Genomic DNA, 111,073 nt, shown 5'->3' with positions numbered 1-111,073 from the left:
TTGGTCTGCGCGGAGACCGAGTACCAGTACAGCGGGGACGCGATCACGATGTCCGTCGCGGCGAGCGTGGCGTCGAGCAGCAGGGCGGCGCTGCCCTCGGTCGGCCGGACGTGGTCGATGTCATGACGCTGGTCGGTGAAGTCGGGCAGGGGGTGCGCGGCGAGGCTGATCCACGTCTGCTCCACGTCGGACGGCAGCTGCTCGGCCGCCGCGCGGGCCAGCGACTCGGTGTTGCCGTCGGGTCGGCTGCTGCCCAGCACGAAAAGGACGTTGCGGTGTGTCATGTCTGGTCCCCCGGTGATCGGCGTGCGGTGCAGGGTCGGCACCAACAATAGTATGCACCTGCATTAAATGTGTGCGCAAGTATGTGTCGGAAGTGTGGGCTCAACGGGGTGTCAGCTCAAGGTGTGTCTGCTCAGGTGGGTCTGCTCAGGTGTGTCGGCTCTCGGCGGCCCGGGCGACGGCCAGCAGCGTCGCTTCGCCGCCGTGGGCCGCGATCATCTGGAGTCCCAGCGGACAGCCGTCCTCGCCGACCCCCGCGGGCAGACTGATCGCCGGGTGACCGCTCAGGTTGAACGCCCAGGTGAGCGCCGTCGAATACCGCTCGCCCGGGCCCTCGTGACCGTGTGCGGGGTTCGGGGTGGTGGGCGTCAGCAGCAGGTCCGCCCGCGAGAAGAAGGCGGCCAGCAGCCGGTCGTTCGCCGCGCGGACGCGTTCGGCGGGGGCGCGGTCCGCGCCTGGGGAGCGCAGCGCCAACCAGGCCGGAGCGGGGTCCTCCAGGTGCGGCGGGGACCCGGAGGGCGGCAGCCGTACGACTCCGGCCGCGGCGAGCCGCGTCGCGGCGGCCCGGGCCAGGGCGACCGGCTCCGGGTCGGGGTCGGCGAAACCCAGATCGGGGGAGAAGGCGGCGACAGACGGACAGGGGTTCGCTCTTTCGGTCATTTCTGAAGTGGTTTCCCGGGCCGTGATCCGCCGGTACGCCGTGGCGTCCGCCGCGTACCGGACGATCACACCGGGCGCCGCCAGCCCCGTACGGTCCCCGGACCGAAGCTGTCCACGCTCCCCGGGCGGTCGACGGTCGTTCGTGGTCTTCAGGCCGATCACCCCGCACCACGCGGCCGGGATGCGCACCGAGCCGGCACCGTCGCTGCCGGTCGCGAGCGGGACGAGGCCTGCGGCCACCGCTGCCGCCGCGCCCGCCGAGGAGCCGCCTGGCGTGCGGTCCGCGCGCCAGGGATTGACCGTGCGGCCGTGGGCGCCGAGTCCCCACGTCAGCCAGGGCGTTCCGGTGCCGGGCACGGCGGTCGCCCCCACGGGCACACAGCCGGCGGCGATCAGCGGGCCCGCCGTACGCAGCCCGAACCGCCCCTTCACGCCTATCGGCACTCCGGCCAGCGGCAGCCGCCGCTCACCCGCCGCGATCCGCGCGTCGACCTCACGCGCCGCTGCACGAGCCCGTTCCTCCCACACCTCGGCGAACGCGCACAGGGAACGGTCGGTCGCGGCGATCCGACCGAGCGCCTCGCCGACGACGTCCACCGCCGTAAGCCGCCCGGCCCGCACGGCCCCGGCGAGCTCCACCGCCGCAGGCCACTCCCAGGGCCCGGCCGCCCTCATCCGGGGCCGTGCCCGTCCGGCCCGCGCCCGCTCAGCGGGCCCGTCCGGCCGCCGCCCCGGTGAGGCGGGACAGCGGCTGGGTCTCGCGCGGCGGGCCGCCGGCCAGGTCGCCGAGCCGCCAGTCAGCCACCCACGGCACGCGGTACACGTCGATGACCGATTCGATCACCCGAACCCGCTGGACGAGCGGCCGCGGCAGCCGCCCCGGCGCGTCCGCGACGAGGACCACGGAGTCCAGGTCGAGCGCCTGTGGGGCGTCCCCGCGCCGGAACGCCTCCAGCGCGCGCAGAGCGGACTCCAGTCCCGTCGCATGGGTGCGGGCGACCAGCAGGACGGCCGGCGGATCACCGGCGCCCGGCCACCCGCGCCCGCAGTCGTGGCCGCCGTAGACCGTCGCGAGCGTCGTGCTGCCGGCCCCGCCGTGCGCGGCGACCCAGGAGAAGCGCCGGGGCGTGGCGACGCCGGGGTGGGGCGGCGGCACCGGGTCCGGTGCGGGCACCGGCCCGCGGATCCAGATCTCCGGTCCCCGCTGCCCGTCCGTCGTCCACATCCCCGTGTTCCTCCCGGTCGTCGCCGCTCCTACGGGCCCGTCCGGGTTCCGGCTGGTTCCCGGCGCGGTCCCGAGAGGGGGCGTGGGTTCCTGGAACGAGGCTGTGACGTCGTGGTGACGTGAGGACGGGGAGCGCTCGGAGAGACTCAACAGTACGTGTACATGTATGCGTACGTGGACGACCGGAGCGTGACGGCGCATCCGAGTGAGGAACCGATGTCTCGACTCAGCCGCGAGAAGAAGCGGGAACAGAAGCACGCCGGCAGCCCGGCCGCCGTGACGGCGCCGCTCGACGTCCAAGTCCGCGGGGGCGTGGGCGGCACTGGCGGCGCGGCGACGATAGGGGGTGTGCCGGTCGCGGCGGCCGACGGCGAGGAGATCCAGCGCGCCGTCCTCGGCCACCTGCACCGCATCGCCCTCGCCACCGGCCACTCGGTCCTCGCCACCGTCCACGACGAACGCATCGGTTACGTCGTCCCCCTGCGCGTGGACCCGGACGGCTCCAGCCACTTCGCGGCGGAGCCGCTGCGCGCACCGGCGGCCCCCGTTGCGACGACCCATGCCCAGGCCCGTGCCGAGGCCCCGGCGCCGACTCCGGCTCCGCCGGTCGTGACTCCGGCGTCTGCCCCGGTCTCGGCCTCGGCCCAGGTCCAGGCCCCGCCTCCGCCGGTCGCCGCTCCTCTGACTTCCGCGCCGGTCGCGCCCGCCGCCGACCCGGACGGACGGCCGTCCGAGCCCCGGCGGGACAGTGCCACGCATCTCCTGCGCCAGGTCTCCGAGCCGGTGCGGGACGTCACCCCCACGTTCCCCGTGCACACGGTGCCCGAGGCGGAGGCGGAGGCGGCGCGGACGCCGGGCTCGCATTCGGACCCGGCCCCCACGTACGCACTCCGGGCCGTACCGGAGTCGGCCCCTGAGCCGGCCCCGGAGTCGCAGGGCCCGAGGAGTTCCGGGTCCGACTCGGGGGAATTCCCGGGTGAGATTCCGGCACCCGGCACGGTCGCCGTCCCGACCGGTGTGTTCGGCCCGCCCCCGGCGATGGACGAGCAGCCGAACCCGGAAACCGCCACCCCGGCCTCGCCCGAGACCGTGTCCCCGCCCCGGACCCCGATCGAGCCCCTGTCCCAGACCTCGATGGCGCCCCCGTCCCCGCCCCCGTCCCCGACCCTGACGCCGCCCCCGGCGCCCAACCCGCCCTCGGTCCCGATTCCGCTCCCGCTTCCCGTGTCCGACGCTCCCACCACCCTCACCTCGGCCCTCGGCCCCACACCGCTCGTCCCCGAGGGGCTCATCTCCCTCTCGGACATGGACCCCGACCCCAAACCCACCCCCGCCCGAGGATTCGACGCGGTCGCGGAGGCGGTGCTCGGGGACGATCCCCGCACCCTCCAGGGCGCCGGCGGAGCACCCGCACTCCTGGCCGAGCCGATCGCGCGGATCAACGAGGCCGTACGGGCGGGCCGGACGGACGTCGCGACCGAACTCGCCGAGCGGACCGTGGTGGAGGCGTCCGGGACGCTCGGGCCGGAGCACCCCGAAGTGCTCCGGCTGCGCGAACTCACCGCCTATATCGCCTACTTGGCGGGTGACCCGCTGCGGGCCTTCCATCTCTCCCTCGAACTGGCCCGCATTCACCGCCGGGCCCGGGACGCGGAGGGCGCGTACGGCAACGTCCAGAGCGCGGCCGCGGCCTGGCGTGCCGTGCGCGACCCCTTCCAGGGCCTCAACCTGGGGACGGAACTCCTCGGCCTGTGGACGGAACTCACCGCCGAGGAGGGCCCCGCCGCGGACGACCTGGAGGAACTGGAGTCCGCCCGCGCGCGCATGCTCCGGCTGACTGCCCGCGCGCGCAGGTCGGGCGGGTAGCGACCACGACGCGGCGGGCGGGCGCGGGCCGGGCCCCGGTCACGACGACAGGGCCGGAGCCCCCGTCGGGCGCGCCGTCACGTACGCCCGCGGGAAGGCCCTCGCCAACGCCGTCAGCCTCGTAGGAAACCTCGTCAGGAGGACAGCGTCCAGACCGCGTACGCGGCTGCGTCCGCGTTGCGGTTCAGGGCCGTGTCGTCGATGTTGGCGGAGGTGTCGCAGGAGGAGTGGTAGCAGCGGTCGAAGGCCCGACCGGCCGTGCCGCCCCACTTGGCCGCCTGCGCCGCCGTCTTGGTGTAGTCGGCGCCGCTGAACAGGCCGCCCACCGGCACGCCCGCGTTCTTGAAGGGGGCGTGGTCGGAGCGGCCGTCGCCCTCGGTCTCGATCTCCGTCGGAACGCCGATACCGGCGAAGTAGTCCTTGAAGGTCTTCTCGATGACCGGATCGTCGTCATAGACGAAGTAGCCCGGGTTCGGCGAGCCGATCATGTCGAAGTTGAGGTAGCCGCTGATCCGGGCGCGGTTCGTCGAGGACAGGTTGTTGACGTAGTACCGGGAGCCGACCATGCCCAGCTCCTCGGCCCCCCACCAGGCGAACCGCAGGTGCTTGGTCGGCTGGTAGCCGGTCCGGGCCACGGTCAGGGCGAGTTCCAGCACGGCCGCCGAACCGGAGCCGTTGTCGTTGATGCCCGCGCCCGCCGTGACGCTGTCGAGGTGGGCGCCGGCCATGACGACCTGGCCGGTGTTGCCGCCGGGCCAGTCCGCGATCAGGTTGTAGCCGGTTCGCCCGGACGACGTGAACTGCTGGACGACGGTGGTGTACCCGGCGGCGTCCAGCTTGGCCTTCGCGTAGTCGAGTGAGGCCTTGTAACCGGCCCGGCCGTGGGCGCGGTTGCCGCCGTTGGCGGTGGCTATGGACTGCAGCTGGGCCAGGTGCGCCTTGACGTTGGCCACGGGGATGTCGGGAGCGGCGGCGAGGGGGGCGGGCCCGGGTGCGGGCGCCGCGCCGGCCGTCGATCCTACGGTCAGGAGCATGACAATCGAGGCTGCGCCGGCGGCCGCCGCGCGACCGGAGACGGGGAGCTTCATGTGGGGGCTCCGAATTCCTCGGGAATCACCGGATCACAGGGATTCCACAGTGGGTGGGGTTCCAGGATGGTGAACTCTCACTGACTACGCGTCAAGAGCGCCGACAGGACACAGGGCGCAGAGTCGAACAAAAGGGCGTCGGATCCAGGGGGTCGGGACGCCGAAGACGGGACATCGGACACAGCGCGTCGGACCGGGAGACCGAACGCAGCGCGTCGGGCCGGGACATCGGACACAGCGCGTCGGACCGGGAGACCGGACACGGCGCGTCGGACCGAAACATCGGACACGGCGCGTCGGGTCGGGAGGTCGGGCGCTGCGCGTCGGGCGCAGGGCGGCAGTGGCCGGACACAGGACACCCGGACGACTCCGGGTCCAGGGGGCCAGGACGCCGGACCCAGGGCATCGGCGTCCGCATCCGGGCCCCGGCGACCCGGACGCGGGCCCCGACGCGGCGACCCGGACGCGGGGCCCGCCGTCCGGCTCACTGCACGCAGAACTCGTTCCCCTCGGGGTCGGCCATCACCACCCACTCACCGGAGGGTTCCTTGACCTCCCGGAGCACGCTCGCCCCCAGCGCCGTCAGCCGCGCCACCTCCTCGGCCCGCCGTTCGGCACCGGGGTGCAGATCCAGGTGGAGCCGGTTCTTCACCGTCTTGGCCTCCGGCACCCGCTGGAACAGCAGCCGCCGCCCGAGTCCGGTGCCGCTGTCGGTGTCGTACGGGTCGTCGGGGTGGCGCACGGCGATCAGGTCCCGGAAGGCGGGCCGGCCGTGGAACTCCACCGTCGCCGCGCCCGGCAGCGCGCCCAGCTCCACCAACCGCTCGACGAGAGCGCCGTTGTCCTCGGCCGTGTAGTGCAGCGCCGCGGCCCAGAAGTCGGCCTGCGCGTGCGGGTCGCCGGCGTCGATCACGAGCTTCCAGTGCAGGGGCGTGGGCGCGGGCGGCGTGACCGCCGAGGCGGCCTCGGACGCCGTTGCGGGGGAGGGCGGCGTTGCGGGTGTCTGCGTCATGCCGTCCACTCAACCAGCGAGCACGCCGCCGCGCCCGAGGATCGCCCGGAGGGGGTGGGTCGTCAGGCGTCCGCGGGGGTGGGTGCCGCCATCGACGCCTCGGTCACCTCGACGTGCCTCTTCGGGCGGCGTGCGAAGCGCCACGCGTCCGCCGTGAGCAGCACCAGCGCGAGCCAGACCAGGCCGAAACCGGCCCAGCGCTCGGGCGGCATCGCCTCGTCGAAGTACACGACGCCGAGCAGGAACTGGAAGACGGGGGCCAGGTACTGCAGCAGACCCAGCGTGGACAGCGGCACGCGGATCGCCGCCGCGCCGAAGCAGACGAGGGGGAGGGCGGTGACGATACCCGTGGACGCGAGGAGCGCCGCGTGTCCCGTGCCCTCGCTCGCGAAGGTGGCGTGGCCGTGCGCGGAGAGCCAGATCAGGTAGGCCAGCGCCGGCAGGAACTGGACGGCGGTCTCGGCGGTCAGCGACTCGACCCCGCCGAGGTTGACCTTCTTCTTCACCAGCCCGTAGGTGGCGAACGAGAAGGCGAGGCAAAGAGAGATCCACGGCGGGTGGCCGTAGCCGACGGTCAGCACCAGCACCGCCGCGAAGCCGACGCCGACCGCCACCCACTGCACGGGTCGCAGCCGTTCCTTGAGGATCAGTACCCCCATGGCGATGGTGACCAGCGGGTTGATGAAGTACCCGAGGGACGCCTCGACCACGTGGCCGCTGTTGACGGCCCAGATGTAGACGCCCCAGTTCACCGTGATGACGGCCGCGGCGACCACCACGAGCGCCAGCCGGCGAGGCTGCCGCAGCAGCTCTCCGGCCCACGCCCAGCGCCGCACCACGAGCAGCGCGACGCCGACGAAGGCGAGGGACCACACCATGCGGTGGGCGAGGATCTCGGTCGCCCCGGCCGGTTTGAGCAGTGGCCAGAAGAGCGGCACGAGGCCCCACATGCCGTATGCCGCGAAGCCGTTCAGCAGACCTATCCGGCCCTCACTCTTCGACGTCCCGACCACCACGGGCCCCTCTCTCTCGTCAGGCCCTCCCACGTCAGGCATGCGTGGACGACGGTAACGCCGAGCACCCCCGCCTGTCATGCCCGTATCGCCATACGGTCATGACAGGCGGGGGCGGGGTGGCCGGCGCGTCCGCGGCCGGGCGCGTCAGCCCTTGAGTGCGATCGCTATCGAGTCGGCGATCGGCGTGGTGGGACGCCCGGTCAGCCGGGACAGGTCGCCGCTGGTGCCGGCCAGCTCGCCCTTGGCGATGGACGCCTCCACGCCGCCCAGGATCGCGGCGAGCGGGCCCGGGAGTCCGGCGTGGGTCGTCAGGATGCCGACGAAGTCGTCGACCGAGACCGCGTTGTAGGCGATCTCCCGCCCGGTCTGCCGGCTCAGCTCGGCCGCGTACTCGGCGAAGCTCCAGGCGGTGTCGCCGCTCAGCTCGTAGGTCGTGTTCTCGTGCCCCTCGCTCGTGAGGACGGCCACCGCTGCGGCGGCGTAGTCGGCCCGGGCGGCGGAGGCGACGCGGCCCTCGCCGGCGGCCTGGGTGACGGCGCCGGTCTGGAGCACGGGGGCCAGCTGCTCGGTGTAGTTCTCGTTGTACCAGCCGTTGCGCAGCAGCGTGTACGGGACGCCGGACGCGAGGAGCGCCGCCTCCGTGCCCTTGTGGTCGTCGGCGAGGGCGGCGGTCAGTGAGCCGGGGGCGCTGGTGTAGGCGAGGAGGGCGACGCCCGCGGCCTTCGCGGCGTCGATGACCACCTTGTGCTGGCCGACGCGCCCCTTGTCGAACTCGTTGCCGGAGACGAGGAGCACCTTGTCGCCGGCGGCGAAGAGGCCGTCGAAGGTCTCGGGGGCGTTGTAGTCGGCGACGGCGAGCCTGACGCCGCGGGCCGCGAGGTCGGCGGCCCTGGCCTCGTCACGCACGACGGCTGTGATCTGCTCTGCGGGAACCTTCTCCAGCAGCTGCTCGACGACGTGACGGCCGAGGTTTCCGGTGGCTCCGGTGACGACGATGCTCATGGCTCAGACACTCCTGGTGGGGGCTGCGGGGATGCACTAACTCTATGGGGTGCGCTAACTCAGCGAAAGTACCCACTTTGAAGTAAGGTACTGGCATGGCAGTAAGCACCCTGAGGGTCGACGACACCATGTGCCCGTACCGACTGGTCCTGGAGCACCTCACCAGCCGCTGGGGCGTCCTCGTCCTGATCCGGCTCCTCGACCGCTCGTACCGGTTCAGCGAACTGCGCCGGGCGATCGGGAGGGTCAGCGAGAAGATGCTGACCCAGACCCTGCAGACCCTTGAGCGCGACGGCCTGGTCCACCGCGACGCCAAGCCGGTGATCCCGCCCCGCGTCGACTACTCCCTCACCGACCTCGGCCGGGAGGCGGCGGAGCAGGTGCGCGCACTCGCCGACTGGACACACCGGCGCATGCCCGACGTGGAGCAGGCCCGCCAGACGTACGACGAGGCCCGGGACCACCGGTCCCGGGCCCGTTAGCCGTTAGCCGTTCGCCGCGTCGCACGCGCACCGCGCCCGCACGTCTCAGCCGGCGACGGTCCAGGTGTCGCCGCCCGCCAGGAGTGCGGCGAGGTCGCCCTTGCCGTGCTGTTCGATGGCGGTGTCGAGCTGGTCCGCCATCTGCGTGTCGTAGACGGGCCGTTCCACCGAGCGCAGCACGCCGATGGGCGTGTGGTGCAGGGTGTCGGGGTCGGCGAGGCGGGAGAGGGCGAAGGCGGTGGTCGGGGACGCCGCGTGCGCGTCGTGGACCAGGACGTGGGCCTCGTTCTCCGGCGTCACCGACACCACCTTCAGATCGCCGGTCGACGGGTCGCGGACGACTCCCTTGGCCAGGTCGGCCCCGAACCGGACGGGCTGCCCGTGCTCCAGCCGGATCACCGCCTCCTCGGCGGTCTCGCGGTCCTTCAGGGCGTCGAACGCCCCGTCGTTGAAGATGTTGCAGTTCTGGTAGATCTCGACCAGCGCGGTGCCCGGGTGGGCGGCCGCCTGGCGCAGCACGTCGGTGAGGTGCTTGCGGTCGGAGTCGATGGTGCGGGCGACGAAGGAGGCCTCCGCGCCGATGGCGAGGGACACCGGGTTGAAGGGCGCGTCCAGGGAGCCCATCGGCGTCGACTTGGTGATCTTGCCGACTTCGGAGGTGGGGGAGTACTGGCCCTTGGTCAGGCCGTAGATCCGGTTGTTGAACAGCAGGATCTTGAGGTTGACGTTGCGGCGCAGGGCGTGGATGAGGTGGTTGCCGCCGATGGAGAGGGCGTCGCCGTCGCCGGTGACGACCCAGACGGACAGGTCGCGGCGCGAGGAGGCCAGGCCGGTCGCGATGGCGGGGGCGCGGCCGTGGATGGAGTGCATCCCGTAGGTGTTCATGTAGTACGGGAAGCGCGAGGAGCAGCCGATGCCGGAGACGAAGACGACGTTCTCCCGCGCCAGACCGAGCTCCGGCATGAAGCCCTGGACCGCGGCGAGGATCGCGTAGTCCCCGCAGCCCGGGCACCAGCGGACCTCCTGGTCCGACTTGAAGTCCTTCATGGACTGCCGGGCCTCGGCCTTGGGTACGAGGGCGAGCGCCTCGGTCGTGCCGCCGGGGCGGTGTGTCGACGTCTCAGTCATCGATGGCCTCCTTGAGCGCCGCGGCGAGCTGCTCGGCTTTGAACGGCATGCCGTTGACCTGGTTGTAGGAGTGGGCGTCGACGAGATAGCGGGCGCGGATGAGGGTGGCGAGCTGGCCGAGGTTCATCTCGGGGACGACGACCTTGTCGTACCCCTTCAGCACCGACGCGAGGTTGCGCGGGAAGGGATTCAGGTGGCGCAGATGGGCCTGCGCGATCGGCGTCCCGGCGGTGCGCAGCCGCCGTACCGCCGCGGTGATCGGCCCGAAGGTGGAGCCCCAGCCGAGCACCAGGGTCCGGGCGGCGTGCGGGTCGTCGACCTCGAGGTCCGGGACCTCGATGCCGTCGATCTTGGCCTGCCGGGTGCGGACCATGAAGTCGTGGTTGGCCGGGTCGTAGGAGATGTTGCCCGTGCCGTCCTGCTTCTCGATGCCGCCGATGCGGTGTTCCAGACCGGGCGTGCCGGGGATGGCCCAGGGGCGGGCCAGGGTGTGCGGGTCGCGCTTGTAGGGCCAGAACACCTCGGTGCCGTCGGCCAGGGTGTGGTTGGGGCCCTGCGCGAACTGCACGCGCAGATCCGGCAGCTCGTCCGGTGACGGGATGCGCCACGGCTCCGAGCCGTTGGCCAGATAGCCGTCCGAGAGCAGGAACACCGGGGTGCGGTAGGTGAGGGCGATACGGGCGGCGTCCAGCGCGGCGTCGAAGCAGTCGGCCGGGGTGCGCGGAGCCACGATCGGCACCGGGGCCTCGCCGTTGCGGCCGTACATCGCCTGCAGCAGGTCCGCCTGCTCGGTCTTGGTCGGCAGGCCCGTCGACGGCCCGCCGCGCTGGATGTCGATCACGAGCAGCGGCAGCTCCAGCGACACGGCGAGGCCGATCGTCTCCGACTTGAGGGCCACCCCGGGACCGGACGTCGTGGTCACCGCGAGCGACCCGCCGAAGGCTGCGCCCAGCGCCGCGCCGATCCCGGCGATCTCGTCCTCGGCCTGGAAGGTGCGTACGCCGAAGTTCTTGTGCTTCGACAGTTCGTGCAGGATGTCCGAGGCCGGCGTGATCGGGTACGAGCCCAGGAACAGCGGCAGATCGGCCTGCCGGGAGGCGGCGACGAGGCCGTAGGACAGGGCCAGGTTGCCGGAGATGTTGCGGTAGACGCCGGCCGGGAAGGCCTGGGCGGCCGGGGCGACCTCGTAACTGACGGCGAAGTCCTCGGTCGTCTCCCCGAAGTTCCAGCCGGCCCGGAAGGCGGCGATGTTGGCGGCCGCGATGTCGGGCTTCTTCGCGAACTTCGACTTCAGGAACTTCTCGGTGCCCTCGGTGGGCCGGTGGTACATCCACGACAAGAGACCGAGCGCGAACATGTTCTTGCTGCGCTCGGCCTCTTTACGGGTGAGGTCGAATTCCTTGAGAGCCTCGACGGTCAGGGTGGTCAGCGGGACCGGGTGGAGCTGATAACCGTCGAGGGAGCCGTCCTCCAGCGGCGAGGCCGCGTACCCGACTTTCTGCATAGCGCGTTTGGTGAACTCGTCCGTGTTGACGATGATCTGGGCCCCGCGCGGCACGTCGGCGATGTTCGCCTTCAACGCCGCCGGGTTCATGGCCACCAGCACATTCGGCGCGTCGCCCGGAGTGAGGATGTCGTGATCGGCGAAATGCAGCTGGAAGGACGACACCCCGGGCAGCGTTCCCGCGGGCGCTCGGATCTCGGCCGGGAAGTTCGGCAGTGTCGACAGGTCGTTGCCGAACGACGCCGTCTCCGAAGTGAAACGATCACCCGTCAACTGCATGCCGTCGCCGGAGTCCCCCGCGAACCTGATGATCACCCGGTCGAGGCGGCGGACGTCCTTCGTCCCACCGGGCTTGCGCTGCTCTCCCACGACGGCCGTATCCGCTCCGTCGGTTCCGTCGGCCTGTTCTGCTGGGCTGACCTGACTGGTCACTGAACTGGACCTCCCTCGAGGCGGCTGTCCCGGAGCGCCCTTCCCGAAGGCCCTCCACGGATCAACCCTACGTCGGTAAGGGTCGCCTTCCTTCGGCCATTCGTATGACGGTCACTGTCCCGAGACGGCCCGGCACCCCCGCTAACCATGATTTCCCGCCCCCCGGCTCTCCTCCGTCAGACGCTCCGGAATCCCGCCGCGGTTCTGTGGTGTTTCTCCGCCGCTTCCTCCGAGTTCCCCCCTCTGATTTCCTCACCCGACGGACGGCACAGTGCCATCTGTTTATGAATTCAGGTAAGTGAGAACTGCCAGTACCCGGCGGTGATCTCCGTCACTCGGAGACAGGCCGAGCTTCAGGAAGATATTGCTGACGTGCTTCTCGACGGCTCCGTCGCTGACGACCAGCTGCCGGGCGACCGCCGAGTTCGTACGCCCCTCGGCCATCAGGCCGAGGACCTCCCGCTCCCGCGGAGTGAGCCCGGCCAGCACGTCCTGCTTCCGGCTCCGCCCGAGCAGTTGCGCCACGACCTCCGGGTCCAGCGCCGTGCCGCCCTCGGCGACCCGCACCACGGCGTCCACGAACTCCCGCACCTCGGCCACGCGGTCCTTGAGGAGATATCCGACCCCTCGACTCGAACCGGCCAGCAGTTCGGTGGCGTACCTCTCCTCCACGTACTGTGACAGCACCAGCACGCCGAGTCCGGGGTGCGCCTTGCGCAGTTGGACGGCTGCCCGCACGCCTTCGTCCGTATGGGTCGGCGGCATCCGCACGTCCGCGACGACGACATCGGGCAGCGCGCCCTCGCCGTCCAGTTCGGTGATCGTCTTGACCAGGGCCTCGGCGTCGCCGACCCCCGCGACCACGTCATGTCCCCGGTCGGTGAGCAACCGGGTCAGTCCCTCCCGCAACAGCACCGAATCCTCGGCGATGACCACCCGCACCCTGTCCTCCACGATCCTCGGCCCCCAGCCGTCCACCCGTCGGTCGAACCAGTCAAGCATTTCAGCAACAGGCTCGTCTCTACCCGGCAGGAGTCGGGCCCGGCTGGAGGACGACGTGAAATCGGCCCCGGCCCATCGCCTTTCAGCCGCCGGTCGAGGCGACGAGAGGGGGCCGGGGGGCGAGTGACGGGGGGCCGAGTGACGGGAGGAGGGGGACGGGGACCGGGGGCCGGGCGATGGGAGGGGCGGCCGGGAGAAGGGTGACAGGAGGAGGGGTCCGGGGACGGGGGGCCGGCGATGGGAGGGGGGCCGGGAGAAGGGTGACGGGAGGAGAGGGCCCCTAGCCGGGGGACAGGAGACCGGGGAGGGGGAGGCGAGGGCCGCGGGCCGAAGGTCTCAGACCTGGCCGCCCCGCCAGGGCAGTTCCGCGGTGATCCGGGTGGGGCCGCCCACCGGCGAGTCCACGACGAGGATCCCGTCCACCGAGTCCAGCCGACCGGCGAGCCCGGCCAGCCCCGACCCCCCGCCGGAGGCATCCGCTCCACCCACGCCGTCGTCCGCCACCTGCAACAACAGCCGGTCGTCCGTCCGCCACACGTCGACCGAGGCCGACCGGGCCCCGCTGTGCTTGCTGACGTTCTGCAGCAGCTCCGAGACGGTGAAGTAGGCGATGCCCTCGATCGCCGGAGCCGGCCGCTCGGCCAGGTCCACGTCCACCTTCACCGGCACCGTGCAGCGCGAGGCCACCGAGGACAGCGCCGCGTCCAGACCGCGGTCGGTCAGGACGGCCGGGTGGATGCCGCGCGCCAGGTCCCGCAGCTCCTGCAACGCCGTCTTCACCTCGCCGTGCGCCTCGCCGACCATTCGCGCCGCCGTCTGCGGGTCGTCCCGCAGCTTCTCCTTCGCCATCCCGAGATCCATCGCCAGTGCCACCAGCCGGGCCTGCGCCCCGTCGTGCAGATCGCGCTCGATGCGCCGCAGATCGGCGGCCGCCGTGTCCACCACGACCCCGCGGTCGGACTCCAGCTCCACCACCCGCGCGCCCAGCGACGACGGTCCCAGCAGCCCGTGCACCAGCAGGCGGTCCACCGTCGTCAGCGCCCGCACGATCCACGGCGTGGCCAACGTGATCAGCAGTCCCACCAGCGCCGTCACGGCGATCTCGAACGGGTTGTCGAGGTAGACGCTGTGGTGCTGGTCGCCGTAGAGCTGGATGCCGCCCTGACCGCCGTACATCGGGAAGACCCAGAACCACAGCGGATACGTCAGCATGCTCCAGCCGGCCGACCACACTGCCACGGTGACGCCGAACGAGAACACCGCCCACGGCATGTGCAGCACCGCGTACAGGGCGTTCCGCCAGGACGTGCCGCTCTTGAGGACGGCCGCCATCCAGGCCATCGCACCGCTTCCGCGCGGCCGCAGCGGCTCCGGGTCGGCCACCTCCAGACCGAGCAGCCCGCGCGCCCGGCCCCGCTCCAGTGCCCCGAAGCCCCGGCACGCCGTCAGGCCCGCAGCCAGCACCGGGATGCCGAGGAACGTCACCAGCAGGCCCGCTCCCAGCGACACCGTCGTCACCGCGAAGGTGAACAGCACGATGCTGACGGGCAGGCTCAGCAGGACGTACACGAGCTCCCGCCAGTGACGCGCGGTGAGCGGCTCACGCAGTCCCGCCGGAAGCAGACGCCGGTGCTCCCTGGCCCGGTGCCCCGCCTCGCCCCCATACCCGTCCCCGCGCCCGTCGCGCCCGTTCACGTCGCGCCCCGCGTACCCGTCGTACCGTCGCCCGTACCGGTCCTGCCGCCCGTGCTGCCCGTGCTGCCCGTACTGGTCGTACTGCGTGGTCATCGGCGTCGTCCGTTCTGCTCGTCCCGCTCATCGCGCGGCTGTCGATCCCTGCCTCCCAGCCTCCTCGGCGGCCGCCGCGCGGACCATGGAGTCCGTAGGCCTTTCCGGAGGGGGGTTTTCCCCACCCCGCGCGGTCACGGCTTCCCGCCCCGATCCCGCCAGGGGAGCTCCGCGGTCACTGTTGTGGGACCCCCCTCCGGCGACTCCACGACGAAGAGCCCGTCGACCGCGTCCAGCCGTTCCGCGAGCCCCCGCATCCCCGATCCGCCGTCGAGCCGCGCGCCGCCCCTGCCGTCGTCCGACACCTGGATGAGCAGCCGGTCGTCCGTCCGCCACACGTCGACCGAGGCCGACCGGGCCCCGCTGTGCTTGCTGACGTTCTGCAGCAGCTCCGAGACGGTGAAGTAGGCGATGCCCTCGATGGCCTGCGCCGGCCTGCTCGTCAGGTCGGCGGTCACCTTCACCGGCACCGTGCAGCGCGAGGCCACCGAGGACAGCGCTGCGTCCAGACCGCGGTCGGTCAGGACGGCCGGGTGGATGCCGCGCGCCAGGTCCCGCAGCTCCTGCAGCGCCAGCTTCACCTCGCCGTGCGCCTCCTCCACCATCGCCGCCACGACGTCGTCGGCCTGACCCTCCAGCAGTTTCTCCTTGGCCAGACCCAGCCCCATCGCGAGGTTCACCAGCCGGGCCTGCGCCCCGTCGTGCAGATCGCGCTCGATGCGCCGCAGATCGGCGGCCGCCGTGTCGACCACGACCCCGCGGTCGGACTCCAGCTCCGCGATGCGCCGCTCCAGCTCGTCGGAGGGGGAGAGCAGACCCCGCACCATCGCCCGGTCCGCGTTGGTGAGCCCGCGCGCCAGGAACGGCAGCACCGGCCACAGCACGAACAGCGAGGGCACCACCACGCTGAACGTCACAACGCCCCAGGGCAGCCGGATCAGGTCGTACAGCACCGTCCGCCAAGCCACGGGGTCCTTCAACACCAGCCACATCCGCTGCAGAAGGCCGCCCGCCCTGCCCAGCGGCAGCGGGCTCGGCTCGTCGATCCGCACCCCGAGCAGCCTGCGCGCCCGCGCCCGTTCGAACCGGCCCATCAGCCGCGCCCCGCCCAGCCCGAGCGCGAGCAACGGGAACCCCACCACCGTGACGGTCATCGCGGTCCCCGTGACGATCACCGCCATCACATAGGTGAACCCGACCAACGCCATCGGCAGATTGGTCAGCAGATGGGCGATCTCCCGCCACGTCTGCGGATCGAACGCGAGACGGACCGGAGGCAGACGGTCGTCGTCGTGCCCCGCGCCCGGGGGTCCGGAGGAGCCCGAAGGGACGGCGGAAGGGCTGGTGGAAGCGGTCATAGGGGTCAGCCTGCCGCCCCGCCCGACCCCGCGCCATGAGGTCTGCCGCCTTCCGCTACCGGGGGAAAACCCCCGCCTCACGTCCCGACCTGTGACGGGCTGCTTACCGTCTCTTTATCAGGGCCTAGACTCCCGTGCGTACAGATCGTCGAACCGGCCTGCCGTCGAAGAGGCTGAGGTCAGGGAGCGAGGGGACGGACGTGCGGGAACCGACCGTCGATGTCGCGGCGGACTTTGCGGCCGACTACTTCCAGTCCTACTCCGTCGTCGGGCTGCTCGCCGTCGTCGGCGTGCTGTTCGTCGCCGTCGCCTTCGGCGCGGGACGCCTGCTGCGACCGGTGGTCCCCACCCCGGAGAAGCTTCTGACGTACGAGTGCGGAGTCGACCCCGTCGGCGAGGGCTGGGCCCACACCCAGGTCCGCTACTACGTCTACGCCTTCCTCTACGTGATCTTCGCGGTCGACTCGATCTTCCTCTTTCCCTGGGCGACGGTCTTCGCCGCCCCCGGTTACGGCACGACCACGCTCGTCGAGATGTTCGTCTTCCTCGGCTTCCTCACCGTGGGCCTGCTGTACGCATACAAGAAGGGCGTCCTGACATGGGCGTGACGCCGGAACCGAACGCGCCCCGGCCGGCCACGCCGGAGCAGGCGGCCGCCGAGCCCGTCCTGCTGCCCGAGCCGAAGCGGCTCGGCACACTGGCCCGGCTCGCCCCCGAGCCGATGAAGGTGATCCTCAACTGGGGCCGCCGCTACTCGCTCTGGGTCTTCAACTTCGGCCTCGCCTGCTGTGCGATCGAGTTCATTGCCGCATCGATGGCCCGCCACGACTTCATCCGCCTCGGCGTCATCCCCTTCGCGCCGGGTCCGCGCCAGGCCGATCTGATGATCGTCTCCGGCACGGTCACGGACAAGATGGCCCCCGCCGTGAAGCGCCTCTACGAGCAGATGCCCGAGCCGAAGTACGTCATCTCCTTCGGCGCGTGCAGCAACTGCGGCGGCCCCTACTGGGACTCGTACTCGGTGACCAAGGGCGTCGACCAGATCATCCCCGTGGACGTCTACGTGCCGGGCTGCCCGCCCCGCCCGGAAGCACTCCTCCAGGGCATCCTCAAACTCCAGGAGAAGATCGCGCGCGAGTCCCTCGACGAGCGCTACGCCACGTCCGCCGCCCGCCCGGCCCCCTCGCGTCCCTCGGCCGCGGCCCTGCAGAGCGGCCTGGTACGCCCTCCGGCGTCACCGACGGAGCCGGCCGAGGAGGACCGATGACCACGACCGGGTGGCTCCCCGCCCCCGCCGAGGACCTCTTCGGCCCGGACGCCACAGCCGAGGAGTCCTACGACGTCCTGACCGTGGACGTCCCCCCGGCCTCCTGGACCGCCGCCCTGCGCGTGGCCCGCGACCGGCTGTCCTGCACCTACTTCGACTGGCTGAGCGCCGTCGACGAACCCGGCACCGGCTTCCGCGTCTCCGCGCACGTCGTGGCCCTGTCCCCGGTGCGCCGCCTGCTGGTGCGCACGACGATCCCGCACGACGCTGCGGCCCTCGCCTCCGCCGTGGACGTCTACGCGGGGGCCGCCTGGCACGAACGCGAGACGCACGAAATGTTCGGCGTCGCCTTCGAGGGCCACCCCGCACTCGACCACCTCCTCCTTCCCGAGACCTTCGAAGGCCACCCCCTGCGCAAGGACTTCGTCCTGGCAGCCCGCGTCGCCAAGGCCTGGCCCGGCGCGAAGGAGCCCGGCGAGTCCGAGCACGGCGGTCCCAAGCGCCGGCAGATGCTTCCCCCGGGCGTCCCCGACCCCAACGAGTGGGGACCCCTGAAGGGTCAGCTCCCCCTGGCCCCGGCCCGCCCCGCCCGAACCCCGGCCACCCGTGCGGCAGGCGACCGCCCCGTCCGCCGCGCCCGCACCGCTTCACAGGGCTCGTCCAGCCAGACGGCCCCGACGGCGACACCGCCCCCGGCCCCCGCACCGCCGACGACGGCCTCCGACTCCGCCGACGCCCCCGGAACGGCACCCACGCCGCCTGCGACGCCACCGCCCACCGCCGCCACCCCGATTCCCGCGACCCAGGGCACGCCGGCGGGACCGCGCCGCGCCCGCAGCGCCTCCCAGGGCTCGGCCTCCCAGCGCCCCCAGCCCCCGGCGGCCCCCTCCGACCCCCCGGCCAGCCCCTCCACGGCCCCCCGCTCGGCCGACGCCCCCTGGCACCACGCCCGCCCGGCCTTCGACGCCCCGCAGTCGGGCGAGGAGCCGTCGGCCGAACCGAGGCCGCAGTCGGGCGAGGAGCCGTCGGCCGCGCCAAGGCCGCAGGCGAACGACGAGTCCGCAGCCGACCCGAACCCCGAACCTCCGCGTCCGGAGCGCCCGCGTCCGGAGCGTCCCGGCTCCGCGCATCCCGGCCCCGATGACGACCCCGCAGGAGGCCCGCAGTGAACGACGCTCTCGACGTCGCCCTGCGACTCCTGGTCGTCTTCGTCGTCTTCCTCACCTTCCCCCTGATCGTCGGTCAGACCGAGCACAAGGTGATGGCCCATATGCAGGGCCGCCTGGGCCCGATGTACGCGGGCGGTTTCCACGGCTGGGCCCAGCTCGTCGCGGACGGCGTGAAGTTCGCGCAGAAGGAGGACATCGTCCCCGCGGGCGCGGACCGCCGCATCTTCCAGCTCGCGCCGGCCGTGGCCCTCCTGCCGTATCTGCTGGTCCTCCTCGCCATCCCCATCGGCCCGGGCGAGGGCGCCGTGGGGCAGGTCCTGGACGCGGGGATCTTCTTCGTCCTCGCCGTGATGGGCGTCGGCGTGCTCGGCTCCCTCATGGCCGGCTGGGCCAGCGCCAACAAGTTCTCCCTTCTCGGCGGTCTGCGCACCGCCGCTCAGCTGCTCGCATACGAACTGCCGATGCTGCTCACCGCCGCCTCGGTGGCGATGGCGGCCGGAACGGTCTCCCTGCCCGGCATCGTCAACGCGTTCGAGTGGTGGTGGCTGCCCTGGCAGATCACCGGAGCGGTCGTCTTCTTCATCGCCGGTCTGGCCGAACTGCAGCGCCCTCCCTTCGACATGCCGGTCGCCGACTCGGAGATCATCTTCGGTGCGTACACCGAGTACACCGGCCTGCGTTTCGCTCTCTTCCTCCTCGCCGAGTACGCCGGAATCGTCGTCCTGTGCGGGCTGACCACCGTCCTCTTCCTGGGCGGCTGGCACGGCCCCTGGGGCGCCGACGGCCTCGGCTGGGTCTGGACCCTGCTCAAGACCGCCGTCCTCGCCTTCGTCGTCATCTGGCTGCGCGTCACCTACCCCCGCCTGCGCGAGGACCAGCTGCAGAAGTTCTCCTGGACCCTGCTCGTCCCTCTTTCTCTCGCCCAGATCGCCCTCACCGGCATCGTCAAGGTGGTGATCCAGTAGCCATGTCCCGCCCGTCACCCGACCACCACACCGCGGCGGCCCCGGCGGCTCCCTCCGCGCGGCCCCGTCTGTCGATCCCCGGCAGCGGCCTCGCCAAGGGCCTGGCCGTCACCCTCCGCACGATGACGCGGAAGACCGTCACCCAGCAGTACCCGGACGCCCAGCCGGAACTCCCGCCCCGCACCCGCGGGGTCATCGGACTGTTCGAGGAGAACTGCACGGTCTGCATGCTGTGCGCCCGCGAGTGCCCCGACTGGTGCATCTACATCGACTCCCACAAGGAGACGGTGCCGCCCGCCGCTCCCGGCGGACGCGAACGCAGCCGCAACGTGCTCGACCGCTTCGCCATCGACTTCTCGCTCTGCATGTACTGCGGTATCTGCATCGAGGTCTGTCCTTTCGACGCGCTGTTCTGGTCCCCGGAGTTCGAGTACGCCGAGACCGACATCCACGAGCTCACCCACGAGCGCGACAAGCTCCGCGAGTGGATGTGGACCGTGCCGGCCCCACCGGCTCTCGACCCGGCAGCCGAGGAGCCGAAGGAGATCGCGGCCGCCCGCAAGACGGCCGAGAAGCTGGCCGCGGCCACCCGAGCCGAGTCCACCGGACCCGAACCCACCGGACCCGAACCCACCGGACCCGAGTCCACCGGACCGAAGTCCGCCGAGCCCGAGGGAGGAGACACGTGACCCTCGCCGAGGCCCCGCAGGGCTTCCTCTCCCCGACCGGCGTCGAGATCGCCTTCGTTCTCGTCGGACTGGTCACCTTCGGCGCCGCCCTCGTCACCGTCACCACGAGGCAGCTGGTGCACGCGGCCCTGTGGCTCGTGGTCGCCCTCGGCGGACTGGCCGTCGAATACCTCCTGCTCACCGCCGAGTTCATCGCCTGGGTGCAGGTCCTCATCTACGTCGGTTCCGTCGTCGTGCTCCTCCTCTTCGGTCTGATGCTCACCAAGGCCCCCATCGGCCGCTCGCCGGACGCGGACTCCGCCAACCGATGGGTCGCGCTCACGGTCGCCGTCGCCGCGGCCGCCGCCCTCGTCTGGGTGGTCGTCGACGCCTTCCGTGCCACCTGGATCGAGCTGGACGGCCCGGCCGCCGGTTCGACCGAGGTCACCGGCGCGAGCCTCTTCCAGAACTGGGTCCTCCCCTTCGAGGCCCTCTCCGTCCTCCTCCTCGCGGCGCTGGTCGGCGCGATCGTCCTGTCCCGCAAGGCGAAAGCCGATTCGAGCTCTCCCCCTCCGAACGCCCGGACCGTCACCGATGGTTCCCGACCCGTCACGGACGGTTCCGGAAAATCCGAGGGTTCTCCCACCGTCCCGGACGCCCGGCAGAACCCGGCCGAGCAGGAAGGCGCCCGCTGATGCACCTCGCCTATCCCGCCGTCCTCTCCGCCCTCCTCTTCTGCACCGGCCTGTACGGCGTCCTCGCCCGCCGCAACGCGATCCTGGTCCTGATGTCGGTCGAGCTGATGCTCAACGCCGTCAACCTCAACCTGGTCGCGTTCGACGTCTGGCTCAGCAGGACCGCCGAGGAGACCCTGCACTCCGGTCAGGCCCTGACCCTGTTCACCATCGCCATCGCCGCGGCCGAGATCGGCATCGGTCTGGCGATCGTCCTCGCCGTCCACCGCAACCGCGGCACCGCCGACATCGACCGGCTCCGTGACACCGCCGAGGGCCACGAGACTCCCGCCGCCGACGGCTCCGACGGCGAAACCCCCGCGACCGGACCGGCCGCCGAGAAGGCTGAGGCCACCGCGTGACCACGACCACCCTCGCCGTCCTCGTCCCCCTCCTTCCGTTCCTCGGCGCAGCCGCCGGCCTGCTCCTGGGCCGAACCGCGCCCGGCTTCGTCCGCCCGCTCGCGGTCCTGCCGACTCTCGCCGCGCTCGCGCTGGCCGCGGCCGTCGCGGTGCGTCAGGGCGGAGACGCAGCCGTCGACGCGGCCACCGAACTGACTCCCACCGGTTCGGTCCCGATCGAACTCGCCCTGCACATCGACGGATTCGCCGCCCTCGTCGCCGTCCTGGTCGCTCTCGTGGCCACCTGCGTGCAGACCTACTCGACCGGCTACCTGCGCGACGACCCGCGCTACGCCTCGTACGCCGCGCTGGTCTCCCTCTTCACCTCCGCGATGCTGTTGGTCGTCTACTCCGGCGACCTGATCGTGCTGCTGGTCGGCTGGGAGGTCATGGGCATCTGCTCCTACTTCCTCGTCGGCCACTACTGGGAGACCCCGGAGGCCCGCGCCGCCTCCATCAAGGCCTTCCTGGTCACCAAGCTCGGCGACGTCCCCTTCCTCATCGGCCTGTTCGCCCTCGCCACCGACGCCGGCTCCTTCCGCATCACGAAGGTCCTCGGCGCCGTCGCGCACGGCGGACTCGACCATCCGACCGTCGTCGCCCTGCTGCTCCTCGCGGGCGTGGCCGGGAAGTCCGCGCAGTTCCCCCTGCACACCTGGCTCCCCGACGCGATGGCCGGCCCCACACCCGTCTCCGCGCTGATCCACGCCGCGACGATGGTCGCCGCCGGCGTCTACTTCGTCGCGCGTCTCCTTCCGGTCTTCGAGGCCTCGGCGGCCGCGATGGTCGTGCTCGCCGTGATGGCCGGCGTCACGATGGTCGGATCCGGCCTGGCCGCGCTCGCCCAGGACGACATCAAGCGCGTCCTCGCCTACTCGACGATCGGCCAGCTCGGCTACATGACGGGCGCCCTCGCCGTCGGCGACCGGAGCGCCGCCGTCTTCCACCTCCTCTCGCACGGCGCCTTCAAGGCGCTGCTGTTCCTCGCGGCCGGCGTGGTCATCCACGCCGCCGGCACCAACTCGCTGGCCGCCATGTCCCGCATGAGCCACCTGCGCGACCGTGTCCCCGACGCCTACTGGACGATGACCGTGGCGCTCCTCGCGCTCGCCGCGATCCCGCCGTTCAGCGGCTTCTTCTCCAAGGAGTCGGTCCTCGGCGCGGCCGAGCACGCGACCACCGGCCACAGCGGGCACATCCCCGGCGCCGCCGGCTGGGTCGTCCTCGTCGCCGGGCTGCTCGCCGCCCTCCTCACCGCCGCCTACGCGGCCCGTCTGTGGCTGCTGACTTTCCGCGGACAGGGAGCCGAAGCACCCGATCACGGCCGCCAGCCGCTGACCATGACGGTGGTGCTGTGGGTGCTGGCGGTGCCCTCCCTCGCCCTGGGCGCGCTCGCCTACCGCACGCTCCCCGACTGGTTCGACGGCGACGACCTGACCCCGACCCTCACCACCTCCGTAGTGGGCACCGGCCTGGCTCTGGTGGGCGGACTCGCCACGTTCGCCGCCTGGCGGCACCTCGCCGGGCTCGCCGCCCGCACACCCCTGGGCGCGGTGGCCGCGCACCCGGAGGCCGACGCGGCGCAGGTCGAGGCCGAAGCCATCGCATCGCACGCACCCGCCTACGGCGATATCGCCTCCGCCCCCGACCCGGCGGATCCCGGGCGACTCCTGCTCGGCCCGCTGCACCGCCACGCGGCTGTCGGCTTCCACCTCGACGCGCTGTACGACGTGCTGTTCGTGCGCCCCGTGCAGGCCGGCGCGCGGCTCGTCCGCTTCCTCGATCGCGAGGTCGTCGAGACCTACGTCCGCGGTGCGGGCGCACTGCCCCGCTGGCTGGGGTTCGCCGTACGGCGCGCCCAGACCGGCAACGTCCAGACCTATGTGAGCGCGCTGCTCGCCGGCACCGTCGTCCTGGCGGTCGCCGCCCTTCTCGTCGCCTCGGGAGCGTGAGCAGGCGTGATCCCTATCAACGAGTCCGTGATGCAGGTTCTTCTGGCGTTCGTCGTGGTCGGCCCGCTCCTCGGCGCAGCCGCCGCACTGCTGCCCGCCCCGCCCGGGCTGAAGGGGAAGTCGCCTGAGCAGGCCGTGCTCCGGCACGGCGTGACCGTGACCGGCGTGATTCTCGTCGCCGCGATCGCCCTCGCGGCCGGCTTCGACCACGACCAGCCGTCGAAGATGCAGGCCACCACGGACATCAGCTGGATCCCCGCACTCGACGTGCGCATCCACCTCGGCATCGACGGCATCTCTCTCCCCCTGTTGGTCCTGACCGCGCTGCTGACCTTCCTCTGCGCCCTCTACTCCTACTTCAAGCTGCCCGCGGGTCCCTCACCCAAGGCGTTCGTCGCCCTGGTGCTCGTGCTCGAGTCCGGCACCCTCGCGACCTTCGCCGTCCTCGACCTGCTGCTGTTCTTCCTCGCCTTCGAGACCGTGCTCATCCCGATGTACTTCCTCATCGCCCGCTGGGGCGGTGCCGGCCGGACCCGGGCGGCCTGGAAGTTCATCCTCTTCACACTGCTCGGGTCCGTGGTCATGCTGCTCGGCCTGCTCCTGATCGGAATCAAGGCGGGCACTTTCGACATGGTGGCACTCGCCACTGACAACGGCCGGTCGCTGACCACATCCGTGCAGGTCATCGCCGTTCTCGCGATCGGGCTCGGGCTCGCCGTCAAGACCCCGATGTGGCCTTTGCACAGCTGGCTGCCGGACGCCCACACCGCCGCCCCGACCGTCGGCTCGGTCCTGCTGGCGGGCGTGATGCTGAAGATGGGCACGTACGGGGTCGTCCGCATCCTGCTGCCGGTCGCGCCGGACGGCTTCCGCGTCTTCGCGCCCTACCTCGCCGCCTTCGCCGTCGTCGGGATCATCTACGGGTCGCTGGCCTGCCTGGCCCTCGCCCAGCAGGGAGCGAAGGGCGACCTCAAGCGCCTGATCGCCTACTCGTCCGTCGGCCACATGGGCTTCGTCCTCCTCGGCATCGCGACCATGACGCCGACCGGCGTGAACGGCGCCCTGTTCGCCAACATCGCCCACGGCCTCATCACCGGCCTCCTCTTCTTCCTGGTCGGAGCGCTGAAGGACCGCACCGGCACCACCGACCTGGACACCCTCGCCGAGCAGACCGGCGCAGCCCTGTACGGCAGGACCCCCCGCCTCGGCGGCCTCCTCGCCTTCGCCGCCGTAGCCTCGCTCGGCCTTCCCGGTCTCGCCGGGTTCTGGGGCGAGATGCTCGCCCTGTTCGGCGCGTTCGACCCGGCCGAAGGTCTCAGCCGCCCCGCGTTCCTCGTGTTCACGGCGATCGGCGCCTTCGGCACCCTGCTGACGGCCGCCTACCTGCTCGTCGTGGTCCGGCGGGTCTGCATGGGCACGGTCCGGCAGGGCGCCCCGCGCCTCGCCGACGTGCAGACCTACGAGTTCGTGGCCTGGACACCACTCGTCGCCCTCACCGTCGTCGCCGGCCTGTGGCCGAAGGCACTCCTCGGCCTCACCGACCCGGCCGTGCAGCAGCTCCTCGCAGGAGGCACCCGATGAGCCCCGTGGCCCACCCCCAGGCCCTGGCCGAGTCCGTGGTCCAGTCCGTCGACTGGCCGGCCATCGCACCGCCCACCCTCGCGGCGGTCGTCGCCCTGGTCGTCCTCGTCGCCGACCTCTTCGTCGGCGAGGCGCGCAAGCCGCTGCTGGGCTGGTTCTCGGTCGCCGGCCTCGCCGCCTCGACGGCCCTCCTCCTGCCCCTCCTGGACGGCGACCGCGCCACCTTCTGCCTGACCGGAGACACGCGCGCGTGCAGCTACACGGCAGACCACTTCACCCTGGTCGTCCAGTTCCTCGTGTTCGGGGGAGCGCTGCTGGCGGCCCTGCTGTCGGTCACCGCTCTCAAGGACGCGCGCGGGCGCCTTCCCGAGGGCGAGTTCTGGTTCCTGCTGCTGTCCTCCGCCGCCGGCGCCGCCCTGCTGCCCGCCTCCCGTGACCTGGCCACCCTGGTCGTCGCCCTGGAGGTCGCCTCCCTGCCGGCCTTCGCCCTCGTCGGCATCCGGCACGGCGACCGCAAGTCCTCCGAGGCCGCCCTCAAGTTCTTCCTGTCGTCCGTGACGGCGACCGCGATCAGCCTCCTGGGCATCAGCTTCGTGTACGCGACGACCGGCACCCTGTACCTCACCCAGGTCGCCGACCGCATCCAGCGCGTCGACGGCCAGCTGCACACCCTGGCCCAGACCGGTGTCGTCCTCACCCTCGTCGGCTTCGCCTTCAAGACCGCCGCCGTCCCCTTCCACTTCTGGGTCCCCGACACCTACGTCGGAGCCCCCCTGCCCATCGCCGCCTACCTGTCGGTCGTCGGCAAGGCCGTGGGCTTCTCCGGCCTCATCCTCGTCACCGTCGTCGGCTTCCCGTCGTACGCCGACGTCTGGGGCCCCGCCCTGGCCGCCCTCGCCGCCCTCACCATGACCGTCGGCAACGTCGGCGCGCTCCGCCAGCAGGCCACGCGCGCGTACAGCGCCGTACGCCTCCTCGCCTGGTCCTCCGTGGGCCAGGCCGGTTACCTCCTCGTGCCGATCGCCGCCGCCGCGTACTCCGACGACGCCGAGCACGCAGTCGGCTCCACCGTCGCGTACGCCCTCATGTACGCCGCGGTGAACCTCGGCGCCTTCGCGGTGGCCGCCCTCGTGGGACGGACCAGCACGGCGAACCGGCTCACCGACTACCGCGGCCTCTATGCCAGAAACCCCCTGACCGCCCTCCTGCTGGCCTTCTTCCTGCTCTGCCTCGCCGGACTGCCGCCGGGCGTCATCGGCCTCTTCGCGAAGGTCACCGTCTTCTCGGCGGCCGTCGACGCCGGACTCGGCTGGCTCGCCGTCGTCATGGCCGTCAACGTGGTCATCGCCCTGTACTACTACCTCCAGTGGACGGCACTGCTGTTCCGCGCGCGTGAGGGCGAAGCCGAGAAGCACCGTGTCCCCGCCCCCCTCACCGCCGCGATCGCCCTCACCGCGGCCGTCGGCATCGCCCTCTCCGGAGCGCCCCAGCTGGTCCTGCGCTTCGCCGACACCGGTCTGTTCTGATCCCACGCGCGCGTGCGGCCCCCGTCCTCACCCGGACGGCCCACACCCCTGCCCGCGCGCACAAGGGAACTAGTGCCTCCCGCCTGGCGTTGACCAGTACGGGAGGGTGCACTGGAGGTGACATCACGGCACCAGTGCCACCGGAGAACAGGAAGATCCGCAGGCAAAGGGTTCCCCTGCTGCACGACTTGGAGGGCGTACCGTGCACCGCCGGCACAACGGGCTCAGGACCGCAGTACTCCTCGGGGGGCTGTCGGCACTCATCATCGTCATCGGCAGCTTCTTCGGCCGCACGGGGCTCGTCGTCGCGGTCCTGGTCGCGCTCGGTACCAACGCGTACGCGTACTGGAACAGCGACAAGCTGGCTCTACGCGCGATGCGCGCCCGCCCCGTGAGCGAGTTCGAGGCCCCGTCCCTATACCGGATGGTCCGCGAGCTCTCCACCCAGGCCCGGCAACCCATGCCCCGCCTGTACATCTCCCCGACAGAGGCGCCCAACGCCTTCGCGACCGGCCGCAATCCGCGCAACGCCGCCGTGTGCTGCACCGAAGGCATCCTGCGCCTCCTCGACGAGCGCGAACTGCGTGGCGTCATCGGCCACGAGCTCAGCCACGTCTACAACCGCGACATCCTGATCTCCTCGGTCGCCGGCGCGCTCGCCTCCGTGATCATGTTCCTGGTCAACTTCGCCTGGCTCATCCCGGTCGGCCGCTCCGACGACGACGACGGCCCCGGCATTCTGGGCATGCTCCTGATCATGATCCTCGGGCCGCTCGCCGCCGGCCTCATCCAACTCGCCATCAGCCGCTCCCGGGAGTACCAGGCGGACTCCTCGGGCGCCCAGCTCACCGGGGACCCCCTGGCGCTCGCGAGCGCCCTGCGCAAGCTGGAGACGGGCACCAAGCAGCTTCCGCTTCCGCCGGAGCCCCGTATCGAGACCGCGAGCCACATGATGATCGCGAACCCCTTCCGCCCGGGCCAGGGACTCTCCAAGATGTTCTCGACGCACCCGCCGATGGCGGAGCGAATCGCCCGGCTCGAGAAAATGGCAGGTCGCCCCCAGTGAAGACCATCCTGAACGTCATCTGGCTGATCCTGAGCGGCTTCTGGCTGTTCCTCGGTTACCTGCTCGCAGGAGTACTGCTCTGCATCACGGTGATCGGCATCCCCTTCGGCGTCGCCGCGTTCCGTATCGGCGTCTTCGCGCTCTGGCCCTTCGGCTACACGACCGTCGAGCGGCGTGACGCCGGCGCGCCCTCGTGCCTGGGCAACGTGCTGTGGCTGGTGCTCGCCGGCTGGTGGCTGGCCCTCGGCCACATCGTCACCGGTTTCCTCCTGTGCCTGACCGTCATCGGCATCCCGTTCGGCATCGCGAACTTCAAGCTGATCCCGGTCTCGCTGTTCCCGCTGGGCCGCGAAATCGTGTCCACCGACCAGCCGTTCGCCTCACGCTGACCGCTGACCGCTGACCGCTGACCGCTGACCGCGCTGACCACGTCGGCGCGCTGTTCGCCGTCGCCGGGGGCGGGTCGCCCCGGCCCACCGGTGCCGGAACCGCAGGGTCGCCGTCATGCGTCCCTCCGATCAGCACGGCACGGACCCGCGTGCGACGAAGGACACGGGTCGTGCCGGAGAGCGCGCAGCCCGTCCGGGCGACCGACATCACAGTGCCCGGACAGTACGGGCACAGCACGGAAGGGCAGGTTCAGGGCATGAGCATCATCAGCTGGATCATCCTGGGGTTGTTGGCCGGAGTCATCGCCAAGGTCCTGCTGCCAGGGCGCGACCCGGGCGGTTTCGTCGGCACGACCCTGATCGGTGTCGCGGGCGCGTTCATCGGCGGCTGGATCTCGGCCCGCTGGCTGGACCATCCCATCGCCAAGGACTTCTACGACGGCGCCACCTGGGCCGCCGCGATCGGCGGATCGCTCGTGCTCCTGATCGCCTACCGCCTGCTGTTCGGCAACTCACGCGACTGAGTCCACAGCCGCCCACCGAGCGCAAGGGTGGACGCCGACCCGCGTCCACCCTTGCCCCACGGTCGGTTACCGGTAGTTCACGAACTGCAGCGCGAAGTCGAAGTCCTGGCCCTTGAGCAGGGTGATGACGGTCTGCAGGTCGTCGCGACTCTTCGAGCTGACCCGCAGCTCCTCGCCCTGTACCTGGGCCTTCACGCCCTTGGGGCCCTCGTCACGGATGAGCTTCGCGACCTTCTTCGCGTTCTCCTGGGAGATGCCCTCCTTGATGTCCGCGAAGAGCTTGTACTCCTTGCCGGAAAGCTGCGGCTCGCCCGCGTCCAGCGCCTTCAGCGAGATGCCGCGCTTGATCAGCTTGGACTGGAAGACGTCGAGGACAGCGTTCACCCGGTCCTCGGAGTTCGCCTCCATGAGGATCTTCTCACCGGACCACGAGATCGAGGCGCCCACGCCCTTGAAGTCGTAGCGCTGCGAGATCTCCTTGGCGGCCTGGTTGAGGGCGTTGTCGACCTCCTGCCGCTCGACCTTCGAGACGATGTCGAAACTGGAGTCGGCCATGTCCTGTGGCTCCTTGTATCGGGGTGCGTGTCAGGGTGCGTATCGGCGCACGTCGGGGTGACCGCCGAGCCCGGCGTGATCCCGGGTCGCATCCGCACAAGCCTAGCCACCCCGCCCCCTCCGGGCGGCGCGGAATCAGGTGGCGAAGCACCCCTGCGCATCGGGTATCGTTTACGTCGTTGCCAGGGAGCACCGCCGAAAAGCGGTTCGAACAGGCGGCAAACCCGGCGGTGTGCCCGAGCGGCCAAAGGGAGCAGACTGTAAATCTGCCGGCTCAGCCTTCCCAGGTTCGAATCCTGGCGCCGCCACGCTGAGTGAGACCCCCTCTGATCAGGTTACTTACCTGGTCAGAGGGGGTTTCTCGTTGGCCCTCCTCGTTCGATTGGCTGTGGACGGGGCGTGGACGTGTCTCACCTCGTACCGCCCGTATCCCACCTTTGATCAGTGCGTGTCCCCCAGGTGTCCCCCGGGGGTGAGCATGGTCACTCCGGTTCGTTCCACTCCCGAAGAGCGGCGTCGATTCGGCTGTTCGCGTGCTCCCGCGTCTGGTCGAGCACCTTGGCGTACACCGTGTGCAGTACCGCGATGCTGTGCCCAGCACGTCGGGCGCACTCCATGGCGTCCACGCCAGAACTGAGCCAGAACGAAACGCCGGCGTGCCGAAGGTCGTAGGGACGCCGGGCCAGCAGTGAGGCCGTTTCCGCCTCGTTCAGCACGTCCTTTCGGGCCTTGGCCCACACCTCCCCGTAGCCGGTCTCTTGTAGCAGGCCATTGCGGTTCGTCCGAAAGAGCCGGCCATCGGGTGCCGTGCCGTGCATGGCGATGTGCTGCCGCAGTAGGCGGACGAAGTGCGGCGGGATCGGAACCGGACGGGAGTCGTTCTTCGCACGGGCCTTGAGATGGCGCAACTCGTGAGCCGTCCCGTCGTCGGTCCAACTTCGTCCGGCCCGGACCACCCCTTGGCGCAGGGTGAGCATCCCCCATCCCGTCTCCGGAAGGTGGCACTGGCTCACGCGCAATCCGGCGACCTCGGCGGGACGCATGGCCGCGTAGTACAGGCATCCGAAGAACGCTTCCAGGTGCCGCCCGCGCGGGCCCTGCTCTCGCACGCCGGCGAGCAGCGCGCGGACTTGGCGGGGGTTGGCAACGCTCTCCGGGTCCACGGCTTCCACAGACTTCGGGGCGGTCCACTTCACGGCCGTGATCGGGTTGACCGGCATGGTGAAGTACTGCTCTTCCACGGCGAGCCCGAGGACGTCGCTCAAGCAGGCCCGCTTGCGCTTGGCCGTGCGCGGCGCAGCCTCCTTCCCGTCCAGCCGCAGGGACAGTGCGTCCAGGGCCCGACGTACGGTCGCCGGATCCTCCAGTGCCGTGACCGGCATGGAGTGCTTGGAGACCCAGGCGAGGGCGCGGGCCACGTCGTCCGGCGGGGTCTCGTTCCAGCGGTTCCGGTTGTACGCCCACCCGTACAGCGCACGCCGCAATAGAGCAGTGTCAGGCATCCCTTTCTTGGTCTTCACGAGTGCGGGAGTGATGGTTGCCAGCGCATCGGCGTAGTTCTTCCGCGACTTCGCCGGGGCCAGCGCCCACTTGCGGTCGATGTAGGCACGGCTGTGCTCGTACCAGGTGATGGAGCCCTGTTTGGCGCGCAGCTCGGAGACGGGCAGGCCCGTTTCCTCGTCGAACTGGTCGCCGCGCCGCACGGCAGACATGAGTTCCGAGCGGCGCCCCTCGGCCTGGACCTTGAGTGTGTAGCTCTTCGAGTGCTTCCGCTCTCCGACCAGCCAGCGCAGACGGTAGGGCTTCGGGCGATCCTTGCGAACCTCGGTGGAGTAGAGGCGAACGTCGTAGGTCAGTGCCATATGAACTCCAGAGGGGCCCGCCGGCAGCGGGCCCCTCGTGTCTCGTGTGTGCGGGAGGTGGTCAGGCGGCGACGTCTTCCATGGACGACCACCACGCGTCGAGGTCGGTGCGGCGGCAGCGGAGCTGACCGTTGGGGAGCTTGATGAGCTTCGGGGCCTTGCCCCGGGCGCGCATGCGGTAGAAGGCGGCGCGGCTCATCTCGATCTCTTCGAGGACTTCGGGGAGCTTGAGCATCTTGGGGCGGGCCAAGGCGACGACTCCTTCTCGGGCTCCAGGGGTAGGGGGTACCTCTGAGGGCCGCTACTTCCGCTACCGCCGCTACCGTGCAGGTCAGGGGCCTGTTCGAGGTAGCGGGAAGGGGTAGCGGTAGCGGATGGGTAGCGGCGGGGTAGCGGCAAGTTCCGACGCTTGCCGCTACCCCGTAACTGCTGGTCAGGCAGCGTTTTGCATGCCGGGTAGCGGAGGTAGCGGACTTTCCGGGGGTGGGGGGCAGTAGCGGGCCCATGCGTCCCACAGATCGGCCGCGTAGTAGCCCTTGAGGACGCTGCTGGCGGCCTTGATGTTGCGGGAGGCGATCGGCTCGTTGTCGGCCGTCATGTACTCGGCGAGCATCTTCGACAGACGCCGGTTGTCGAGCGGTTTGCCGCCGAGGTCGGCCCATGGGGCGTCGTCGAGGGCGTTGAGCCGGTCGAGGATGGCGACGGTGGGCAGGCGGTCGATGCCGACCATGACGTGGTCGCGCAGGTCGGTCAGCAGCCGCACGCCCATGCTGCCTTTGTCGTTGGCGCGGGAGGCTTTGACCAGGGTCAGGCAGGCTTGCCGGGCGCGGTCGGGCCAGGCTCCGCCGGCCGCGTCGGCGATGGCGAGCAGGGGTTCCCACACGTCGGCCGGCCGGTCGGCGACTCCGTCGGGCATGGCCGGCCAGGCCCCCATGACGAACTCCCGGGTCTGCTCGGCCCATGCGGCGAGCCGGTCGCGGAGCTTGTGGCCTTCCGCCTCGTGGATGCGGGCCCGGAAGGGCTCCACCGTCTCGTTCCTGGCCCGGCGGCGCATGCGGATGATGACGGAGCGGGTCAGGATCGTGTCGGGCAGCGAGCCGAGTCCGGCGACCGCGACGGCGCAGTACGAAGGGAAGGCCTGAACGGTCTGGTTGCCGCCGTCGCCGATGCACCGGTAGGTGACGCCGGTGCGGCGGTGTCCGGCGTTGAGGAATCCGCGCAGTTCCTCGTTGTCCCCGGCCTTGGGGCCGAAGACGGTGTCGATCTCGTCGAACAGGATCGTGGGTTTGCCGCCGGGTCCGGAGACGGACCGGAACAGGGCGGCGGCGGAGGCGTTGACGGCCGTCATGGGCTGCGGCACGAGGGTTTCCACGATCTCCAGCGCGCGGGTCTTGCCCGACCCCGGCTCGGGGGACAGGAACGCGATGCGCGGGGTGGAGTCGAAACAGTCGAGCAGGTGCGCGTGCGCGTCCCACAGGGCGACGGCGACGAAGGCGGCGTCGGTGGGGAAGACGTTGAAGCGGCGGTGGAAGGCTTCGACTTCGTCGAGCAGCGCAGCGCCGTCGATGGCGGGCTCGGTCATGCGGCGGTCCTCCGTTCGGTGAGCGCGGCGGGGGTGCCGGTGCAGAAGTGCTTGTGGGCCGCGTAGTCGGCGACCAGGTCGGCGACGGCCTGTTGGCCGGTGGCGGTGGCGGTGTGGCCGCAGGGGCAGGCGTAGGCGGCGGTGGGGGTGTCGCCGTAGCGCTTGGACCAGCGGGCTCCGTCGTAGGGGTGGCGGTAGACCGGCGGGGCGTAGATGCGGATACCGGGCCGGTCGGGCGTCGGGTCAGTGCCAAGAGCAATGGGGACGCCCTGACGGGCGGCGGCCTTCGGCCCGCCTACGGCCGTCGTGCCCACAGGCTGTGGAGCGACGTCCGGTCGGGCGGGGTTGGGGGTGATGCTCTTCAGAGGGGGGCGTGCAGGTGTGCTCATGCCGTCGCTCCCCTGCGCCGCTGGTTGTGGGCGATCGACCAGTTGAGAGCGCTGCGCAGGGTGGAGCGGCACTCGGCAACGGTGAGTCCGGCCGCCTCCCCCGCCTCCTGAAGAGCCTGCTCGACCGTGTGCCGGGGGAGGTCGCCCCATGCGACGAACCGCCCGAGTGCGCGCGCCGCGCGGAACAACGTCGACTCGCGCGCCCCAAGTTGGGCAGTGGCGACGCTCCGCGTCTCGGCGGCAAGGGCGACGTCCGCATATCGGCCGGATTGCCCCTGCAGGGACACCAAAGAGGCCTGAGAGGCCTTGGGGGCGGGCTTGAGGATGCCGTGCAGCCATCCGGGCAGTGGGGCCGCCTCAGTGCCGCACAGCGGCTCGTACGGTCCGGCGGGGGTGACGGAACCGGCGGCGACGACGTATCCGCCCCATGCCCGCGTGTCGACCAACTCGCCCACGGTCCCCGCTGTGTTGGCCAGCCTTACCCCGGTCGGGGCGGTGAAGTACAGGTGCGTTCCGCCGCTCGCGGTCCGGATGCGGTAGGTGGCGGGGACGGGGTGTCCGGCGCGCTCGCAGAGCGCCCCGAAGATTGCCGCGCCGTCAGGCGCGTCCGAACTGCCTTTGTCCTTCCGCACGTCGAGGTCGACGACCAGCAGCCCCGAGGGGCCGGTGGCGATACCGACGTTGAACGGGCCGTGCGACCAGGTCGCGCGGATGCGGTCGGGGTCGGTCGTGGCGCGCTCCTCCCACTTGCGGTGTCCGTCGGCGCAGGGTCCGGTGCCGGGGCAGGAGGCCTCGCCGTGGAGGGCGGGCCGCTTGGTGCCGGGACGCAGAGGGAAGACGTGCCATCCGCGTTCGATGGCGTTCAGCGCTGCGCGGAGCAGCGCGGACTGTGCGTCATGGGTCATGCTGAAGGTCTCCAGTCCTGTGAAGGGTGCTGGTTGGGCAAGGGCGGCCCCGGTTCTTGGCGGAATGGGGGGCCGCCCTTGGCATAGCTACTGGTAGAAGCGGTTGCGCTTGATGACGGCCCTGCGGATGTTGACCGTCGTGCCACCCTCGCCATGTCCACGTCCACTGAAGATCTGCACGGCGATCCATCCGCCGAAGACGACGGCGGCGAGGGTGATGAGCTGGGTGATGAGCGCGGTGAGTGCGGTGATGAACGTGGTGAGCAGCAGCAGGCCGCCGCACACGGCGAGGAATCCGACGCCGCCGAGGGCGACGTTCACCGCCGTCTGGGACACGGCCGGTCGGGTGGCGACCGGTTCGGGCTGCGCGGGGCTGACGGCGTAGCCGGTGACGATCCGGCCGTCCGGGAGGACGACGCTTGCCACGGCCGGGAGGGTGCCGGGCTGCACGGGCACGAGGGGTGCCGCGTACGGCACGGCGAGGGTGAGGGGGGTGGGCGAGTGGACTTCGACGGCCCGGGCAACGGGCGGGTCGGGGGCGTGCTCGGGGTACATGCGGAATCCCTTCCGGTGCTGAGTGAGGGAGGCGGACACACCCCCTGCCGGGAGCGTTGCGGAGGGGGTTTCAAGGGTGTTGACCTGCGGGCCTCCCTGCCTCCCTGGGAGATCATCAGTGCAGGTCAGGGCCAGGGAGGCGGGGCAGGGAGGGGTTCAGGGAGTTCTCCCTGCCTCCCTGCCCGGGGCGGGGTCGCCTCCCCGTCATCCGTCGGCGGAAGCGGAACCCTGGTCACTCTGGTTGGCGAGGGCGCGGGCGACGCGGTCGCGGCCGACGACCATGCGGCCGTCGGACTTGTAGGGCTCCGCGCCGGCGTCCTCCAGGACGCGCTTGAGGTCGCCGGGCGTCCACCGGCCGTAGGCGTCTGCGTTCAGCGTCGTGAGGCGCTTGAGGACGTCGGCGGTCAGGACGCGGGAGGCGTCGCCGAGGACGGTGAGGATGTCGGCGAGAGGGTCGCGGTCCTCGCCGCGCTCGACGGCGTGCAGGGTGGTGACGCCGTCGCGCAGGGCCTTGGCCCGGTCGGTGATGGCCGTGGCCGCGTCGTCGTCGATGTAGTGCGTGCGGACCGTGATGGACGCCTGCCCGACCGGGACCTTGATGCCGTCGGAGGCGACGACCAGCGTTCCCTTGTCCAGGCCGGGGCGGAGCATGTTCGGCGCGGCTCCGCCGTCGACGGCCTTGTCCCCGAGTGCCATGCGGGCTTGCTGCTCGGTGCCGAGCGCGAGGGAGGCGCGGGTGTGGGCGCCCTCGCGGACCAGCTTGGGAAGGTTCTGGTCGGTGGGGTCCTGGGTGCCCTGCCACATCAGGACGTTGACGGCCCGGCCTTGGTTGTGGATTTTACGGACGGCCATGAAGTAGCGGGACGTGGCCTTGGATCCGCCGTACGGCCGCTTGTCCTCGTCCACGGCTGGGCACATGAACGCCACCTGCGCCTCGTCGACCACCACGATCAGCGGCGGGAACGTGGTGCCGGGCGGGGCCTGAATGCGGCGGTTCATCTCCTCCACCGCGCCCTCGACCATCTGAGTGACCTGCATGACGTGCTCATCCGTCGGCCCCTGGATGAGGGTCGCGGCGAGGCCGTCGAACATGGCCCAGTCACCCACGCCCTTGAGGTCGCCCATGAGGAACTGCACCGACCGGTCCAGCGCCACCCACAGGGCGAGGGAGCGCAGGGCGACGGTCTTGCCCTGGTTGGACAACCCCGTGATGAGCAGGTGTCGCTGATACAGGCTCAAGCTCGCGGCATCGCCGCGCAGGTCCTGCCCCCAGGGGGCGCGACCCTTGGCGTAGTCGGCGGTCATGGTCTCGTCGGTGACCAGCGGGGACGGGCCGATCGGCTCGTCCAGCGCGCCGGAATCGGCGACCCACAGCCGCACCGTCCGCGCGGCCTGCGGGATCGTGACGAACACCTCGTGCTCATGCCGGGTCAGATTCTCGGCCAACTTGCGGCGCTTGCCCTGCACTTCGTTCGTCGCTACCCCGGACGGGAGGGTGACGTCAACCTCGACGCCGCACCCGGCAATCCGGATCGGCCCGAGCATGGACGCGCCAGCGTCGCCCATCTCTTTGATCGCGTTGCGCAGCGCCGGCACCCCGAGGTCGCGCAGGGCCTTGACCACGATGGACGGGGTGATCGGCTCGCCCTCGTCGTTGCGGACGGTGGCGGGCATCGCCCACGCGGGGGCGGCCTGCTGCTTGCTGCCGACCGCCCACAGGGCGAGCAGGGCCAGGAACGGGCCCAGGGTGACGGCCGGGCCCCACGCCACCTGAACGATGGTGATGAGCAGGTCGATTGCCTTGATGACGGCCATGATCGGCGTGACGACGTCGGTGACGTCCTTGTTCGCGATCGCCAGTACCACCCCGAGTGCGACCAGACCGCCGATGCCCATGCCGGTGCCGACCAGCGCGCCCTTGGCCGCGTCCAGCGGCGAGTGCAGCAGATCCATGCGCCGGCGGTGGCGAGCCTCGCGGTAGCGCTGCCCGCGCTCCTCCCACTCGGCAGCGGCCTCGTAGTTCCCTGCGGCTTCCGCCGCACGAAGCATCCGTTCGTAGCGGGCGGCGGTACGCCCGTCCCACGTGCGACGGGCCACGATCCGCGCCCCGCCCATCACGTAGAGGCTGTGCCGGGCGACCGTGCGGGCGGTCGTCTTCGTGCGCTCGTGCGTGACGGCCGTCTTCACGGCGCGCCCGGAACGCACCCACAGCGGCACGGGTGACGACGGTGCCGGGTCGGGCACCACCGTCAGCGTGGTCACGGTCGGCGCGGCGGGGGTGGTGTTCTTGTGCAGGTGAACGACGTTTTCGGACATGCGGAAGTCTCCTCAACACCCCACGACGGGGCAGGAAGGGCGTGCGGGAAGGGGTGCGGGGCCGGGACGGCGGGGGCGGCCGTCCCGGCGGTGTTCAGGCGGTGCGGGCGGGTGTCACCACCAGCCGGACGACTTCTTGGCGGCCTTGGCCTTGGCGTGCTCGTTCACGACCCGCTGACGCTCGGTCGTGAGCGCGGCGATCTCCGCGACCAGCCGCGTTTCCGCAGCACTCCAGGCGGTCTCCAGCTTGCGTTCCGCGCGGGACGGGGCCTCGCCGCGCAGGACGCGGTACGAGCCGCCGGCCAGACCGGCCAGCACCGCGCGCCGCTCACGGCCGTCCAGCGGCCACATCTCCCGGTCACGGACGGCGTCCAGCTTGCGCATCGTCTTCTGAATCTCGCGGTCGAGACGGCGGGTGTCGGGCTTGCCCATGTCAGGCACTCCTCAAAGCGTCGGCGGGTTCGGGGTAGGCGCAGGGAACGCACATGCCGAGCGTCGGCGGGATGACGTATCCCGCGTCGCGCCGGCAGTGCGGGCAGGTGCGGCGGGCCGTGTTGGCCTTGGCCAGCGCCGCCCACTTCGCCGGCGTCATCGGCCGCACCGGCTTGGCGTCCGCCACGCGGTACAGGTAGGCGACCAGCGGCCCCCGCCGTCGGCGCGGCCGTTCGAGCTGCGCGGCCACGCCCTGACCGCCGGGCCGCAGGTCGCGGGCCCGGAGCTGTCGGCGGGTGGCGTAACCGTCCGGGGCCAGGTGCCACCGGAACACCGGGAGCGCGGCCATCAGGCGACGCGCTTCCATGCCGCGCGCAGCCGCACTTCGGAGGCGGAGTGGCCGGCCGCCCGGAAGCGCACGGCCATCTCGCGATACGACAGAGCGGGGGTCTGGCTGTGCCGGATCGTGTCGACCAGCGCGTCAAGCTGAGCGTCCGTGAGCGCGGGAGCGGACTCCAGCGCGAGGGCGGACACCTGCTCGACCGGGCCCCATACCGGGAGCTCCCAGCGGGGCGTGACGTCCGGTGTGACGCCGAGCGTGACGGAGCTCGTCACGCAGGTCAGGGCCCGTCCGGTGTCCTCGCCCTGCCGCGCCGTCTCCAGCGTCGACCACGCCCCCGCGAGGGTGGCGGCGGTCTTCGCCTGCACCCTCGCGACGCGCGCACCGGCCGCCGTCACGGCCGTCAACCGCGTCTCCTCCGTGGCCGCGTCGGCCCGCAGCCGGGCCCGCGCCACCGCCGCCTCATCCCGCGCTTCCTGCTGAATGCCCCGGATCGCACCGAGCGCGGCCGGGGTGAGCGCGGTGCGCTCCCACATGCCGTGAACCAGCCACATGGCCTTGGCCGCGACCGGCAACCACGCCACCGCCAACCACGCCCCGGTGGACTCCCCAGCAGTGAGCGCGTGGGCGACCAGGACGCCGGCGGCTAGCAGGCCGAAGCACCACCCGACGGCCGTCACCGCGTGGCTGTGGTCACCCTGCGCCGCGAGACGGCGTTCGTAGGCGAGGGTGGCGAGCCATCCGCCGTCGATCCCGAGACCGACGACCAGCGCGACCGGCCACGGCATCGCCGTGCCCAGCCACATCACCACCACGGCCAGCGTCAGCACCATCGACACGGCCGTCATCGCGACGGCCGGACCTGCGGTCTTGGCCTTCACGCCGCGCCGCCCGCCGTGCTCGCGCCGGCCGTGCGGTTGACCAGGTCCCGCCGAGCGGCCAGCACCCGGTTCCGGGCCCGTCGGATCCGGCGGGCGTCGACCTCGTTCGCGGGACGGTCCATGGCCTTGATCTGCGCGTCGAGCAGGTCGACCTCCGCCAGGATCAGCGGAGACTCCAGTTCGATCGCGTCCAGCTCAGCGCTGGTCGGCTCCATGAAGTCAGCGAACGCAGTAACAGCGTCCTGAACAGTGGCGATGTGTTTCATTGGGTCGTGGTTCCTCTCGAAGGGTGAACGGCCCGAACAGCACCCCCGGAGCGCCTACTCCGGGGGTGCGCGCCGTTTCAGGTGGTTGGGGGCGGGTTCTTGCCCGTCAGATCAGGGCGACCGCGGCGAGGATGTCGGCGTGGTCGAACGCGAGCGGCGGCAGGTCGCTCAGGGGCCACCACCGGGCGTTGGTCGCGTCGTCGCCGGCCTCGACGATCGTTCCGGGGATGACGGTCAGGCGGTAGGCGACGGTGACGTACCTGCCGCGCGGGTCACGGTCGGGCCGGTCGAACGTGCCGACCTGGTCCAGCTCTTCCGGTGCCGCGTGCACGCCGGCCTCCTCGGCGAGTTCACGGGCGGCGGCGGCGCGGCTCGTCTCGCCGGGGTCGACGTGACCGCCGGGCAGAGCCCACTGCCCCTTGAACGGCTCCCAGCCGCGCTCGATCAGCAGGACGTACCCGTCGGTCGTGGTGACGACGACGTCAGCGGTGTAGCGGATGGCCTCGAAGGTCTCGGTGCAGGTCATCTCGGTTCCCTTCGCTGGTTGGAGTCGGTTCCGGCTCCCCTCAGCGCTGCTCGTACGAGACGAGCAGCGGAGGCAACCGGCCGCAGCAAAGTGCTGCGGAGGTTGGTCGTTCAGTCGCGTACGGGGCGAACCCGTACGCATCCGTCCTCTTGCTGGCAGGGGAGGGACGGCCTCCCAGGCACGCTGTTCAGTTCTCAAGCTGCAGTCGCTTCCTTCGAGCCCGTTTCACGGAGCCCTCTGGGCGTTGACGTAACCCCCGGTTCACACCCGCTTTGGGCGCAGATGTGCCGAGGTTCAGCGACCGCCTTTGTCCGAAGCGTCCGGCGGGCACATCCCTAAGGTTCCCTAGGGTTCCCTGCGGTGTCAAGCGGTAAGCTAGGGAACCTCAGGGAAGTGACGACAGGGAGCAGGCGAGATGGCAGGCCAGGCCGACAATCGGGCCCCTTACGCGAAGATTGCCGCCCACTACACGGAGCTGATCACGTCCGGTCAGCTACAGCCGGGGTCGCTCTTGCCGAGCATCAAGAACCTCGCGGAAGAGTGGAAAGTGAGCACCGCGACGGCAGAGAAGGCCCTGCGCAAGTTGCGCAACGAGGGGCTTGTGCGAGGGATCCACGGAATCGGGACGGAGGTTCTGGACCGGCCGGCTCCGATGTCCTCGGGGGCGCAGCGCCAAGACCGGGGCCGTCGTACGGGGTCGAGCTGGGGGACAGGCGAAAGGTCCGACTCGCACCAGGCCGCCGTCGTGTCGGCTCCGACGGACGTGGCGCAGGCACTCGACATTCGTCCCGGCTCGGACGTGATCCGCCGAAGCCGGGTCTACCGAGACCGGCATGGCATCGTGGCCCACAGCACGTCATGGATTCCCGCCCGGTACGGGAAGCTGATCCCCCAACTGGCGGCGAGTGAGCGCCTGACGGGTGGAACGTCACTCCAGCTCATTGCCGAAGCGACCGGCCATGCGATCAGTCACCGCATTGACACGGCATCGGCCAGGCTGCTGACGTCAGAGGATGCGCATCTCCTGGAGTTGGATCCCGAAAGTCCGCCGGCTGATCCGGTCGTCGTGATGACGGCAAAGTTCGTCGACACTGAGGGCAACATCGTCGAATACGGTGTGGACCTCGGGGGCCCCGGTCGTACGTGGCGCACTGAGTCGGAGGTTTCTCCGTGACGGTTCGAGATGGCACGTTCGCGTCACAGCCGCCCCGCTGCGTACTGATGGCCGGACTACCCGGCTCCGGCAAGACCACTCTGTCCCGCGCCCTCACGGATCGCGGGTTCGTACGGTTGTGCCCGGACGAAGAGATGTACCGCCGGCACGGCGTGTACGGAGTCGACTTTCCCCGGGGCACCTTTCCCACCCTTGAGCGGCCGGTGCTCGACGACGTGGCCGATGAACTCAGGGAGCAACTCAAGGCGGGCCATGATGTGGTTGTCGACCACGGCTTTTGGACGCCCGAGGATCGAGCTCGGTGGCGAGCACTCGCCACCGACGTCGGTGCAACGCCGGTGCTCGTGTATCTCGCAGCAAGTCATGAGGAGCTTTGGGCGAGGATCAGCAAGCGCAACGAATTCCACGCGGGCGATCCCAACTCGATTTACTTCTCGGAGAGCGACCTTCAGCGGTACCGCACCCGGTTCATCCCTCCTGAGGCAGACGAACCGCACGTCCTTTACGACGGCGATACGGCGGCCGTGATTGCGGCTCTGCAGACCGCTCCCGGGGCCTGATTCCCCCAGGTGTCCCCCGGTAGCGGCCGATACAGGAGAAACCGCAGGTCAAGGCCGCCGAACCCGTCCCGCTGTAAATCTGCCGGCTCAGCCTTCCCAGGTTCGAATCCTGGCGCCGCCACGCTGAGTGAGGAAACCTCTCCGAACTGCGGAAACGCAGAGCGGAGGGGTTTCTTCGTGTCCGGGGGCATCCCGGCTCCGCGAGGGCTTCAGCCGTTCTCCGGCGTTCCGCCCTCCCCCTGGGGGGTCTTGGCCGCCCTCTTCACCTCCACCTCGACGTCGGTGCGGGACTTCTGCTCGTCCTTGGCGTACTCCGTCACCGCGGTCTGGGCGTCGCGGGCGAGGTCGCGCCAGGCGCGCCAGGCCGTCTCGTAGGTGTCCGTCTGGGTCTCCGACCAAGGAGCGGTCGTCGGCGCGCCGTACGCGTCCCGCAACTGCTCGACCCTCACGTGTGCCTCGTCGGCCGCACGCTGTTTCGCCACGAGTTCCTCGAAGGTATGTGCCACGTGTACGGATGCTAGGGACGTGACGGCGGTTCCGCGCGGCGAGCGGGGCGCGTCCGGCCACGGGGTACCCGCGTGGCCCACTGGGGCACACTGACGTCATGTCCACCCTGTCCAGCCGTCGTAGAAGCTGCCCGGAGTGCCGTCGCGAGATCGCCGTCGTGGCCGGACGGTACGCCCGGCACGACCCGCCCGGGACACGGGAGAGCGGGGACCTCGTCTCCTGCCCGGGCTCCCGCAGGACGGCACAACTGGGAGCCGTCCAGCCGTCGTTGGACGGATATGCGGTCCCGGAGTTCCCCGGGCAGCTGGCGCTCTTCTAGACGCGTCGGTTCTGGACGCGTCCACACCGGCGCGTGCCCGCGGGCGGCAGCGTGTCGCGCGCCCCCGTGATCGTGGGGCGGAAGGATGCCGTCCGCCCGCCCCCGACCCTCGGACGCTCGTCGCCGCCCCGGCCTCCCGGCCTCCCGGTGCCCGGACGGCCGTCGCGGCCGCCCTCAGGTCGCCGCCCCCGGGCCGCCCCGGCCACCTTCAGTTCCCCGCAGCCACCCTCAGTTCCCCGCCACCGCCTTCACGGCGACCGACACCGGCGTCGAGCCGCTGACCAGCTCCAGGGTGAGCCCCGACGTGGCCGGCGAGTCCAGGAGTTCCGCCAGTACGGCGGCCACGTCCTCTCGTGGGACGGGACCACGGCCCGTGCGGGCCTCCAGGCGGACCAGCCCGGTCCCGGCGTCGTCCGTGAGTGCGCCCGGACGCAGGATCGTCCAGTCGAGGGAGCCCAGGCTGCGCACATACGCGTCCGCCTCGCCCTTGGCGCGCAGGTAGACGTCGAAGACCTCGTCGCCCCGGTGCTCCGGATCCGCGCCCATGGACGAGACGATCACGAGGCGCCGTACACCCGCCCGGACCGCCGCGTCCGCGAACAGCACGGCCGCGCCCTTGTCCACGCTGTCCTTGCGCTGCACCCCGCTGCCCGGGCCGGCGCCCGCCGCGAAGACCGCCGCGTCCGCGCCCCGCAGCCGCTCCGCGACCTCGTCGACGGACGCCGACTCCAGGTCCAGGACGACCGGTTCGGCGCCGGCCGTTCTCAGGTCGTCGCTCTGTTCGGCCCTGCGGATGATCCCCGCGACCTCGTTCCCGCGCGCGGCGAGCAACCGCTCCAGCCGTAGCGCGATCTGACCATGACCACCAGCGATGACAATGCGCATGGTTCCGACCGTACGCCCGGGTGACACTGTCCGCTGCCGTACCACCCCACCTGCCGTCGCACCACCCCGTCCGCCACCACACGACCCCCCTCCGCCACCACATGACCCCCCTCCGTCACCACACGACTCCGTCCGTCACCACACGGTCACGCCCGGTGCCGTGAGGGCGCGGGCCGCTGCACGGCCTCCGTCGCCGCAGTGCCGTCGCCCGCCCGCCCGGCCCGCGGCGGCGCTACGACGGCCCACCCCGCCCCTGCTGTGGCAGGCCCAGTTCCTCGGCGGCCGCGGAGTCGCAGTACTCGCGGACGGCGCTCGTGCGAGCCACCACGCGCCCCCGGTGGATCACGACGCGGCTGTACGCAAGCGACAGGACACCCGCCAGCCGGTCGCCGCGGACGGCGAGCAGGTCGGCGGGGAAGCCGGCCTCCACGCGGACCTCGGGCAGGCCCAGTGCGGCCCGCGCGGACGTGCTGACGGCGTCGTAGGCGTCCTCGGGACGCAGGCCGTACCGGGAGGCGAGCAGATGGGCCGTCTCCAGGGGGTCGCCGCGGCCCACCGGGTTGCAGACGTCCCGCAACGCGCCGCTGCCGGCGGCCACCCGCACCCCGGCCGCGCGCAACAGCCGTACGGGCGCGGTGCCCCGGTCCTCGACGGCGCCGCAGCCGCCCTGGGGCAGGCAGACCACCGTCACGCCGGCGGCGGCCAGTTGGTCGGCGGTGCGGCCGACCGTCTCGGCAGGGAGACGGTCGAGCCCGCCGCAGGGACTGAGGGCGACGCCCGGCCGCAGACCGCCGGCCATCGCGGCGAGGCGGGCGAGCCGGGCCGGGTCGGCGGCGTCGGTGTGCAGGTCGACGGGGCAGCCGTGCTCGGAGGCGACCTCGAGGACGGTCTCCACGTAGCCCGCGGGATCGGGGTCCAGGTCCGGGCAGCCGCCGACCACCGCGGCGCCCATCTTCACCGCGTCCCGCAGCATGGCGAGCCCCTCCGCGCCGGCCGCGCCGGTCAGCACGCGCGGCATCGCCACCGCCGTCAGCTCCGCCAGCCCGCGCAGCGAGCGCCGGGCCTGCAGAACGGCGGCCAGCGCGCCGAGGCCCTGGACGTCGCCCACGTGCACATGGGCGCGCAGTGCGGTCGCACCATGGCCGAGCTGCAGCAGCACCCCCTCCGTGGCCCGGCGCTGGACGTCCTCGGGGGCGTACGAGACGGGGCCGTCGGCGTCCGCCGTGAGCGCGGTGTCGGCATGCGCGTGCGGCTCGGCGGGGGCCGGGAGCAGGAGGTAGCCGTCGAGGTCCACGCGGGCGCCACCGGGGGCCGGCCCGGTCGCCAGACTGCCGGCCGTGCCGACCGCCTCGATGCGCCCGCGGCCCAGCCGTACGTCCACGGTGCGGCCGTCCGTCAGGCGCGCCCCGCACAACAGCAGGGCGGCCGGGTCCGGTGTGCCTGAGGAGGCACCGGAGGACGACCACGAGTGGGGCGGCTGCGGCCGGTTGTCGGGCATCGGGCTCCAGGGGCTCGGGACTGCGCGGGGCGCAGAGGACGCTGAGGACGCAGGCGTCGTGGCAGGACGCATGATCACGCAGAGTGAGTCGAGCCTAGGACGGCGCTTCGACCCGGGCGGGGAGGAGCGCAATAGTCGTACCGGTGTGGTCCACGGCGCCGAAGGGGCTCCGGAGACCCCTGGGACCTCGGGGAAACGGGCGTCCGGACGGCCCCCGGAGGGGGCCGGGAACGGGGCCCGGGAGGCCTCGCGAAACGGATTTGGGTGAACGGCTGCGGACCGTGTAATGTCTTCATCGCTCGCCCCAATAGCTCAGTCGGTAGAGCGTCTCCATGGTAAGGAGAAGGTCTACGGTTCGATTCCGTATTGGGGCTCTGGTGGGTGAGGTTCCCGTCGCGAGGCGGGACCTGATCCCATCAAAGCGGTGTAGCTCAGTCGGTAGAGCAAGCGGCTCATAATCGCTGTGTCACCGGTTCAAGTCCGGTCACCGCTACTGACGGTAGCCGATTGTGGGGTCGGTCCTTCGATCGGCTACTCTTTTATGCGTTCATCTGTCCCATCCGTTCGTCAAGGAGCACTCACGTGGCTGCCACCGACGTCCGCCCGAAGATCACGCTGGCCTGCGTGGAGTGCAAGGAGCGGAACTACATCACCAAGAAGAACCGGCGTAACAACCCGGACCGACTGGAGATGAAGAAGCACTGCCCGCGTTGCAACGCGCACACCGCGCACCGCGAAACGCGATAAATCAGGCTCGTATGCGAGGCCGTCCCCGAGTGATCGGGGGCGGCCTCGTGTCGTTGAGCGACCCGTACCGGTCAGTAGAGCGACGCACAGCGACGCAGAGAACCAGGAGGTGCCGAGGCCCATGGCGCTCGACCAGTCCTTCGTCGGGCGGAGCTACCCGCCCACCGATCCCTACGAGGTCGGCCGCGAGAAGATCCGCGAGTTCGCCGAGGCCGTGGGGGACGACAACCCGGTGTACACCGACCCGGAGGCCGCCAAGGCGCTCGGGTACGCCGATGTGATCGCGCCGCCCACCTTCGTGTTCTCGATCACCTTCAAGGCGGCGGGACAGGTCGTCCAGGACCCCCGGCTGGGCCTCGACTACAGCCGTGTGGTGCACGGCGACCAGAAGTTCGCCTACAAGCGGCCGGTGCGCGCCGGTGACCGGCTGACGGTCACGTCGACCATCGAGGCCGTGAAGTCCATGGCGGGCAACGACATCCTGGACATCCGCGGCGAGGTCCACGACGAGAGCGGGGAGCACGTCGTGACCGCCTGGACCAAGCTGGTCGCCCGTGCGGCGGAGCCGGCGCAGACCGACGGGGAGGCGTGAGGAACCGATGACGACGACGAAGATCGCTTACGACGACGTCGAGGTCGGCACCGAACTGCCGGCCCGGTCCTTCCCCGTGAACCGCGCCATGCTCGTGCGGTACGCGGGCGCCTCCGGGGACTTCAACCCCATCCACTGGAACGAGAAGTTCGCCAAGGAGGTGGGCCTGCCGGACGTCATCGCGCACGGCATGTTCACCATGGCCGAGGCGGTCCGCGTCGTGACCGACTGGACCGGTGACCCGGGCGCCCTCGTGGACTACGGCGTCCGCTTCACCCGGCCCGTCGTCGTCCCGAACGACGACCAGGGCGCGCTGATCGAGGTCACCGGCAAGGTGGCCGCCAAGCTCGACGACAACACCGTGCGGGTGGACCTGACGGTGACCAGCGGCGGTCAGAAGGTCCTGGGAATGTCACGGGCGGTCGTACGACTGGCCTGAGCGGCGTGCGGTGCGGTGTAAGGGGCGTCTCCCAGAAGAGGCGCCCCTTACGCGTGACGGGCGGGCAGGGCTGTCGGCGGTGTCTCGTAGGCTGGGCGCGTGCAGGAACTCCATGACGCCCCGCTCGCCCCGCTGACCACCTTCAGGCTGGGCGGCCCCGCCACCAGGCTGGTGACCGCGACCACCGACGCCGAGGTGATCGCCGCCGTACGTGAGGCCGACACGGCCGGCACGCCCCTGCTGATCGTCGGCGGCGGCTCCAACCTCGTCATCGGCGACAAGGGCTTCGAGGGGACGGCTCTGCGCATCGCCACCCGCGGCTGCGAACTCACCGGGACGCGGCTGGAGCTGGCCGCGGGCGAGGTGTGGAGCGACGCCGTCGCGCGCACCGTGGCGGCCGGTCTGGCCGGCATCGAGTGCCTGGCCGGCATCCCGGGCTCGGCGGGCGCCACCCCGATCCAGAACGTCGGGGCGTACGGCCAGGAGGTCTCCAGCACGATCACCGAGGTGATCGCCTACGACCGCCGGGCGGGTGAGACGGTCGCGCTCGCCGCAGAGGAGTGTGCCTTCTCCTACCGTCACAGTCGCTTCAAGGCCGACCCGGACCGGTACGTCGTCCTGCGGGTCCGCTTCGAGCTGGAGGACGCGGACGGGCTGTCGGCGCCGCTGAAGTACGCGGAGACGGCACGCGCGCTGGGCGTCGGGCCGGGCGACCGGGTGCCGCTCGCCGACGCCCGCGAGACCGTGCTGAAGCTGCGCGCCGGGAAGGGCATGGTGCTGGACGCCGACGACCACGACACCTGGTCGGCCGGTTCCTTCTTCACCAACCCGATCCTCACCGACGCCGACTTCGCCGCGTTCCACGCGCGCGTGAAGGAGCGGCTGGGCGAGGACGCGGAGCCGCCGGCCTATCCGGCAGGCCAAGGGCACACCAAGACGTCGGCGGCCTGGCTGATCGACAAGGCGGGCTTCACCAAGGGGTACGGCAGCGGCCCCGCCCGCATCTCCACCAAGCACACCCTCGCCCTCACCAACCGGGGCGAGGCGACCACGGAAGACCTGCTGGCGCTGGCCCGCGAGGTCGTCGCCGGCGTACGCGAGGCCTTCGGCGTCATCCTCGTCAACGAGCCGGTGATGGTGGGCGTCGGGCTGTAGGCCCCGACCGGCTTCCGGCTTCCAGGGTTCGGGCTCACCGCCCCGGGCTCAGCGGTGCCGGGCGGGCGGTGCGGGTGCACCGCCGCGGGCTCAGGGGAGCGCTCAGGACGCCAGCCAGTCGTCCACGCCCGAGAGCAGTTTCCGGCGCACGTCCTCGGGCGCCGCCGAGCCTCGCACCGACTGCCGGGCCAGTTCCGCCAACTCCTCGTCCGTGAAGGCGTGGTAGCGGCGGGCGATCTCGTACTGGGCGGCCAGGCGTGAGCCGAACAGCAGCGGGTCGTCGGCGCCCAGCGCCATGGGGACGCCCGCGTCGAACAGGGTGCGCAGCGGCACTTCCTCGGGCTTCTCGTACACGCCCAGGGCCACGTTCGAGGCCGGGCAGACCTCGCAGGTCACCCCGCGTTCGGCGAGCTTCCTCAGCAGCCTGGGGTCCTCGGCCGCCCGTACGCCGTGCCCGAGGCGGTTCGCGTACAGGTCGTCCAGGCAGTCGCGCACGGACGACGGGCCGGTCAGCTCGCCGCCGTGCGGGGCGGACAGCAGCCCGCCCTCGCGAGCGATCGCGAAGGCCCGGTCGAAATCCCGCGCCATGCCCCTGCGTTCGTCGTTGGAGAGCCCGAAACCGACCACCCCGCGGTCCGCGTACCGCACGGCCAGCCGGGCCAGGGTGCGGGCGTCCAGCGGGTGCTTCATCCGGTTCGCCGCGACGAGGACCCGCATACCGAGCCCGGTCTCGCGCGACGTCGTCTCCACCGCGTCCAGGATGACCTCCAGCGCCGGGATCAGCCCGCCCAGCCGGGGCGCGTACGACGTCGGGTCGACCTGGATCTCGAGCCAGTGCGAGCCGTCCCTGAGGTCCTCCTCGGCGGCCTCCCGCACCAGCCGCTGGATGTCCTCCGGCTCCCGAAGACACGAACGGGCCGCGTCGTACAGGCGCTGGAAGCGGAACCAGCCGCGCTCGTCCGTCGCACGCAGTCTGGGCGGCTCACCGCTGGTCAGCGCCTCCGTCAGCGCGTCGGGCAGGCGGACACCGTACTTGTCGGCCAGCTCCAGCACGGTGGTCGGCCGCATCGACCCGGTGAAGTGCAGGTGCAGATGGGCCTTCGGCAGAACAGAGACATCACGTACACGCTCCATTCAGCGATCCTGCCGTACGTCCCGGGCGTCCCGGTAGCGCTTTCCCCGAACGTGGTCTTGCTCGCACAAAGCAGCGGGACCGCACACCGGGGTCGGCATGCGGTCCCGTGGGGGAGGCGGACGTCAGTCCCTGGCCTCCGCCAGCAGCTTCTGGACGCGGCTCACGCCCTCGACGAGGTCCTCGTCGCCCAGCGCGTACGACAGCCGCAGATACCCCGGGGTGCCGAAGGCCTCGCCCGGCACCACCGCGACCTCGGCCTCCTCCAGGATCAGCGCGGCGAGCTCGACCGAGTCCTGCGGACGCCTGCCGCGGATCTCCTTGCCGAGCAGCGCCTTCACCGACGGGTACGCGTAGAACGCGCCCTCGGGCTCCGGGCAGACGACGCCGTCGATCTCGTTGAGCATCCGGACGATGGTCCTGCGGCGCCGGTCGAAGGCCTCGCGCATCGTCTCGACGGCCGACAGGTCGCCGGAGACGGCGGCCAGGGCGGCGATCTGCGCCACGTTGGACACGTTCGAGGTGGCGTGCGACTGCAGGTTCGTCGCGGCCTTGACGACGTCCTTCGGCCCGATGATCCAGCCCACCCGCCAGCCGGTCATCGCGTACGTCTTGGCGACACCGTTGACGACGATGCACTTGTCGCGCAGCTCGGGGAGGATCGCCGGCAGCGAGGTGAACGTCGCGTCGCCGTAGACGAGGTGCTCGTAGATCTCGTCCGTCATGACCCACAGCCCGTGCTCGACGGCCCAGCGGCCGATCGCCTCGGCGTCCTCGGCGCTGTAGACCGCGCCGGTCGGGTTCGAGGGGGAGACGAACAGGACGACCTTCGTCCGCTCCGTGCGGGCCGCCTCCAACTGCTCGACGGAGACGCGGTAACCGGTCGTCTCGTCGGCCACCACGTCCACCGGGACGCCGCCGGCCAGCCGGATCGACTCCGGGTACGTGGTCCAGTACGGGGCCGGGACGATGACCTCGTCGCCCGGGTCGAGGATCGCGGCGAAGGCCTCGTAGATGGCCTGCTTGCCGCCGTTGGTGACCAGGATCTGCGAGGCCTCGACCTCGTAGCCGGAGTCGCGCAGCGTCTTCGCGGCGATCGCGGCCTTCAGCTCGGGCAGACCCCCGGCCGGCGTGTACCGGTGGAACTTGGGGTTCTTGCAGGCCTCGATCGCGGCCTCGACGATGTAGTCCGGGGTCGGGAAGTCGGGCTCGCCGGCGCCGAAGCCGATCACCGGGCGCCCGGCGGCCTTCAGGGCCTTGGCCTTGGCGTCCACGGCGAGGGTGGCGGACTCGGAGATCGCGCCGACTCGGGCGGAGACCCGGCGGTCGGTGGGAGGGGTTGCAGCGCTCATGGGGTCCATGGTTTCAGACCGGAAACCGGCCCGGCACACGGGTTTCACGGACTGGTCAGCCGAGCGAACATCCAGGAGAACATCCGAAGGAATCCGATCAAGGACCCTTTCCGTTCGACGAGGCGCTCAAGACCACGTACACTCACACGTCGTTGGCCTTCGACAGCCGCGCCACATCAGGTGCACACCGAGCACCCGGGCGGATGCGGTACGTTGGGGGACACACAAAGGGTCGTAGCTCAATTGGTAGAGCACTGGTCTCCAAAACCAGCGGTTGGGGGTTCAAGTCCCTCCGGCCCTGCTACACACTCCGTCACCAGGATGTGTGCGCAGCGCATGTACGTACAGCAATGCACTCGCCGTGCGGCTCAGACCGGGCGCGGCACGGCCACGACCCGGGAACAGGTGAGGACGAATGGCGGACGCCGTGGGCTCCATCGACACGCCTGATGCCCAGGACGAGGCGCCTGAGGCGAAGAAGAAGGCCCGTAAGGGTGGTAAGCGTGCCAAGAAGGGCCCGCTCAAGCGCCTCGCGCTCTTCTACCGCCAGATCGTTGCGGAGCTCCGCAAGGTCGTATGGCCCACTCGTGGTCAGCTGACGACGTACACCACCGTGGTGATCGTGTTCGTCGTCATCATGATCGGCCTGGTGACCGTGATTGACTATGGACTCAGCCACGCCGCCAAGTACGTCTTTGGCTGAGCCTAGAGCGAAGGGCGCCGAGGTATCCGGCGCCCCTTTCGCATGTTCCACCCCTATGTATCCAGGAAGAAGCAGCCACCGTGTCTGACCAGAACCTGAACGACGCCATCGAGCCGGACGAGTCCGTGGACGACGAGCTCGACATCGTCGAGGGCTCGGACGAGGTGGACGAGTTCGAGGCTGCCGAGGCCGACGCGGGCGAGCCCGCGGAGGAAGCCGCGCTGCACGTCGAGGACGAGGACGCCGCGGGCGCCGAGGACGATGACGCCGACGAGGCCGTCGCCGAAGAGTCCGAGGAAGCCGAGGAGGAAGAGCCGGCCGAGCCGGTCGACCCCGTCGTCGCCCTGCGCGAGGAACTGCGCACCCTCCCCGGCGAGTGGTACGTCATCCACACGTACGCCGGTTACGAGAACCGCGTGAAGACCAACCTGGAGCAGCGCGCCGTCTCGCTGAACGTCGAGGACTTCATCTTCCAGGCCGAGGTGCCGCAGGAAGAGGTCGCGCAGATCAAGAACGGCGAGCGCAAGACCATCCGTCAGAACAAGCTCCCCGGCTACGTGCTGGTGCGCATGGACCTGACGAACGAGTCCTGGGGCGTCGTCCGCAACACCCCCGGCGTCACCGGCTTCGTGGGCAACGCGTACGACCCGTACCCGCTGACCCTGGACGAGATCGTCAAGATGCTCGCCCCGGAGGCCGAGGAGAAGGCCGCCCGTGAGGCCGCCGAGGCCGAGGGCAAGCCGGCTCCGGCCCGCAAGGTCGAGGTCCAGGTGCTGGACTTCGAGGTGGGCGACTCGGTCACCGTCACCGACGGTCCGTTCGCCACGCTGCAGGCCACGATCAACGAGATCAACGCCGACTCGAAGAAGGTCAAGGGCCTCGTCGAGATCTTCGGCCGCGAGACCCCGGTCGAGCTCAGCTTCGACCAGATCCAGAAGAACTAGCTCCTTCTGGAACACACGCCTCCGACCAGGTCAGGCGGGCTGTCACAGCTCGCCTGACCTGCTCGGTTTTTGGCCGCGCAGAGATACCCGTTATCGTTGTGCGGTATGCCTCCATCCGGATCATCCGGACCGGAAGGCTGAAAAAACTCTCACTAGGACCCGGAGAGAGCAATGCCTCCCAAGAAGAAGAAGGTCACGGGGCTCATCAAGCTCCAGATCAACGCCGGTGCGGCCAACCCCGCGCCGCCGGTCGGCCCCGCGCTCGGCCAGCACGGCGTCAACATCATGGAGTTCTGCAAGGCCTACAACGCCGCGACCGAGTCGCAGCGTGGCTGGGTGATCCCGGTGGAGATCACGGTCTACGAGGACCGTTCCTTCACCTTCGTCACCAAGACGCCGCCGGCCGCGAAGATGATCCTCAAGGCCGCGGGTGTCGAGAAGGGCTCGGGCGAGCCGCACAAGACCAAGGTCGCCAAGATCACCGAGGCGCAGGTCCGTGAGATCGCCACGACCAAGCTTCCCGACCTCAACGCCAACGACCTGGACGCCGCGTCGAAGATCATCGCCGGCACCGCCCGCTCCATGGGCATCACGGTCGAGGGCTGATCCCCAGCCCCGTAGCACCTTCGTAGCACCGTGGCAGGGCCTGCTCGGCCCGTACCACGACTCCTCAAGACACACTGGAGCAGTAGTGAGCAAGCGCAGCAAGTCCCTCCGCGCTGCGGACGCCAAGATCGACCGGGAGAAGCTCTACGCCCCGCTCGAGGCCGTCCGTCTCGCCAAGGAGACCTCCACGAGCAAGTTCGACGGCACCGTCGAGGTCGCCTTCCGCCTGGGTGTCGACCCGCGCAAGGCCGACCAGATGGTCCGTGGCACCGTGAACCTGCCGCACGGCACCGGCAAGACCGCCCGGGTCCTGGTCTTCGCGACCGGTGACCGTGCTGCGGCCGCGGAGGCCGCCGGAGCCGACATCGTCGGCTCCGACGAACTGATCGACGAGGTGGCGAAGGGGCGTCTGGACTTCGACGCCGTCGTCGCCACCCCGGACCTCATGGGCAAGGTCGGCCGCCTCGGCCGCGTCCTCGGCCCGCGTGGTCTGATGCCCAACCCGAAGACCGGCACCGTGACCCCGGACGTGGCCAAGGCCGTGACCGAGATCAAGGGCGGCAAGATCGAGTTCCGCGTCGACAAGCACTCGAACCTGCACTTCATCATCGGCAAGGCGTCCTTCGACGACGACAAGCTGGTGGAGAACTACGGCGCGGCGCTGGAGGAGATCCTCCGTCTGAAGCCGTCCGCGGCCAAGGGTCGCTACATCAAGAAGGCCGCGATCAGCACCACGATCGGCCCCGGCATCCAGGTCGACCCGAACCGCACCCGGAACCTTCTCGTCGAGGAGGACCCGGCCGCGGTCTGAACCTGACGGTTCGCCCGAGTCGGCGACGAGCCCCGCAACCTTTCGAGGTGCGGGGCTCGTCCCTTTTTGTCGTACCTCTCTTTCTTCGTACGACTGTCGGTGCCGTGCGTTAACGTCCAGTGACAGGCATTCCATGGGGGTGGGACGAATGAAGTGCACGAGCGCGCGCCGTGCGGGCCTCTCGATCGCGGCAGTGGTCCTGCTGGCGGGGGCGACGGCCTGCAGCGGCTCGGGCGGCTCGAGCGGCTCCGGCGGAACGGGCCGCTCGGGCGGCTCGGGCGGCTCCGGTGAGGGCGTGGACGGCGGCCCGCGGCTCAGCCCCGTAGCGGCGCTGCAGAGCGCCGAGAAGTCCACCGACGGCGCCGACTCCGCGAAGGTCGAGTCCACCACGACCATGGGCTCGGTGATGTCGATGACCGCCGAGGGCGCCCTGGGCTGGAGGAACGGCCTCACCGGCACGCTCACCATCACGTACACCGGCGGCACCATGGCCGACACGATGCGGCAGATGGGCGCCACCTCGATGGAGGCCCGGTACCTGCCCGACGCCTACTACGCCAGGATGGGCGACTCCTTCGCGGGGCAGACCGGCGGCAGACACTGGATCAAGTACGCGTACGACGACCTGGAGAAGCTCGGCGGCGGCTCCGGCGCGTACCTGAAGGACCAACTGACGAACACCACCCCGAACCAGTCGGTGAAGCTGCTGCTGGCCTGCGGGGACGTCCGCGAGGTCGGTCAGGAGAAGGTGCGGGGCCGGAACACCACGCACTACTCGGGCACGGTCGAGGTGGCCGACCTCGCCGAGCGGAACTCCCACCTCGACCGGGGTCAGCTGGACGAGTTGAAGAAGACGCTGGAACAGGCGGGCGTCACCACCGAGACCGTCGACATCTGGGTCGACGACCGGGACCTGCTGGCCAAGAAGGTCGAGAAGGGCGAGACCACGGCGGGCGCGTACAGCCAGACCGCGTTCTACAGCGACTACGGCACCCGGGTCACGGCCGAGGAGCCCCCCGCCGGCGACACGACGGACTTCCGTGAGTTGGTGAAGCGACAGGAGGCGGCCGGGGGCTCTTAATTCACGGGAACTCCTCCGGATCCTGGGATACCTTCACGGTCTTGCTGTGCGTCGATCGTGTGTTCTCTGTATGGGGTTCTGGGGGAAATTGGATGAGGTCTGCCGTGGGTGTCCTCGGGCTGTCCGTGCTGCTCGTCAGCGGTTGTGCCGCGGTGGGCGGTACAGGGAGCGGGGGTGACTCGTCCGCCGCGGCGGCCGTCACGCGGGCCGCGGAGAAGGCGGAACAGCCGGTGTCCCTGCGCTACCGCACGAGCGGCCGGACGCCGGAGGAGGGCCGGATCCGGGGCGAGGCCGCGATCGGCACGAAGCCGCAGGTCATGAGCCTGAAGTCCACCGTGCTCAGCGGTCCCGAAAAGGGCACGGGCGAGTTCCGGTTCGTCGGCGGGGTGCTCTACATAGGCACCGGCGAAGCCGACGAGGACGGCAAGCACTGGGTCAGGTTCGGCAAGCCCGGCGCCAACGGCGGAATGTCCGACAAGGTCCGCGACAACCCGGCGCACGAGACCGGCTTCCTGGCCGCCGCCGACGATCTGAAGAAGGCCGGCACCGAGACCGTCGGCGGCGTCCGCACCGACCACTACACGGGCACGGCCACGGTCGACGAGATCCGCGCCTCCTTCGAGGGACGGCCGACGAAGATCCGGCAGCGGACCGAGAAGAGCCTCGCCCAGTACGAGAAGCTGGGCGTGGACGAGCTCACCATGGACCTGTGGGTCGACGCCGACGACCGCACCCGGCAGCTGCGCATGCAGGGCTTCGGACGGCGTGGCCCGCTCGACCTGACCATCACCTTCTCCGACTTCGGCAAGCCCGTGACCGTGAAGGCGCCGCCGGCCTCGGACACCGTGGACCTGGCCGAACAGCTACGGAAGGCCGCGGACTGAGCCCCGCCGGACGAACGGCGGGATGACCGGCCGGGCACCCGGCCGGTCCCCGTACGGGCGGATTTGCTTGACGGCGACCGGTTCACGTACGCTCCAGCAGAAGCCAAAGACCGCTGGTCGTTGCCGTGCACTCAGCAGAGTGTGCGGTGGCCGAAGGATCCGCTGCAATGCGGACGACCCGCGCAGGTGTCAGTGGATGTGCTCCCGAACAGAACTCCTTCCACGGAATTCGTTCGGTCGAGCCACGCCCCGTGCGCCTGCGCCGGGGCGTTTCGTCTGTCACAGCCCCTTCTGAGCGGTCCTCATCACCCGGAAGGAGGCCGACGCTCTATGGCAAGGCCCGACAAGGCTGCCGCGGTAGCCGAGCTGACGGACGCGTTCCGCAGTTCGAACGCCGCCGTGCTGACCGAGTACCGGGGTCTCACCGTGGCGCAGCTCAAGACGCTGCGTCGTTCGCTCGGTGAGAACGCCCAGTACGCCGTGGTGAAGAACACGCTGACCAAGATTGCGGCCAACGAGGCCGGGATCAACACGCTCGACGACCTTTTCAACGGTCCGACGGCGGTCGCCTTCATCACCGGTGACCCGGTGGAGTCGGCGAAGGGTCTTCGTGACTTCGCCAAGGACAACCCGAACCTCGTCATCAAGGGCGGTGTCCTTGACGGCAAGGCGCTGTCCGCCGACGAGATCAAGAAGCTTGCGGACCTCGAGTCCCGCGAGGTTCTGCTCAGCAAGCTGGCGGGTGCCTTCAAGGGCAAGCAGTCTCAGGCTGCTCAGCTCTTCCAGGCGCTTCCCTCGAAGCTCGTCCGCACCGTGGACGCTCTTCGCGCCAAGCAGGCCGAGCAGGGCGGTGCCGAGTAACTCGGCTCGCGAAATGACCGCGGCCTGAGGCGTCCCGCCTGAGGCAGAGGTCGTAGCGGGCCGACAGTACGCCCGCCACACATGTACATACCGGCACCAGCCGAATTAGTGGAAGGATCGCCCACCATGGCGAAGCTCAGCCAGGAAGACCTGCTCGCGCAGTTCGAGGAGATGACCCTCATCGAGCTCTCCGAGTTCGTGAAGGCCTTCGAGGAGAAGTTCGACGTCACCGCCGCCGCCGCGGTCGCCGCTGCCCCGGTCGGCCCCGTCGCCGTTACCGAGGCCGCTGAGGAGCAGGACGAGTTCGACGTCGTCCTCACCGGCGCCGGCGAGAAGAAGATCCAGGTCATCAAGGTCGTGCGTGAGCTGACCTCCCTGGGTCTCAAGGAGGCCAAGGACCTCGTGGACGGCGCCCCGAAGCCCGTTCTCGAGAAGGTCGCCAAGGAGGCCGCCGAGAAGGCTGCCGAGTCCCTCAAGGCCGCCGGCGCCTCCGTCGAGGTCAAGTAACACCCCGCGGTCGGCGACGACCGCACGCGAAGGCTGAAACTGCCCCTCCCGGGGCTGTAACGCCCACGCACCGAGGAGCGATCATCCATCTGGGTGGTCGCTCTTCGGCGTTCCTGGGAGCGCGGCCACGGTTGCCTCGTACCCCTCTGAGCGGGGGGTATGGTGATCTTCGTCGTGTCTCCGGGCGCCCCGGTTCGCGCCAGGGGGCCTTGACGAACCGCACGCAGCGCGCAATTCTCAGGACGCGTCGTCACAAGGATCCGTATCCGAGGCATGGATCGACGGCGAAGAGGGCAGTATCACCGTGCGTTGAGGGCTACCGGACCGAGGGCGTTGAGAACTACGAGGGTCTCGAAGAACCCGCACTGGACATCAGTGTGCCAAGTGGCTACACTGACCCTTTGCGCTGCCTGTTAGCTGTCCCCTGCCCGTCACCAGGGGCATGCCCTCACTTGAGTCCGGACGACCAGATCATCTCCCACCTGGCCTTTTCGCCAATCGGGGAATATCTGTCTCCGTGCCCGGGACTGAGGGGCCGGTACGCGCGTAGTGAGTCCGAGCCCTCGGAAGGACCCCCTCTTGGCCGCCTCGCGCAACGCCTCGACCTCGAATACGAACAACGCCGCCAGCACTGCCCCGCTGCGCATCTCTTTTGCAAAGATCAAGGAGCCGCTCGAGGTTCCCAACCTGCTCGCGTTGCAGACCGAGAGCTTTGACTGGCTGCTCGGGAACACCGCCTGGCAGAGTCGGGTCGAGGCGGCTCTGGAGTCCGGTCAGGACGTCCCCACCAAGTCCGGTCTGGAGGAGATCTTCGAGGAGATCTCCCCGATCGAGGACTTCTCCGGGTCGATGTCGCTGACGTTCCGCGACCACCGTTTCGAGCCGCCGAAGAACAGCATCGACGAGTGCAAGGACCGTGACTTCACGTACGCGGCCCCGCTCTTCGTGACGGCCGAGTTCACCAACAACGAGACCGGCGAGATCAAGTCCCAGACGGTCTTCATGGGCGACTTCCCGCTCATGACGAACAAGGGCACCTTCGTCATCAACGGCACCGAGCGTGTCGTGGTGTCGCAGCTGGTCCGTTCGCCGGGTGTCTACTTCGACTCCTCCATCGACAAGACGTCCGACAAGGACATCTTCTCGGCCAAGATCATCCCTTCCCGGGGCGCCTGGCTGGAGATGGAGATCGACAAGCGCGACATGGTCGGTGTCCGTATCGACCGCAAGCGCAAGCAGTCCGTCACCGTCCTTCTGAAGGCTCTCGGCTACACCACCGAGCAGATCCTCGAGGAGTTCGGCGAGTACGAGTCCATGCGCGCCACCCTGGAGAAGGACCACACCCAGGGCCAGGACGACGCGCTGCTCGACATCTACCGCAAGCTGCGTCCGGGCGAGCCCCCCACGCGTGAGGCCGCGCAGACGCTGCTCGAGAACCTCTACTTCAACCCCAAGCGCTACGACCTCGCGAAGGTCGGCCGCTACAAGGTCAACAAGAAGCTGGGCGCGGACGCCCCGCTCGACGCGGGCGTGCTGACCGTCGAGGACGTCATCTCGACGATCAAGTATCTGGTCAAGCTGCACGCCGGCGAGACCGAGACGGGCGCCGACAACGGCACGACGATCGTCGTCGAGACCGACGACATCGACCACTTCGGCAACCGTCGTCTGCGCAGCGTCGGCGAGCTCATCCAGAACCAGGTCCGCACGGGTCTGGCGCGTATGGAGCGAGTCGTCCGTGAGCGGATGACGACCCAGGACGTCGAGGCGATCACGCCGCAGACCCTGATCAACATTCGGCCGGTCGTCGCCTCCATCAAGGAGTTCTTCGGCACCAGCCAGCTGTCGCAGTTCATGGACCAGAACAACCCGCTGTCGGGTCTCACCCACAAGCGCCGTCTGTCGGCTCTTGGCCCGGGTGGTCTCTCCCGTGAGCGGGCCGGCTTCGAGGTCCGTGACGTGCACCCGTCCCACTACGGCCGCATGTGCCCGATCGAGACGCCCGAAGGCCCGAACATCGGTCTGATCGGCTCGCTCGCCTCGTACGGCCGCGTCAACGCGTTCGGTTTCGTGGAGACTCCGTACCGCAGGGTCGACGGCGACGTCGTCACCGACGAGGTCGACTACCTGACGGCCGACGAGGAGGACCGCTTCGTCATCGCGCAGGCCAACGCCACGCTCGACGACGACATGCGCTTCACCGAGAACCGCGTGCTGGTCCGCCGTCGTGGCGGCGAGGTCGACTACGTCCCCGGTGACGACGTGGACTACATGGACGTCTCGCCGCGCCAGATGGTGTCGGTCGCGACCGCCATGATCCCGTTCCTCGAGCACGACGACGCCAACCGTGCCCTCATGGGCGCGAACATGATGCGACAGGCCGTGCCGCTCATCAAGAGCGAGGCCCCGCTCGTCGGCACCGGCATGGAGTACCGCTCCGCCGTCGACGCCGGTGACGTGGTCAAGGCCGAGAAGGACGGTGTGGTCCAGGAGGTCTCCGCGGACTACATCACCACGACCAACGACGACGGCACGTACATCACGTACCGCCTGGCCAAGTTCTCGCGCTCCAACCAGGGCACCTCGGTCAACCAGAAGGTCATCGTCAACGAGGGCGACCGGATCATCACCGGTCAGGTCCTCGCCGACGGCCCGGCCACCGAGAACGGCGAGATGGCGCTCGGCAAGAACCTGCTCGTGGCGTTCATGCCGTGGGAGGGTCACAACTACGAGGACGCGATCATCCTGTCGCAGCGCCTCGTGCAGGACGACGTCCTCTCCTCGATCCACATCGAGGAGCACGAGGTCGACGCCCGTGACACCAAGCTCGGCCCCGAGGAGATCACCCGGGACATCCCGAACGTCTCCGAGGAGGTCCTCGCCGACCTCGACGAGCGCGGCATCATCCGCATCGGCGCCGAGGTCGTCGCCGGCGACATCCTGGTCGGCAAGGTCACGCCCAAGGGCGAGACCGAGCTGACCCCGGAGGAGCGCCTGCTGCGCGCGATCTTCGGCGAGAAGGCCCGTGAGGTCCGTGACACCTCGCTGAAGGTGCCGCACGGCGAGATCGGCAAGGTCATCGGCGTCCGCGTCTTCGACCGTGAAGAGGGCGACGAGCTGCCGCCGGGCGTGAACCAGCTGGTTCGTGTCTACGTGGCGCAGAAGCGCAAGATCACGGACGGTGACAAGCTCGCCGGCCGTCACGGCAACAAGGGCGTCATCTCCAAGATCCTGCCCATCGAGGACATGCCGTTCCTCGAGGACGGGACCCCGGTCGACATCATCCTCAACCCGCTGGGTGTGCCGTCCCGAATGAACCCGGGACAGGTGCTGGAGATCCACCTCGGCTGGCTCGCCAGCCGCGGCTGGGACGTCTCCGGTCTCGGCGAGGACTGGGCGCAGCGCCTGCAGGTCATCGGCGCCGACCAGGTCGCCCCGGGCACCAACGTCGCCACCCCGGTGTTCGACGGCGCCCGTGAGGACGAGCTCGCGGGTCTGCTGAACCACACCATCCCGAACCGCGACGGCGAGCGCATGGTGCAGCCGACCGGCAAGGCGAGGCTGTTCGACGGCCGCTCCGGCGAGCCGTTCCCGGACCCGATCTCCATCGGGTACATGTACATCCTCAAGCTCCACCACCTGGTCGACGACAAGCTGCACGCCCGTTCGACCGGCCCGTACTCGATGATCACCCAGCAGCCGCTGGGCGGTAAGGCGCAGTTCGGCGGTCAGCGCTTCGGTGAGATGGAGGTGTGGGCGCTGGAGGCTTACGGCGCCGCGTACGCCCTCCAGGAGCTCCTGACCATCAAGTCCGACGACGTCACCGGCCGCGTGAAGGTCTACGAGGCCATCGTCAAGGGCGAGAACATCCCCGAGCCCGGCATCCCCGAGTCCTTCAAGGTGCTCATCAAGGAGATGCAGTCTCTCTGCCTGAACGTGGAGGTGCTGTCCAGCGACGGTATGTCCATCGAGATGCGTGACACCGACGAGGACGTCTTCCGCGCGGCGGAGGAGCTCGGCATCGACCTGTCCCGGCGCGAGCCGAGCAGCGTCGAAGAGGTCTGACGGGAGTCCGGTCCGGAGGTTCTGCGATGAAATTCCCTGAACCTCCGGCCGGCCCCGGGACCCCCGTATCAGACCCCAAGACTTACAACCCTGAGAGGGATTGACGCATAGTGCTCGACGTCAACTTCTTCGACGAGCTCCGGATCGGTCTGGCTACCGCTGACGACATCCGTCAGTGGAGCCACGGCGAGGTCAAGAAGCCCGAGACCATCAACTACCGCACGCTCAAGCCCGAAAAGGACGGACTCTTCTGCGAGAAGATCTTCGGTCCGACCCGGGACTGGGAGTGCTACTGCGGCAAGTACAAGCGCGTCCGCTTCAAGGGCATCATCTGCGAGCGCTGCGGCGTCGAGGTCACTCGCGCCAAGGTGCGTCGTGAGCGGATGGGCCACATCGAGCTGGCCGCTCCCGTCACCCACATCTGGTACTTCAAGGGTGTCCCGAGCCGTCTGGGCTACCTGCTCGACCTGGCTCCCAAGGACCTCGAGAAGGTCATCTACTTCGCGGCGTACATGATCACGTACGTCGACGACGAGCGCCGCACGCGTGACCTGCCGTCGCTGGAGGCGCACGTCTCCGTCGAGCGTCAGCAGATCGAGAACCGTCGCGACTCCGACCTCGAGGCCCGCGCCAAGAAGCTCGAGACCGACCTGGCCGAGCTCGAGGCCGAGGGCGCCAAGGCCGACGTGCGCCGCAAGGTGCGCGAAGGTGCCGAGCGTGAGATGAAGCAGCTGCGCGACCGTGCGCAGCGCGAGATCGACCGCCTCGACGAGGTGTGGACGCGCTTCAAGAACCTCAAGGTCCAGGACCTCGAGGGCGACGAACTGCTCTACCGCGAGCTGCGTGACCGCTTCGGCACGTACTTCGACGGCTCGATGGGCGCCGCCGCGCTGCAGAAGCGCCTGGAGTCCTTCGACCTCGACGAGGAGGCCGAGCGTCTCCGCGAGATCATCCGTACCGGCAAGGGCCAGAAGAAGACCCGTGCGCTCAAGCGCCTGAAGGTCGTCTCCGCGTTCCTGCAGACCAGCAACAGCCCCAAGGGCATGGTGCTGGACTGCGTGCCGGTCATCCCGCCGGACCTCCGCCCGATGGTGCAGCTGGACGGTGGCCGCTTCGCGACCTCCGACCTGAACGACCTGTACCGCCGTGTGATCAACCGCAACAACCGCCTGAAGCGGCTTCTCGACCTCGGCGCGCCCGAGATCATCGTGAACAACGAGAAGCGCATGCTCCAGGAGGCCGTCGACGCGCTCTTCGACAACGGCCGTCGTGGTCGCCCGGTCACGGGCCCCGGCAACCGTCCGCTGAAGTCGCTGTCCGACATGCTCAAGGGCAAGCAGGGCCGCTTCCGTCAGAACCTGCTCGGCAAGCGTGTGGACTACTCCGCGCGTTCCGTGATCGTCGTCGGTCCGCAGCTGAAGCTGCACCAGTGCGGTCTGCCGAAGGCGATGGCGCTGGAGCTGTTCAAGCCGTTCGTGATGAAGCGGCTCGTGGACCTCAACCACGCGCAGAACATCAAGAGCGCCAAGCGCATGGTGGAGCGCGGCCGCACCGTTGTGTACGACGTCCTCGAAGAGGTCATCGCCGAGCACCCGGTGCTGCTGAACCGTGCGCCCACCCTGCACCGCCTGGGCATCCAGGCCTTCGAGCCGCAGCTGGTCGAGGGCAAGGCCATCCAGATCCACCCGCTCGTCTGCACCGCGTTCAACGCGGACTTCGACGGTGACCAGATGGCCGTCCACCTGCCGCTCTCCGCGGAGGCGCAGGCCGAGGCCCGCATCCTGATGCTGTCCTCGAACAACATCCTCAAGCCCGCCGACGGCCGTCCGGTGACGATGCCGACCCAGGACATGGTCCTCGGTCTGTTCTTCCTCACCACCGACGGCGAGCTGCGCGACACCAAGGGCGAGGGCCGCGCGTTCGGCTCCACGGCCGAGGCGATCATGGCGTTCGACGCCGGTGAGCTCGCGCTGCAGTCGGCGATCGACATCCGCTTCCCGGTGGGCACCATCCCGCCGCGTGGCTGGACGCCGCCGGCGCAGGAGGAGGGCGACCCCGAGTGGCAGCAGGGTGACACCTTCCGGCTGCGGACGACCCTGGGCCGCGCGCTCTTCAACGAGCTGCTGCCCGAGGACTACCCGTTCGTCGACTACTCGGTGGGCAAGAAGCAGCTCGGCGAGATCGTCAACGACCTCGCGGAGCGCTACCCCAAGGTCATCGTGGCGGCGACGCTCGACAACCTGAAGTCGGCCGGCTTCTACTGGGGTACCCGCTCCGGTGTCACCGTGGCCATCTCCGACGTCGTCGTCCCCGAGGCGAAGAAGGCCATCGTCGCGGGCTACGAGGCGCAGGACGAGAAGGTTCAGAAGCAGTACGAGCGTGGTCTGATCACCAAGGAAGAGCGCACGCAGGAGCTCATCGCGATCTGGACCAAGGCGACCAACGAGGTCGCCGAGGCGATGAACGCGAACTTCCCCAAGACCAACCCCATCTTCATGATGGTTGACTCGGGCGCCCGAGGAAACATGATGCAGATGCGGCAGATCGCCGGTATGCGTGGTCTGGTGTCGAACGCGAAGAACGAGACCATCCCGCGTCCGATCAAGGCGTCCTTCCGTGAGGGCCTGTCCGTGCTGGAGTACTTCATCTCCACGCACGGCGCCCGTAAGGGTCTGGCGGACACCGCCCTGCGTACCGCCGACTCGGGTTACCTGACCCGTCGTCTGGTGGACGTCTCGCAGGACGTCATCATCCGCGAGGAGGACTGTGGCACCGAGCGCGGTCTGAAGCTGAAGATCGCCGTCCGCGGCGAGGACGGCGTCCTGCGCAAGACGGACGACGTCGAGACCAGCGTCTACGCCCGCATGCTCGCCGAGGACGTCGTCATCGACGGCAAGGTGATCGCGCCGGCCAACGTGGACCTGGGCGACGTGCTCATCGACCAGCTGGTGCGCCACGGTGTCGAGGAGGTCAAGACCCGCTCGATCCTGACCTGTGAGTCGCAGGTCGGCACGTGCGCCATGTGCTACGGCCGCTCGCTGGCCACCGGCAAGCTGGTCGACATCGGTGAGGCGGTCGGCATCATCGCCGCCCAGTCCATCGGTGAGCCCGGCACCCAGCTGACGATGCGTACCTTCCACACCGGTGGTGTGGCCGGTGACGACATCACCCAGGGTCTGCCGCGTGTCGTCGAGCTCTTCGAGGCCCGTACCCCGAAGGGTGTCGCCCCGATCTCCGAAGCCTCCGGCCGCGTGCGGATCGAGGAGACCGAGAAGACGAAGAAGATCGTCATCACGCCGGACGACGGCAGCGACGAGACGGCGTTCCCGATCTCCAAGCGCGCCCGACTCCTGGTCAGCGAGGGCGAGCACGTCGAGGTGGGCCAGAAGCTCACCGTGGGTGCCACCAACCCGCACGACGTGCTGCGCATCCTGGGTCAGCGTGCCGTCCAGGTCCACCTGGTCGGCGAGGTCCAGAAGGTGTACAACTCGCAGGGCGTGTCGATCCACGACAAGCACATCGAGATCATCATCCGGCAGATGCTCCGCCGTGTGACGATCATCGAGTCCGGCGACGCCGAGCTGCTGCCCGGCGAGCTCGTCGAGCGCTCGAAGTTCGAGGTCGAGAACCGTCGTGTGGTGCAGGAGGGCGGTCACCCGGCCTCCGGTCGTCCGCAGCTCATGGGTATCACCAAGGCCTCGCTGGCCACGGAGTCCTGGCTGTCGGCGGCGTCCTTCCAGGAGACGACCAGGGTCCTCACGGACGCGGCGATCAACGCCAAGTCCGACTCCCTGATCGGCCTCAAGGAGAACGTCATCATCGGTAAGCTCATCCCGGCCGGTACGGGTCTGTCCCGCTACCGCAACATCCGGGTCGAGCCGACCGAGGAGGCCAAGGCCGCGATGTACTCGGCCGTCGGTTACGACGACATCGACTACTCGCCGTTCGGCACGGGCTCCGGCCAGGCCGTTCCGCTGGAGGACTACGACTACGGTCCGTACAACCAGTAAGGCGTACGTCTGAGATGCCGAAGGGCGGTCACTCCCGTTGGGGGGTGGCCGCCCTTCGGCGTGACCGGGTGGACGCCGGCAGGAGGTGCTGACGCGGCGGCGGGCGACGGGCGCTCCGGTGGGCGGCAGGGCGGCCGGTCTCCCGAGCCCCGGCGGGGCTGCACCGCACCAGGTGCTGCTCGTGTCGGTGGGCTGCAGGTCGACGGGTTGCCACCAGCAGCCGCGCTCACAATTCGGCCAGAAATGAGCCTGGAGAAAATGTGCAACCAGCTCATTCAGGACGTCGAGCCTGGCTCGACCACACACGAACGAGGCTCCTCGTTCGTTGTCGTGGGGCATAGCGCACCGCGAAACGAGGAGGAGCCCTGCTCATATCAATTTACTGACGCACGAAAGAAGCATTCGAGGGTCAGCAAAGTCCGTGTGCCGTGGACCTTTCTGACCCGCAGTGGGCCGTGAGGCCGTACTGGAGTGCCGGCCCGCTGCTTCATGCTGCCGAGACGGGGTGTGCGGCGCTCAGCCGTTCAACGGGCCCCACTCCTGGTCCGGGTTGCCATTGCAGGACCACTGAATCGCCTTGGCTCCGACAGCACTTCCCGAGGTGCCGAGGCACATCCCCGAATTCCGGTTGATCAGCTTGTGCCAACCCGCGCCGGAGCCATTCTGCCAGTACCACAGCTGGTCATTGTGGCCGTTGCAGTCCCATACCGTGGCAGCTGCGCCGGACGCCTTCGAGATGCCGCTGATGCCCAGGCACTGGCCGTTGTCGTTGGTCACCCGGTAGTAGGTACCGCGGGAATCCGTCCCCGCCGAGTGGAGGCCCCAGATCTGATCGGGGTTCTTGTTGCAGTACCACTGAATGGCGTTCGTCTTGTTGGCGCCGTTCTGGCTTCCCAGACAGTAGCCGTTCGCGTTGATCATCCGCGGGCCGGTCGCCGCGGATGCTGTCGGCGCGAACCCGACAAGCATCGACAATGCAGCCGACGTGGCACCTGCCGCGATGGTGACGCGCGTGAGCCTGTTCATATTGGAAATCACTCCGGAGCTCTTTCAGGGATGAATTTCCCGCGATCGGACTGAGAGGCGTGACCGGCCGAAAATCGACCTTGATGCTCCGGCTTGGATGTGCCGGAGTGCAAACCTTCGGACCCCGTGTGGGTTGGATCGCGGGGGTCATTGCCGACAGATTATCGGGTGACATTAATGGTGGCCGGTTTTATCGGACACCCAAGTCCGATGAGCTGCACTCCGTGGCCGCGAGGTCGCCGCTTCTCGCGGGTCGCGAGACTCCGGTGCACGAAGCCCGTATCGACGAGGTCGGGTCGGCACCGGACCCGGAGAGTCCGTGTCGGACGGCGGTGGGGACGGGCGAGTCCACATGTACACGTGCGGGAGGCGCTCCTTCGCGCGCTCGGCCGCAGCGGCGTCCCTATCGCGGGCCGCCGCCCCTCGGGGTCTTGACTCTCACCAGGGTCCAGGTTCGGTCCGGCCGGCCGTGCGCGACCGAACCGTCCGTCAACAGGCTGTGATGAGGATGTCGCGCACTCCATACCCCCAGTTGGGACCCGCAGGGGGCCCGGCGCCCCGGTCCCGCCGCCTTTGTTTTGACCGGAGTCGGTGCGCTAGGTACGCTCAGACCTTGTGCCTGGGGTGTGCCCTGGCCCATGTGCGTGTCTGCAACCGCATCGGGGCCGTAGCAATGGCCACCGCGATCCGCGCCCCTTCCTGCCTCGCGGCGGAAGTCCGCAGGTCCGACACACCCGACCGCGTGGGTCGGCGAAGTTCCAGGTTAGCTGTACAAATCGGCACACAGAAACCGGAGAAGTAGTGCCTACGATCCAGCAGCTGGTCCGTAAGGGCCGGCAGGACAAGGTCGAGAAGAACAAGACGCCCGCACTCGAGGGTTCTCCTCAGCGCCGCGGCGTCTGCACGCGCGTGTTCACGACCACCCCGAAGAAGCCGAACTCGGCCCTGCGTAAGGTCGCGCGTGTGCGTCTGACCAGCGGGATCGAGGTCACTGCTTACATTCCGGGTGAGGGACACAACCTGCAGGAGCACTCCATCGTGCTCGTGCGTGGTGGCCGTGTGAAGGACCTGCCGGGTGTTCGCTACAAGATCATCCGCGGCTCCCTCGACACCCAGGGTGTCAAGAACCGCAAGCAGGCCCGCAGCCGCTACGGCGCCAAGAAGGAGAAGTAAGAAATGCCTCGTAAGGGCCCTGCCCCGAAGCGCCCGGTCATCATCGACCCGGTCTACGGTTCTCCTCTTGTCACGTCGCTCATCAACAAGGTGCTGCTGAACGGCAAGCGCTCCACCGCCGAGCGCATCGTCTACGGTGCCATGGAGGGCCTGCGCGAGAAGACCGGCAACGACCCGGTCATCACGCTGAAGCGCGCTCTCGAGAACATCAAGCCGACCATCGAGGTCAAGTCCCGCCGTGTCGGTGGCGCGACCTACCAGGTTCCGGTCGAGGTCAAGCCCGGCCGCGCGAGCACGCTGGCGCTGCGCTGGCTCGTCGGCTACTCCCGCGCCCGTCGCGAGAAGACCATGACCGAGCGCCTGCTCAACGAGCTTCTCGACGCGTCCAACGGCCTCGGCGCCGCTGTGAAGAAGCGCGAGGACACCCACAAGATGGCCGAGTCCAACAAGGCCTTCGCGCACTACCGCTGGTAGTCGCTACCCACATCGAGACCGAGAGAAGACGAAAGCCTTATGGCTACCACTTCACTTGACCTGGCCAAGGTCCGCAACATCGGGATCATGGCCCACATCGACGCGGGCAAGACGACCACCACCGAGCGGATCCTGTTCTACACCGGCGTCTCCTACAAGATCGGTGAGGTCCACGACGGCGCCGCGACCATGGACTGGATGGAGCAGGAGCAGGAGCGTGGCATCACGATCACCTCTGCTGCCACCACCTGTCACTGGCCGCTCGCCGACGTCGACCACACCATCAACATCATCGACACCCCGGGTCACGTCGACTTCACCGTCGAGGTGGAGCGTTCCCTGCGTGTGCTCGACGGCGCTGTGACGGTGTTCGACGGCGTTGCCGGCGTCGAGCCCCAGTCCGAGACCGTGTGGCGTCAGGCGGACCGTTACGGCGTCCCGCGCATCTGCTTCGTCAACAAGCTCGACCGGACCGGTGCCGAGTTCCACCGTTGCGTCGACATGATCAGCGGCCGCCTGGGCGCGACCCCGATCGTGATGCAGCTGCCGATCGGTGCCGAGGCCGACTTCAAGGGCGTCGTCGACCTGGTCACGATGAAGGCCTTCGTGTGGTCCGCCGAGGCGGAGAAGGGCGAGATGTACGACGTCGTCGACATCCCGTCCACCCACACCGAGGCTGCCGAGGAGTACCGCGGCAAGCTCGTCGAGACCGTCGCCGAGAACGACGACGAGATCATGGAGCTGTACCTGGAGGGCCAGGAGCCGTCCGTGGAGCAGCTGTACGCCGCGATCCGTCGCATCACCATCGCGTCCGGCAAGTCCGACGGCGTCACCGTCACCCCGGTGTTCTGTGGCACCGCGTTCAAGAACAAGGGCGTCCAGCCCCTGCTCGACGCGGTCGTGCGCTACCTGCCCTCCCCCCTGGACGTCGAGGCCATCGAAGGCCACGACGTGAAGGACCCGGAGCAGGTCGTCAAGCGCAAGCCGTCCGAGGACGAGCCGCTGTCCGCCCTCGCGTTCAAGATCATGAGCGACCCGCACCTTGGCAAGCTCACCTTCGTCCGGGTCTACTCGGGCCGCCTGGTGTCCGGCACTGCCGTGCTGAACTCCGTCAAGGGCAAGAAGGAGCGCATCGGCAAGATCTACCGCATGCACGCGAACAAGCGTGAGGAGATCGAGGCGGTCGGCGCCGGCGACATCGTCGCCGTCATGGGTCTGAAGCAGACCACGACCGGCGAGACGCTGTGCGACGACAAGAACCCGGTGATCCTGGAGTCCATGGACTTCCCGGCCCCGGTCATCCAGGTCGCCATCGAGCCCAAGTCGAAGGGCGACCAGGAGAAGCTGGGCATCGCGATCCAGCGCCTGGCCGAGGAGGACCCGTCGTTCCAGGTCCACTCGGACGAGGAGACCGGCCAGACCATCATCGGCGGCATGGGCGAACTGCACCTCGAGGTGCTGGTCGACCGTATGCGCCGTGAGTTCAAGGTCGAGGCCAACGTCGGTAAGCCGCAGGTCGCCTACCGCGAGACCATCCGCAAGGCGGTCGACCGGGTCGACTACACGCACAAGAAGCAGACCGGCGGTACCGGCCAGTTCGCCAAGGTGCAGATCGCGATCGAGCCCATCGAGGGCGGCGACGCGTCGTACGAGTTCGTGAACAAGGTGACCGGTGGTCGTATCCCGAAGGAGTACATCCCTTCGGTCGACGCCGGTGCGCAGGAGGCCATGCAGTTCGGCATCCTCGCCGGTTACGAGATGACCGGCGTGCGCGTCATCCTGCTCGACGGCGGCTACCACGAGGTCGACTCCTCCGAGCTCGCCTTCAAGATCGCCGGTTCGCAGGCCTTCAAGGAGGCCGCACGCAAGGCCAGCCCCGTGCTGCTCGAGCCGATGATGGCCGTCGAGGTCACCACGCCCGAGGACTACATGGGTGAGGTCATCGGCGACATCAACTCCCGCCGTGGTCAGATCCAGGCCATGGAGGAGCGGGCCGGTGCCCGCGTCGTCAAGGGCCTGGTGCCCCTGTCGGAGATGTTCGGCTACGTCGGCGACCTCCGCAGCAAGACGTCGGGTCGCGCGAGCTACTCGATGCAGTTCGACTCCTACGCCGAGGTTCCCCGGAACGTCGCCGAGGAGATCATCGCGAAGGCCAAGGGCGAGTAACGCACCGCGTTCACACGCTTTAGGCTTGACTCCGGAGCCTCTGGGGCAACCACCCGCATTCGTCAAGGATCGTGGGTGTTTGCCCCGGCCCCGGGATTTGACAGCAAAGATCACCTGGCGCCGATGAAGCAAGGCGTTCCAGAACCACTCCCAGGAGGACCCCAGTGGCGAAGGCGAAGTTCGAGCGGACTAAGCCGCACGTCAACATCGGCACCATCGGTCACATCGACCACGGTAAGACGACCCTCACGGCCGCCATTACCAAGGTGCTGCACGACGCGTACCCGGACCTGAACGAGGCCTCGGCCTTCGACCAGATCGACAAGGCTCCTGAGGAGCGCCAGCGCGGTATCACCATCTCCATCGCGCACGTCGAGTACCAGACCGAGACGCGTCACTACGCCCACGTCGACTGCCCCGGTCACGCGGACTACATCAAGAACATGATCACGGGTGCGGCGCAGATGGACGGCGCCATCCTCGTCGTCGCCGCCACCGACGGCCCGATGCCGCAGACCAAGGAGCACGTGCTCCTGGCCCGCCAGGTCGGCGTTCCGTACATCGTCGTCGCCCTGAACAAGGCCGACATGGTGGACGACGAGGAGATCCTGGAGCTCGTCGAGCTCGAGGTCCGTGAGCTCCTCTCCGAGTACGAGTTCCCGGGCGACGACCTGCCGGTCGTCAAGGTCTCGGCGCTCAAGGCCCTCGAGGGCGACCCGGAGTGGGCGAAGACCGTCCTGGAGCTCATGGCCGCGGTCGACGAGTCGATCCCGACCCCCGAGCGTGACGTCGACAAGCCGTTCCTCATGCCCGTCGAGGACGTCTTCACGATCACCGGTCGCGGTACGGTCGTCACCGGCCGTATCGAGCGTGGTGTCCTGAAGGTCAACGAGACCGTCGACATCATCGGCATCAAGCAGGACAAGACCACCACCACGGTCACCGGCATCGAGATGTTCCGCAAGCTGCTCGACGAGGGCCAGGCCGGTGAGAACGTCGGTCTGCTGCTTCGTGGCATCAAGCGCGAGGACGTCGAGCGCGGCCAGGTCATCATCAAGCCGGGTTCGGTCACGCCGCACACCGAGTTCGAGGCCCAGGCCTACATCCTGTCGAAGGACGAGGGTGGCCGTCACACCCCCTTCTTCAACAACTACCGTCCGCAGTTCTACTTCCGTACGACGGACGTGACCGGCGTCGTGACCCTCCCCGAGGGCACCGAGATGGTCATGCCGGGTGACAACACCGAGATGAAGGTGGAGCTCATCCAGCCCGTCGCCATGGAAGAGGGCCTGAAGTTCGCCATCCGCGAGGGTGGCCGGACGGTCGGCGCCGGCCAGGTCACCAAGATCAACAAGTAAGTCCGTTGATCGACCTGGTAGCTCCAGCCTGAGCTGAGCAACCTGAGAGGGCCCGTACGACTCCGGTCGTACGGGCCCTCTCGCCGTAGCGGGCTCGGACGAGGGCGGTCGCGCCACGGGAGGCGCAACCGTCGCTACGGGGATCACTGGGCCGGTGAGACCAAGGGGGGCGCTCGTAGCCGGCGCAGGGCGCGCACGGATCACTCGCGGGCCTCCGCCGGCGATGTGCGGATCTCGGCCCAGACCGTCTTGCGCGGCCAGCGCCCCTCACTCACTCCCCACCGGTCGGCGAGTGCGTCCACGAGGTGCAGCCCGCGGCCGGACACCGTGACTCCAAGGCCACGGCGGGCACGTCTTCCAGGTCGCCGCAGCGGGACGGAGTTCGTGGCCCACGCGTCAGGCGGAGACCATCGCGGCCAGTAGGACCAGGAGCCCCACCGGAAAGAACGTGATCAGCAGCGCCGCGCCGGCCGCCAGGATACGGGGCATCCGCAGCGAGAGACGGTGCGGCAGGACCCAGGCGAGGGCGTACAGGGCCATGGCCGTGTAGATCATGCCGCCGTACTGCCCCATGCCGTCGTGATCCAAGGTGACGGCGTACTCCATCGCGAGAACCGGCAGCCCGAACACGGAGGCCACGAAGGGGGCTCGCCACCACGTCTTGTGGGGCTCAGGGAGGCAGGTCGGCAGGGGCTCCGTCTTGGTCATGGCTCCACTCCACCAGCGCCGTGCGTCCGACGCATCCGAACACGTACGTCCGCGACGTAGGTACGGGTACTCAACTGGCTCTGCGAGGAACGCGCTACGGTACATGCCAAGTTTGCAGTGACAACGGGGACAAGGGGAGACACGCGTGGCGTGGGACGAGTGGGAGCAGCTCAAGAGCGCGGCGGCTGAGCGGCACGGGACCCGGATGCAGCTCAACCACGTTCCGCTCGACCCGGGTGGCAGCGGCGGCACGCTGGTCTCGAACAAGCCGGCCTGGTCCAAGGCCGGCAGTGACGTCGGCTCGATCCGTGAGGACCTCAGCAAGGTGGGGGTCGAGCTGGCGGACGGTCAGAAGGGTCTCGGTGAGGATGCCGGCTGTATGACGGCGGCGTCGCAGAAGGCCGTTCACGAGTCCTGGGAGAAGTACGTCAAGAACGTCAGCGGGCGCTGCGGGAAACTCTCCAGCCTGCTGGAGAAGGTGGGCAACGACCAGCTGAAGACGGACGAGGCGATCGAGGCCGAGATCGGCAACTTGAGGGTGCAGTACGCCGATACGGCGGTGCTCGGCGGCCAGGACGACGGGCGGTTCTAGGCGTCATGGAACTCGCAACGCTGAAGGCCCTCAAGCCGACCGAGTACTCCGAGGCGGCGGACGGTTACCGCAGCACGTCTGACATGGCGAGTGCGGCCAAGGACCGTATCGAGAACCAGATCGTGGTGGCGATGAGGAACTCGCTGAAGGGCGAGGCCGCGACGGCTGCGATCAAGGAACTGGGGGAGTTGGGCAAGAACTTCCACTACATCCAGGTCGAATGCGGTCTCGTCAGTACGGCTCTGGAGGCGTTCTCCTACGAGGTGGGCGCGGCCAGGAGAAAGCTCGACGCGGCCCTCGACGGTGCGCAGGCCGCGAACCTGACGGTGAACGCCGACGGTTCGATCACGTATCCGGCGGGCGGGGAGAAAGGCGAGGACGGCAAGATCCCCGACGGCGGAACGGTGGGCGGGTTGACGGACGGCACGGCCGCCGCGATCGGCCGTCAGTCGGCCAATGTCGACCCCAACCCCAACCACCGCCTCGCCCAGGACTACGCCGACCAGATCGCCGCCGCCCTGAAGGAGGCCACGGAGGCCGATGAGAAGTGGGCACCGAAGCTGCTCGCGCTGAAGGCGGACGACGACCTGACCGTCTCCGACGGCGACTGGTCCGACGCGTCCTCCGACACGAGCGGGGTCCGCGACGCGGGCAAGAAGTACCTCGACTCACTGCCCCAGCCGCCCAAGGACGGACTTCCGAAGGACAACGCGGAGTGGTGGAACGGGCTTTCCCCAGAGGAACAAGCCGCATGGATCTCCATGCGCCCCGACGCCGTGGGCGCGCTCGACGGCGTGCCCGCCACGGTCCGCGACGAGGCCAACCGCATTGTGTTCGACGAGACGCGGGGCGCGATGCGGACAGAGCTGAACTCGATCCCGAGCCCGCCCCTGAATGAGTGGACCTACATCACCGCCGGTGGCTACCCGTCCAAGGTGCACACCGATGAATGGATGGAGTGGTACAACAAATACGGCGAGCGGTACGACCATCTGAACAAGTCCCTCAAGGGTATAAACGCCATTCAGAAACGCTTCGATTCGACCGGCACGAATGGACTGCCTGAGGCTTACTTGCTGGGGTTCAGTGCCGATAAAGACGGCCGAGCGATCGTTGCCAACGGAAACCCGGACACCGCGGATCACACGGCGGTCTATGTGCCGGGTACCACGTCGGACCTGCCCGGCATCGAGGGGAACATGAACCGGATGGAAAACGTTTGGCGTGCTGCCCACGACGAAGCCGACGGAAAAAGCGTGTCCACCATCACTTGGCTCGGCTATGACGCACCTGACGACGTGGTCAAGGATGCGCCGTTCGAACACTACGCGTACGACGGCGCTCCGGCTTTCCGGAATTTCATGGACGGACTCGACGCATCCCATTCCGGTGCTGCACCGTCGCATACCACCGTGATCGCCCACTCGTACGGGACGACTCTCGTCGGTGCCGCAGCTGAGACGGGTCACCTCAACGCCGACGACGTCATCTTGGCGGGCAGTCCTGGAGTCAAGGTGTCCAGCGCGGAGGAAATGGACGTCCCCAAGGGACATGTGTGGAACGAGGAGGCCGAGGGAGACGTGGTTCCGGACATCGGTCGTTTGCGCCACAGCGGGCGCGACTTCGTCATCCCCAGCGATCCAGAATTCGGTGCCAACCAGATGACCACGGATACCGAGGGACACAGTGGCTATTGGGACAGGGACGCAGACTCGGGCACGAGTTCGCAGAGTTTGAAGAATCAGGCTCTGGTTGTTGTCGGGAAGGGCGATGACGCGACACTGAAGCCGCCACCGGACCCGTGGGCGCACGTGAAGTAGACAAGCCGGCAACCCTGCCCATGGAGTAAGGCCCCTGACGTGAAGACCAAACTCAGCGCTCCCCTGCTTGCCGTTCCATTCGCCCTCACTATTCTCACCGGATGCAGCATGACTGACAGTGATTCCGATGAAATTCCGTCCGCCGGCACAAGCACTTCGTCTGACGCCTCCGACGTGATGGAAAAGGTTTCCAGTGGCATCTACGACCTGATCGGTGTCAGGGGTAAGACGTCCGACACCCGGCCGGGAGTCATGGACTGTTCGGATAAGGACGCGAAGACCTATTTCCGGGTGTTCCATCCCTGGAGTTTCTACCCTGCCTCGGCGAGTGACCTCTCTGTCGCGATGGAGCGGCTCAAGACGGAACTGCCGAAAAAGGGATGGAAGATCGTCAGTCATGGCCCGGACACCAGTAAGAACAAGAACATCACCCTGATCGCTGACAACGACAAGCTGAAGGTGGGTGTGCACATCGTTCAGATGGCGAAGAACGATCCGCCAAAGCTGAGCCTGGACCTCGTCTCCGGCTGTTACAAGGTCCCCGATGGTGAGGAGGTCGAACGCTTCTGATGTCGGGCGTGAGGGTGCTCGTCGGCGTGAGAGGCATGATCGCTGTATCCGCTCTCGCCTGGCGGCCGGCTACTCGCCCCTTCAGGAAAGTGAGAGTTCATCGACTACGAGCCGAAGCCCCGGTCCACCGAAACGGTAAAGGCCGAAATCTCGGTACATTCCAGTCGGATCCTCGATGCCACGAGCGTCCAGAGCAGGATCACGACATCGCGGGTGCGGGGTTCTCGGTGGCGCAGACTGGACCCGCCGACGCCCGGATGGTGGAACGGCTCGGGCCGCCCGGGATCCTGATCGGGGCCGCGCGGGCGCCTCGTTCGCGCAGACTCTCCGCACCCTGCGTTTGACCTGCGTCACGCCCGGGGTATTGTCTCCGGCTCGATTGGCCAGGGCGCTGCCCCATATGGCAGACTGTCGGAGTTGCTCGGTCGAGTGTTGATGCTGTGCGCCTCCCGCCGGGAGGACCGGAAGCGAGTCCCACAGTACTCGTCGCCCTAACTGCCTGATGGCAGCGCTGGGGCGGACGTACGGGAATCTTTCGGGAAGCGCAGTGCGGCACCGGCCAGGCGCCCGGTGGGCCTTCCGCCCCCGGCTTGCGGTTCCGGTAGGGCCGTGTGCATTCCGCAGGGATGTTCGAACAAGGGACATCTGTGTCAGCGGGAGAGCGACACGCCCGACCGCGTGGGTCGGAGGAGAAGGTGAAATGGAACATCGGGTTCCGGAGCGGACAAAGAGACAGGACTACTGAGTAGCCATGGCGGGACAGAAGATCCGCATCCGGCTCAAGGCCTACGACCACGAGGTCATCGACTCCTCGGCGAAGAAGATCGTCGAGACGGTGACCCGCACTGGTGCGTCGGTCGCGGGCCCGGTGCCGCTGCCCACTGAGAAGAACGTGTACTGCGTCATCAAGTCGCCGCACAAGTACAAGGACTCGCGCGAGCACTTCGAGATGCGCACGCACAAGCGCCTGATCGACATTCTCGACCCGACTCCCAAGACCGTTGACTCTCTGATGCGACTCGACCTCCCGGCCGGTGTCGACATCGAGATCAAGCTCTGAGGCCGGTGATCTGAGATATGACCAAGCAGATCAAGGGCATCCTGGGCGAGAAGCTCGGCATGACGCAGGTGTGGGACGAGAACAACCGCGTTGTTCCGGTCACCGTCGTCAAGGCCAGCCCCAACGTCGTCACCCAGGTCCGTACGAACGACAGCGACGGCTACGAGTCCGTCCAGATCGCCTTCGGCGAGATCGACCCGCGCAAGGTGAACAAGCCCCTCAAGGGTCACTTCGCCAAGGCCGACGTCACTCCCCGTCGCCACCTCGTCGAGATCCGCACCGCGGACGCCTCCGAGTACACGCTGGGCCAGGAGATCACCGCTGAGGTGTTCGAGGCCGGCGTGAAGGTCGACGTGACCGGCAAGAGCAAGGGCAAGGGCTTCGCCGGTGTCATGAAGCGTCACAACTTCAAGGGCCTCGGCGCCGGACACGGCACCCAGCGCAAGCACCGCTCGCCCGGTTCCATCGGTGGCTGCGCCACCCCGGGCCGCGTGTTCAAGGGCCTCCGCATGGCGGGTCGCATGGGCAACGAGCGTGTCACCACCCAGAACCTGACCGTCCACGCCGTTGACGCGGAGAAGGGTCTGCTGCTCATCAAGGGCGCTGTCCCCGGTCCGAACGGCGGCCTCGTCCTGGTCCGCACCGCGGCCAAGGGGGCCTGAGGTAACCGATGAGCACTGTTGACATCCTTTCGCCTGCAGGCGAGAAGACCGGTAGCGTCGAGCTCCCCGCGGAGATCTTCGGCGTGGAGAAGGTCAGCATCCCGCTGATCCACCAGGTCGTCGTCGCGCAGAACGCGGCTGCCCGTCAGGGCACGCACAAGACCAAGACCCGTGGCGAGGTTCGCGGTGGCGGTAAGAAGCCTTACCGTCAGAAGGGCACCGGCCGTGCGCGCCAGGGCTCGACCCGCGCGCCGCAGTTCGCCGGCGGTGGCGTCGTCCACGGCCCGCAGCCGCGTGACTACTCGCAGCGGACCCCGAAGAAGATGAAGGCTGCCGCTCTGCGTCACGCCCTCACCGACCGGGCCCGCCACAACCGCATTCACGTCGTCACCGGCGTGATCGAGGGCGAGGCTCCCTCCACCAAGGCCGCTCGCACGCTGTTCGGCAAGATCTCGGAGCGCAAGAACCTGCTCCTGGTCGTCGACCGCGCCGACGAGGCCGCGTGGCTGTCCGCCCGCAACCTGCCCCAGGTGCACATCCTGGAGCCGGGCCAGCTGAACACGTACGACGTGATCGTCTCGGACGACGTGGTCTTCACCCAGGCCGCTCTTGAGTCCTTCGTGTCCGGCCCGAACAAGGCCAACGACACCGAAGGGAGTGACGCCTGATGGCTACGCGTCACCCGAGCATCGCCTCCAAGGCGGCCAAGGCCGCCAAGGCCGCCCGCGTCGCCAAGGCGAAGCGTCACGAGGCCGAGGGCAAGAACACCGTCGTCACCGCGCCCAGCAAGGCGTACACGGACCCCCGTGACGTGCTGCTGAAGCCGGTCGTGTCGGAGAAGAGCTACGCGCTCCTCGACGAGAACAAGTACACGTTCATCGTCGACCCGAACGCCAACAAGACCCAGATCAAGCAGGCCGTCCAGGCGGTCTTCTCGGTCAAGGTCACCGGGGTCAACACGATCAACCGCATCGGTAAGCGCAAGCGCACCAAGACCGGTTTCGGTCAGCGTGCCGGCACGAAGCGCGCGATCGTGACCCTTGCTGAGGGCGACCGTATCGACATCTTCGGCGGTCCGACCGCCTGAGGGCGGTCTGGATCGTCCGATATCGGACGAGGACTGAATAATGGGAATCCGCAAGTACAAGCCGACTACGCCGGGCCGTCGTGGCTCCAGCGTCGCCGACTTCGTCGAGGTCACGCGGTCCACGCCGGAGAAGTCGCTGGTCCGCCCGCTGCACAGCAAGGGCGGCCGTAACAACGCCGGTCGTGTGACCGTTCGCCACCAGGGTGGCGGACACAAGCGCGCCTACCGAGTGATCGACTTCCGTCGTCACGACAAGGACGGCGTGCCGGCGAAGGTCGCGCACATCGAGTACGACCCCAACCGCACCGCGCGCATCGCGCTGCTGCACTACGCCGACGGTGAGAAGCGCTACATCCTCGCCCCGCGCAACCTGCAGCAGGGCGACCGCGTCGAGAACGGTCCCGGGGCCGACATCAAGCCGGGCAACAACCTGGCGATCCGCAACATCCCGGTCGGTACCACGATCCACGCGATCGAGATCCGTCCGGGTGGCGGCGCCAAGTTCGCCCGCTCCGCCGGTGCCTCCGTGCAGCTGCTCGCGAAGGAGGGCACCATGGCCCACCTCCGCATGCCGTCCGGTGAGATCCGCCTGGTCGACCAGCGCTGCCGCGCCACGGTCGGCGAGGTCGGCAACGCCGAGCAGAGCAACATCAACTGGGGCAAGGCCGGCCGCAAGCGCTGGCTGGGCGTCCGCCCGACCGTTCGCGGTGTGGCGATGAACCCGGTTGACCACCCCCACGGTGGTGGTGAGGGCAAGACCTCCGGTGGTCGCCACCCGGTCAGCCCCTGGGGTCAGAAGGAGGGTCGTACTCGTTCGCCGAAGAAGGCTTCGAACAAGTACATCGTCCGCCGCCGCAAGACGAACAAGAAGCGCTAGGAGCGGGTTTAGATGCCGCGCAGTCTCAAGAAGGGGCCCTTCGTCGACGGACACCTCGTGAAGAAGGTGGACGCCCAGAACGAAGCCGGTTCCAAGAACGTCATCAAGACCTGGTCCCGTCGCTCGATGATCATTCCCAGCATGCTGGGTCACACGATCGCGGTGCACAACGGCAAGACCCACATTCCGGTGTTTGTCACCGAGTCGATGGTCGGCCACAAGCTCGGCGAGTTCTCGCCGACGCGCACCTTCCGGGGTCACGTCAAGGACGACCGGAAGTCGAAGCGCCGCTAACAGCGGGGTGGAATGACCATGACAGACACTGGAAGGACAACCATGGAAGCCAGGGCCCAGGCGCGGTACATCCGCGTCACGCCCATGAAGGCCCGCCGGGTGGTGGACCTTATCCGTGGCATGGACGCCACGGAGGCTCAGGCGGTCCTGCGTTTCGCCCCGCAGGCCGCGAGCGTGCCGGTCGGCAAGGTGCTGGACAGCGCCATTGCCAACGCCGCGCACAACTACGACCACACTGACGCCGACAGCCTCTTCATCTCCGAGGCGTACGTCGACGAGGGCCCGACCCTGAAGCGGTTCCGTCCGCGTGCCCAGGGCCGCGCCTACCGGATCCGCAAGCGGACCAGCCACATCACCGTGGTCGTCAGCAGCAAGGAAGGGACCCGGTAATGGGCCAGAAGGTTAACCCGCATGGGTTCCGGCTCGGCATCACCACGGACTTCAAGTCCCGCTGGTACGCCGACAAGTCGTACAAGGAATACGTCGGCGAGGACGTCGCCATCCGTCGGATGATGACGTCCGGCATGGAGCGCGCCGGTATCTCGAAGGTGGAGATCGAGCGCACCCGTGACCGCGTCCGCGTCGACATCCACACCGCGCGTCCGGGCATCGTCATCGGCCGCCGCGGCGCCGAGGCCGACCGTATCCGCGGCGACCTGGAGAAGCTGACCAAGAAGCAGGTCCAGCTGAACATCCTCGAGGTGAAGAACCCCGAGGTCGACGCTCAGCTGGTGGCCCAGGCCGTCGCCGAGCAGCTCTCCTCCCGCGTCTCCTTCCGTCGCGCCATGCGTAAGAGCATGCAGTCGGCGATGAAGGCGGGCGCCAAGGGCATCAAGATCCAGTGCGGTGGCCGCCTCGGCGGCGCCGAGATGTCCCGCTCGGAGTTCTACCGCGAGGGCCGCGTGCCCCTGCACACGCTCCGCGCGAACGTGGACTACGGCTTCTTCGAGGCCAAGACGACCTTCGGCCGCATCGGTGTGAAGGTCTGGATCTACAAGGGCGACGTCAAGAACATCGCCGAGGTCCGCGCCGAGAACGCCGCAGCCCGCGCCGGCAACCGCCCGGCCCGTGGTGGCGGCGGCGCCGACCGCCCGGCCCGTGGTGGCCGTGGCGGCGAGCGTGGCGGTCGCGGTCGTAAGCCGCAGCAGGCTCCCGCTGCCGAGGCCCCCAAGGCCGAGGCTCCGGCGGCTGCCGCTCCGGCTGAGAGCACCGGAACGGAGGCCTGACCGACATGCTGATCCCCCGTAGGGTCAAGCACCGCAAGCAGCACCACCCGAAGCGCCGTGGTCAGGCCAAGGGCGGTACGACGGTCTCGTTCGGCGAGTACGGCATTCAGGCCCTCACGCCGGCGTACGTGACCAACCGCCAGATCGAGGCGGCCCGTATCGCGATGACCCGCCACATCAAGCGTGGCGGCAAGGTCTGGATCAACATCTACCCGGACCGCCCGCTCACGAAGAAGCCTGCCGAGACCCGCATGGGTTCCGGTAAGGGTTCTCCCGAGTGGTGGATCGCGAACGTGCACCCGGGACGGGTCATGTTCGAGCTGTCCTACCCCAACGAGAAGATCGCCCGTGAGGCCCTCACTCGCGCAGCCCACAAGCTGCCGATGAAGTGCCGGATCGTCAAGCGCGAGGCAGGTGAAGCGTGATGTCGGCCGGTACCAAGGCGTCCGAGCTGCGCGAACTGGGTGACGAGGAGCTTCTGGCGAAGCTCCGCGAAGCCAAGGAAGAGCTGTTCAACCTCCGCTTCCAGGCGGCGACGGGCCAGCTCGAGAACCACGGCCGGCTCAAGGCCGTCCGTAAGGACATCGCGCGGATCTACACCCTGATGCGTGAGCGCGAGCTGGGCATCGAGACGGTGGAGAGCGCCTGATGAGCGAGAACAACGTGACTGAGCAGAACACCGAGGCCCGTGGCTTCCGCAAGACCCGTGAGGGTCTGGTCGTCAGCGACAAGATGGACAAGACCGTCGTCGTCGCCGTCGAGGACCGTGTGAAGCACGCGCTGTACGGCAAGGTCATCCGCCGTACGAACAAGCTCAAGGCTCACGACGAGCAGAACGCCGCGGGCGTCGGCGACCGTGTCCTCCTCGCGGAGACCCGGCCGCTGTCCGCGACGAAGCGCTGGCGCGTCGTCGAGATCCTCGAGAAGGCCAAGTAATTCTCCTGCGGCCCTAACACACATAGGGGCCCCGCAGGACAGTTCCGCCAGGCTCGGCAGGGGCTCACCTCGTGACGAGGCGGCCCCTGCCGGGAACCGGCAGACAAACAGGAGATAGACGTGATCCAGCAGGAGTCGCGACTGCGTGTCGCCGACAACACTGGTGCGAAGGAAATCCTTTGCATCCGTGTGCTCGGTGGCTCCGGTCGCCGCTACGCGGGCATCGGTGACGTCATCGTCGCCACCGTCAAGGACGCGATCCCCGGTGGCAACGTGAAGAAGGGTGACGTCGTCAAGGCGGTCATCGTTCGCACCGTCAAGGAGCGCCGCCGTCCGGACGGCTCGTACATCCGCTTCGACGAGAACGCCGCCGTCATTCTGAAGAACGACGGCGACCCTCGCGGCACCCGCATCTTCGGCCCGGTCGGGCGCGAGCTGCGCGAGAAGAAGTTCATGAAGATCATCTCGCTGGCTCCGGAGGTGCTGTAAGCATGAAGATCAAGAAGGGCGACCTGGTCCAGGTCATCACCGGTAAGGACAAGGGCAAGCAGGGCAAGGTCATCGCGGCCTTCCCCCGTGAGGACCGCGTCCTGGTCGAGGGTGTCAACCGGGTCAAGAAGCACACGAAGGCCGGTCCGACCGCCAAGGGCTCGCAGGCCGGCGGCATCGTGACCACCGAGGCCCCGATCCACGTGTCCAACGTTCAGCTGGTCGTGGAGAAGGACGGCAACAAGGTCGTCACGCGCGTCGGTTACCGCTTCGACGACGAGGGCAACAAGATCCGCGTTGCCAAGCGGACGGGTGAGGACATCTGATGGCTACCACCACCACTCCGCGTCTGAAGACGAAGTACCGCGAGGAGATCGCGGGCAAGCTGCGTGAGGAGTTCTCCTACGAGAACGTCATGCAGATCCCCGGCCTCGTCAAGATCGTGGTCAACATGGGTGTGGGCGACGCCGCCCGCGACTCCAAGCTGATCGAGGGCGCCATCCGCGACCTCACCACGATCACCGGTCAGAAGCCGGCCGTCACCAAGGCCCGCAAGTCCATCGCGCAGTTCAAGCTGCGCGAGGGTCAGCCGATCGGTGCCCACGTCACGCTTCGTGGCGACCGCATGTGGGAGTTCCTGGACCGCACCCTGTCGCTCGCGCTCCCGCGCATCCGCGACTTCCGTGGTCTGTCCCCCAAGCAGTTCGACGGCCGTGGCAACTACACCTTCGGTCTCACGGAGCAGGTCATGTTCCACGAGATCGACCAGGACAAGATCGACCGTGTCCGGGGTATGGACATCACCGTGGTCACCACGGCGACCAACGACGCTGAGGGCCGTGCGCTCCTTCGTCACCTCGGCTTCCCCTTCAAGGAGGCGTGAGCGAGATGGCGAAGAAGGCTCTGATCGCAAAGGCTGCTCGTAAGCCCAAGTTCGCTGTGCGCGCGTACAACCGCTGCCAGCGTTGCGGCCGTCCCCACTCCGTGTACCGCAAGTTCGGCCTCTGCCGTGTGTGCCTTCGTGAGATGGCTCACCGTGGCGAGCTGCCGGGCGTGACCAAGAGCTCCTGGTAAAACCCCTTTTAGGGTTTCCAGAGGCTCTCGGTAAGCAATGGGCGTGTCAGGTGCCCACCCCTTCATGGCTTAGGCTGGGAGGGTTGGGCGCCCTGACGGTCGCCCGTACGACTTACTACGCCGTAGGTCCACCGCGCCGCACCCGTCCCGTCTCGGATCGGGGAGAGGGATGGCGCACCAGGAAACCCCGGCGAGAGAGGCCACAGGCCAATTCATGACCATGACTGATCCGATCGCAGACATGCTGACGCGTCTGCGGAACGCGAACTCGGCGTACCACGACTCCGTGACGATGCCGGCATCGAAGATCAAGTCTCACATCGCGGAGATCCTCCAGCAGGAGGGCTTCATCACGGGCTGGAAGGTCGAGGACGCCGAGGTCGGCAAGAACCTCACCCTCGAGCTCAAGTTCGGCCCGAACCGTGAGCGCTCCATCGCGGGCATCAAGCGGATCTCCAAGCCCGGTCTCCGGGTTTACGCGAAGTCCACCTCCCTGCCCAAGGTGCTCGGTGGCCTCGGCGTGGCGATCATCTCCACGTCGCACGGTCTCCTCACCGACAAGCAGGCCGGCAAGAAGGGCGTAGGCGGAGAAGTTCTCGCCTACGTCTGGTAGCGGAAGGGAACGGAGGAAACAGCTATGTCGCGCATTGGCAAGCTCCCCATCACGGTTCCCGCCGGCGTGGACGTCACCATCGACGGCCAGACGGTTTCGGTCAAGGGCCCCAAGGGCTCGCTGACCCACACCGTCGTTTCGCCGATCGAGATCGCCAAGGCTGAGGACGGCGTCCTGAACGTCACTCGCCCCAACGACGAGCGTCAGAGCAAGGCCCTGCACGGCCTGTCCCGCACGCTGGTGGCGAACATGATCACCGGCGTGACCGAGGGTTACGTGAAGAAGCTCGAGATCAGTGGTGTCGGTTACCGCGTGACCGCGAAGGGCTCGAACCTCGAGTTCGCGCTCGGTTACAGCCACCCGATCACCGTCGAGGCGCCCGAGGGCATCACCTTCAAGGTGGAGACCCCGACCCGCTTCCAGGTCGAGGGCATCGACAAGCAGAAGGTCGGCGAGGTTGCGGCCAACATCCGCAAGCTGCGCAAGCCCGACCCGTACAAGGCCAAGGGCGTCAAGTACGAGGGCGAAGTCATCCGCCGCAAGGTCGGAAAGGCGGGTAAGTAAGCCATGGCATACGGACAGAAGATCCTCAAGGGCGACGCTTACAAGCGTGCCGCGATCAAGCGTCGCCACATCCGGATCCGTAAGCACATCTCGGGTACGGCGGAGCGTCCGCGCCTGGTCGTGACGCGCTCCAACCGCCACATCGTGGCTCAGGTCATCGACGACATCAAGGGTCACACCCTGGCGTCGGCGTCGACCCTGGACACCACGATCCGCGGTGGTGAGGCCGACAAGTCCTCGCAGGCCAAGCAGGTCGGCGCCCTGGTCGCCGAGCGCGCCAAGGCTGCCGGTGTCGAGGCTGTCGTGTTCGACCGTGGTGGTAACCAGTACGCCGGGCGCATCGCCGCCCTGGCGGACGCCGCCCGCGAAGCCGGACTCAAGTTCTGAGTCGGTTCCGTAGCTAGCGGAAACAGAGAGAGGTAATTCCAATGGCTGGACCCCAGCGCCGCGGTGGCGGTGCCGGTGGCGGCGAGCGGCGGGACCGGAAGGGCCGTGACGGCGGCGCTGCTGCCGCCGAGAAGACCGCGTACGTTGAGCGCGTCGTCGCGATCAACCGTGTCGCCAAGGTTGTGAAGGGTGGTCGTCGCTTCAGCTTCACCGCGCTGGTCGTGGTGGGCGACGGTGACGGCACCGTGGGTGTCGGATACGGCAAGGCCAAGGAGGTGCCGGCCGCCATCGCCAAGGGCGTTGAGGAGGCCAAGAAGCACTTCTTCAAGGTCCCGCGTATCCAGGGCACCATCCCGCACCCGATCACGGGCGAGAAGGCTGCGGGCGTCGTCCTGCTCAAGCCGGCTTCCCCCGGTACCGGCGTCATCGCCGGTGGCCCGGTGCGTGCCGTGCTCGAGTGCGCCGGCGTGCACGACATCCTGTCGAAGTCGCTCGGCTCGTCGAACGCGATCAACATCGTGCACGCGACCGTGGAGGCCCTGAAGGGCCTGCAGCGTCCCGAGGAGATCGCGGCTCGCCGTGGTCTGCCCCTCGAGGACGTCGCTCCCGCGGCTCTGCTTCGTGCGCGTGCCGGGGCTGGTGCTGCGTAATGGCTCAGCTCAAGATCACGCAGACGAAGTCGTACATCGGCAGCAAGCAGAACCACCGTGACACCCTGCGTTCGCTCGGGCTCAAGCGCCTGAACGACGTGGTCGTCAAGGAGGACCGCCCCGAGTTCCGCGGCATGGTGCACACCGTCCGCCACCTCGTGACGGTCGAGGAGGTCGACTGATCATGGCGGAGAACAACCCGCTCAAGATCCACAACCTCCGTCCCGCCCCGGGCGCCAAGACCGCGAAGACCCGTGTCGGTCGTGGTGAGGCGTCGAAGGGTAAGACGGCCGGTCGTGGTACCAAGGGCACGAAGGCCCGCTACCAGGTTCCGGAGCGCTTCGAGGGCGGGCAGATGCCCCTCCACATGCGTCTTCCGAAGCTGAAGGGCTTCAAGAACCCGTTCAAGACCGAGTTCCAGGTCGTGAACCTCGACAAGCTGGCCGCGCTGTACCCGGAGGGTGGCGAGGTCACCGTCGAGGGTCTCGTCGCCAAGGGCGCCGTTCGCAAGAACAGCCTTGTCAAGGTCCTGGGCCAGGGCGAGATCTCCGTGGCGCTGCAGGTGACGGTCGACGCCGTCTCCGGCTCCGCCAAGGAGAAGATCACCGCCGCCGGCGGTACCGTCACCGAGCTCATCTGATCACCTCAGGTGTCTCGATGACTTGATCGATCCCGACCGGGGATACCCCACAAATGGGGTATCCCCGGTTGGTCGTTCCTAGGGCGGGTGTGTCGCGGGTATGGTGACCAGCACTGCCCACTTTTCACAAGGTTCCCCCAAGAGGGCACCTTGAGCGGCAGTCGACCGTTACTCATGTCGTTGTCGTAAGTCGTTGTTCTTATTGGACCCTCAAGACCGTCACCCTTGACGCAGATGCGCGGGGGTCGCAGGAGGCACCGTGCTCACCGCGTTCGCCCGGGCGTTCAGGACGCCCGACCTGCGCAAGAAGCTGCTCTTCACGCTCGGGATCATCGTCGTCTACCGGGTCGGCACGCACATCCCGATCCCCGGCGTCGACTACACGTCCGTTCAGCGCTGCGTGGACGAGGCTTCCGGCCAGCAGGGAATCTTCGGTCTGGTGAACATGTTCAGCGGCGGCGCGCTGCTGCAGATCACCATTTTCGCGCTGGGGATCATGCCGTACATCACGGCGAGCATCATCCTCCAGCTGCTGACCGTGGTCATCCCACGCCTGGAAGCCCTCAAGAAGGAGGGTCAGGCCGGCACCGCGAAGATCACGCAGTACACGCGGTACCTCACGGTGGCGCTCGCCATCCTGCAGGGCACGGGCCTGGTGGCCACCGCCCGCAGTGGCGCCCTGTTCTCCGGCTGCTCGGTCGCCTCGAGCATCGTCCCGGACCGCGCGATCTTCACCACGATCGTGATGGTCATCTGCATGACCGCCGGTACGGCCATGGTCATGTGGCTCGGCGAGCTGATCACCGACCGCGGCATCGGCAACGGCATGTCGATCCTGATGTTCATCTCGATCGCCGCGACGTTCCCCTCCGCGCTGTGGGCCATCAAGAAGCAGGGCACGCTGGCGGGCGGCTGGATCGAGTTCGGCACCGTCGTCCTGGTCGGCCTGGTCATGGTCGGCCTGGTGGTCTTCGTCGAGCAGGCCCAGCGCCGGATCCCCGTGCAGTACGCGAAGCGCATGATCGGTCGCCGGTCCTACGGCGGTACCTCGACGTACATCCCGCTCAAGGTGAACCAGGCCGGTGTGATCCCGGTCATCTTCGCCTCGTCGCTGCTGTACATCCCGGCCCTGGTCGCCCAGTTCTCCAGCGGTACGTCGGGCTGGAAGACGTGGATCGAGACCAACCTGACCAAGGGCGACCACCCGATCTACATCGCCACCTACTTCCTGCTGATCGTTTTCTTCGCGTTCTTCTACGTGGCTATCTCCTTCAACCCCGAGGAAGTAGCCGACAACATGAAGAAGTATGGTGGCTTCATCCCGGGCATCCGGGCTGGCCGGCCGACCGCTGAGTACCTGTCGTACGTGCTCAACCGGATCACCTGGCCGGGTTCGCTGTATCTGGGTCTGATCGCTCTCGTGCCGACGATGGCGTTGGTTGGTTTCAACGCAAACCAGAACTTCCCGTTCGGCGGGACCAGCATCCTGATCATCGTGGGTGTGGGTCTCGAGACGGTGAAGCAGATCGAGAGTCAGCTTCAGCAGCGCAATTACGAAGGGTTCCTCCGCTGATGCGAATCGTGCTCGTCGGGCCGCCGGGTGCCGGTAAGGGAACGCAGGCCGCGTTCCTGGCCAGGAACCTGTCGATCCCGCACATCTCCACGGGCGACCTGTTCCGGGCCAACATCAGCCAGCAGACGGAGCTCGGCAAGCTCGCGAAGTCCTACATGGACGCGGGCAACCTGGTGCCGGACGAGGTCACCATCGCGATGGCCAAGGACCGCATGGAGCAGCCGGACGCCGAGGGCGGCTTCCTGCTGGACGGCTTCCCGCGCAACGTGTCCCAGGCCGAGGCGCTCGACGAGGTGCTGCAGACCGAGAGCATGAAGCTGGACGCGGTGCTGGACCTCGAGGTCCCCGAGGAAGAGGTCGTCAAGCGGATCGCCGGGCGGCGGATCTGCCGCAAGGACTCCAGCCACGTCTTCCACGCCACCTACAGCCCGCCGAAGTCGGAGGGCGTCTGCGACGTCTGCGGCGGCGGGCTGTACCAGCGGGACGACGACACCGAGGAGACCGTCCGGACCCGGCTGGAGGTCTACCACACGCAGACCGAGCCGATCATCGACTACTACAAGGCGCAGGGCCTGGTCGTCACCATCTCCGCGCTCGGCAAGGTCGACGAGGTCACGGCGCGCGCCATGGACGCCCTCCGGCGCGACGAGGACGGCAAGTAGCGGCCTTCGCACCGCACGGTCGAGGACCGGTGCGGTGCGGCGCGCAGTCTGTGCAGAACGCCCGGCGGGTCACCCGCCGGGCGTTCTGCCGTCCGTGGCCCGGTCTCTCGGAAGGGGTGACGCCTCCGCCGCGTCGGCGTACATCCGTGCGTACGCGTATTGTGGAGCGTCGCGATACCAGTGGCCCAGGAGGCGCAGACCGTCATGGTGCAGATCAAGACCCCCGAGCAGATCGCCAAGATGCGGGCGGCGGGGCTTGTCGTCGCCGCCATCCACGCGGCGACGCGGGAAGCGGCGGTGCCCGGGGCGACCACGAAGGACCTCGACGACGTCGCCCGCAAGGTGCTGGCGGAGAACGGCGCGAAGTCGAACTTCCTGGGGTACGGCGGCTTCCCGGCGACCATCTGCACCTCGGTGAACGACGTGGTCGTCCACGGCATCCCCTCCGACGAGGTCGTCCTCAAGGACGGCGACATCATCTCCATCGACTGCGGTGCCGTCGTGGACGGCTGGCACGGTGACGCGGCGTACACCGCGTTCGTGGGCGGCGGCCATGCCCCGGAGCTGGTCGAGCTGTCCCGGGTCACCGAGGAGTCCATGTGGGCCGGGATCGCCGCGATGAAGCCCGGCAACCGGCTGGTGGACGTCTCTCGCGCGATCGAGACCTACATCCGCCGCCAGCCCAAGCCGGGCGGCGGCCGCTACGGCATCGTCGAGGACTACGGCGGCCACGGCATCGGCACCGAGATGCACATGGACCCGCACCTGCTGAACTACGTCGACCGCCGGCGGGGCAAGGGGCCGAAGCTGGTGCCCGGCTTCTGCCTCGCCATCGAGCCGATGGTGTCCCTCGGCACCCCGCGTACCGAGGTCCTCGAGGACGACTGGACGGTCATCACCACGGACGGCACGTGGTCCTCCCACTGGGAGCACTCGGTCGCGCTGACGGAGGAGGGGCCGCTGGTGCTGACCGCTCCCGACTGCGGCAGGGCGAAGCTCGCGGAGCACGGTGTGGAGGCCGCGCCCGATCCGCTGGCCTAGGGCGAAACACGCCCCGGCGTCGGTGGGCGGGGTGCCGCTTAAGGATCTCCCCGGTGGGGCAGACTTCTCGATTCGTGTTTCCGTCGGGGCTGACGTAGACTGACTCGTCGACTCTCGTGCACCCGCATGTCCGCATGCGCCCCTCGGGGAAAGGGTGGGGGAGTCGATCAAGGTAGTCGATTCGAAGGGCGAAGCGTGGCCAAGAAGCAAGGTGCCATCGAGATCGAGGGCACTGTCGTCGAGTCTCTTCCGAACGCCATGTTCAAGGTCGAGCTCCAGAACGGCCACCAGGTCCTGGCACACATCAGCGGCAAGATGCGTATGCACTACATCCGTATCCTCCCTGACGACCGGGTCGTGGTGGAGCTGTCTCCGTACGACCTGACGCGTGGCCGGATCGTCTACCGCTACAAGTAGATCTTGCCCAGGCTCCGTGCGCTCTCCCGCATGCGGAGTTGCCGGCAACTGACCCGGAGAACCTCACATCCCATGAAGGTCAAGCCGAGCGTCAAGAAGATCTGCGACAAGTGCAGGGTGATCCGCCGTCACGGTCGGGTCATGGTCATTTGCGAGAACCCGCGCCACAAGCAGCGCCAGGGCTGATCGCTCAGAGATCACACCCTCTGCATCACATCGCAGAGACTTCGCGCGACGCGAGCTGAATATGTTCATACGCAGGGCCCGGGCGGTCGCACCGCCTGACACCCCCGGTTCGGAGGCCGGGGACCCAGTCCGTACCAAATCTTCCGCAGTGAAGAGGACGGCGGCTGGGAGTCGGTCCTGTGGCAGACCTCCGAAGATCAAACTGGAGCCATTGAATGGCACGCGTTTCCGGTGTTGACATCCCGCGCGAAAAGCGTGTGGAGGTCGCCCTCACCTACGTGTTCGGCATCGGCCGGACCCTCTCCCAGGAGACGCTGGCAGCGACCGGCGTCGACCCGAACACCCGCGTTCGCGACCTCTCCGAGGAGCAGCTCGTCGCGATCCGCGAGTACGTGGACGCCAACATCAAGACCGAGGGTGACCTCCGTCGCGAGATCCAGGCCGACATCCGCCGCAAGGTCGAGATCGGTTGCTACCAGGGTCTCCGTCACCGTCGTGGTCTGCCGGTCCGCGGTCAGCGCACCAGCACGAACGCTCGTACCCGCAAGGGCCCGCGTCGCGCCATCGCCGGCAAGAAGAAGCCGGGCAAGAAGTAGTCCTCAGCGGACGCTCATCAGCGGTCTTCGCTGTAGGACCGACCACCTCCCGTAGGAGTTAATAGATGCCCCCCAAGGGACGTCAGGGCGCTGCCAAGAAGGTGCGCCGCAAGGAAAAGAAGAACGTCGCGCATGGCCAGGCGCACATCAAGAGCACGTTCAACAACACGATCGTGTCCATCACGGACCCGGCCGGAAACGTGATCTCGTGGGCCTCCGCCGGCCACGTCGGCTTCAAGGGCTCCCGCAAGTCCACGCCGTTCGCCGCGCAGATGGCCGCCGAGTCGGCTGCCCGTCGCGCGCAGGAGCACGGCATGCGCAAGGTCGACGTCTTCGTCAAGGGCCCGGGCGCCGGTCGTGAGACCGCCATCCGCTCCCTGCAGGCCACGGGCCTCGAGGTCGGCTCCATCCAGGACGTCACCCCGACCCCCCACAACGGCTGCCGTCCGCCGAAGCGCCGCCGCGTCTGACGCACGGTCGTCTCAGGTTTTTTCGGGTTTCGGGCGGCACGTCCTGTTCCAGGCGTGCCGCCCGTACCCTTGCAGTACCGAGTCGGGCGTCAAATAGCGGGCGCCCCTGACTGAAGGATTCATCCATGCTGATCGCTCAGCGTCCCTCGTTGACCGAAGAGGTCGTCGACGAGTTCCGCTCCCGGTTCGTGATCGAGCCCCTGGAGCCGGGCTTCGGCTACACCCTCGGCAACTCCCTTCGCCGGACCCTCCTGTCGTCGATCCCGGGTGCGGCGGTCACGTCCATCCGCATCGACGGCGTGCTGCACGAGTTCACCACCGTGCCGGGCGTCAAGGAGGACGTCACCGACCTGATCCTCAACATCAAGCAGCTGGTCGTCTCCTCGGAGCACGACGAGCCGGTCGTGATGTACCTGCGCAAGCAGGGCCCGGGTCTGGTCACCGCCGCCGACATCGCGCCCCCGGCCGGTGTCGAGGTGCACAACCCCGACCTGGTCCTCGCCACGCTCAACGGCAAGGGCAAGCTGGAGATGGAGCTGACCGTCGAGCGCGGTCGCGGCTACGTCTCCGCCGTGCAGAACAAGCAGGTGGGCCAGGAGATCGGCCGTATCCCGGTCGACTCCATCTACTCGCCGGTCCTCAAGGTCACGTACAAGGTCGAGGCCACGCGTGTCGAGCAGCGCACCGACTTCGACAAGCTGATCGTCGACGTCGAGACCAAGCAGGCGATGCGTCCCCGTGACGCCATGGCCTCCGCGGGCAAGACGCTGGTCGAGCTGTTCGGTCTCGCGCGCGAGCTGAACATCGACGCCGAGGGCATCGACATGGGTCCGTCCCCGACGGACGCCGCGCTCGCCGCCGACCTCGCCCTGCCGATCGAGGAGCTCGAGCTCACCGTCCGGTCGTACAACTGCCTCAAGCGCGAGGGCATCCACTCCGTGGGCGAGCTCGTGGCACGCTCCGAGGCCGACCTGCTCGACATCCGCAACTTCGGCGCGAAGTCGATCGACGAGGTCAAGGCGAAGCTGGCCGGCATGGGCCTGGCCCTCAAGGACAGCCCGCCCGGATTCGACCCGACCGCCGCCGCGGACGCCTTCGGCGCGGACGACGACGCGGATGCCGGGTTCGTCGAGACCGAGCAGTACTAAGAGCTCGGGACCGACTGCCGGTTCTTGGCTGCCGGCCCGCTGTGGCTGGTCGCGCAGTTCCCCGCGCCCCTATGGGGCGCGGGGTCTCCGACGAGCAAACCCGCTCGCGCGGACACTGACCCCGGTACCTGATACGGCCGGGGCAGACACCTAGGAGAAACACCATGCCGAAGCCCACCAAGGGTGCCCGTATGGGCGGCAGCGCCGCGCACGAGAAGCTCCTCCTCGCGAACCTCGCGAAGGCGCTGTTCGAGCACGGTCGCATCACCACCACCGAGGCGAAGGCGCGCAAGCTGCGTCCGTACGCCGAGCGTCTGGTCACCAAGGCGAAGAAGGGCGACCTTCACAACCGCCGTCAGGTGCTCCAGGTCATCACGGACAAGAGCATCGTGCACACGCTCTTCACCGAGATCGGCCCGCGCTACGAGAACCGTCCCGGTGGCTACACCCGCATCACCAAGATCGGTAACCGTCGTGGCGACAACGCGCCCATGGCCGTCATCGAGCTGGTCGAGGCGCTGACCGTCGCGCAGCAGGCGACGGGCGAGGCCGAGGCCGCCACGAAGCGTGCGGTCAAGGAGTCCGAGGAGGCCAAGGTCGAGGAGACCAAGGCCGACGAGGCTCCGGCCGAGGAGTCGAAGGACGCGTAAGCGTTCTGCGGGGGCTGTGCGTTCGCGGCCGCGGGTCCACCGTGGCCGGTCGCGCGGTTCCCCGCGCCCCTCGGGGCGATCGCGGGCCCGTTTTCCTCGAGGAGCGGGCCCGCTTTTGTGTTGCTGAGAGGATCTGTACGTGAGTGACGAAGCACAGCCCGGGTTCGTGCGGGTACGGCTGGACCTGTCCTACGACGGCGCCGAATTCTCCGGATGGGCCAAGCAGGCCGGTGGACGGCGGACCGTGCAGGGGGAGATCGAGGACGCGCTGCGGACCGTCACCCGCTCGGGCGGGACGACGTACGAGCTGACCGTGGCCGGGCGCACCGACGCCGGGGTGCACGCGCGGGGCCAGGTCGCCCATGTCGATCTGCCGGAGGCGGTCTGGCGCGAGCACCACGAGAAGCTGCTGAAACGGCTCGCCGGGCGGCTGCCGAAGGATGTGCGGGTGTGGGCCCTGCGGGAGGCGCCGAGCGGGTTCAACGCGCGGTTCTCGGCGATCTGGCGGCGCTACGCCTACCGGGTCACCGACAACCCCGGGGGCGTGGATCCGCTGCTGCGGGGGCATGTCCTGTGGCACGACTGGCCGCTCGACGTGGACGTCATGAACGAGGCGGCCCGGCAGCTGCTGGGCGAGCACGACTTCGCCGCGTACTGCAAGAAGCGGGAGGGCGCGACCACCATCCGCACGCTCCAGGAGCTGAGTCTGACGAAGGGCGACGACGGGATCGTCACCGCCACCGTCCGGGCCGACGCCTTCTGCCACAACATGGTGCGTTCGCTGATCGGGGCGCTGCTGTTCGTGGGCGACGGGCACCGCGGCCCGGAGTGGCCCGCCAAGGTGCTCGCGGCCGGCGTGCGGGACTCGGCCGTGCACGTCGTGCGGCCGCACGGGCTGACGCTGGAGGAGGTCGGCTACCCGGCGGACGAGCTGCTCGCCGCGCGCAGCAGGGAGGCGCGCAACCGGCGGACGCTGCCCGGGGCCGGGTGCTGCTGACCCCGGCCGCGGTGCCGCGTGGCCCCGGGCCGGCCGGTCAGCTGTTGGCGGCCGCCGACGCCTGGGCCTCGCCGCGGCGGCGGAGCTGCTGGAACGCGAACTCGGCCAGGTCGTCGCCGGTGGTGAAGACGGCGGTGTCCTTGGTGGTGACGTCCTTGCCGTTCGCGAAGCCGGTGATCGTGAAGTAGGCGTACCGGCCGTAGGAGTTGGTCGTGGAGCGGCAGATCGCGCCGTTGCAGAAGGCCTTGACGCCCCCGCCGGCGAGGGCCTTGACGATGCTCTTGCCGTCGGACTGGCTCTTGACCTTGGAGGCCTGTGCCTCGGTGTCGAAGACGGCCACGCCGACCGTGACCGCGATGCCGTCGCGGGTGTAGGTGACCCGCATGACGCGCGTGCAGCCGTTGGCGGCGAGGATCTTGCCCAGGGTGCCCGCGGCGCCCGTGGCGCACGAGGTGCTGTCGGCCTTCGCGCCCTTCTTGTACACGGCCGGGCCCATGGTCAGCTGCCGGCCGGGGAAGAGCAGGTCCGGCCCGTTGGGCGCGGTGTCCTTGGCCTTGCTGGAGACGAACTCCTTCGGGTCCAGCGGGGGCGGGGCGGTGGTCGGCGCGAACGACGGGGTGGTGGACGCGCTCGGCAGGTCGGCGGTCGCGGGCAGCGAGGACGTGGGCCGGTTGGCCTTGTCGTCGCCGTTCGCCGACACCACGCCCATCGCCACGGCGGTGCCGATGCCGAGCGTGGCCAGCGCGCCGCCGCCTATGAACAGCAGCCGGCGGCGCCTGTTGCGCGTCTCGGACGCCTCGGCGAGCGCGGCCCAGTCCGGGGTGCTGCCGTCATCGCCGGTGCCCCACGGCTGCTGGGAGTTCGGTTTCCACGGATCCCACTGGGACTGAGGTCCCCCCTGCCCATAGCTCATGGGGCGCATCTTAGACGGGGTGCGGGGTGTGCTGTTCCGTGCCGACGGGTAGCGGTTACCCCGGGATTCCAGGGCGAGGGGCGGGCAAACACGACATCTCCGGGTGCTTGGTGCGCCGTTCTCCCAGGCCGTCCCCGGACATGTGGCGCGGGCCACTTCGGAGGGGTGTTTCCGGCGCCCGGCGGGCTCGTTTTGACCCCGCCATGGAGACGCGGGTATCCTGCATCTTCGTTGTGTATTGGCGCGCTCTTCTCACGGGACGGGCCCTTACACCGGTCCACCGGGCCGATGACCAGCGACCAGCACGCGGTATGCGTCACCGCAGTGCGGTCTCGGCTGTCGTGATCGTCTTCGGTGACCTTGTCAGGACCAATTCACTGAAGAAGCGAAGGCTACGAACCGTGCGTACGTACAGCCCCAAGCCCGGCGATGTGACGCGCCAGTGGCACGTCATCGACGCTCAGGACATCGTCCTGGGCCGTCTCGCCACCACTGCCGCGTCCCTCCTCCGGGGCAAGCACAAGCCGATCTACGCGCCCCACGTCGACACCGGTGACTTCGTCATCATCATCAACGCCGACAAGGTGCACCTCTCCGGCAACAAGCGGACCCAGAAGATGGCGTACCGCCACTCCGGGTACCCGGGCGGTCTGCGCTCCGTGCGCTACGACGACCTTCTCGCGAACAACCCCGAGAAGGCCGTCGAGAAGGCCGTCAAGGGCATGCTCCCCAAGAACACGCTGGGCCGTCAGATGCTCTCGAAGCTGAAGGTCTACAAGGGTGACGTGCACCCGCACGCGGCACAGCAGCCCGTGCCGTTCGAGATCACCCAGGTCGCGCAGTAATTCCGGCCACACCCCTAGCTGAAAAGAACTGAGGAGAACCGTGGCCGAGACCACTGCCGAGCAGCCGCTCGAAGAGACCGAGCTCGTCGACATCGAGAGCTACACCACCGAGTCCGAGGTCCCCGTCGAGGGTGAGTACACCTCGGAGTCCCTGGCCTCCCGCTTCGGCGAGGCCCAGCCGGCGGCCGGCCTGGGCCGTCGCAAGAACGCCATCGCCCGCGTCCGGATCGTTCCGGGCTCCGGCAAGTGGAAGATCAACGGGCGCACGCTCGAGGACTACTTCCCGAACAAGGTGCACCAGCAGGAAGTCAACGAGCCCTTCAAGGTGCTCGAGCTCGACAACCGCTACGACGTCATCGCCCGTATCTCGGGTGGCGGTGTCTCCGGTCAGGCCGGTGCGCTCCGTCTCGGTGTCGCCCGCGCGCTGAACGAGGCCGACGTCGACAACAACCGCGGCGCCCTCAAGAAGGCCGGCTTCCTCACGCGTGACGACCGCGCGGTCGAGCGCAAGAAGGCCGGTCTGAAGAAGGCCCGCAAGGCCCCGCAGTACAGCAAGCGCTAAGCTTCGCTGCCTGTCCGTACGTATCCCGGAGCGGGACTTTCGCCTCGCTCGTTACGTACTCCGAACGCCCCGGCGGCACGCCACAGTGTCGTCGGGGCGTTCGTTTTATCGCAGCCGTGGGCGTATAACGGCACAAGGTGCTCAAAGGCTTGTGCGATGAGCTGCCCGTGGCGTCGAATGCCTGGATGCGGGAGCGGCCGCAGGCCGGCTGACCGGCGACCGGGCCCGCAGGCCCTGGAAACTGACGCTTCCTCAGGAGGACAAGTGGGACGACTCTTCGGCACGGACGGCGTGCGCGGTGTCGCCAACGCGGATCTGACGGCGGAGATGGCCCTCGGCCTGTCCGTCGCGGCGGCGCACGTGCTGGCCGAGGCGGGCACCTTCGAAGGTCACCGACCGGTGGCCGTCGTCGGACGGGACCCGCGCGCGTCCGGGGAGTTCCTGGAAGCAGCCGTGGTGGCGGGTCTGGCCAGTGCGGGCGTGGACGTGCTGAAGGTCGGCGTACTGCCGACGCCGGCGGTCGCGTACCTCACCGGCGTGCTCGGAGCGGACCTCGGCGTGATGCTCTCGGCCAGCCACAACGCCATGCCCGACAACGGGGTGAAGTTCTTCGCCCGCGGCGGTCACAAGCTCGCCGACGAGCTCGAGGACGCCATCGAGACCGTCTACGAGGAGCACCGCACCGGCGCGCCCTGGGACCGGCCGACCGGCGGCGGCGTCGGTCGCGTGCGCAACTACGACGAGGGGTTCGACCGGTACGTCGCCCACCTCGTCGCCGTCCTGCCGAACCGGCTCGACGGGCTGCGGATCGTCCTCGACGAGGCGCACGGCGCTGCCGCGTGGGTGTCTCCGGAGGCGTTCACCCGGGCCGGCGCGGAGGTCGTGACCATCGGCGCCGAGCCGGACGGGCTCAACATCAACGACGGCTGCGGGTCGACCCACCTGGACAAGCTCAAGGCCGCGGTCATCGAGCACGGCGCGGCCCTCGGCATCGCGCACGACGGCGACGCGGACCGCTGCCTCGCCGTGGACCACACCGGTGCGGAGATCGACGGCGACCAGATCCTCGCCGTGCTGGCGCTCTCCATGCGGGAGCGGGGCGTGCTGCGCTCGGACACCGTGGTGGCGACGGTCATGTCCAACCTCGGCTTCAAGCTGGCCATGGAGCGCGAGGGGATCCACCTCGTGCAGGCCGCGGTCGGCGACCGCTATGTGCTCGAGGAGATGAAGGAGCACGGGTACGCGCTCGGCGGCGAGCAGTCCGGGCACGTGATCATCCTCGACCACGCGACGACCGGCGACGGCACGCTGACCGGGTTGCTGCTGGCGGCTCGCGTCGCGGAGACGGGGCGGTCGTTGTGTGAGCTGGCCTCCGTGATGGAACGGCTGCCGCAGGTGCTGATCAATGTGCCCGACGTCGACAGGTCCCGGGTCGGGGACTCGGCCGAGCTGGCGGCCGCCGTCGGCGAGGCGGAGCAGGAACTCGGCTCCACCGGGCGGGTGTTGCTGCGGCCTTCCGGGACCGAGCCGTTGGTACGGGTGATGGTCGAGGCGGCGGACATCGATCAGGCTCGGGCTGTCGCGGGGCGGCTGGCGGATGCCGTGAAGTCGGCGCTGGGTTAGCCGAAGGCGGGCCGGGCTGATTGCGCAGTTCCCCGCGCCCCCGAGGGCTGGGTTCTGTGTGTGGTGGGGTCTGGGTGTGTTGTGGCTGGTCGCGCAGTTCCCCGCGCCCCTTGGGGGCCTGGCCCGGGCGGGGTTGGGCGGTGCGGGTTTGTTGTGGCTGGTCGCGCAGTTCCCCGCGCCCCTGAGGGGGCTGGTGTGGGCGGGGTCGGGTGGGTGGGGGGTGTGGCTCAGTGTTGTTTTGACCAGGCCCATTTCTGGATCAGGAGGGTCAACGTTCCCGCCAGGATGATGCCCAGCAGGTTCAGGAGCAGTTGCTGCGAGGAGCGCAGGGTCTGGTGGGTGTCGCCGTAGACCAGGGCCACTGCCGCGTTGGCGGCGGCTGGAACAGTGGTCACCGAGATGGCGACGCCGACCAGCGCACCCGACTTCGCGGACGTGAGCGAGAGTGTGCCGGCGGCTCCGGCGAGGACGGCCACCACGAAGGAGAACCAGTCCGGGGCATAGACGAACCCCGTGTTGGGCCGGTCCGCCTCCAGTTGGGCCTTGCTGAACAGGCCGACCGCGTCCATGAAGAGGCTGAAGCCGACGGTCGTCGCCATCGCCACCGCGAAGCCGACCAACAGGGCGATCAGCGAGCGCGCGGCGAGGCGGGGGGCGCGCTGCACGATCGCCGTGCAGACGCCGGCCAGGGGGCCGAACTCCGGGCCGACCGCCATCGCGCCGACGATGAGGATCGCGTTGTCGAGCACCACGCCGCAGGCCGCGATCATCGTGGCCAGCGTGATGAAGGCGAGGTAGGTGACGGAGAGCGTCGAGTCCTCGTGGGTGGCGTCGGTCAGGTGCTCCCACAGCACCGCGTCCGCGCCCTCGCCGGGGGCCTCCGCCTCGGCCTTGTCGGCGCGCAGGGAGAGCGACAGGTCGATGTTCTCCACGGCGATCGAGCCGGTCTCCTCCAGGCCCAACTCCTGGAGTGCGGACAGGAGTTCGTCGCCTGCCTCGCGGGCCACGTCGCACAGGACGACGTCGCCCGACGGGTTGCGGGCGGCCCGGGGCAGGACCACGAGGTGGGTGGCCCCGACGGTCCGCTCGATCAGACGGACCACGTCGTCGGTCCGCTCCGCCGGGGTGATCAGACGCAGGTGCAGCATGGGGGCAGGGTAGCCGTCAGAGTTTGCGCAGGCGCAGCCGCTGGACCTTGTGGTCGGGTCCCTTGCGGACCACGAGGCCGGCCCGGCCGCGGGTGGGGGCGATGTTCTCCACCAGGTTCGGCTTGTTGATGGTGCGCCAGAGCGTGCGGGCGTAGTCGAGGGCCTCCTCCTCGGAGACCTGGGTGTACTTGCGGAAGTACGAGTCCGGGTTCTGGAAGGCGGTCTGACGCAGTTTGCGGAACCGGCTGAGGTACCAGCGCTCGATGTCCTCGGTGCTCGCGTCGACGTACACGCTGAAGTCGAAGTAGTCGGCGAGGCCGACGCGGGTGCGGCCGTCGCTGCCGGGCAGGGCGGGCTGAAGGACGTTCAGGCCCTCGACGATGAGGATGTCGGGGCGGCGGACGGTGAGCCGGCGGTCCGGCATGATGTCGTAGATCAGGTGGGAGTAGACGGGGGCTGTGACCTCGTCCTTTCCTGCCTTGATGTCGGCGACGAAGCGGGTCAGCGCGCGGCGGTCGTAGGACTCGGGGAAGCCCTTGCGGGACATCAGGCCGCGGGCTTCGAGTTCGCGGGTGGGCAGCAGGAAGCCGTCCGTGGTGACCAGTTCCACGCGCGGGTGCTCCGGCCAGCGGGAGAGCAGCGCCTGCAGCAGACGGGCGACCGTCGACTTGCCGACGGCGACGGAGCCGGCGACCCCTATCACGAAGGGGGTGCCGGACTGTGAGCCCTTCTCGCCCAGGAAGGTGTTCAGGGCGCCGCGCAGGCCGTCGGTGGCGCCGACGTAGAGGTTGAGGAGACGGGAGAGCGGGAGGTAGATGTCCCGCACCTCGTCTAGGTCGATGACGTCGCCCAGTCCGCGCAGCTTCTCGACCTCCTCGGCGGTCAGCGGCAGCGGGGTCTTCTCCCGCAGCGCGCTCCACTCGGATCGGGTGAGGTCGACGTAGGGAGTCGCCTCCGGCCTGTGCCGGTGGGCGCTCCGGGGTATCGGGGAGACCGGAGAGATCACAGTCCATTGTTAACGGAGTTCGAACGGGATGGTGGGTGGGGTCCGTCACGCCGCGGACGGGCAGCGGCGTGAGCCTGCGGCCAGGGGTGCGGACGGGGTGCTCCTACGGGGGCGGGAATTTCCGGAATCGGGCACGTGAAGGCTCTTTCGGGGCGGGGATCGGTCGTAGGCTGCCGCGCATGTGCGGAATCGTGGGATACGTGGGGTCTCAGTCGGCGCTCGACGTCGTGATGGCCGGACTGAAGCGGCTGGAGTACCGGGGGTACGACTCGGCGGGTGTCGCCGTGCCGGCCGACGGAGGGCTCGCCGCGGCGAAGAAGGCGGGCAAGCTCGTCAATCTGGAGAAGGAGCTCACGGAGCGGCCGCTGCCGGCCGGGACGACGGCCATCGGGCACACCCGGTGGGCCACGCACGGCGGGCCCACCGACGTCAACGCCCATCCGCATCTCGACAACGCGGGCCGTGTCGCCGTCGTGCACAACGGGATCATCGAGAACTTCGCGGAGCTGCGCGCCGAACTGGCCGAGCGGGGCCACGAACTGCTGTCCGAGACCGACACCGAGGCCGTCGCCCACCTGCTCGCCGAGGAGTTCTCCGTGACCTCCGACCTGGCGGAGGCGATGCGGCTGGTGTGCCGGCGGCTGGAGGGCGCGTTCACGCTGGTCGCGGTGCACGCGGACGAGCCGGACGTGGTGGTCGGGGCGCGCCGCAACTCGCCGCTGGTGGTGGGTCTCGGCGAGGGCGAGGCCTTTCTCGCCTCGGACGTCGCCGCGTTCATCGCGCACACCCGGTCGGCGATCGAGCTGGGCCAGGACCAGGTGGTGGAGCTGCGCCGGGACGGGGCGACGGTCACCGGGTTCGACGGCCGTCCGGCCAAGGTGCGGTCGTACCACGTCGACTGGGACGCGTCGGCGGCGGAGAAGGGGGGTTACGACTACTTCATGCTGAAGGAGATCTCCGAGCAGCCCAAGGCGGTGGCCGACACCCTGCTGGGACGCATCGACGCCGGCGGCTCGCTGACCCTCGACGAGGTGCGCATCCCCGCGCGGGAGCTGCGGAAGATCGACAAGATCGTCGTCGTCGCCTGCGGAACGGCCTTCCACGCGGGGCTGATCGCCAAGTACGCCATCGAGCACTGGACGCGCATCCCGTGCGAGGTCGAGCTGGCCAGCGAGTTCCGCTACCGTGACCCGATCCTGGACCCGCGCTCCCTGGTCATCGCCATCTCCCAGTCCGGCGAGACGATGGACACGCTGATGGCGTTGCGGCACGCGCGGGACCAGGGGTCGAAGGTGCTCGCCATCTGCAACACCAACGGCTCGACCATCCCCCGTGAGTCGGACGCCGTGCTCTACACGCACGCGGGGCCGGAGGTGGCCGTCGCGTCCACCAAGGCGTTCCTGACCCAGCTGGTGGCGTGCTACCTGGTCGCCCTGTATCTCGGGCAGGTGCGCGGCACCAAGTGGGGGGACGAGATCCGGGCCGTCGTCCGGGACCTCGCGCGGATCTCCGGCGAGGTGGAGCGGGTGCTGGAGACCATGGAGCCGGTGCGGGAGCTGGCCCGGTCGCTGGCCGGCAAGGACACCGTGCTGTTCCTCGGGCGGCACGTGGGCTATCCGGTCGCGCTGGAGGGTGCGCTCAAGCTGAAGGAACTGGCGTACATGCACGCGGAGGGTTTCGCGGCGGGGGAGCTGAAGCACGGGCCGATCGCCCTCATCGAGGAGGACCTGCCCGTGGTGGTGGTCGTGCCCTCACCGCGCGGGCGGTCCGTCCTGCACGACAAGATCGTCTCCAACATCCAGGAGATCCGGGCGCGGGGGGCGCGGACCATCGTGATCGCGGAGGAGGGGGACGAGGCGGTCGTGCCGTACGCCGACCACCTCGTGCGGATCCCCGCCACGCCGGTGCTGCTGCAGCCGCTGGTAGCGGCGGTGCCGTTGCAGGTGTTCGCGTGCGAGCTGGCGACCGCGCGGGGCAACGAGGTGGACCAGCCGCGCAACCTCGCGAAGTCGGTCACCGTGGAGTAGAGGTCGCCGGGGAGCGCGGGCCGGCCGGCGGGGAGTGGCGGCCGGCCGCCGGGGAGCAGGGACGCTCGCGCGTGGGGGGTGGGGGCGCATCGCGTGTCCGCCCCCCACGCACGCGGTGGTCAGCTCCGGGTGCGGCGCCTGCGGGCGGCGAACAGCTTCCAGGTCGCGAGGAGCAGCGGCAGTTCCATGATCCAGAGGCCGGTGACAGCGTCCCACTCCGGGTCCGCCAGCGCGGACTCGTCGGCGGTGACGACCCCGCACAGCACACCCCAGGCCGCCGCGAGCAGGCCCACCAGCCAGAGGGCGGCGGTCCAGCCCCGCACCGAGCCGCCGGCTCCGGCCGCCCGGGCCGCCGGGGGCCGCTTGCGCGGCTGCGGGATGTGGTCGGGTTCACGGGCCGGCATCCGCACGATCGCCTCGCCGGGCACGGCCGCGTCCAGCGCGGCGATGCGGTCCGGTGTGACGCCCTTGTACAGGGTCGGCTCCACGGTGACCGAGAAACCGTCGAGGCCGGTGAGGGTGCGGGCGCCGTCGGGGCGCGCGGTCATCGCCGCACAGGCGTCGTAGGAGACGGTGACCGGCCCCCTGGGGGTGAGCAGGCTGACGCCCTGCGCGCCGATGACCAGGGTGACGTCCTCGTTCTCCAGGGACCGGTGGCGGGTGCCGGTCACGGCGGCCGTCGAGAACTGCGGGGCGAGGGTGAGGCCCGCCCAGTCGACGGCCCGGCCCGGCACCTGCAGCAGCGCGGTGTCCCACGCCTGGCGGGCGACCTCGTGCAGGTCCTGCGTGGTCACCGCGTTCAGCTCGGCACGGTGCTGGTCGGGGGTGAGGATGCGGTGCCCGAGCAGCAGGCTCAGCGCGTACGAGGGGAGCACCGCCGCGCCGAGGTCGGGGGCGTCGTACACCTTGAGGAGCTTGCCGCGGACGGAGTCCAGCTCGGTCTGCTCGATGCGGCCCGCGCGCAGCCGGGCGAGGGTGTCGACGAAGCCGCCGACCACCGCGTCCTGCTTCTGCGGGAGCGCGTCGGCGTAGGCGGTGAGGGTGGCGGACTCGGCGTCGCGCGGGCTGTAGTCGGCCTCCGCGGAATAGGAGTAGCCGCCCTCCTGGCGCAGGTCCTGGAAGAGGGCCCGGCCGAGGACGTCCGCGAAGACACTGGCCGCGGTGGAGCGGCGCAGCACCGAGGTGAGGACCACGTGTCCGTCGTCGCCGCTGATGTACGCGGGGGTGACGGGCAGGGCGCTGGTCGCGGCCGGGGCGGGGAGGCGGGAGCCCCGGGGGAGGGTCAGGTCCAGGCCCTCGGGGACATGGTCGCTGGTGATCCACAGCACCGCGTTGTCCCTGGTGAAGCGGGTCTCAGCCCAGTGGCGGACCTGGTCGGGGGTGAGGCTCCAGGTGCCCAGTTCGTTGTAACTGGACAGTCCGTAGCCCTGGGCGCCGTACCGCCACAGCGGCATCTGGTGGTGGGGCCCGCCGCCGCGGCCGGCCGCCTCCGTGCGGAGGATCTCCCGTTCGGTCTCCAGCCGCTCCATCGGCAGGTCCCGCAGCCCGGCGCACACGCTGTTCAGGTACTCGACCACCTCCTCCTCGCTGCCCTGCACGTGGAAGAGGGTGTACGCGTTCGCCGTCGCGCCGTTGTAGTGCAGGTCGGACAGGCCCAGGCGGTGCAGGGCGAGGTGTTCGACGAGGTGGGTGACGCCGGCGGTGGCCAGCGTCTCGTCGGCGCGGCCCACCCGGAAGAAGAGACCGGCGGTGATCTCCTTGCCGGAGGCGGGGGCGTAGAGGGTGGGCACGCCGTTCGTGGTGGTGTGCGAGACGAGGCCCTCGAGAGCGGCGAGGCCGTCCAGGCCGTCGACGTCGTCGTGCTTGTTCAGGTTCGTGGTCATCGGGCGCCGCCTCCACGGGATTCCAGCGCGGCCTTGCGGAAGCCGAGGAACGCCGACTTCCGGTCGGGCAGGTACTGCCACGGGTATTCCGTGGCGCGGTCGCCGAGGAAGGCGAAGTGCGGGGCCGCGTCCGCGTAGTGGCCGCCCAGCGAGAAGGCGAACGCGAACGCGCTGTGCGCGCCGACCGAGTTCCAGTCGGGCCGGTGGTCGGGGTGCAGCACGGAGACCTGCGCGGCGAAACGCAGGTCGTCGCGGACCGGCACGCCCCGCAGGTACGCGGCGTCCTCGCCGCTCGGCAGGTCCAGCCAGTGCTCGATGTGGGCGAGGGCCACCACGGCGGCGGAGTTCGAGCCGTCGGGGGCACCGGTCGCGCACTCCCGGGCGAAGCCGTGCGCAGCCTCCCAGGAGCCGCCCCACTTCGGGCACACCTGCTGCAGCAGCTGGGTCTGCGCGCGGTAGTGGTGCGGGTGGTGCGCGGACAGCCGGTCGTAGCGGCGGCGCGCCTCGGCCTGCCCCAGCTCCAGACCGCGCGCGGTCGTCAGCCGGACGGTCCAGGCGGGGGCGTACGAGGGCTGCTCGGCGCACACCTCGATCAGCAGCCGCTCGGCCCGCCGCAGCCAGTCGTGGAACTGGCTGAACTGATCCTGCGAGACGTCCTTGGCGCGGGCGCCGCTGCGGATGTCCCAGCCGATGTACACGTACCGCTCGGCGAGCAGTGTGCGAGGCAGCGGGTCCGCGGGTGATTCGGCCGCCGCCCGCTCCAGGAAGCCCTCGACGCCGGCGGTGTCGGCGAGGAGGCTGGCGGCCGAGGAGATCTCGCCGACGGAGCCGAGCCCCGCGAAGTAGGCCCGTACGGCCGGCCAGTCCCCCGCCTGCGCGGCGGTGCGCAGCGGGATCAGCTCGGGTGTGTTGTCGTACGGGTCGAACGTCGGCCCCGAAGAGCCCATGAGTCCGCCGCTGGTCATGCTGCTGGTCTTGCTGGTCATGCCCCCGCCCCCTGGCGTCGCCTCCGCGGCGCGCGGGCTGGCCCCCCAAGGCGCGCGGCGGTGAAAGTCCGCTGTGAAACTCTGCTGTCGACTTGACGTGATGTGACGCGATCAAGTCGCCGCAGGCTAGCACCAGGTGGTGACAGCGAGGCCCTAGGGTGCTGGGCATGAGCATCATCGGGGTCGGTATCGACGTGGCCGAGATCGAGCGCTTCGCGGCGTCCATGGAACGGACACCCGGGCTCGCCGGGCGGCTGTTCCTGCGGAGCGAGTTGCTGCTGCCCAGCGGGGAGCACAGGGGCATGGCGTCGCTGGCGGCCCGGTTCGCGGCGAAGGAGGCCCTCGCCAAGGCGCTCGGGGCCCCGCCCGGCCTGCTGTGGACCGACGCCGAGGTGTACGTCGAGGAGAACGGCCGGCCCCGGTTGCGGGTGCGGGGGAGCGTCGCCGCCCGGGCGGCCGAACTGGGCGTACGGGCATGGCATGTGTCGCTGAGTCACGACGCGGGCGTGGCCTCGGCGGTGGTGGTGGCCGAGGGGTGAGGCGCGCGGGTGCGGCGAAGGGGGAGACCGGGGCAGACTCGAGCCTATGCGTACTGCCCACAGTGTGGAGACCGTCCGTCGTGCCGAGCGGGAGCTGATGGCCCGGGTCCCGGAAGGGGCCCTCATGCAACGGGCCGCCGCCGGACTCGCCGCCGCCTGCGCCGATCTGCTGGGCCGGGTGTACGGACGCCGGATCGTGCTGCTGGTCGGCAGCGGGGACAACGGGGGCGACGCCCTGTACGCCGGGGCGCGGCTCGCCCGGCGCGGGGCCGGGGTGACCGCCGTGCTGCTCGCGCCCGGGCGGACCCACCCCGGGGGGCTGACGGCGCTGCGCCGGGCCGGCGGCGCGACCGCGGCCCCCGACGGGGCAGGCGACCCGGTCCGCCGTGCCGACCTGGTGCTCGACGGCGTCGTCGGGATCGGCGGCAGGGGCGGTCTGCGGCCGGCGGCGGCGGACGTTGCCGCGCTGGTCGGGCGGTCCCGGGCCCTCGTCGTCGCCGTCGACCTGCCCAGCGGCGTCGACGCCGACACCGGAGAGGTGCACGGGAGCGCGATGCGCGCCGACCTCACCGTCACCTTCGGCACGCACAAGCCGGCGCTGCTGGTCGATCCCGCGCGCGAGTACGCCGGTTCGGTGCGGCTCGTCGACATCGGTCTCGCCGGTCACCTGCCCGCCGTACCCGAGCTGGAGGCGCTGCAGCACGCGGACACGGCCGCCCTGCTGCCGGCGCCGGGTGGTGAGAGCGACAAGTACCGGCGGGGCGTCGTCGGGATCGCCGCCGGGTCGGCCCGGTATCCGGGCGCCGCGGTGCTCGCCGTCGCGGGAGCGCTGCGCGGCGGGGCGGGGGCGGTGCGGTACGTCGGTCCGGCCGGGGACGCGGTGCTCGCGCGGTTCCCCGAGACGCTCGTGTCCGAGCGGGGCCCCGCACACGCCGGACGGGTGCAGGCCTGGGTCGTCGGTCCGGGCGCCGGGGACGACGCGGCGACGGTCGCGGAGGTGCTGGCCGCCGACGTGCCCGTGCTGATCGACGCCGACGGACTGCGGCTGGCGGACGCCGACGTGGTGCGGGGGCGTGCCGCGCCGACGCTGATGACGCCGCACGCCGGGGAGGCGGCCGCGCTGCTGGGTGTGGCGCGCGAGCAGGTGGAGGGGGCCCGGCTGGCCTCGGTGCGGGAGCTGGCGGCGCGCTACCGGGCGACGGTGCTGCTGAAGGGGTCGACGACGCTGGTCGCCGACGCGGGCGGCGAGGGCCCGGTGCGGGTCAACGCCACCGGGACGCCGTGGCTCGCCACGGCAGGCAGCGGGGACGTGCTGTCGGGACTCGCGGGCTCGTTGCTGGCGGCCGGGTTGGGGGCGCTGGACGCGGGCAGCGTCGGGGCGTACCTGCACGGCCTGGCGGGCCGGTACGCGGCGGACGGGGCGCCGGCCGGGGCGCACGACGTGGCCGAGGCGATCCCGCGTGCCTGGCGGGACGTGTGCGACTGAGGCGGCTGCCGGAGGCGGCGGCCCCGGTGTGCGCCGCCTCCCGGGTCGCCGTGCGGGGGCGTCGGCCCGGTGCCGGGAGCGCCGTGCGGCCGCTCTGCGACACTGGGCGCGATGAGTGAGACTGCCAAGCCGCCCGCCGCCCCGCCGCGCGCCCGTGCCGAGATCGATCTGGCCGCGCTGCGGGCCAACGTGCGTACCCTGCGCGCCAAGGCGCCGGGCGCGGCGTTCATGGCCGTGGTCAAGGCGGACGGATACGGACACGGGGCGGTCCCCTGCGCCCGCGCCGCGGTCGAAGCCGGCGCCGGGTGGGTGGGCGTCGCCACGCCCGAGGAGGCCCTCGCGCTGCGCGCGCACGCCGGACTGCCCGCGGACGTCCGGATCATGTGCTGGCTGTGGACGCCGGGCGGGCCCTGGCGGGAGGCCGTCGACGCCGGCCTCGACGTGTCGCTGAGCGGACTCTGGGCGCTGCGGGAGGCAGTCGAGGGCGCACGGGCCGCCGGGCGCGCCGCCCGGGTGCAGCTCAAGGCCGACACCGGGCTCGGACGCAACGGATGCCAGCCCGCCGACTGGCCCGAGCTGGTCGGGGAGGCGCTGCGCGCCGAGCGCGAGGGACTGGTGCGGATCACCGGCCTGTGGTCGCACCTCGCCTGCGCCGACGAACCGGGGCACCCTTCCGTCGCCGCCCAGCTCGACCGGTTCCGCGAGATGGTGGCGTACGCCGAGCGGCAGGGCGTCCGGCCCGAGGTGCGGCACATCGCCAACTCGCCGGCCGCGCTCACCCTCCCCGAGACCCACTTCGACCTGGTCCGCCCCGGGATCGCGATGTACGGCCTCTCGCCCAGCCCCGAGCTGGGCTCCTCCGCCGACCTCGGACTGCGGCCGGTGATGACTCTCGCGGCCTCGCTGGCCCTGGTGAAGCACGTCCCCGGCGGGCACGGCGTGAGCTACGGCCACCACTACGTCACCCCGGGTGCGACGACGCTCGGGCTGGTGCCCCTCGGGTACGCCGACGGCGTGCCCCGGCACGCCTCCGGAACCGGCCCGGTGCTGGTCGGCGGCAAGTGGCGGACGGCCGCCGGCCGCATCGCGATGGACCAGTTCGTCGTCGACCTCGGCGGCGACGACCCCGGCCCCGGCGCGGAGGCGGTCCTCTTCGGGCCGGGCGACCGCGGCGAGCCCACGGCGCAGGACTGGGCGCAGGCGGCCGGAACCATCGGGTACGAGATCGTCACGCGCATCGGATCGCGCGTTCCCCGCGTCTATGTGAATGAGTGACCGGACCGGGTAACCCGCAGTCAGTGCACGGACATCGGCCCAGGAGGAGCGGCACGTGAGCGAGAGCAGCGCGGAGGCGGTGGCGAGCGCCGCCACGGCGGTCGTCGCCGCGTCCGTGACGGGGGAGGCCGGAGGATGGCGCCGGGCGACCGGCATCGCGGGCGCCGCGATAGGCGTGATCGCCGCGGGCGCCGCGGCCGGCGTCGCCCTGGAGCGGATGACCGTGGGCCGGGGCATGCGGGCCAAGGCCCGGCTGGCGCTCGACTCGGCGGGACCGTACGGCGGGTTGCGCGGCGCCCCCGGCAAGGCGTACGCCGACGACGGCACGGAGCTGTACTACGAGGTCGACGACGTCGAGCCGCAGGGCGGCACGGCGAACCGGCGGCGCAGGCTCTTCGGGCGCAAGGCGCCGCTGCCCGTCACCGTGGTGTTCAGTCACGGCTACTGCCTCAACCAGGACTCCTGGCACTTCCAGCGGGCGGCTCTGCGGGGCGTCGTGCGGACCGTGCACTGGGACCAGCGCAGCCACGGCAGGTCCGGACGCGGCAACGCCCAGACCCGGGACGGCGTGCCGGTCACCATCGACCAGCTGGGACGCGACCTGAGGGCCGTCATCGACGCGGCCGTGCCGGAGGGGCCGATCGTGCTGGTAGGGCACTCCATGGGCGGGATGACGGTGATGGCCCTGGCCGCCCTGTATCCGGAGCTGATCCGGGAGCGGGTCGTCGCCACCGCGTTCGTCGGGACGTCGTCCGGGCGGCTCGGCGAGGTCAACTTCGGGCTGCCGGTCGCCGGTGTGAACGCGGTCCGGCGGGTGCTGCCGGGGATACTGAAGGCGCTCGGGCAGCAGGCGGCCCTGGTGGAGAAGGGGCGGCGGGCGACCGCCGACCTGTTCGCCGGGATCATCAAGCGGTACTCGTTCGCGTCCCGGGACGTGGACCCGGCGGTGGCGCGGTTCGCCGAGCGGATGATCGAGAGCACGCCGATCGACGTGGTCGCCGAGTTCTACCCGGCGTTCACCGACCACGACAAGACCGAGGCACTCGGCTGCTTCACGGACATGCCGGTGCTGGTGCTGGCCGGGATCGGGGACCTCGTCACGCCGAGCGAGCACAGCGAGGCGATCGCCGACATGCTGCCGGACGCCGAACTGGTCCTCGTCCCCGACGCCGGGCACCTCGTGATGCTGGAGCACCCGGAAGTGGTCACCGACCGCCTCGCCGACCTCCTCACGCGCGCGGGCGCCGTGCCGGCAGGGGCTACCGTGGGAGGTTATGGAGACACCAGCAGCGCCGCACCACCCGGCTGACCTTCGGATCACCGTCAACTCCCCTGAGCAGATGCGGGACTTCGGCCGTCGGCTGGCCAAGGTGCTGCGCGCCGGCGATCTCGTGATGCTGAGCGGTGAGCTCGGGGCGGGCAAGACGACGCTCACCCGCGGGCTCGGCGAGGGGCTCGGGGTCCGGGGCGCGGTCACCTCCCCGACGTTCGTGATCGCCCGGGTGCACCCCGCTCTCGGGGACGGTCCGCCGCTGGTTCACGTAGACGCGTACCGCCTGGGCGGCGGGCTCGACGAGATGGAGGACCTCGACCTCGACGTGTCGCTGCCCGAGTCGGTGATCGTCGTGGAGTGGGGCGAGGGCAAGGTCGAGGAGCTGACCGACGACCGGCTCCAGATCCGCATTCACCGGGCGGTCGGCGACACCGACGACGAGGTGCGGCACGTGACCGTGTCGGCGCTCGGGCGGCGGTGGGCGACGGCGGACCTCGGCGTGCTGTCGGCCTGACGTTCATGACGTGGCCGCCGTGCCTGACGTGCTGCCGGGCCGGGGTGCGGCCGGTCCGGGCCCGGGGTGCGGCCGGTCCGGGGTGCGGGTGTCGCCGGTCCGGTGCGCGGCCGACCTGACGCGGTGAAGGTTCCGACAACGTGTCGGCAAAATGTTGCGTTCCCTGTCCGGGGCGTGGTCACATGGTAGCAAGTTCGTAGTTAGGTCTACCTAACTATGCCCGCCCCCGAACCTCAGGAGGCGTCCATGCCGGCCACCGAGCCCCCGCCCCGGCCGTCGCGTCCGCTCGCGCCCGCCGCCGTGTCCATGCGCGACCTGCTGGCCTCGTGCACGGCCGCCGAAGCCGTGTCGACCCCTCCGCGGCTGCCCGACGCCGCACTGACGAAGAAGCCGGCCCGACGCCCCCGGGCGGCCTGACCCCGCACCGGCGTGCGGCGGCCCGGCGTCCCCGGGCGGCCCGACGCGTCATCGGACGGCGCAACGTGGGCCGATCCGCGCGAGAGGCCCTACCGGACCACGTCGACCCGTCGGCCGATCGTCGCGAACGCCCACATCGCGTCGCCGTCCGCGACGGTCTCCCGGATGCCGCCGGTCTGCACCCTCGGGTCGGGCTCCGGCAGCGAGCCGTCCAGAGCCGTGCTGAAGCCGATCACCACTTCGTCCACCTCGGCGAACCGCACGACGTGCTCGATCGGGGTGCCGTCGGTGCCGGTGATCGCGCCCGACCGGGAACCGACCGAGTAGCTGCCCGGCAGCGGGTCCACACTGCCGGGGGCGACCTTGAACGTGCGCTTGACACGACCGTCCGCGGCGACCAGCCACACCCGGTCGGCCATCAGCGCGTACACCACCCGCTCGCCCACCCCGGAGTCGTCCGGCAGCGCTGTCGAGGCGATGTTCCCGGGCGCCTTCGCCGCCTTCGCGGGTGCGCCGCGCCGCGGCTCGGCCAGATCCGCGGGCATGTTCGCCGACGCCTGGAACGCGAGGAACCCGACCGTCGCCAGGGCGGCCGCGGTGAGCCCGGCCACGAAAGTCGAGCTGCTGCTGGGCACCGGTGACCACCTCGTCCGTCCTGCGCCCGTTCCGGGCGTCTTGCCACGTTCTGCTCGATACGTGAAGTACGTCATGTTTCGCGGCGACGTTAGCAGCCGTCACGGCTGCGACCGGGACGGCAGTGTCGGGGGCTCGGGAGCCGTAGGCTGTTTGCGTGCTCTTGCTCGCTCTGGATACCGCCACCCCCGCCGTCACCGTCGCCCTGCACGACGGAACCGACGTCGTCGCCTCCTCGACTCAGGTGGACGCGCGCCGGCACGGCGAGCTGCTGCTCCCTGCCGTCGACCGACTGCTCGCCGGTGCCGGGCTCGGGCTCGACGCCGTCACCGGGATCGTCGTCGGCGTCGGCCCCGGCCCCTACACGGGGCTGAGAGTCGGTCTGATGACCGCCGACACCTTCGGGCTGGCGCTCGGCGTCCCCGTGCACGGCCTGTGCACCCTCGACGGCCTCGCCTACGCCTCCGACCTCGAAGGGCCCTTCGTGGTGGCGACCGACGCCCGCCGCAAGGAGGTCTACTGGGCGCGCTACGCCGACTCCCGCACCCGGGTGTCCGGCCCCGCCGTGGACCGGCCCGCCGACATCGCCGACGAGGTGGCCGGGCTGCCCGCGGTCGGCGCGGGCGCGTTGCTCTACCCGGACGCCTTCCCCCACGCGCACGAACCCGAGCACGTCTCCGCGGCGGCTCTGGCGAGTCTCGCGGCGGAGCGGCTGGCCGCGGGCGCGGAACTGCCCGCGCCACGGCCCCTGTACCTGCGCCGGCCGGACGCCCAGGTCCCCAGGAACTACAAGGTGGTCACCCCCAAGTGACCGAATCCGTCGACCTCGTGCTGCGCGAGATGCGCTGGTGGGACATCGAGCGTGTGCTCGAACTCGAGAAGGACCTCTTCCCCGAGGACGCCTGGTCCCGGGGCATGTTCTGGTCCGACCTGGCCCACGCCCGCGGGCCGGAGGCGACCCGGCGTTATCTCGTCGCGGTCGACACGGCCGCGGACGACCGGATCGTCGGGTACGCCGGTCTGGCCGCCGCCGGGGACGTCGCCGACGTCCAGACCATCGCCGTGGCCCGCGACCACTGGGGCACCGGCCTCGGCGGCCGGCTGCTGACGGAACTGCTGAGCGCGGCGACCGCCTTCGAGTGCGCCGAGGTCCTGCTCGAGTGCCGCATCGACAACGTCCGCGCCCAGAAGCTCTACGAACGCTTCGGGTTCGAGGCCATCGGGTTCCGGCGCGGCTACTACCAGCCGGGCAACGTGGACGCCCTGGTGATGCGCCTCACCGACCCATCGACATCCGTAGCGGGAACACAGGGAAACGAGACCAATGGCTGACGAACCCCTCGTTCTGGGGATCGAGACCTCCTGCGACGAGACCGGCGTCGGCGTCGTGCGCGGCACGACCCTGCTGGCCGACGCGATCGCCTCCAGCGTCGACGAGCACGCCCGCTTCGGCGGGGTGGTGCCGGAGGTGGCGTCCCGGGCCCACCTGGAAGCGATGGTCCCGACCATCGAGCGGGCACTGAAGGAAGCGGGGGTGAGCGCGAAGGACCTCGACGGCATCGCGGTCACCGCCGGTCCGGGGCTCGCCGGCGCACTGCTGGTCGGCGTCTCGGCGGCGAAGGCCTACGCCTACGCCCTCGGCAAGCCCCTCTACGGCGTCAACCACCTCGCCTCGCACATCTGCGTGGACCAGCTGGAGCACGGCGCGCTGCCCGAGCCGACGATGGCGCTGCTGGTGTCCGGCGGACACTCCTCCCTGCTGCTGTCCACCGACATCACCTCCGACGTCCGTCCGCTGGGCGCGACCATCGACGACGCGGCGGGCGAGGCCTTCGACAAGATCGCCCGGGTGCTGAACCTGGGCTTCCCGGGCGGCCCGGTCATCGACCGCTACGCCCGTGAGGGCGACCCGACGGCGATCGCGTTCCCGCGCGGTCTGACCGGCTCGCGCGATCCGGCGTACGACTTCTCCTTCTCCGGCCTGAAGACGTCGGTCGCCCGCTGGATCGAGGCCAGGCGGGCGGCGGGCGAGGAGGTGCCGGTGCGCGACGTGGCGGCCTCCTTCCAGGAGGCGGTCGTGGACGTCCTGACCCGCAAGGCCGTCCGGGCGTGCAAGGACGAGGGCGTCGACCACCTGATGATCGGCGGCGGTGTGGCCGCCAACTCCCGGCTGCGCGCCCTGGCCCAGGAGCGCTGCGAGGCGGCCGGCGTCCGGCTGCGCGTGCCGCG

At 69.6% G+C, this 111,073-nt stretch carries 121 protein-coding genes, 4 tRNA genes and 1 pseudogene (2 of these 126 running past the window's edge); 87 read left to right on the top strand and 39 right to left on the bottom strand.

Going from position 1 to position 111,073, the window contains the following annotated elements; all coding sequences use genetic code 11:
* The 3 genes from C6376_RS06135 to C6376_RS06125 form a co-directional block, all read right to left on the bottom strand.
* A protein-coding gene (locus C6376_RS06135; protein ID WP_107442483.1) for a flavodoxin family protein crosses the window boundary here: on the bottom strand, positions 1-284 show its beginning. It extends 304 nt beyond the left edge of the window; only the first 284 of its 588 coding nucleotides appear in the window; it begins with the start codon at positions 282-284; its stop codon lies beyond the left edge, outside the window.
* A gap of 145 nt (positions 285-429) precedes the next feature.
* A complete protein-coding gene (locus C6376_RS06130) occupies positions 430-1,617 on the bottom strand; it encodes an amidase (protein WP_107442482.1) in 1,188 nt (395 codons plus the stop codon).
* Positions 1,618-1,648: 31 nt separating this feature from the next.
* The gene (locus tag C6376_RS06125) at positions 1,649-2,167 is read right to left on the bottom strand and encodes a DUF6668 family protein (protein WP_107442481.1); all 519 of its coding nucleotides are present in this window, start codon (positions 2,165-2,167) and stop codon (positions 1,649-1,651) included.
* Positions 2,168-2,383: 216 nt separating this feature from the next.
* On the opposite strand from C6376_RS06125, the gene C6376_RS06120 reads away from it, so the two are divergent.
* Positions 2,384-4,033 carry a tetratricopeptide repeat protein gene (locus C6376_RS06120; RefSeq protein ID WP_107448800.1) on the top strand — a complete coding sequence of 550 codons (1,650 nt, stop codon included), beginning with the start codon at positions 2,384-2,386 and terminating at the stop codon, positions 4,031-4,033.
* A 134-nt stretch (positions 4,034-4,167) separates the two neighbouring features.
* Here the strand turns inward: C6376_RS06120 and C6376_RS06115 are convergent, their stop codons facing one another.
* The 4 genes from C6376_RS06115 to C6376_RS06100 all read right to left on the bottom strand — a co-directional run bounded on the left by C6376_RS06115 (position 4,168) and on the right by C6376_RS06100 (position 8,151).
* A complete protein-coding gene (locus tag C6376_RS06115) occupies positions 4,168-5,121 on the bottom strand; it encodes a M28 family metallopeptidase (RefSeq protein ID WP_107442480.1) in 954 nt (317 codons plus the stop codon).
* Between the two features lie 484 nt (positions 5,122-5,605).
* Positions 5,606-6,133: a VOC family protein gene (locus C6376_RS06110; protein ID WP_107442479.1), complete on the bottom strand. Its 528-nt coding sequence runs from the start codon at positions 6,131-6,133 to the stop codon at positions 5,606-5,608.
* Positions 6,134-6,195: 62 nt separating this feature from the next.
* On the bottom strand, positions 6,196-7,146 hold the full coding sequence (gene rarD, locus C6376_RS06105; protein WP_107448799.1) for an EamA family transporter RarD: 951 nt from the start codon (positions 7,144-7,146) through the stop codon (positions 6,196-6,198).
* Positions 7,147-7,293: 147 nt separating this feature from the next.
* Positions 7,294-8,151, bottom strand: a complete 858-nt coding sequence (locus C6376_RS06100; RefSeq protein ID WP_107442478.1) for an SDR family oxidoreductase — start codon at positions 8,149-8,151, stop codon at positions 7,294-7,296.
* Between the two features lie 95 nt (positions 8,152-8,246).
* On the opposite strand from C6376_RS06100, the gene C6376_RS06095 reads away from it, so the two are divergent.
* Complete coding sequence (locus C6376_RS06095) at positions 8,247-8,633, top strand: helix-turn-helix domain-containing protein (protein WP_107442477.1); 387 nt, start codon at positions 8,247-8,249, stop codon at positions 8,631-8,633.
* 45 nt (positions 8,634-8,678) lie between these two features.
* On the opposite strand, the gene C6376_RS06090 is transcribed toward C6376_RS06095, so the two are convergent.
* The 5 genes from C6376_RS06090 to C6376_RS06070 all read right to left on the bottom strand — a co-directional run bounded on the left by C6376_RS06090 (position 8,679) and on the right by C6376_RS06070 (position 15,845).
* The gene (locus C6376_RS06090) at positions 8,679-9,761 is read right to left on the bottom strand and encodes a 2-oxoacid:ferredoxin oxidoreductase subunit beta (RefSeq protein ID WP_107442476.1); all 1,083 of its coding nucleotides are present in this window, start codon (positions 9,759-9,761) and stop codon (positions 8,679-8,681) included.
* Positions 9,754-11,697, bottom strand: coding sequence for a 2-oxoacid:acceptor oxidoreductase subunit alpha (locus tag C6376_RS06085; RefSeq protein ID WP_107442475.1), 1,944 nt, complete (start codon positions 11,695-11,697; stop codon positions 9,754-9,756). The genes C6376_RS06090 and C6376_RS06085 overlap by 8 nt, the downstream gene beginning before the upstream one ends.
* Before the next feature lie 282 nt (positions 11,698-11,979).
* Entirely contained in the window at positions 11,980-12,639 is a 660-nt protein-coding gene (locus C6376_RS06080) for a response regulator transcription factor (protein WP_301554740.1), read from the bottom strand.
* 396 nt (positions 12,640-13,035) lie between these two features.
* Positions 13,036-14,487 carry a sensor histidine kinase gene (locus C6376_RS06075; RefSeq protein ID WP_107442474.1) on the bottom strand — a complete coding sequence of 484 codons (1,452 nt, stop codon included), beginning with the start codon at positions 14,485-14,487 and terminating at the stop codon, positions 13,036-13,038.
* 134 nt (positions 14,488-14,621) lie between these two features.
* Positions 14,622-15,845 (bottom strand): sensor histidine kinase, encoded by a 1,224-nt coding sequence (locus tag C6376_RS06070; protein ID WP_107442473.1) that lies wholly within the window; start codon positions 15,843-15,845, stop codon positions 14,622-14,624.
* A gap of 200 nt (positions 15,846-16,045) precedes the next feature.
* Between C6376_RS06070 and C6376_RS06065 the strand changes: the two genes are divergently transcribed.
* The 13 genes from C6376_RS06065 to C6376_RS06005 all read left to right on the top strand — a co-directional run bounded on the left by C6376_RS06065 (position 16,046) and on the right by C6376_RS06005 (position 28,087).
* Positions 16,046-16,453 carry an NADH-quinone oxidoreductase subunit A gene (locus tag C6376_RS06065; RefSeq protein ID WP_107442472.1) on the top strand — a complete coding sequence of 136 codons (408 nt, stop codon included), beginning with the start codon at positions 16,046-16,048 and terminating at the stop codon, positions 16,451-16,453.
* On the top strand, positions 16,444-17,112 hold the full coding sequence (locus C6376_RS06060) for an NADH-quinone oxidoreductase subunit B (RefSeq protein WP_107442471.1): 669 nt from the start codon (positions 16,444-16,446) through the stop codon (positions 17,110-17,112). The genes C6376_RS06065 and C6376_RS06060 overlap by 10 nt, the downstream gene beginning before the upstream one ends.
* Positions 17,109-18,281, top strand: a complete 1,173-nt coding sequence (locus C6376_RS06055; protein WP_107442470.1) for an NADH-quinone oxidoreductase subunit C — start codon at positions 17,109-17,111, stop codon at positions 18,279-18,281. The genes C6376_RS06060 and C6376_RS06055 overlap by 4 nt, the downstream gene beginning before the upstream one ends.
* Positions 18,278-19,246, top strand: coding sequence for a complex I subunit 1 family protein (locus tag C6376_RS06050; protein WP_107442469.1), 969 nt, complete (start codon positions 18,278-18,280; stop codon positions 19,244-19,246). The genes C6376_RS06055 and C6376_RS06050 overlap by 4 nt, the downstream gene beginning before the upstream one ends.
* Before the next feature lie 122 nt (positions 19,247-19,368).
* Entirely contained in the window at positions 19,369-19,935 is a 567-nt protein-coding gene (locus C6376_RS06045; RefSeq protein ID WP_107448797.1) for a 4Fe-4S binding protein, read from the top strand.
* Positions 19,932-20,609 carry an NADH-quinone oxidoreductase subunit J gene (locus tag C6376_RS06040; RefSeq protein WP_107442468.1) on the top strand — a complete coding sequence of 226 codons (678 nt, stop codon included), beginning with the start codon at positions 19,932-19,934 and terminating at the stop codon, positions 20,607-20,609. Before C6376_RS06045 ends, C6376_RS06040 begins: the two co-directional genes overlap by 4 nt.
* Positions 20,609-21,010, top strand: coding sequence for an NADH-quinone oxidoreductase subunit NuoK (gene nuoK, locus C6376_RS06035; protein WP_107442467.1), 402 nt, complete (start codon positions 20,609-20,611; stop codon positions 21,008-21,010). The genes C6376_RS06040 and nuoK overlap by 1 nt, the downstream gene beginning before the upstream one ends.
* Positions 21,007-23,001: an NADH-quinone oxidoreductase subunit L gene (locus C6376_RS06030; RefSeq protein ID WP_107442466.1), complete on the top strand. Its 1,995-nt coding sequence runs from the start codon at positions 21,007-21,009 to the stop codon at positions 22,999-23,001. Before nuoK ends, C6376_RS06030 begins: the two co-directional genes overlap by 4 nt.
* 6 nt (positions 23,002-23,007) lie before the next feature.
* On the top strand, positions 23,008-24,582 hold the full coding sequence (locus C6376_RS06025; RefSeq protein WP_107442465.1) for a NuoM family protein: 1,575 nt from the start codon (positions 23,008-23,010) through the stop codon (positions 24,580-24,582).
* Positions 24,579-26,108 carry an NADH-quinone oxidoreductase subunit N gene (locus C6376_RS06020; RefSeq protein ID WP_107442464.1) on the top strand — a complete coding sequence of 510 codons (1,530 nt, stop codon included), beginning with the start codon at positions 24,579-24,581 and terminating at the stop codon, positions 26,106-26,108. The genes C6376_RS06025 and C6376_RS06020 overlap by 4 nt, the downstream gene beginning before the upstream one ends.
* A 202-nt stretch (positions 26,109-26,310) precedes the next feature.
* The gene (gene htpX / locus C6376_RS06015) at positions 26,311-27,174 is read left to right on the top strand and encodes a zinc metalloprotease HtpX (RefSeq protein WP_107442461.1); all 864 of its coding nucleotides are present in this window, start codon (positions 26,311-26,313) and stop codon (positions 27,172-27,174) included.
* Positions 27,171-27,563 (top strand): YccF domain-containing protein, encoded by a 393-nt coding sequence (locus tag C6376_RS06010; protein WP_107442460.1) that lies wholly within the window; start codon positions 27,171-27,173, stop codon positions 27,561-27,563. Before htpX ends, C6376_RS06010 begins: the two co-directional genes overlap by 4 nt.
* A 257-nt stretch (positions 27,564-27,820) precedes the next feature.
* The gene (locus tag C6376_RS06005; RefSeq protein WP_107448796.1) at positions 27,821-28,087 is read left to right on the top strand and encodes a GlsB/YeaQ/YmgE family stress response membrane protein; all 267 of its coding nucleotides are present in this window, start codon (positions 27,821-27,823) and stop codon (positions 28,085-28,087) included.
* 66 nt (positions 28,088-28,153) lie between these two features.
* On the opposite strand, the gene C6376_RS06000 is transcribed toward C6376_RS06005, so the two are convergent.
* Entirely contained in the window at positions 28,154-28,642 is a 489-nt protein-coding gene (locus C6376_RS06000; protein ID WP_057584707.1) for a YajQ family cyclic di-GMP-binding protein, read from the bottom strand.
* 226 nt (positions 28,643-28,868) lie between these two features.
* On the opposite strand from C6376_RS06000, the gene C6376_RS05995 reads away from it, so the two are divergent.
* Positions 28,869-28,950 (top strand) — tRNA-Tyr (locus C6376_RS05995).
* A 174-nt stretch (positions 28,951-29,124) separates the two neighbouring features.
* Here C6376_RS05995 and C6376_RS05990 read toward each other — a convergent pair.
* From C6376_RS05990 to C6376_RS05935, 12 genes are all read right to left on the bottom strand, one after another.
* Positions 29,125-30,504 (bottom strand): tyrosine-type recombinase/integrase, encoded by a 1,380-nt coding sequence (locus C6376_RS05990; protein ID WP_107442458.1) that lies wholly within the window; start codon positions 30,502-30,504, stop codon positions 29,125-29,127.
* 61 nt (positions 30,505-30,565) lie between these two features.
* Positions 30,566-30,754 carry an AlpA family transcriptional regulator gene (locus C6376_RS05985; RefSeq protein ID WP_107442457.1) on the bottom strand — a complete coding sequence of 63 codons (189 nt, stop codon included), beginning with the start codon at positions 30,752-30,754 and terminating at the stop codon, positions 30,566-30,568.
* Between the two features lie 183 nt (positions 30,755-30,937).
* Entirely contained in the window at positions 30,938-32,086 is a 1,149-nt protein-coding gene (locus tag C6376_RS05980) for a DUF3631 domain-containing protein (RefSeq protein WP_107442455.1), read from the bottom strand.
* Positions 32,083-32,475, bottom strand: coding sequence for a hypothetical protein (locus tag C6376_RS05975; RefSeq protein WP_173985589.1), 393 nt, complete (start codon positions 32,473-32,475; stop codon positions 32,083-32,085). Before C6376_RS05975 ends, C6376_RS05980 begins: the two co-directional genes overlap by 4 nt.
* Entirely contained in the window at positions 32,472-33,380 is a 909-nt protein-coding gene (locus C6376_RS05970; protein ID WP_107442452.1) for a bifunctional DNA primase/polymerase, read from the bottom strand. Before C6376_RS05970 ends, C6376_RS05975 begins: the two co-directional genes overlap by 4 nt.
* Positions 33,381-33,467: 87 nt before the next feature.
* Positions 33,468-33,935: a hypothetical protein gene (locus C6376_RS05965; protein ID WP_107442451.1), complete on the bottom strand. Its 468-nt coding sequence runs from the start codon at positions 33,933-33,935 to the stop codon at positions 33,468-33,470.
* A 204-nt stretch (positions 33,936-34,139) separates the two neighbouring features.
* Entirely contained in the window at positions 34,140-36,251 is a 2,112-nt protein-coding gene (locus C6376_RS05960; protein WP_107442449.1) for an ATP-binding protein, read from the bottom strand.
* Positions 36,252-36,365: 114 nt separating this feature from the next.
* Positions 36,366-36,683, bottom strand: coding sequence for a hypothetical protein (locus C6376_RS05955; RefSeq protein ID WP_107442448.1), 318 nt, complete (start codon positions 36,681-36,683; stop codon positions 36,366-36,368).
* 1 nt (position 36,684) lies between these two features.
* Positions 36,685-37,032: an RRQRL motif-containing zinc-binding protein gene (locus C6376_RS05950; protein ID WP_107442447.1), complete on the bottom strand. Its 348-nt coding sequence runs from the start codon at positions 37,030-37,032 to the stop codon at positions 36,685-36,687.
* Positions 37,032-37,904 carry a protein spdB gene (locus C6376_RS05945; RefSeq protein WP_107442446.1) on the bottom strand — a complete coding sequence of 291 codons (873 nt, stop codon included), beginning with the start codon at positions 37,902-37,904 and terminating at the stop codon, positions 37,032-37,034. The genes C6376_RS05950 and C6376_RS05945 overlap by 1 nt, the downstream gene beginning before the upstream one ends.
* On the bottom strand, positions 37,901-38,170 hold the full coding sequence (locus tag C6376_RS05940) for a DUF6284 family protein (protein WP_107442444.1): 270 nt from the start codon (positions 38,168-38,170) through the stop codon (positions 37,901-37,903). Before C6376_RS05940 ends, C6376_RS05945 begins: the two co-directional genes overlap by 4 nt.
* A 106-nt stretch (positions 38,171-38,276) precedes the next feature.
* Entirely contained in the window at positions 38,277-38,696 is a 420-nt protein-coding gene (locus C6376_RS05935; RefSeq protein WP_107442442.1) for an NUDIX hydrolase, read from the bottom strand.
* A gap of 415 nt (positions 38,697-39,111) precedes the next feature.
* Here C6376_RS05935 and C6376_RS05930 point away from each other — a divergent pair, with 415 nt between their 5' ends.
* On the top strand, positions 39,112-39,870 hold the full coding sequence (locus C6376_RS05930) for a GntR family transcriptional regulator (RefSeq protein WP_107442441.1): 759 nt from the start codon (positions 39,112-39,114) through the stop codon (positions 39,868-39,870).
* Positions 39,867-40,430 (top strand): ATP-binding protein, encoded by a 564-nt coding sequence (locus tag C6376_RS05925; protein WP_107442440.1) that lies wholly within the window; start codon positions 39,867-39,869, stop codon positions 40,428-40,430. Before C6376_RS05930 ends, C6376_RS05925 begins: the two co-directional genes overlap by 4 nt.
* 209 nt (positions 40,431-40,639) lie before the next feature.
* Here the strand turns inward: C6376_RS05925 and C6376_RS05920 are convergent, their stop codons facing one another.
* Complete coding sequence (locus C6376_RS05920) at positions 40,640-40,936, bottom strand: hypothetical protein (protein WP_107442439.1); 297 nt, start codon at positions 40,934-40,936, stop codon at positions 40,640-40,642.
* Positions 40,937-41,043: 107 nt separating this feature from the next.
* Here C6376_RS05920 and C6376_RS05915 point away from each other — a divergent pair, with 107 nt between their 5' ends.
* Positions 41,044-41,256: a hypothetical protein gene (locus tag C6376_RS05915; protein ID WP_107448795.1), complete on the top strand. Its 213-nt coding sequence runs from the start codon at positions 41,044-41,046 to the stop codon at positions 41,254-41,256.
* A gap of 228 nt (positions 41,257-41,484) precedes the next feature.
* Here C6376_RS05915 and C6376_RS05910 read toward each other — a convergent pair whose 3' ends face one another.
* Both C6376_RS05910 and C6376_RS05905 read right to left on the bottom strand, forming a co-directional pair.
* Positions 41,485-42,141, bottom strand: a complete 657-nt coding sequence (locus C6376_RS05910; RefSeq protein WP_107442438.1) for an SDR family oxidoreductase — start codon at positions 42,139-42,141, stop codon at positions 41,485-41,487.
* 232 nt (positions 42,142-42,373) lie between these two features.
* Positions 42,374-43,639: an amidohydrolase family protein gene (locus C6376_RS05905; RefSeq protein ID WP_107442436.1), complete on the bottom strand. Its 1,266-nt coding sequence runs from the start codon at positions 43,637-43,639 to the stop codon at positions 42,374-42,376.
* A gap of 301 nt (positions 43,640-43,940) precedes the next feature.
* Here C6376_RS05905 and C6376_RS05900 point away from each other — a divergent pair.
* From C6376_RS05900 to C6376_RS05875, 6 genes are all read left to right on the top strand, one after another.
* A tRNA-Thr gene (locus C6376_RS05900) sits at positions 43,941-44,013 on the top strand.
* Positions 44,014-44,059: 46 nt separating this feature from the next.
* Positions 44,060-44,132 (top strand) — tRNA-Met (locus tag C6376_RS05895).
* 89 nt (positions 44,133-44,221) lie between these two features.
* Positions 44,222-44,386, top strand: coding sequence for a 50S ribosomal protein L33 (rpmG, locus tag C6376_RS05890; protein ID WP_003948671.1), 165 nt, complete (start codon positions 44,222-44,224; stop codon positions 44,384-44,386).
* 121 nt (positions 44,387-44,507) lie between these two features.
* Positions 44,508-44,978, top strand: a complete 471-nt coding sequence (locus C6376_RS05885) for a MaoC family dehydratase N-terminal domain-containing protein (RefSeq protein WP_107442434.1) — start codon at positions 44,508-44,510, stop codon at positions 44,976-44,978.
* Positions 44,979-44,985: 7 nt separating this feature from the next.
* A complete protein-coding gene (locus tag C6376_RS05880) occupies positions 44,986-45,417 on the top strand; it encodes a MaoC family dehydratase (protein ID WP_107442433.1) in 432 nt (143 codons plus the stop codon).
* A gap of 99 nt (positions 45,418-45,516) precedes the next feature.
* On the top strand, positions 45,517-46,572 hold the full coding sequence (locus C6376_RS05875) for a UDP-N-acetylmuramate dehydrogenase (protein WP_107442431.1): 1,056 nt from the start codon (positions 45,517-45,519) through the stop codon (positions 46,570-46,572).
* A 102-nt stretch (positions 46,573-46,674) separates the two neighbouring features.
* Here the strand turns inward: C6376_RS05875 and C6376_RS05870 are convergent, their stop codons facing one another.
* Together C6376_RS05870 and C6376_RS05865 are read right to left on the bottom strand one after the other, a co-directional pair.
* Positions 46,675-47,706 carry an adenosine deaminase gene (locus tag C6376_RS05870; RefSeq protein WP_107442430.1) on the bottom strand — a complete coding sequence of 344 codons (1,032 nt, stop codon included), beginning with the start codon at positions 47,704-47,706 and terminating at the stop codon, positions 46,675-46,677.
* 123 nt (positions 47,707-47,829) lie between these two features.
* Complete coding sequence (locus C6376_RS05865; protein WP_107442428.1) at positions 47,830-49,056, bottom strand: pyridoxal phosphate-dependent aminotransferase; 1,227 nt, start codon at positions 49,054-49,056, stop codon at positions 47,830-47,832.
* 228 nt (positions 49,057-49,284) lie between these two features.
* Between C6376_RS05865 and C6376_RS05860 the strand changes: the two genes are divergently transcribed.
* The 11 genes from C6376_RS05860 (at position 49,285) to C6376_RS05805 (ending at position 63,528) form a co-directional block, all read left to right on the top strand.
* Positions 49,285-49,357: transfer RNA gene (locus tag C6376_RS05860), tRNA-Trp, on the top strand.
* Between the two features lie 114 nt (positions 49,358-49,471).
* Complete coding sequence (gene secE / locus C6376_RS05855; RefSeq protein WP_057584698.1) at positions 49,472-49,759, top strand: preprotein translocase subunit SecE; 288 nt, start codon at positions 49,472-49,474, stop codon at positions 49,757-49,759.
* A gap of 80 nt (positions 49,760-49,839) precedes the next feature.
* Positions 49,840-50,703, top strand: a complete 864-nt coding sequence (gene nusG / locus C6376_RS05850) for a transcription termination/antitermination protein NusG (protein WP_107442427.1) — start codon at positions 49,840-49,842, stop codon at positions 50,701-50,703.
* Positions 50,704-50,874: 171 nt separating this feature from the next.
* Complete coding sequence (gene rplK, locus C6376_RS05845) at positions 50,875-51,309, top strand: 50S ribosomal protein L11 (RefSeq protein ID WP_005481290.1); 435 nt, start codon at positions 50,875-50,877, stop codon at positions 51,307-51,309.
* Between the two features lie 85 nt (positions 51,310-51,394).
* Positions 51,395-52,120 (top strand): 50S ribosomal protein L1, encoded by a 726-nt coding sequence (gene rplA, locus C6376_RS05840; protein WP_107442425.1) that lies wholly within the window; start codon positions 51,395-51,397, stop codon positions 52,118-52,120.
* Positions 52,121-52,268: 148 nt separating this feature from the next.
* Positions 52,269-53,201, top strand: a complete 933-nt coding sequence (locus C6376_RS05835; protein WP_107442423.1) for a hypothetical protein — start codon at positions 52,269-52,271, stop codon at positions 53,199-53,201.
* A gap of 92 nt (positions 53,202-53,293) precedes the next feature.
* Entirely contained in the window at positions 53,294-54,085 is a 792-nt protein-coding gene (locus tag C6376_RS05830) for a hypothetical protein (RefSeq protein WP_107442422.1), read from the top strand.
* A 330-nt stretch (positions 54,086-54,415) separates the two neighbouring features.
* The gene (rplJ, locus tag C6376_RS05825) at positions 54,416-54,946 is read left to right on the top strand and encodes a 50S ribosomal protein L10 (RefSeq protein ID WP_057584693.1); all 531 of its coding nucleotides are present in this window, start codon (positions 54,416-54,418) and stop codon (positions 54,944-54,946) included.
* Between the two features lie 126 nt (positions 54,947-55,072).
* Positions 55,073-55,453, top strand: a complete 381-nt coding sequence (rplL, locus tag C6376_RS05820; protein ID WP_107442421.1) for a 50S ribosomal protein L7/L12 — start codon at positions 55,073-55,075, stop codon at positions 55,451-55,453.
* Positions 55,454-56,032: 579 nt separating this feature from the next.
* Positions 56,033-59,518, top strand: a complete 3,486-nt coding sequence (gene rpoB, locus C6376_RS05810) for a DNA-directed RNA polymerase subunit beta (RefSeq protein ID WP_107442419.1) — start codon at positions 56,033-56,035, stop codon at positions 59,516-59,518.
* Positions 59,519-59,628: 110 nt separating this feature from the next.
* Entirely contained in the window at positions 59,629-63,528 is a 3,900-nt protein-coding gene (locus C6376_RS05805; protein WP_107442418.1) for a DNA-directed RNA polymerase subunit beta', read from the top strand.
* A 516-nt stretch (positions 63,529-64,044) separates the two neighbouring features.
* On the opposite strand, the gene C6376_RS05800 is transcribed toward C6376_RS05805, so the two are convergent.
* On the bottom strand, positions 64,045-64,566 hold the full coding sequence (locus C6376_RS05800; RefSeq protein WP_159083159.1) for an RICIN domain-containing protein: 522 nt from the start codon (positions 64,564-64,566) through the stop codon (positions 64,045-64,047).
* A 789-nt stretch (positions 64,567-65,355) separates the two neighbouring features.
* Between C6376_RS05800 and rpsL the strand changes: the two genes are divergently transcribed.
* From rpsL to tuf, 4 genes are all read left to right on the top strand, one after another.
* Positions 65,356-65,727 carry a 30S ribosomal protein S12 gene (gene rpsL / locus C6376_RS05795; RefSeq protein ID WP_003948652.1) on the top strand — a complete coding sequence of 124 codons (372 nt, stop codon included), beginning with the start codon at positions 65,356-65,358 and terminating at the stop codon, positions 65,725-65,727.
* A gap of 3 nt (positions 65,728-65,730) precedes the next feature.
* The gene (gene rpsG, locus C6376_RS05790; RefSeq protein WP_030788318.1) at positions 65,731-66,201 is read left to right on the top strand and encodes a 30S ribosomal protein S7; all 471 of its coding nucleotides are present in this window, start codon (positions 65,731-65,733) and stop codon (positions 66,199-66,201) included.
* Between the two features lie 39 nt (positions 66,202-66,240).
* Positions 66,241-68,367 (top strand): elongation factor G, encoded by a 2,127-nt coding sequence (gene fusA / locus C6376_RS05785; protein WP_107442416.1) that lies wholly within the window; start codon positions 66,241-66,243, stop codon positions 68,365-68,367.
* A gap of 164 nt (positions 68,368-68,531) precedes the next feature.
* Positions 68,532-69,725 (top strand): elongation factor Tu, encoded by a 1,194-nt coding sequence (gene tuf, locus C6376_RS05780; protein WP_057584687.1) that lies wholly within the window; start codon positions 68,532-68,534, stop codon positions 69,723-69,725.
* Between the two features lie 200 nt (positions 69,726-69,925).
* Here the strand turns inward: tuf and C6376_RS43710 are convergent.
* Together C6376_RS43710 and C6376_RS05775 are read right to left on the bottom strand one after the other, a co-directional pair.
* Positions 69,926-70,048 (bottom strand): annotated as a pseudogene (locus tag C6376_RS43710) (ATP-binding protein); the annotation flags it as partial.
* A gap of 73 nt (positions 70,049-70,121) precedes the next feature.
* Entirely contained in the window at positions 70,122-70,433 is a 312-nt protein-coding gene (locus C6376_RS05775) for a hypothetical protein (protein ID WP_107442415.1), read from the bottom strand.
* Positions 70,434-70,578: 145 nt separating this feature from the next.
* Between C6376_RS05775 and C6376_RS05770 the strand changes: the two genes are divergently transcribed.
* The 34 genes from C6376_RS05770 to truA all read left to right on the top strand — a co-directional run bounded on the left by C6376_RS05770 (position 70,579) and on the right by truA (position 91,714).
* Positions 70,579-71,025 carry a hypothetical protein gene (locus tag C6376_RS05770; RefSeq protein WP_107442413.1) on the top strand — a complete coding sequence of 149 codons (447 nt, stop codon included), beginning with the start codon at positions 70,579-70,581 and terminating at the stop codon, positions 71,023-71,025.
* A 5-nt stretch (positions 71,026-71,030) separates the two neighbouring features.
* On the top strand, positions 71,031-72,845 hold the full coding sequence (locus tag C6376_RS05765; RefSeq protein ID WP_107442412.1) for an alpha/beta hydrolase: 1,815 nt from the start codon (positions 71,031-71,033) through the stop codon (positions 72,843-72,845).
* Between the two features lie 39 nt (positions 72,846-72,884).
* Positions 72,885-73,415: a hypothetical protein gene (locus C6376_RS05760; protein WP_107442410.1), complete on the top strand. Its 531-nt coding sequence runs from the start codon at positions 72,885-72,887 to the stop codon at positions 73,413-73,415.
* 751 nt (positions 73,416-74,166) lie between these two features.
* Positions 74,167-74,475 carry a 30S ribosomal protein S10 gene (rpsJ, locus tag C6376_RS05755; protein WP_003948644.1) on the top strand — a complete coding sequence of 103 codons (309 nt, stop codon included), beginning with the start codon at positions 74,167-74,169 and terminating at the stop codon, positions 74,473-74,475.
* 17 nt (positions 74,476-74,492) lie between these two features.
* Positions 74,493-75,137 carry a 50S ribosomal protein L3 gene (gene rplC / locus C6376_RS05750; RefSeq protein ID WP_057584680.1) on the top strand — a complete coding sequence of 215 codons (645 nt, stop codon included), beginning with the start codon at positions 74,493-74,495 and terminating at the stop codon, positions 75,135-75,137.
* Positions 75,138-75,145: 8 nt separating this feature from the next.
* Positions 75,146-75,805 (top strand): 50S ribosomal protein L4, encoded by a 660-nt coding sequence (rplD, locus tag C6376_RS05745; protein WP_057584679.1) that lies wholly within the window; start codon positions 75,146-75,148, stop codon positions 75,803-75,805.
* On the top strand, positions 75,805-76,224 hold the full coding sequence (gene rplW / locus C6376_RS05740; RefSeq protein WP_057584678.1) for a 50S ribosomal protein L23: 420 nt from the start codon (positions 75,805-75,807) through the stop codon (positions 76,222-76,224). The genes rplD and rplW overlap by 1 nt, the downstream gene beginning before the upstream one ends.
* 40 nt (positions 76,225-76,264) lie before the next feature.
* A complete protein-coding gene (rplB, locus tag C6376_RS05735; RefSeq protein WP_057584677.1) occupies positions 76,265-77,101 on the top strand; it encodes a 50S ribosomal protein L2 in 837 nt (278 codons plus the stop codon).
* A gap of 12 nt (positions 77,102-77,113) precedes the next feature.
* Positions 77,114-77,395: a 30S ribosomal protein S19 gene (gene rpsS, locus C6376_RS05730; RefSeq protein WP_018528354.1), complete on the top strand. Its 282-nt coding sequence runs from the start codon at positions 77,114-77,116 to the stop codon at positions 77,393-77,395.
* Between the two features lie 42 nt (positions 77,396-77,437).
* Positions 77,438-77,785: a 50S ribosomal protein L22 gene (gene rplV, locus C6376_RS05725; RefSeq protein WP_003974262.1), complete on the top strand. Its 348-nt coding sequence runs from the start codon at positions 77,438-77,440 to the stop codon at positions 77,783-77,785.
* Positions 77,785-78,621 (top strand): 30S ribosomal protein S3, encoded by an 837-nt coding sequence (gene rpsC / locus C6376_RS05720; RefSeq protein ID WP_057584676.1) that lies wholly within the window; start codon positions 77,785-77,787, stop codon positions 78,619-78,621. The genes rplV and rpsC overlap by 1 nt, the downstream gene beginning before the upstream one ends.
* A 5-nt stretch (positions 78,622-78,626) precedes the next feature.
* The gene (rplP, locus tag C6376_RS05715; protein WP_006140905.1) at positions 78,627-79,046 is read left to right on the top strand and encodes a 50S ribosomal protein L16; all 420 of its coding nucleotides are present in this window, start codon (positions 78,627-78,629) and stop codon (positions 79,044-79,046) included.
* Positions 79,046-79,270 carry a 50S ribosomal protein L29 gene (gene rpmC / locus C6376_RS05710; RefSeq protein WP_003998824.1) on the top strand — a complete coding sequence of 75 codons (225 nt, stop codon included), beginning with the start codon at positions 79,046-79,048 and terminating at the stop codon, positions 79,268-79,270. Before rplP ends, rpmC begins: the two co-directional genes overlap by 1 nt.
* Complete coding sequence (gene rpsQ / locus C6376_RS05705; RefSeq protein ID WP_057584675.1) at positions 79,270-79,557, top strand: 30S ribosomal protein S17; 288 nt, start codon at positions 79,270-79,272, stop codon at positions 79,555-79,557. Before rpmC ends, rpsQ begins: the two co-directional genes overlap by 1 nt.
* Positions 79,558-79,677: 120 nt before the next feature.
* Entirely contained in the window at positions 79,678-80,046 is a 369-nt protein-coding gene (gene rplN, locus C6376_RS05700; protein WP_003998823.1) for a 50S ribosomal protein L14, read from the top strand.
* 2 nt (positions 80,047-80,048) lie between these two features.
* Positions 80,049-80,372 carry a 50S ribosomal protein L24 gene (gene rplX / locus C6376_RS05695; RefSeq protein ID WP_030039760.1) on the top strand — a complete coding sequence of 108 codons (324 nt, stop codon included), beginning with the start codon at positions 80,049-80,051 and terminating at the stop codon, positions 80,370-80,372.
* Positions 80,372-80,929: a 50S ribosomal protein L5 gene (gene rplE / locus C6376_RS05690; RefSeq protein WP_030788262.1), complete on the top strand. Its 558-nt coding sequence runs from the start codon at positions 80,372-80,374 to the stop codon at positions 80,927-80,929. The genes rplX and rplE overlap by 1 nt, the downstream gene beginning before the upstream one ends.
* 5 nt (positions 80,930-80,934) lie before the next feature.
* On the top strand, positions 80,935-81,120 hold the full coding sequence (locus C6376_RS05685; protein ID WP_030890724.1) for a type Z 30S ribosomal protein S14: 186 nt from the start codon (positions 80,935-80,937) through the stop codon (positions 81,118-81,120).
* A 214-nt stretch (positions 81,121-81,334) separates the two neighbouring features.
* Positions 81,335-81,733: a 30S ribosomal protein S8 gene (gene rpsH, locus C6376_RS05675; RefSeq protein WP_030788259.1), complete on the top strand. Its 399-nt coding sequence runs from the start codon at positions 81,335-81,337 to the stop codon at positions 81,731-81,733.
* A gap of 24 nt (positions 81,734-81,757) precedes the next feature.
* Positions 81,758-82,297, top strand: coding sequence for a 50S ribosomal protein L6 (gene rplF / locus C6376_RS05670; protein ID WP_057584674.1), 540 nt, complete (start codon positions 81,758-81,760; stop codon positions 82,295-82,297).
* Between the two features lie 3 nt (positions 82,298-82,300).
* Positions 82,301-82,684: a 50S ribosomal protein L18 gene (gene rplR / locus C6376_RS05665; protein ID WP_057584673.1), complete on the top strand. Its 384-nt coding sequence runs from the start codon at positions 82,301-82,303 to the stop codon at positions 82,682-82,684.
* Between the two features lie 41 nt (positions 82,685-82,725).
* Positions 82,726-83,334 (top strand): 30S ribosomal protein S5, encoded by a 609-nt coding sequence (gene rpsE / locus C6376_RS05660; RefSeq protein WP_013001409.1) that lies wholly within the window; start codon positions 82,726-82,728, stop codon positions 83,332-83,334.
* Positions 83,334-83,516 carry a 50S ribosomal protein L30 gene (gene rpmD, locus C6376_RS05655; RefSeq protein WP_030788246.1) on the top strand — a complete coding sequence of 61 codons (183 nt, stop codon included), beginning with the start codon at positions 83,334-83,336 and terminating at the stop codon, positions 83,514-83,516. The genes rpsE and rpmD overlap by 1 nt, the downstream gene beginning before the upstream one ends.
* A 2-nt stretch (positions 83,517-83,518) precedes the next feature.
* Positions 83,519-83,974 (top strand): 50S ribosomal protein L15, encoded by a 456-nt coding sequence (gene rplO, locus C6376_RS05650; RefSeq protein ID WP_057584672.1) that lies wholly within the window; start codon positions 83,519-83,521, stop codon positions 83,972-83,974.
* A gap of 259 nt (positions 83,975-84,233) precedes the next feature.
* On the top strand, positions 84,234-85,547 hold the full coding sequence (gene secY, locus C6376_RS05645; RefSeq protein ID WP_107442409.1) for a preprotein translocase subunit SecY: 1,314 nt from the start codon (positions 84,234-84,236) through the stop codon (positions 85,545-85,547).
* Positions 85,547-86,209, top strand: a complete 663-nt coding sequence (locus C6376_RS05640) for an adenylate kinase (protein ID WP_107442407.1) — start codon at positions 85,547-85,549, stop codon at positions 86,207-86,209. The genes secY and C6376_RS05640 overlap by 1 nt, the downstream gene beginning before the upstream one ends.
* Positions 86,210-86,413: 204 nt before the next feature.
* On the top strand, positions 86,414-87,250 hold the full coding sequence (map, locus tag C6376_RS05635; protein WP_107448794.1) for a type I methionyl aminopeptidase: 837 nt from the start codon (positions 86,414-86,416) through the stop codon (positions 87,248-87,250).
* Between the two features lie 195 nt (positions 87,251-87,445).
* A complete protein-coding gene (gene infA / locus C6376_RS05630) occupies positions 87,446-87,667 on the top strand; it encodes a translation initiation factor IF-1 (protein WP_003948620.1) in 222 nt (73 codons plus the stop codon).
* Positions 87,668-87,739: 72 nt separating this feature from the next.
* Positions 87,740-87,853 carry a 50S ribosomal protein L36 gene (gene rpmJ, locus C6376_RS05625; protein ID WP_003998809.1) on the top strand — a complete coding sequence of 38 codons (114 nt, stop codon included), beginning with the start codon at positions 87,740-87,742 and terminating at the stop codon, positions 87,851-87,853.
* A 215-nt stretch (positions 87,854-88,068) separates the two neighbouring features.
* Positions 88,069-88,449, top strand: a complete 381-nt coding sequence (gene rpsM, locus C6376_RS05620; RefSeq protein ID WP_020132619.1) for a 30S ribosomal protein S13 — start codon at positions 88,069-88,071, stop codon at positions 88,447-88,449.
* A 65-nt stretch (positions 88,450-88,514) separates the two neighbouring features.
* Positions 88,515-88,919: a 30S ribosomal protein S11 gene (rpsK, locus tag C6376_RS05615; RefSeq protein WP_010354218.1), complete on the top strand. Its 405-nt coding sequence runs from the start codon at positions 88,515-88,517 to the stop codon at positions 88,917-88,919.
* 125 nt (positions 88,920-89,044) lie between these two features.
* Positions 89,045-90,067, top strand: coding sequence for a DNA-directed RNA polymerase subunit alpha (locus C6376_RS05610; protein ID WP_003966937.1), 1,023 nt, complete (start codon positions 89,045-89,047; stop codon positions 90,065-90,067).
* A 164-nt stretch (positions 90,068-90,231) separates the two neighbouring features.
* Positions 90,232-90,717, top strand: a complete 486-nt coding sequence (rplQ, locus tag C6376_RS05605; RefSeq protein ID WP_107442405.1) for a 50S ribosomal protein L17 — start codon at positions 90,232-90,234, stop codon at positions 90,715-90,717.
* A 139-nt stretch (positions 90,718-90,856) separates the two neighbouring features.
* Entirely contained in the window at positions 90,857-91,714 is an 858-nt protein-coding gene (gene truA / locus C6376_RS05600) for a tRNA pseudouridine(38-40) synthase TruA (protein ID WP_107442403.1), read from the top strand.
* 37 nt (positions 91,715-91,751) lie between these two features.
* Here the strand turns inward: truA and C6376_RS05595 are convergent, their stop codons facing one another.
* Positions 91,752-92,627: a hypothetical protein gene (locus C6376_RS05595; protein ID WP_107442402.1), complete on the bottom strand. Its 876-nt coding sequence runs from the start codon at positions 92,625-92,627 to the stop codon at positions 91,752-91,754.
* 401 nt (positions 92,628-93,028) lie between these two features.
* Between C6376_RS05595 and rplM the strand changes: the two genes are divergently transcribed.
* From rplM to glmM, 3 genes are all read left to right on the top strand, one after another.
* A complete protein-coding gene (gene rplM / locus C6376_RS05590; protein WP_020132189.1) occupies positions 93,029-93,472 on the top strand; it encodes a 50S ribosomal protein L13 in 444 nt (147 codons plus the stop codon).
* 40 nt (positions 93,473-93,512) lie between these two features.
* The gene (rpsI, locus tag C6376_RS05585; RefSeq protein ID WP_107442401.1) at positions 93,513-94,034 is read left to right on the top strand and encodes a 30S ribosomal protein S9; all 522 of its coding nucleotides are present in this window, start codon (positions 93,513-93,515) and stop codon (positions 94,032-94,034) included.
* Positions 94,035-94,298: 264 nt separating this feature from the next.
* Positions 94,299-95,657, top strand: coding sequence for a phosphoglucosamine mutase (glmM, locus tag C6376_RS05580; RefSeq protein ID WP_107442399.1), 1,359 nt, complete (start codon positions 94,299-94,301; stop codon positions 95,655-95,657).
* Between the two features lie 227 nt (positions 95,658-95,884).
* On the opposite strand, the gene C6376_RS05575 is transcribed toward glmM, so the two are convergent.
* Both C6376_RS05575 and coaA read right to left on the bottom strand, forming a co-directional pair.
* Entirely contained in the window at positions 95,885-96,805 is a 921-nt protein-coding gene (locus C6376_RS05575; RefSeq protein ID WP_107442397.1) for a DUF389 domain-containing protein, read from the bottom strand.
* 16 nt (positions 96,806-96,821) lie between these two features.
* A complete protein-coding gene (gene coaA, locus C6376_RS05570; RefSeq protein ID WP_107442396.1) occupies positions 96,822-97,811 on the bottom strand; it encodes a type I pantothenate kinase in 990 nt (329 codons plus the stop codon).
* A 179-nt stretch (positions 97,812-97,990) separates the two neighbouring features.
* On the opposite strand from coaA, the gene glmS reads away from it, so the two are divergent.
* Positions 97,991-99,838 (top strand): glutamine--fructose-6-phosphate transaminase (isomerizing), encoded by a 1,848-nt coding sequence (gene glmS, locus C6376_RS05565; RefSeq protein ID WP_107442394.1) that lies wholly within the window; start codon positions 97,991-97,993, stop codon positions 99,836-99,838.
* A gap of 119 nt (positions 99,839-99,957) precedes the next feature.
* Here glmS and C6376_RS05560 read toward each other — a convergent pair whose 3' ends face one another.
* Together C6376_RS05560 and C6376_RS05555 are read right to left on the bottom strand one after the other, a co-directional pair.
* Positions 99,958-101,721, bottom strand: coding sequence for a pitrilysin family protein (locus C6376_RS05560; protein ID WP_107442393.1), 1,764 nt, complete (start codon positions 101,719-101,721; stop codon positions 99,958-99,960).
* Entirely contained in the window at positions 101,718-102,707 is a 990-nt protein-coding gene (locus C6376_RS05555) for a hypothetical protein (RefSeq protein WP_107442392.1), read from the bottom strand. Before C6376_RS05555 ends, C6376_RS05560 begins: the two co-directional genes overlap by 4 nt.
* A 167-nt stretch (positions 102,708-102,874) precedes the next feature.
* Here C6376_RS05555 and C6376_RS05550 point away from each other — a divergent pair, with 167 nt between their 5' ends.
* The 6 genes from C6376_RS05550 to C6376_RS44370 all read left to right on the top strand — a co-directional run bounded on the left by C6376_RS05550 (position 102,875) and on the right by C6376_RS44370 (position 108,211).
* The gene (locus C6376_RS05550; protein ID WP_107448793.1) at positions 102,875-103,246 is read left to right on the top strand and encodes a holo-ACP synthase; all 372 of its coding nucleotides are present in this window, start codon (positions 102,875-102,877) and stop codon (positions 103,244-103,246) included.
* Between the two features lie 46 nt (positions 103,247-103,292).
* Positions 103,293-104,732: an NAD(P)H-hydrate dehydratase gene (locus C6376_RS05545; protein ID WP_107442390.1), complete on the top strand. Its 1,440-nt coding sequence runs from the start codon at positions 103,293-103,295 to the stop codon at positions 104,730-104,732.
* A gap of 111 nt (positions 104,733-104,843) precedes the next feature.
* On the top strand, positions 104,844-106,007 hold the full coding sequence (gene alr, locus C6376_RS05540; RefSeq protein ID WP_107442389.1) for an alanine racemase: 1,164 nt from the start codon (positions 104,844-104,846) through the stop codon (positions 106,005-106,007).
* Between the two features lie 55 nt (positions 106,008-106,062).
* On the top strand, positions 106,063-107,316 hold the full coding sequence (locus C6376_RS05535) for an alpha/beta fold hydrolase (RefSeq protein WP_107442388.1): 1,254 nt from the start codon (positions 106,063-106,065) through the stop codon (positions 107,314-107,316).
* The gene (tsaE, locus tag C6376_RS05530; RefSeq protein ID WP_107442387.1) at positions 107,282-107,794 is read left to right on the top strand and encodes a tRNA (adenosine(37)-N6)-threonylcarbamoyltransferase complex ATPase subunit type 1 TsaE; all 513 of its coding nucleotides are present in this window, start codon (positions 107,282-107,284) and stop codon (positions 107,792-107,794) included. The genes C6376_RS05535 and tsaE overlap by 35 nt, the downstream gene beginning before the upstream one ends.
* Positions 107,795-108,040: 246 nt before the next feature.
* Positions 108,041-108,211 carry a hypothetical protein gene (locus C6376_RS44370; protein ID WP_173985588.1) on the top strand — a complete coding sequence of 57 codons (171 nt, stop codon included), beginning with the start codon at positions 108,041-108,043 and terminating at the stop codon, positions 108,209-108,211.
* An 89-nt stretch (positions 108,212-108,300) separates the two neighbouring features.
* Here C6376_RS44370 and C6376_RS05525 read toward each other — a convergent pair whose 3' ends face one another.
* Positions 108,301-108,846 carry a hypothetical protein gene (locus C6376_RS05525; RefSeq protein ID WP_107442385.1) on the bottom strand — a complete coding sequence of 182 codons (546 nt, stop codon included), beginning with the start codon at positions 108,844-108,846 and terminating at the stop codon, positions 108,301-108,303.
* Positions 108,847-109,001: 155 nt separating this feature from the next.
* Between C6376_RS05525 and tsaB the strand changes: the two genes are divergently transcribed.
* The 3 genes in view from tsaB to tsaD are tightly spaced (each overlapping or abutting the next) and all read left to right on the top strand, a layout consistent with a single transcriptional unit that may run on beyond the window.
* On the top strand, positions 109,002-109,655 hold the full coding sequence (gene tsaB / locus C6376_RS05520) for a tRNA (adenosine(37)-N6)-threonylcarbamoyltransferase complex dimerization subunit type 1 TsaB (protein ID WP_107442384.1): 654 nt from the start codon (positions 109,002-109,004) through the stop codon (positions 109,653-109,655).
* Positions 109,652-110,176, top strand: a complete 525-nt coding sequence (gene rimI, locus C6376_RS05515) for a ribosomal protein S18-alanine N-acetyltransferase (RefSeq protein ID WP_301554689.1) — start codon at positions 109,652-109,654, stop codon at positions 110,174-110,176. The genes tsaB and rimI overlap by 4 nt, the downstream gene beginning before the upstream one ends.
* Positions 110,169-111,073, top strand: partial view of a tRNA (adenosine(37)-N6)-threonylcarbamoyltransferase complex transferase subunit TsaD gene (gene tsaD / locus C6376_RS05510; RefSeq protein ID WP_107442382.1) — the 5' portion only. The gene runs 211 nt beyond the window's last position; 905 of the gene's 1,116 nt are visible here — the first part of the coding sequence; it begins with the start codon at positions 110,169-110,171; its stop codon lies off the right edge, out of view. The genes rimI and tsaD overlap by 8 nt, the downstream gene beginning before the upstream one ends.

The sequence above is a fragment of the Streptomyces sp. P3 genome (assembly GCF_003032475.1).
Taxonomy (GTDB): domain Bacteria; phylum Actinomycetota; class Actinomycetes; order Streptomycetales; family Streptomycetaceae; genus Streptomyces.
This window is presented reverse-complemented; position numbering and strand designations above follow the sequence as displayed.

Excerpts from the sequence above, each read along its gene's own strand:
- C6376_RS06115 (WP_107442480.1), bottom strand. The coding sequence starts at position 5,121 with ATGAAGCTCCCCGTCTCCGGTCGCGCGGCGGCCGCCGGCGCAGCCTCG.
- rpsQ (WP_057584675.1), top strand. The coding sequence starts at position 79,270 with ATGAGCGAGAACAACGTGACTGAGCAGAACACCGAGGCCCGTGGCTTC.
- C6376_RS05775 (WP_107442415.1), bottom strand. The coding sequence starts at position 70,433 with ATGACCAAGACGGAGCCCCTGCCGACCTGCCTCCCTGAGCCCCACAAG.
- C6376_RS05870 (WP_107442430.1), bottom strand. The coding sequence starts at position 47,706 with ATGGAGCGTGTACGTGATGTCTCTGTTCTGCCGAAGGCCCATCTGCAC.
- rpsK (WP_010354218.1), top strand. The coding sequence starts at position 88,515 with ATGCCCCCCAAGGGACGTCAGGGCGCTGCCAAGAAGGTGCGCCGCAAG.
- tsaE (WP_107442387.1), top strand. The coding sequence starts at position 107,282 with ATGGAGACACCAGCAGCGCCGCACCACCCGGCTGACCTTCGGATCACC.
- C6376_RS05550 (WP_107448793.1), top strand. The coding sequence starts at position 102,875 with ATGAGCATCATCGGGGTCGGTATCGACGTGGCCGAGATCGAGCGCTTC.
- map (WP_107448794.1), top strand. The coding sequence starts at position 86,414 with ATGGTGCAGATCAAGACCCCCGAGCAGATCGCCAAGATGCGGGCGGCG.
- rpsG (WP_030788318.1), top strand. The coding sequence starts at position 65,731 with ATGCCTCGTAAGGGCCCTGCCCCGAAGCGCCCGGTCATCATCGACCCG.
- rplK (WP_005481290.1), top strand. The coding sequence starts at position 50,875 with ATGCCTCCCAAGAAGAAGAAGGTCACGGGGCTCATCAAGCTCCAGATC.
- glmS (WP_107442394.1), top strand. The coding sequence starts at position 97,991 with ATGTGCGGAATCGTGGGATACGTGGGGTCTCAGTCGGCGCTCGACGTC.
- C6376_RS05555 (WP_107442392.1), bottom strand. The coding sequence starts at position 102,707 with ATGACCAGCAAGACCAGCAGCATGACCAGCGGCGGACTCATGGGCTCT.
- C6376_RS05610 (WP_003966937.1), top strand. The coding sequence starts at position 89,045 with ATGCTGATCGCTCAGCGTCCCTCGTTGACCGAAGAGGTCGTCGACGAG.
- rplO (WP_057584672.1), top strand. The coding sequence starts at position 83,519 with ATGGCGGAGAACAACCCGCTCAAGATCCACAACCTCCGTCCCGCCCCG.
- rplF (WP_057584674.1), top strand. The coding sequence starts at position 81,758 with ATGTCGCGCATTGGCAAGCTCCCCATCACGGTTCCCGCCGGCGTGGAC.
- rplD (WP_057584679.1), top strand. The coding sequence starts at position 75,146 with ATGAGCACTGTTGACATCCTTTCGCCTGCAGGCGAGAAGACCGGTAGC.
- rpmD (WP_030788246.1), top strand. The coding sequence starts at position 83,334 with ATGGCTCAGCTCAAGATCACGCAGACGAAGTCGTACATCGGCAGCAAG.
- nuoK (WP_107442467.1), top strand. The coding sequence starts at position 20,609 with ATGCACCTCGCCTATCCCGCCGTCCTCTCCGCCCTCCTCTTCTGCACC.
- C6376_RS06020 (WP_107442464.1), top strand. The coding sequence starts at position 24,579 with ATGAGCCCCGTGGCCCACCCCCAGGCCCTGGCCGAGTCCGTGGTCCAG.
- C6376_RS05545 (WP_107442390.1), top strand. The coding sequence starts at position 103,293 with ATGCGTACTGCCCACAGTGTGGAGACCGTCCGTCGTGCCGAGCGGGAG.
- rplJ (WP_057584693.1), top strand. The coding sequence starts at position 54,416 with ATGGCAAGGCCCGACAAGGCTGCCGCGGTAGCCGAGCTGACGGACGCG.
- C6376_RS05880 (WP_107442433.1), top strand. The coding sequence starts at position 44,986 with ATGACGACGACGAAGATCGCTTACGACGACGTCGAGGTCGGCACCGAA.
- C6376_RS05980 (WP_107442455.1), bottom strand. The coding sequence starts at position 32,086 with ATGACCGAGCCCGCCATCGACGGCGCTGCGCTGCTCGACGAAGTCGAA.
- rplW (WP_057584678.1), top strand. The coding sequence starts at position 75,805 with ATGGCTACGCGTCACCCGAGCATCGCCTCCAAGGCGGCCAAGGCCGCC.
- C6376_RS05560 (WP_107442393.1), bottom strand. The coding sequence starts at position 101,721 with ATGACCACGAACCTGAACAAGCACGACGACGTCGACGGCCTGGACGGC.
- C6376_RS05990 (WP_107442458.1), bottom strand. The coding sequence starts at position 30,504 with ATGGCACTGACCTACGACGTTCGCCTCTACTCCACCGAGGTTCGCAAG.
- rpsE (WP_013001409.1), top strand. The coding sequence starts at position 82,726 with ATGGCTGGACCCCAGCGCCGCGGTGGCGGTGCCGGTGGCGGCGAGCGG.
- C6376_RS05955 (WP_107442448.1), bottom strand. The coding sequence starts at position 36,683 with ATGGGCAAGCCCGACACCCGCCGTCTCGACCGCGAGATTCAGAAGACG.
- C6376_RS05575 (WP_107442397.1), bottom strand. The coding sequence starts at position 96,805 with ATGCTGCACCTGCGTCTGATCACCCCGGCGGAGCGGACCGACGACGTG.
- C6376_RS05685 (WP_030890724.1), top strand. The coding sequence starts at position 80,935 with ATGGCGAAGAAGGCTCTGATCGCAAAGGCTGCTCGTAAGCCCAAGTTC.
- rpsM (WP_020132619.1), top strand. The coding sequence starts at position 88,069 with ATGGCACGCGTTTCCGGTGTTGACATCCCGCGCGAAAAGCGTGTGGAG.
- rpmC (WP_003998824.1), top strand. The coding sequence starts at position 79,046 with ATGTCGGCCGGTACCAAGGCGTCCGAGCTGCGCGAACTGGGTGACGAG.
- rplP (WP_006140905.1), top strand. The coding sequence starts at position 78,627 with ATGCTGATCCCCCGTAGGGTCAAGCACCGCAAGCAGCACCACCCGAAG.
- C6376_RS05940 (WP_107442444.1), bottom strand. The coding sequence starts at position 38,170 with ATGAAACACATCGCCACTGTTCAGGACGCTGTTACTGCGTTCGCTGAC.
- rpsS (WP_018528354.1), top strand. The coding sequence starts at position 77,114 with ATGCCGCGCAGTCTCAAGAAGGGGCCCTTCGTCGACGGACACCTCGTG.
- rplV (WP_003974262.1), top strand. The coding sequence starts at position 77,438 with ATGGAAGCCAGGGCCCAGGCGCGGTACATCCGCGTCACGCCCATGAAG.
- C6376_RS06070 (WP_107442473.1), bottom strand. The coding sequence starts at position 15,845 with ATGACCGCTTCCACCAGCCCTTCCGCCGTCCCTTCGGGCTCCTCCGGA.
- C6376_RS44370 (WP_173985588.1), top strand. The coding sequence starts at position 108,041 with ATGCCGGCCACCGAGCCCCCGCCCCGGCCGTCGCGTCCGCTCGCGCCC.
- rplR (WP_057584673.1), top strand. The coding sequence starts at position 82,301 with ATGGCATACGGACAGAAGATCCTCAAGGGCGACGCTTACAAGCGTGCC.
- C6376_RS05640 (WP_107442407.1), top strand. The coding sequence starts at position 85,547 with ATGCGAATCGTGCTCGTCGGGCCGCCGGGTGCCGGTAAGGGAACGCAG.
- C6376_RS05595 (WP_107442402.1), bottom strand. The coding sequence starts at position 92,627 with ATGAGCTATGGGCAGGGGGGACCTCAGTCCCAGTGGGATCCGTGGAAA.
- rplQ (WP_107442405.1), top strand. The coding sequence starts at position 90,232 with ATGCCGAAGCCCACCAAGGGTGCCCGTATGGGCGGCAGCGCCGCGCAC.
- alr (WP_107442389.1), top strand. The coding sequence starts at position 104,844 with ATGAGTGAGACTGCCAAGCCGCCCGCCGCCCCGCCGCGCGCCCGTGCC.
- secE (WP_057584698.1), top strand. The coding sequence starts at position 49,472 with ATGGCGGACGCCGTGGGCTCCATCGACACGCCTGATGCCCAGGACGAG.
- rpsJ (WP_003948644.1), top strand. The coding sequence starts at position 74,167 with ATGGCGGGACAGAAGATCCGCATCCGGCTCAAGGCCTACGACCACGAG.
- rplE (WP_030788262.1), top strand. The coding sequence starts at position 80,372 with ATGGCTACCACCACCACTCCGCGTCTGAAGACGAAGTACCGCGAGGAG.
- C6376_RS06075 (WP_107442474.1), bottom strand. The coding sequence starts at position 14,487 with ATGACCACGCAGTACGACCAGTACGGGCAGCACGGGCAGCACGGGCGG.
- C6376_RS05930 (WP_107442441.1), top strand. The coding sequence starts at position 39,112 with ATGGCAGGCCAGGCCGACAATCGGGCCCCTTACGCGAAGATTGCCGCC.
- rplC (WP_057584680.1), top strand. The coding sequence starts at position 74,493 with ATGACCAAGCAGATCAAGGGCATCCTGGGCGAGAAGCTCGGCATGACG.
- fusA (WP_107442416.1), top strand. The coding sequence starts at position 66,241 with ATGGCTACCACTTCACTTGACCTGGCCAAGGTCCGCAACATCGGGATC.
- C6376_RS05885 (WP_107442434.1), top strand. The coding sequence starts at position 44,508 with ATGGCGCTCGACCAGTCCTTCGTCGGGCGGAGCTACCCGCCCACCGAT.
- rplX (WP_030039760.1), top strand. The coding sequence starts at position 80,049 with ATGAAGATCAAGAAGGGCGACCTGGTCCAGGTCATCACCGGTAAGGAC.
- C6376_RS06055 (WP_107442470.1), top strand. The coding sequence starts at position 17,109 with ATGACCACGACCGGGTGGCTCCCCGCCCCCGCCGAGGACCTCTTCGGC.
- rplB (WP_057584677.1), top strand. The coding sequence starts at position 76,265 with ATGGGAATCCGCAAGTACAAGCCGACTACGCCGGGCCGTCGTGGCTCC.
- C6376_RS05910 (WP_107442438.1), bottom strand. The coding sequence starts at position 42,141 with ATGCGCATTGTCATCGCTGGTGGTCATGGTCAGATCGCGCTACGGCTG.
- C6376_RS05830 (WP_107442422.1), top strand. The coding sequence starts at position 53,294 with ATGAGGTCTGCCGTGGGTGTCCTCGGGCTGTCCGTGCTGCTCGTCAGC.
- C6376_RS05765 (WP_107442412.1), top strand. The coding sequence starts at position 71,031 with ATGGAACTCGCAACGCTGAAGGCCCTCAAGCCGACCGAGTACTCCGAG.
- C6376_RS05960 (WP_107442449.1), bottom strand. The coding sequence starts at position 36,251 with ATGTCCGAAAACGTCGTTCACCTGCACAAGAACACCACCCCCGCCGCG.
- C6376_RS06125 (WP_107442481.1), bottom strand. The coding sequence starts at position 2,167 with ATGTGGACGACGGACGGGCAGCGGGGACCGGAGATCTGGATCCGCGGG.
- C6376_RS05975 (WP_173985589.1), bottom strand. The coding sequence starts at position 32,475 with ATGAGCACACCTGCACGCCCCCCTCTGAAGAGCATCACCCCCAACCCC.
- C6376_RS06005 (WP_107448796.1), top strand. The coding sequence starts at position 27,821 with ATGAGCATCATCAGCTGGATCATCCTGGGGTTGTTGGCCGGAGTCATC.
- rpsC (WP_057584676.1), top strand. The coding sequence starts at position 77,785 with ATGGGCCAGAAGGTTAACCCGCATGGGTTCCGGCTCGGCATCACCACG.
- C6376_RS06060 (WP_107442471.1), top strand. The coding sequence starts at position 16,444 with ATGGGCGTGACGCCGGAACCGAACGCGCCCCGGCCGGCCACGCCGGAG.
- C6376_RS05905 (WP_107442436.1), bottom strand. The coding sequence starts at position 43,639 with ATGCCCGACAACCGGCCGCAGCCGCCCCACTCGTGGTCGTCCTCCGGT.
- C6376_RS05935 (WP_107442442.1), bottom strand. The coding sequence starts at position 38,696 with ATGACCTGCACCGAGACCTTCGAGGCCATCCGCTACACCGCTGACGTC.
- C6376_RS06120 (WP_107448800.1), top strand. The coding sequence starts at position 2,384 with ATGTCTCGACTCAGCCGCGAGAAGAAGCGGGAACAGAAGCACGCCGGC.
- C6376_RS06090 (WP_107442476.1), bottom strand. The coding sequence starts at position 9,761 with ATGACTGAGACGTCGACACACCGCCCCGGCGGCACGACCGAGGCGCTC.
- C6376_RS06045 (WP_107448797.1), top strand. The coding sequence starts at position 19,369 with ATGACGCGGAAGACCGTCACCCAGCAGTACCCGGACGCCCAGCCGGAA.
- C6376_RS06100 (WP_107442478.1), bottom strand. The coding sequence starts at position 8,151 with ATGAGCATCGTCGTCACCGGAGCCACCGGAAACCTCGGCCGTCACGTC.
- C6376_RS05835 (WP_107442423.1), top strand. The coding sequence starts at position 52,269 with ATGAAGTGCACGAGCGCGCGCCGTGCGGGCCTCTCGATCGCGGCAGTG.
- rpsH (WP_030788259.1), top strand. The coding sequence starts at position 81,335 with ATGACCATGACTGATCCGATCGCAGACATGCTGACGCGTCTGCGGAAC.
- C6376_RS05865 (WP_107442428.1), bottom strand. The coding sequence starts at position 49,056 with ATGAGCGCTGCAACCCCTCCCACCGACCGCCGGGTCTCCGCCCGAGTC.
- C6376_RS06110 (WP_107442479.1), bottom strand. The coding sequence starts at position 6,133 with ATGACGCAGACACCCGCAACGCCGCCCTCCCCCGCAACGGCGTCCGAG.
- C6376_RS05965 (WP_107442451.1), bottom strand. The coding sequence starts at position 33,935 with ATGTACCCCGAGCACGCCCCCGACCCGCCCGTTGCCCGGGCCGTCGAA.
- C6376_RS06095 (WP_107442477.1), top strand. The coding sequence starts at position 8,247 with ATGGCAGTAAGCACCCTGAGGGTCGACGACACCATGTGCCCGTACCGA.
- C6376_RS06130 (WP_107442482.1), bottom strand. The coding sequence starts at position 1,617 with ATGAGGGCGGCCGGGCCCTGGGAGTGGCCTGCGGCGGTGGAGCTCGCC.
- C6376_RS06000 (WP_057584707.1), bottom strand. The coding sequence starts at position 28,642 with ATGGCCGACTCCAGTTTCGACATCGTCTCGAAGGTCGAGCGGCAGGAG.
- rpmJ (WP_003998809.1), top strand. The coding sequence starts at position 87,740 with ATGAAGGTCAAGCCGAGCGTCAAGAAGATCTGCGACAAGTGCAGGGTG.
- C6376_RS05970 (WP_107442452.1), bottom strand. The coding sequence starts at position 33,380 with ATGACCCATGACGCACAGTCCGCGCTGCTCCGCGCAGCGCTGAACGCC.
- C6376_RS05950 (WP_107442447.1), bottom strand. The coding sequence starts at position 37,032 with ATGGCCGCGCTCCCGGTGTTCCGGTGGCACCTGGCCCCGGACGGTTAC.
- rplL (WP_107442421.1), top strand. The coding sequence starts at position 55,073 with ATGGCGAAGCTCAGCCAGGAAGACCTGCTCGCGCAGTTCGAGGAGATG.